This window comes from Exiguobacterium sp. s194, from assembly GCF_018618275.1.
GTDB classification, from domain to species: Bacteria; Bacillota; Bacilli; order Exiguobacteriales; family Exiguobacteriaceae; genus Exiguobacterium; species Exiguobacterium chiriqhucha.
Genome location: NZ_JACSLT010000001.1, coordinates 57672 through 173014 on the forward strand (window position 1 = coordinate 57672; position 115343 = coordinate 173014).

Annotated in this window: 124 protein-coding genes and 2 pseudogenes (2 of these 126 cut by a window edge); 22 read left to right on the forward strand and 104 right to left on the reverse strand. The window is 53.2% G+C overall.

Annotated elements, in window-relative coordinates; translation table 11 throughout:
- Positions 1-173, reverse strand: the 5' portion of a protein-coding gene (locus KNP85_RS00265) for an NAD(P)-dependent alcohol dehydrogenase (RefSeq protein ID WP_214800757.1). Its footprint begins 748 nt before the window's first position; only the first 173 of its 921 coding nucleotides appear in the window; the start codon lies at positions 171-173; its stop codon lies off the left edge, out of view.
- A 222-nt stretch (positions 174-395) separates the two neighbouring features.
- On the opposite strand from KNP85_RS00265, the gene KNP85_RS00270 reads away from it, so the two are divergent.
- A complete protein-coding gene (locus tag KNP85_RS00270; protein WP_214800759.1) occupies positions 396-1190 on the forward strand; it encodes a thymidylate synthase in 795 nt (264 codons plus the stop codon).
- Positions 1187-1666 (forward strand): dihydrofolate reductase, encoded by a 480-nt coding sequence (locus tag KNP85_RS00275; RefSeq protein WP_214800761.1) that lies wholly within the window; start codon positions 1187-1189, stop codon positions 1664-1666. Before KNP85_RS00270 ends, KNP85_RS00275 begins: the two co-directional genes overlap by 4 nt.
- Positions 1667-1680: 14 nt before the next feature.
- Here KNP85_RS00275 and KNP85_RS00280 read toward each other — a convergent pair whose 3' ends face one another.
- The 6 genes from KNP85_RS00280 to KNP85_RS00305 form a co-directional block, all read right to left on the reverse strand.
- Entirely contained in the window at positions 1681-3168 is a 1488-nt protein-coding gene (locus KNP85_RS00280) for a GGDEF domain-containing protein (RefSeq protein WP_214755896.1), read from the reverse strand.
- A gap of 169 nt (positions 3169-3337) precedes the next feature.
- On the reverse strand, positions 3338-4738 hold the full coding sequence (gene fumC, locus KNP85_RS00285; RefSeq protein WP_058763516.1) for a class II fumarate hydratase: 1401 nt from the start codon (positions 4736-4738) through the stop codon (positions 3338-3340).
- A 106-nt stretch (positions 4739-4844) separates the two neighbouring features.
- Entirely contained in the window at positions 4845-5234 is a 390-nt protein-coding gene (locus KNP85_RS00290; protein WP_058763514.1) for a reverse transcriptase-like protein, read from the reverse strand.
- Positions 5215-6000: a 5'-3' exonuclease gene (locus KNP85_RS00295; RefSeq protein WP_251136171.1), complete on the reverse strand. Its 786-nt coding sequence runs from the start codon at positions 5998-6000 to the stop codon at positions 5215-5217. The genes KNP85_RS00290 and KNP85_RS00295 overlap by 20 nt, the downstream gene beginning before the upstream one ends.
- Entirely contained in the window at positions 5997-6926 is a 930-nt protein-coding gene (locus KNP85_RS00300) for a CobW family GTP-binding protein (RefSeq protein WP_029595588.1), read from the reverse strand. Before KNP85_RS00300 ends, KNP85_RS00295 begins: the two co-directional genes overlap by 4 nt.
- A 15-nt stretch (positions 6927-6941) precedes the next feature.
- On the reverse strand, positions 6942-8120 hold the full coding sequence (locus tag KNP85_RS00305; RefSeq protein ID WP_214800763.1) for a DNA-binding protein: 1179 nt from the start codon (positions 8118-8120) through the stop codon (positions 6942-6944).
- Positions 8121-8276: 156 nt separating this feature from the next.
- Between KNP85_RS00305 and KNP85_RS00310 the strand changes: the two genes are divergently transcribed.
- Positions 8277-8789: a hypothetical protein gene (locus tag KNP85_RS00310; RefSeq protein WP_214800765.1), complete on the forward strand. Its 513-nt coding sequence runs from the start codon at positions 8277-8279 to the stop codon at positions 8787-8789.
- 43 nt (positions 8790-8832) lie between these two features.
- Here the strand turns inward: KNP85_RS00310 and hfq are convergent, their stop codons facing one another.
- The 7 genes from hfq to KNP85_RS00345 all read right to left on the reverse strand — a co-directional run bounded on the left by hfq (position 8833) and on the right by KNP85_RS00345 (position 15583).
- On the reverse strand, positions 8833-9081 hold the full coding sequence (hfq, locus tag KNP85_RS00315; RefSeq protein WP_021067304.1) for an RNA chaperone Hfq: 249 nt from the start codon (positions 9079-9081) through the stop codon (positions 8833-8835).
- 12 nt (positions 9082-9093) lie between these two features.
- Positions 9094-10044: a tRNA (adenosine(37)-N6)-dimethylallyltransferase MiaA gene (gene miaA / locus KNP85_RS00320; RefSeq protein ID WP_058763507.1), complete on the reverse strand. Its 951-nt coding sequence runs from the start codon at positions 10042-10044 to the stop codon at positions 9094-9096.
- 238 nt (positions 10045-10282) lie between these two features.
- Positions 10283-10876: an AmiS/UreI family transporter gene (locus KNP85_RS00325; protein ID WP_031200223.1), complete on the reverse strand. Its 594-nt coding sequence runs from the start codon at positions 10874-10876 to the stop codon at positions 10283-10285.
- 113 nt (positions 10877-10989) lie between these two features.
- Positions 10990-11850 (reverse strand): PPK2 family polyphosphate kinase, encoded by an 861-nt coding sequence (locus tag KNP85_RS00330; RefSeq protein WP_214800767.1) that lies wholly within the window; start codon positions 11848-11850, stop codon positions 10990-10992.
- A gap of 112 nt (positions 11851-11962) precedes the next feature.
- The gene (locus KNP85_RS00335; RefSeq protein WP_021067299.1) at positions 11963-13492 is read right to left on the reverse strand and encodes a M4 family metallopeptidase; all 1530 of its coding nucleotides are present in this window, start codon (positions 13490-13492) and stop codon (positions 11963-11965) included.
- A 179-nt stretch (positions 13493-13671) separates the two neighbouring features.
- Complete coding sequence (locus tag KNP85_RS00340; protein WP_214800769.1) at positions 13672-14670, reverse strand: ABC transporter permease; 999 nt, start codon at positions 14668-14670, stop codon at positions 13672-13674.
- A complete protein-coding gene (locus KNP85_RS00345; RefSeq protein ID WP_031200222.1) occupies positions 14663-15583 on the reverse strand; it encodes an ABC transporter ATP-binding protein in 921 nt (306 codons plus the stop codon). The genes KNP85_RS00340 and KNP85_RS00345 overlap by 8 nt, the downstream gene beginning before the upstream one ends.
- A gap of 117 nt (positions 15584-15700) precedes the next feature.
- On the opposite strand from KNP85_RS00345, the gene KNP85_RS00350 reads away from it, so the two are divergent.
- On the forward strand, positions 15701-16450 hold the full coding sequence (locus tag KNP85_RS00350; protein WP_021067296.1) for a GDSL-type esterase/lipase family protein: 750 nt from the start codon (positions 15701-15703) through the stop codon (positions 16448-16450).
- A 35-nt stretch (positions 16451-16485) separates the two neighbouring features.
- Here the strand turns inward: KNP85_RS00350 and KNP85_RS00355 are convergent, their stop codons facing one another.
- Both KNP85_RS00355 and KNP85_RS00360 read right to left on the reverse strand, forming a co-directional pair.
- Positions 16486-17157 (reverse strand): hypothetical protein, encoded by a 672-nt coding sequence (locus KNP85_RS00355; protein ID WP_214800770.1) that lies wholly within the window; start codon positions 17155-17157, stop codon positions 16486-16488.
- Positions 17144-18274, reverse strand: coding sequence for a mandelate racemase/muconate lactonizing enzyme family protein (locus KNP85_RS00360; protein WP_214800772.1), 1131 nt, complete (start codon positions 18272-18274; stop codon positions 17144-17146). The genes KNP85_RS00355 and KNP85_RS00360 overlap by 14 nt, the downstream gene beginning before the upstream one ends.
- Positions 18275-18352: 78 nt before the next feature.
- On the opposite strand from KNP85_RS00360, the gene KNP85_RS00365 reads away from it, so the two are divergent.
- Positions 18353-19546, forward strand: a complete 1194-nt coding sequence (locus KNP85_RS00365) for an HTH domain-containing protein (protein WP_214800774.1) — start codon at positions 18353-18355, stop codon at positions 19544-19546.
- Positions 19547-19560: 14 nt separating this feature from the next.
- Here the strand turns inward: KNP85_RS00365 and nhaC are convergent, their stop codons facing one another.
- The 14 genes from nhaC to KNP85_RS00435 all read right to left on the reverse strand — a co-directional run bounded on the left by nhaC (position 19561) and on the right by KNP85_RS00435 (position 36073).
- Positions 19561-20961, reverse strand: coding sequence for a Na+/H+ antiporter NhaC (nhaC, locus tag KNP85_RS00370; RefSeq protein WP_058764511.1), 1401 nt, complete (start codon positions 20959-20961; stop codon positions 19561-19563).
- Between the two features lie 161 nt (positions 20962-21122).
- Positions 21123-22217, reverse strand: coding sequence for an amidohydrolase (locus KNP85_RS00375; protein ID WP_214800776.1), 1095 nt, complete (start codon positions 22215-22217; stop codon positions 21123-21125).
- 20 nt (positions 22218-22237) lie between these two features.
- A complete protein-coding gene (locus KNP85_RS00380; protein WP_198922698.1) occupies positions 22238-22582 on the reverse strand; it encodes a DoxX family protein in 345 nt (114 codons plus the stop codon).
- A 56-nt stretch (positions 22583-22638) separates the two neighbouring features.
- Entirely contained in the window at positions 22639-23901 is a 1263-nt protein-coding gene (locus KNP85_RS00385) for a S1C family serine protease (protein WP_214800778.1), read from the reverse strand.
- Positions 23902-24023: 122 nt separating this feature from the next.
- Positions 24024-24842: a fumarylacetoacetate hydrolase family protein gene (locus KNP85_RS00390; protein WP_214800780.1), complete on the reverse strand. Its 819-nt coding sequence runs from the start codon at positions 24840-24842 to the stop codon at positions 24024-24026.
- Between the two features lie 54 nt (positions 24843-24896).
- The gene (gene nrdG, locus KNP85_RS00395) at positions 24897-25352 is read right to left on the reverse strand and encodes an anaerobic ribonucleoside-triphosphate reductase activating protein (RefSeq protein WP_021067287.1); all 456 of its coding nucleotides are present in this window, start codon (positions 25350-25352) and stop codon (positions 24897-24899) included.
- Positions 25330-27174 (reverse strand): anaerobic ribonucleoside triphosphate reductase, encoded by a 1845-nt coding sequence (locus KNP85_RS00400; protein ID WP_214800932.1) that lies wholly within the window; start codon positions 27172-27174, stop codon positions 25330-25332. The genes nrdG and KNP85_RS00400 overlap by 23 nt, the downstream gene beginning before the upstream one ends.
- A 188-nt stretch (positions 27175-27362) precedes the next feature.
- Positions 27363-28205, reverse strand: coding sequence for a formate/nitrite transporter family protein (locus KNP85_RS00405; RefSeq protein ID WP_029595608.1), 843 nt, complete (start codon positions 28203-28205; stop codon positions 27363-27365).
- A 208-nt stretch (positions 28206-28413) separates the two neighbouring features.
- Positions 28414-29082, reverse strand: coding sequence for a 50S ribosomal protein L25/general stress protein Ctc (locus tag KNP85_RS00410; RefSeq protein ID WP_214800782.1), 669 nt, complete (start codon positions 29080-29082; stop codon positions 28414-28416).
- Positions 29083-29245: 163 nt separating this feature from the next.
- Entirely contained in the window at positions 29246-31048 is a 1803-nt protein-coding gene (mutL, locus tag KNP85_RS00415) for a DNA mismatch repair endonuclease MutL (protein ID WP_214800784.1), read from the reverse strand.
- A 4-nt stretch (positions 31049-31052) separates the two neighbouring features.
- Positions 31053-33578 carry a DNA mismatch repair protein MutS gene (gene mutS, locus KNP85_RS00420; RefSeq protein ID WP_214800786.1) on the reverse strand — a complete coding sequence of 842 codons (2526 nt, stop codon included), beginning with the start codon at positions 33576-33578 and terminating at the stop codon, positions 31053-31055.
- 54 nt (positions 33579-33632) lie between these two features.
- On the reverse strand, positions 33633-34064 hold the full coding sequence (locus tag KNP85_RS00425; RefSeq protein ID WP_021067281.1) for a YlbF/YmcA family competence regulator: 432 nt from the start codon (positions 34062-34064) through the stop codon (positions 33633-33635).
- A gap of 101 nt (positions 34065-34165) precedes the next feature.
- The gene (locus tag KNP85_RS00430; protein ID WP_214800788.1) at positions 34166-34594 is read right to left on the reverse strand and encodes a GNAT family N-acetyltransferase; all 429 of its coding nucleotides are present in this window, start codon (positions 34592-34594) and stop codon (positions 34166-34168) included.
- 15 nt (positions 34595-34609) lie between these two features.
- The gene (locus KNP85_RS00435) at positions 34610-36073 is read right to left on the reverse strand and encodes a phytoene desaturase family protein (protein ID WP_214800790.1); all 1464 of its coding nucleotides are present in this window, start codon (positions 36071-36073) and stop codon (positions 34610-34612) included.
- A gap of 141 nt (positions 36074-36214) precedes the next feature.
- Here KNP85_RS00435 and KNP85_RS00440 point away from each other — a divergent pair, with 141 nt between their 5' ends.
- The 9 genes from KNP85_RS00440 to KNP85_RS00480 all read left to right on the forward strand — a co-directional run bounded on the left by KNP85_RS00440 (position 36215) and on the right by KNP85_RS00480 (position 42257).
- The gene (locus KNP85_RS00440; RefSeq protein WP_214800792.1) at positions 36215-36715 is read left to right on the forward strand and encodes a hypothetical protein; all 501 of its coding nucleotides are present in this window, start codon (positions 36215-36217) and stop codon (positions 36713-36715) included.
- A 16-nt stretch (positions 36716-36731) separates the two neighbouring features.
- Positions 36732-37178, forward strand: coding sequence for a GNAT family N-acetyltransferase (locus KNP85_RS00445; RefSeq protein WP_021067277.1), 447 nt, complete (start codon positions 36732-36734; stop codon positions 37176-37178).
- Between the two features lie 13 nt (positions 37179-37191).
- Positions 37192-37710: a DNA topology modulation protein gene (locus tag KNP85_RS00450; protein WP_214800794.1), complete on the forward strand. Its 519-nt coding sequence runs from the start codon at positions 37192-37194 to the stop codon at positions 37708-37710.
- Complete coding sequence (locus KNP85_RS00455; RefSeq protein ID WP_021067275.1) at positions 37707-38057, forward strand: VOC family protein; 351 nt, start codon at positions 37707-37709, stop codon at positions 38055-38057. Before KNP85_RS00450 ends, KNP85_RS00455 begins: the two co-directional genes overlap by 4 nt.
- Before the next feature lie 303 nt (positions 38058-38360).
- Positions 38361-39101 (forward strand): phosphotransferase family protein, encoded by a 741-nt coding sequence (locus KNP85_RS00460; RefSeq protein ID WP_214800796.1) that lies wholly within the window; start codon positions 38361-38363, stop codon positions 39099-39101.
- A 17-nt stretch (positions 39102-39118) separates the two neighbouring features.
- A complete protein-coding gene (locus KNP85_RS00465) occupies positions 39119-39835 on the forward strand; it encodes a nucleotidyltransferase domain-containing protein (protein ID WP_214800798.1) in 717 nt (238 codons plus the stop codon).
- Positions 39836-39844: 9 nt separating this feature from the next.
- Entirely contained in the window at positions 39845-40372 is a 528-nt protein-coding gene (locus KNP85_RS00470) for a P-loop nucleotide/nucleoside kinase family protein (RefSeq protein ID WP_214800800.1), read from the forward strand.
- Between the two features lie 125 nt (positions 40373-40497).
- Positions 40498-41256, forward strand: coding sequence for a transporter substrate-binding domain-containing protein (locus KNP85_RS00475; RefSeq protein WP_021067270.1), 759 nt, complete (start codon positions 40498-40500; stop codon positions 41254-41256).
- Positions 41253-42257 carry a pyridoxal phosphate-dependent aminotransferase gene (locus tag KNP85_RS00480; protein WP_214800802.1) on the forward strand — a complete coding sequence of 335 codons (1005 nt, stop codon included), beginning with the start codon at positions 41253-41255 and terminating at the stop codon, positions 42255-42257. The genes KNP85_RS00475 and KNP85_RS00480 overlap by 4 nt, the downstream gene beginning before the upstream one ends.
- 39 nt (positions 42258-42296) lie before the next feature.
- On the opposite strand, the gene KNP85_RS00485 is transcribed toward KNP85_RS00480, so the two are convergent.
- On the reverse strand, positions 42297-42851 hold the full coding sequence (locus tag KNP85_RS00485; protein WP_058763461.1) for a maltose acetyltransferase domain-containing protein: 555 nt from the start codon (positions 42849-42851) through the stop codon (positions 42297-42299).
- Between the two features lie 90 nt (positions 42852-42941).
- On the opposite strand from KNP85_RS00485, the gene KNP85_RS00490 reads away from it, so the two are divergent.
- A complete protein-coding gene (locus tag KNP85_RS00490; RefSeq protein WP_058763459.1) occupies positions 42942-43865 on the forward strand; it encodes a DUF7916 family protein in 924 nt (307 codons plus the stop codon).
- Positions 43866-43907: 42 nt separating this feature from the next.
- On the opposite strand, the pseudogene hisIE reads toward KNP85_RS00490, so the two are convergent.
- The 9 genes and pseudogenes from hisIE to KNP85_RS00540 all read right to left on the reverse strand — a co-directional run bounded on the left by hisIE (position 43908) and on the right by KNP85_RS00540 (position 50855).
- A pseudogene (gene hisIE, locus KNP85_RS15950) lies at positions 43908-44545 on the reverse strand (bifunctional phosphoribosyl-AMP cyclohydrolase/phosphoribosyl-ATP diphosphatase HisIE).
- The gene (hisF, locus tag KNP85_RS00505) at positions 44494-45261 is read right to left on the reverse strand and encodes an imidazole glycerol phosphate synthase subunit HisF (protein WP_214800804.1); all 768 of its coding nucleotides are present in this window, start codon (positions 45259-45261) and stop codon (positions 44494-44496) included. The pseudogene hisIE and the gene hisF overlap by 52 nt, the downstream one beginning before the upstream one ends.
- Positions 45254-45967, reverse strand: a complete 714-nt coding sequence (gene hisA, locus KNP85_RS00510) for a 1-(5-phosphoribosyl)-5-[(5-phosphoribosylamino)methylideneamino]imidazole-4-carboxamide isomerase (protein ID WP_021067262.1) — start codon at positions 45965-45967, stop codon at positions 45254-45256. Before hisA ends, hisF begins: the two co-directional genes overlap by 8 nt.
- Positions 45945-46532, reverse strand: a complete 588-nt coding sequence (gene hisH, locus KNP85_RS00515; protein WP_214800805.1) for an imidazole glycerol phosphate synthase subunit HisH — start codon at positions 46530-46532, stop codon at positions 45945-45947. The genes hisA and hisH overlap by 23 nt, the downstream gene beginning before the upstream one ends.
- Positions 46529-47116: an imidazoleglycerol-phosphate dehydratase HisB gene (gene hisB, locus KNP85_RS00520; RefSeq protein ID WP_214800807.1), complete on the reverse strand. Its 588-nt coding sequence runs from the start codon at positions 47114-47116 to the stop codon at positions 46529-46531. The genes hisH and hisB overlap by 4 nt, the downstream gene beginning before the upstream one ends.
- The gene (locus tag KNP85_RS00525; RefSeq protein ID WP_214713727.1) at positions 47103-48116 is read right to left on the reverse strand and encodes a pyridoxal phosphate-dependent aminotransferase; all 1014 of its coding nucleotides are present in this window, start codon (positions 48114-48116) and stop codon (positions 47103-47105) included. Before KNP85_RS00525 ends, hisB begins: the two co-directional genes overlap by 14 nt.
- Positions 48113-49330, reverse strand: coding sequence for a histidinol dehydrogenase (gene hisD / locus KNP85_RS00530; RefSeq protein WP_214800809.1), 1218 nt, complete (start codon positions 49328-49330; stop codon positions 48113-48115). Before hisD ends, KNP85_RS00525 begins: the two co-directional genes overlap by 4 nt.
- A complete protein-coding gene (hisG, locus tag KNP85_RS00535) occupies positions 49327-49935 on the reverse strand; it encodes an ATP phosphoribosyltransferase (protein WP_214713732.1) in 609 nt (202 codons plus the stop codon). The genes hisD and hisG overlap by 4 nt, the downstream gene beginning before the upstream one ends.
- Positions 49932-50855 (reverse strand): ATP phosphoribosyltransferase regulatory subunit, encoded by a 924-nt coding sequence (locus KNP85_RS00540; RefSeq protein WP_021067256.1) that lies wholly within the window; start codon positions 50853-50855, stop codon positions 49932-49934. Before KNP85_RS00540 ends, hisG begins: the two co-directional genes overlap by 4 nt.
- Positions 50856-50964: 109 nt before the next feature.
- Between KNP85_RS00540 and hisJ the strand changes: the two genes are divergently transcribed.
- Positions 50965-51777, forward strand: coding sequence for a histidinol-phosphatase HisJ (gene hisJ, locus KNP85_RS00545; protein ID WP_214800811.1), 813 nt, complete (start codon positions 50965-50967; stop codon positions 51775-51777).
- A gap of 162 nt (positions 51778-51939) precedes the next feature.
- On the opposite strand, the gene KNP85_RS00550 is transcribed toward hisJ, so the two are convergent.
- From KNP85_RS00550 to KNP85_RS00610, 13 genes and pseudogenes are all read right to left on the reverse strand, one after another.
- Positions 51940-52296, reverse strand: coding sequence for a hypothetical protein (locus KNP85_RS00550; protein ID WP_021067254.1), 357 nt, complete (start codon positions 52294-52296; stop codon positions 51940-51942).
- 199 nt (positions 52297-52495) lie between these two features.
- Positions 52496-53071, reverse strand: a complete 576-nt coding sequence (locus KNP85_RS00555; protein ID WP_029595628.1) for a deoxycytidylate deaminase — start codon at positions 53069-53071, stop codon at positions 52496-52498.
- A gap of 51 nt (positions 53072-53122) precedes the next feature.
- Positions 53123-54352, reverse strand: coding sequence for a toxic anion resistance protein (locus KNP85_RS00560; RefSeq protein ID WP_021067252.1), 1230 nt, complete (start codon positions 54350-54352; stop codon positions 53123-53125).
- Positions 54336-55052, reverse strand: a complete 717-nt coding sequence (locus KNP85_RS00565) for a 5-bromo-4-chloroindolyl phosphate hydrolysis family protein (protein ID WP_021067251.1) — start codon at positions 55050-55052, stop codon at positions 54336-54338. The genes KNP85_RS00560 and KNP85_RS00565 overlap by 17 nt, the downstream gene beginning before the upstream one ends.
- Positions 55053-55233: 181 nt before the next feature.
- Positions 55234-56586, reverse strand: coding sequence for a sodium-dependent transporter (locus KNP85_RS00570; RefSeq protein WP_021067250.1), 1353 nt, complete (start codon positions 56584-56586; stop codon positions 55234-55236).
- Between the two features lie 133 nt (positions 56587-56719).
- A complete protein-coding gene (locus KNP85_RS00575) occupies positions 56720-57598 on the reverse strand; it encodes a diacylglycerol/lipid kinase family protein (RefSeq protein WP_214800813.1) in 879 nt (292 codons plus the stop codon).
- Positions 57595-59100 (reverse strand): ABC transporter permease/substrate-binding protein, encoded by a 1506-nt coding sequence (locus KNP85_RS00580; RefSeq protein WP_214800815.1) that lies wholly within the window; start codon positions 59098-59100, stop codon positions 57595-57597. Before KNP85_RS00580 ends, KNP85_RS00575 begins: the two co-directional genes overlap by 4 nt.
- 10 nt (positions 59101-59110) lie before the next feature.
- Positions 59111-59827, reverse strand: a pseudogene (locus KNP85_RS00585) (ABC transporter ATP-binding protein); the annotation flags it as partial.
- Between the two features lie 169 nt (positions 59828-59996).
- On the reverse strand, positions 59997-60674 hold the full coding sequence (locus KNP85_RS00590) for a 3D domain-containing protein (RefSeq protein ID WP_251136172.1): 678 nt from the start codon (positions 60672-60674) through the stop codon (positions 59997-59999).
- 262 nt (positions 60675-60936) lie between these two features.
- Complete coding sequence (locus KNP85_RS00595; protein ID WP_214799546.1) at positions 60937-61401, reverse strand: GDYXXLXY domain-containing protein; 465 nt, start codon at positions 61399-61401, stop codon at positions 60937-60939.
- Positions 61398-62591, reverse strand: a complete 1194-nt coding sequence (locus tag KNP85_RS00600) for a DUF2157 domain-containing protein (RefSeq protein ID WP_031200207.1) — start codon at positions 62589-62591, stop codon at positions 61398-61400. Before KNP85_RS00600 ends, KNP85_RS00595 begins: the two co-directional genes overlap by 4 nt.
- A gap of 17 nt (positions 62592-62608) precedes the next feature.
- On the reverse strand, positions 62609-62809 hold the full coding sequence (locus KNP85_RS00605) for a DUF2187 family protein (protein ID WP_021067243.1): 201 nt from the start codon (positions 62807-62809) through the stop codon (positions 62609-62611).
- 41 nt (positions 62810-62850) lie between these two features.
- Positions 62851-63429 (reverse strand): NUDIX hydrolase, encoded by a 579-nt coding sequence (locus KNP85_RS00610; RefSeq protein WP_371819368.1) that lies wholly within the window; start codon positions 63427-63429, stop codon positions 62851-62853.
- Positions 63430-63584: 155 nt separating this feature from the next.
- Between KNP85_RS00610 and KNP85_RS00615 the strand changes: the two genes are divergently transcribed.
- Complete coding sequence (locus KNP85_RS00615) at positions 63585-65117, forward strand: FAD-dependent monooxygenase (RefSeq protein WP_353048892.1); 1533 nt, start codon at positions 63585-63587, stop codon at positions 65115-65117.
- A gap of 35 nt (positions 65118-65152) precedes the next feature.
- Here KNP85_RS00615 and KNP85_RS00620 read toward each other — a convergent pair whose 3' ends face one another.
- Positions 65153-65401: a hypothetical protein gene (locus KNP85_RS00620; protein WP_021067240.1), complete on the reverse strand. Its 249-nt coding sequence runs from the start codon at positions 65399-65401 to the stop codon at positions 65153-65155.
- A 95-nt stretch (positions 65402-65496) separates the two neighbouring features.
- Between KNP85_RS00620 and KNP85_RS00625 the strand changes: the two genes are divergently transcribed.
- Positions 65497-65790, forward strand: coding sequence for a hypothetical protein (locus tag KNP85_RS00625; protein ID WP_021067239.1), 294 nt, complete (start codon positions 65497-65499; stop codon positions 65788-65790).
- A gap of 118 nt (positions 65791-65908) precedes the next feature.
- Here KNP85_RS00625 and KNP85_RS00630 read toward each other — a convergent pair whose 3' ends face one another.
- The 8 genes from KNP85_RS00630 to recU all read right to left on the reverse strand — a co-directional run bounded on the left by KNP85_RS00630 (position 65909) and on the right by recU (position 74661).
- Positions 65909-66484: an NERD domain-containing protein gene (locus tag KNP85_RS00630; protein WP_021067238.1), complete on the reverse strand. Its 576-nt coding sequence runs from the start codon at positions 66482-66484 to the stop codon at positions 65909-65911.
- An 18-nt stretch (positions 66485-66502) separates the two neighbouring features.
- Positions 66503-66802 (reverse strand): cell division regulator GpsB, encoded by a 300-nt coding sequence (gpsB, locus tag KNP85_RS00635; protein WP_021067237.1) that lies wholly within the window; start codon positions 66800-66802, stop codon positions 66503-66505.
- A 5-nt stretch (positions 66803-66807) separates the two neighbouring features.
- The gene (locus tag KNP85_RS00640) at positions 66808-67353 is read right to left on the reverse strand and encodes an SLOG family protein (protein WP_021067236.1); all 546 of its coding nucleotides are present in this window, start codon (positions 67351-67353) and stop codon (positions 66808-66810) included.
- Positions 67350-68507, reverse strand: coding sequence for a ribonuclease H-like domain-containing protein (locus KNP85_RS00645; RefSeq protein WP_214800821.1), 1158 nt, complete (start codon positions 68505-68507; stop codon positions 67350-67352). The genes KNP85_RS00640 and KNP85_RS00645 overlap by 4 nt, the downstream gene beginning before the upstream one ends.
- Positions 68504-70753, reverse strand: a complete 2250-nt coding sequence (locus KNP85_RS00650) for a DEAD/DEAH box helicase (RefSeq protein WP_021067234.1) — start codon at positions 70751-70753, stop codon at positions 68504-68506. Before KNP85_RS00650 ends, KNP85_RS00645 begins: the two co-directional genes overlap by 4 nt.
- A gap of 14 nt (positions 70754-70767) precedes the next feature.
- Positions 70768-71328 carry a hypothetical protein gene (locus KNP85_RS00655; RefSeq protein WP_251136173.1) on the reverse strand — a complete coding sequence of 187 codons (561 nt, stop codon included), beginning with the start codon at positions 71326-71328 and terminating at the stop codon, positions 70768-70770.
- A 90-nt stretch (positions 71329-71418) separates the two neighbouring features.
- Positions 71419-74043, reverse strand: a complete 2625-nt coding sequence (locus KNP85_RS00660; protein ID WP_214800823.1) for a transglycosylase domain-containing protein — start codon at positions 74041-74043, stop codon at positions 71419-71421.
- A 21-nt stretch (positions 74044-74064) separates the two neighbouring features.
- Entirely contained in the window at positions 74065-74661 is a 597-nt protein-coding gene (gene recU / locus KNP85_RS00665) for a Holliday junction resolvase RecU (protein ID WP_029595649.1), read from the reverse strand.
- A 353-nt stretch (positions 74662-75014) separates the two neighbouring features.
- Here recU and KNP85_RS00670 point away from each other — a divergent pair, with 353 nt between their 5' ends.
- Positions 75015-75866 (forward strand): DUF3800 domain-containing protein, encoded by an 852-nt coding sequence (locus tag KNP85_RS00670; RefSeq protein ID WP_021067230.1) that lies wholly within the window; start codon positions 75015-75017, stop codon positions 75864-75866.
- Between the two features lie 37 nt (positions 75867-75903).
- On the opposite strand, the gene KNP85_RS00675 is transcribed toward KNP85_RS00670, so the two are convergent.
- The 15 genes from KNP85_RS00675 to bshB1 form a co-directional block, all read right to left on the reverse strand.
- Positions 75904-77130: an MFS transporter gene (locus KNP85_RS00675; RefSeq protein WP_214800825.1), complete on the reverse strand. Its 1227-nt coding sequence runs from the start codon at positions 77128-77130 to the stop codon at positions 75904-75906.
- A 105-nt stretch (positions 77131-77235) separates the two neighbouring features.
- Positions 77236-77898: an endonuclease III gene (gene nth / locus KNP85_RS00680; RefSeq protein WP_214713755.1), complete on the reverse strand. Its 663-nt coding sequence runs from the start codon at positions 77896-77898 to the stop codon at positions 77236-77238.
- A complete protein-coding gene (locus tag KNP85_RS00685) occupies positions 77898-78485 on the reverse strand; it encodes a DnaD domain-containing protein (protein WP_021067227.1) in 588 nt (195 codons plus the stop codon). The genes nth and KNP85_RS00685 overlap by 1 nt, the downstream gene beginning before the upstream one ends.
- A gap of 59 nt (positions 78486-78544) precedes the next feature.
- Positions 78545-79846 carry an asparagine--tRNA ligase gene (asnS, locus tag KNP85_RS00690; RefSeq protein WP_021067226.1) on the reverse strand — a complete coding sequence of 434 codons (1302 nt, stop codon included), beginning with the start codon at positions 79844-79846 and terminating at the stop codon, positions 78545-78547.
- A gap of 20 nt (positions 79847-79866) precedes the next feature.
- Positions 79867-81054 carry a pyridoxal phosphate-dependent aminotransferase gene (locus tag KNP85_RS00695; protein WP_214755844.1) on the reverse strand — a complete coding sequence of 396 codons (1188 nt, stop codon included), beginning with the start codon at positions 81052-81054 and terminating at the stop codon, positions 79867-79869.
- 21 nt (positions 81055-81075) lie between these two features.
- A complete protein-coding gene (locus KNP85_RS00700; RefSeq protein ID WP_236355676.1) occupies positions 81076-81519 on the reverse strand; it encodes a hypothetical protein in 444 nt (147 codons plus the stop codon).
- 29 nt (positions 81520-81548) lie between these two features.
- On the reverse strand, positions 81549-81734 hold the full coding sequence (locus tag KNP85_RS00705) for a YpmA family protein (RefSeq protein ID WP_021067223.1): 186 nt from the start codon (positions 81732-81734) through the stop codon (positions 81549-81551).
- 66 nt (positions 81735-81800) lie between these two features.
- Positions 81801-84611: an ATP-dependent DNA helicase DinG gene (dinG, locus tag KNP85_RS00710; protein WP_214800827.1), complete on the reverse strand. Its 2811-nt coding sequence runs from the start codon at positions 84609-84611 to the stop codon at positions 81801-81803.
- A 107-nt stretch (positions 84612-84718) separates the two neighbouring features.
- Positions 84719-85102 carry an aspartate 1-decarboxylase gene (gene panD, locus KNP85_RS00715; protein WP_021067221.1) on the reverse strand — a complete coding sequence of 128 codons (384 nt, stop codon included), beginning with the start codon at positions 85100-85102 and terminating at the stop codon, positions 84719-84721.
- Between the two features lie 5 nt (positions 85103-85107).
- Positions 85108-85938 carry a pantoate--beta-alanine ligase gene (gene panC / locus KNP85_RS00720; RefSeq protein WP_214800829.1) on the reverse strand — a complete coding sequence of 277 codons (831 nt, stop codon included), beginning with the start codon at positions 85936-85938 and terminating at the stop codon, positions 85108-85110.
- Positions 85935-86771, reverse strand: a complete 837-nt coding sequence (gene panB / locus KNP85_RS00725) for a 3-methyl-2-oxobutanoate hydroxymethyltransferase (RefSeq protein WP_021067219.1) — start codon at positions 86769-86771, stop codon at positions 85935-85937. Before panB ends, panC begins: the two co-directional genes overlap by 4 nt.
- A 218-nt stretch (positions 86772-86989) precedes the next feature.
- A complete protein-coding gene (locus KNP85_RS00730; RefSeq protein ID WP_214800831.1) occupies positions 86990-87952 on the reverse strand; it encodes a biotin--[acetyl-CoA-carboxylase] ligase in 963 nt (320 codons plus the stop codon).
- Complete coding sequence (locus KNP85_RS00735) at positions 87925-89064, reverse strand: CCA tRNA nucleotidyltransferase (RefSeq protein WP_214800833.1); 1140 nt, start codon at positions 89062-89064, stop codon at positions 87925-87927. Before KNP85_RS00735 ends, KNP85_RS00730 begins: the two co-directional genes overlap by 28 nt.
- A complete protein-coding gene (gene bshA, locus KNP85_RS00740) occupies positions 89061-90182 on the reverse strand; it encodes an N-acetyl-alpha-D-glucosaminyl L-malate synthase BshA (RefSeq protein WP_021067216.1) in 1122 nt (373 codons plus the stop codon). Before bshA ends, KNP85_RS00735 begins: the two co-directional genes overlap by 4 nt.
- A complete protein-coding gene (gene bshB1, locus KNP85_RS00745) occupies positions 90179-90862 on the reverse strand; it encodes a bacillithiol biosynthesis deacetylase BshB1 (RefSeq protein WP_058763415.1) in 684 nt (227 codons plus the stop codon). The genes bshA and bshB1 overlap by 4 nt, the downstream gene beginning before the upstream one ends.
- Positions 90863-90973: 111 nt before the next feature.
- On the opposite strand from bshB1, the gene KNP85_RS00750 reads away from it, so the two are divergent.
- Entirely contained in the window at positions 90974-91849 is an 876-nt protein-coding gene (locus KNP85_RS00750; protein WP_021067214.1) for a YitT family protein, read from the forward strand.
- 43 nt (positions 91850-91892) lie between these two features.
- Here KNP85_RS00750 and KNP85_RS00755 read toward each other — a convergent pair whose 3' ends face one another.
- From KNP85_RS00755 to prsW, 27 genes are all read right to left on the reverse strand, one after another.
- The gene (locus KNP85_RS00755) at positions 91893-92357 is read right to left on the reverse strand and encodes a GreA/GreB family elongation factor (RefSeq protein ID WP_214800835.1); all 465 of its coding nucleotides are present in this window, start codon (positions 92355-92357) and stop codon (positions 91893-91895) included.
- Between the two features lie 61 nt (positions 92358-92418).
- Positions 92419-93102, reverse strand: coding sequence for a zinc metallopeptidase (locus KNP85_RS00760; protein ID WP_029595658.1), 684 nt, complete (start codon positions 93100-93102; stop codon positions 92419-92421).
- A gap of 38 nt (positions 93103-93140) precedes the next feature.
- On the reverse strand, positions 93141-93755 hold the full coding sequence (locus tag KNP85_RS00765; protein WP_029595659.1) for a DUF1405 domain-containing protein: 615 nt from the start codon (positions 93753-93755) through the stop codon (positions 93141-93143).
- 99 nt (positions 93756-93854) lie between these two features.
- Entirely contained in the window at positions 93855-94649 is a 795-nt protein-coding gene (locus KNP85_RS00770; RefSeq protein WP_021067210.1) for a menaquinol-cytochrome c reductase cytochrome b/c subunit, read from the reverse strand.
- 33 nt (positions 94650-94682) lie between these two features.
- Positions 94683-95354: a menaquinol-cytochrome c reductase cytochrome b subunit gene (gene qcrB, locus KNP85_RS00775; protein WP_021067209.1), complete on the reverse strand. Its 672-nt coding sequence runs from the start codon at positions 95352-95354 to the stop codon at positions 94683-94685.
- Between the two features lie 15 nt (positions 95355-95369).
- The gene (locus KNP85_RS00780; protein WP_021067208.1) at positions 95370-95873 is read right to left on the reverse strand and encodes a QcrA and Rieske domain-containing protein; all 504 of its coding nucleotides are present in this window, start codon (positions 95871-95873) and stop codon (positions 95370-95372) included.
- Between the two features lie 110 nt (positions 95874-95983).
- Positions 95984-96424 (reverse strand): DUF2487 family protein, encoded by a 441-nt coding sequence (locus tag KNP85_RS00785; RefSeq protein WP_021067207.1) that lies wholly within the window; start codon positions 96422-96424, stop codon positions 95984-95986.
- Positions 96425-96589: 165 nt separating this feature from the next.
- Positions 96590-97123, reverse strand: coding sequence for a ReoY family proteolytic degradation factor (locus tag KNP85_RS00790; RefSeq protein WP_021067206.1), 534 nt, complete (start codon positions 97121-97123; stop codon positions 96590-96592).
- 24 nt (positions 97124-97147) lie between these two features.
- Entirely contained in the window at positions 97148-98419 is a 1272-nt protein-coding gene (locus KNP85_RS00795; protein ID WP_021067205.1) for a tetratricopeptide repeat protein, read from the reverse strand.
- 36 nt (positions 98420-98455) lie between these two features.
- Positions 98456-99706 (reverse strand): 3-phosphoshikimate 1-carboxyvinyltransferase, encoded by a 1251-nt coding sequence (gene aroA, locus KNP85_RS00800; protein ID WP_214800837.1) that lies wholly within the window; start codon positions 99704-99706, stop codon positions 98456-98458.
- A gap of 1 nt (position 99707) precedes the next feature.
- A complete protein-coding gene (locus tag KNP85_RS00805; protein WP_214800838.1) occupies positions 99708-100754 on the reverse strand; it encodes a 3-dehydroquinate synthase in 1047 nt (348 codons plus the stop codon).
- On the reverse strand, positions 100748-101908 hold the full coding sequence (gene aroC / locus KNP85_RS00810) for a chorismate synthase (RefSeq protein ID WP_214713769.1): 1161 nt from the start codon (positions 101906-101908) through the stop codon (positions 100748-100750). The genes KNP85_RS00805 and aroC overlap by 7 nt, the downstream gene beginning before the upstream one ends.
- 10 nt (positions 101909-101918) lie before the next feature.
- On the reverse strand, positions 101919-102698 hold the full coding sequence (locus KNP85_RS00815; RefSeq protein WP_029595663.1) for a CheR family methyltransferase: 780 nt from the start codon (positions 102696-102698) through the stop codon (positions 101919-101921).
- 117 nt (positions 102699-102815) lie between these two features.
- Positions 102816-103232 (reverse strand): nucleoside-diphosphate kinase, encoded by a 417-nt coding sequence (ndk, locus tag KNP85_RS00820; RefSeq protein ID WP_021067200.1) that lies wholly within the window; start codon positions 103230-103232, stop codon positions 102816-102818.
- A 91-nt stretch (positions 103233-103323) separates the two neighbouring features.
- On the reverse strand, positions 103324-104286 hold the full coding sequence (locus KNP85_RS00825; RefSeq protein WP_021067199.1) for a polyprenyl synthetase family protein: 963 nt from the start codon (positions 104284-104286) through the stop codon (positions 103324-103326).
- Between the two features lie 3 nt (positions 104287-104289).
- On the reverse strand, positions 104290-104991 hold the full coding sequence (locus KNP85_RS00830) for a demethylmenaquinone methyltransferase (protein WP_021067198.1): 702 nt from the start codon (positions 104989-104991) through the stop codon (positions 104290-104292).
- Positions 104992-105011: 20 nt separating this feature from the next.
- Positions 105012-105584 (reverse strand): heptaprenyl diphosphate synthase component 1, encoded by a 573-nt coding sequence (locus tag KNP85_RS00835; protein WP_021067197.1) that lies wholly within the window; start codon positions 105582-105584, stop codon positions 105012-105014.
- 127 nt (positions 105585-105711) lie between these two features.
- Positions 105712-105984 carry an HU family DNA-binding protein gene (locus KNP85_RS00840; protein ID WP_021067196.1) on the reverse strand — a complete coding sequence of 91 codons (273 nt, stop codon included), beginning with the start codon at positions 105982-105984 and terminating at the stop codon, positions 105712-105714.
- A gap of 109 nt (positions 105985-106093) precedes the next feature.
- On the reverse strand, positions 106094-106804 hold the full coding sequence (locus KNP85_RS00845) for a hypothetical protein (protein WP_214800840.1): 711 nt from the start codon (positions 106802-106804) through the stop codon (positions 106094-106096).
- Positions 106805-106807: 3 nt separating this feature from the next.
- Positions 106808-107008 (reverse strand): DUF2768 family protein, encoded by a 201-nt coding sequence (locus tag KNP85_RS00850; protein ID WP_021067194.1) that lies wholly within the window; start codon positions 107006-107008, stop codon positions 106808-106810.
- Between the two features lie 80 nt (positions 107009-107088).
- A complete protein-coding gene (locus tag KNP85_RS00855) occupies positions 107089-108132 on the reverse strand; it encodes an NAD(P)H-dependent glycerol-3-phosphate dehydrogenase (protein WP_214800842.1) in 1044 nt (347 codons plus the stop codon).
- A 17-nt stretch (positions 108133-108149) separates the two neighbouring features.
- Entirely contained in the window at positions 108150-109460 is a 1311-nt protein-coding gene (gene der, locus KNP85_RS00860; protein WP_021067192.1) for a ribosome biogenesis GTPase Der, read from the reverse strand.
- Between the two features lie 130 nt (positions 109461-109590).
- Positions 109591-110739: a 30S ribosomal protein S1 gene (rpsA, locus tag KNP85_RS00865; protein WP_021067191.1), complete on the reverse strand. Its 1149-nt coding sequence runs from the start codon at positions 110737-110739 to the stop codon at positions 109591-109593.
- A 140-nt stretch (positions 110740-110879) separates the two neighbouring features.
- The gene (locus tag KNP85_RS00870) at positions 110880-111503 is read right to left on the reverse strand and encodes a lysophospholipid acyltransferase family protein (RefSeq protein ID WP_084158430.1); all 624 of its coding nucleotides are present in this window, start codon (positions 111501-111503) and stop codon (positions 110880-110882) included.
- Positions 111500-112177 (reverse strand): (d)CMP kinase, encoded by a 678-nt coding sequence (cmk, locus tag KNP85_RS00875; RefSeq protein WP_214800936.1) that lies wholly within the window; start codon positions 112175-112177, stop codon positions 111500-111502. The genes KNP85_RS00870 and cmk overlap by 4 nt, the downstream gene beginning before the upstream one ends.
- A 74-nt stretch (positions 112178-112251) precedes the next feature.
- Entirely contained in the window at positions 112252-112917 is a 666-nt protein-coding gene (locus KNP85_RS00880; protein WP_214800844.1) for a flagellar brake protein, read from the reverse strand.
- Positions 112918-112936: 19 nt separating this feature from the next.
- On the reverse strand, positions 112937-113593 hold the full coding sequence (gene prsW, locus KNP85_RS00885) for a glutamic-type intramembrane protease PrsW (protein ID WP_021067187.1): 657 nt from the start codon (positions 113591-113593) through the stop codon (positions 112937-112939).
- 107 nt (positions 113594-113700) lie between these two features.
- Between prsW and KNP85_RS00890 the strand changes: the two genes are divergently transcribed.
- Entirely contained in the window at positions 113701-114672 is a 972-nt protein-coding gene (locus tag KNP85_RS00890; RefSeq protein ID WP_021067186.1) for an asparaginase, read from the forward strand.
- Positions 114673-114708: 36 nt separating this feature from the next.
- Positions 114709-115343: the 5' portion of a YpdA family putative bacillithiol disulfide reductase gene (locus tag KNP85_RS00895; RefSeq protein WP_214800938.1), read on the forward strand. 373 nt of this gene lie beyond the right edge of the window; 635 of the gene's 1008 nt are visible here — the first part of the coding sequence; its start codon is at positions 114709-114711; its stop codon lies beyond the right edge, outside the window.

The following is a 115343-nucleotide window of genomic DNA, read 5'->3' on the forward strand; positions in this document are numbered from 1 at the left end:
GGCAGCTTGCCTAGAGGCGGTACATCGAGTGACCGCAACCGCCGGTCACCTGAATGGACGGCTGTCGTATGGACTTGAATCAATAACTCGTCCGATTTTGGTACAGGCTTGTCGACTTCTTGAAGCTGTAACACGTCCGGTGGTCCATATGCGGTACAAATCACTGCTTTCATCATGTTCCTCCTCACAAGACTGAACAAAACAATGAGCTGTCACGACAAAGGATTTTTGCACGTTTTATTCTACTATTGTCACATCTTCAACTTGTGAAACATCAGTGTTCTCAAATCGATATTTAGAAGACAACTCTGCTGAATGACCATCATTTTATCAATATATTGTGTTATAATAAGTGCGACTTTTTGTAAATTCGAACGAGAAAGGGGACTTCCCACATGAAGCAATATCATGATTTATGCACCCATATCCTTGAGCACGGTGTCGTTAAAGAGGACCGGACCGGGACCGGGACGACGAGCGTGTTCGGCTACCAGATGCGGTTCAATCTTCAGGAGGGATTCCCCCTGGTCACGACGAAAAAACTACATACTCGCTCGATCATCCATGAACTGCTCTGGTTCATCACCGGCAATACGAACGTCAAGTATCTTCAAGATAACGGTGTCCGCATTTGGAACGAGTGGGCAGACGAGGACGGCAATCTCGGCCCTGTCTACGGGGCGCAGTGGCGCTCGTTCCCGAAACCAGACGGCACGAGTGTCGACCAGCTCGCGCAAGTGATCGAGCAGATTAAGACGAACCCTGATTCGCGCCGCCTCATCGTCTCGGCATGGAATCCAGGGCAACTCGAGGACATGGCGCTCCCGCCGTGCCACCTGTTGTTCCAATTTTACGTCGCGGACGGCAAACTATCATGCCAGCTCTATCAACGTAGCGCTGACACGTTCCTCGGCGTACCATTCAACATCGCGTCATACGCCTTGCTCACGCACATGGTCGCCCATGTGACCGGCCTTGAGGTTGGCGACTTTGTCCATACGCTCGGCGACGCCCACATTTACCATAACCACCTCGAACAAGTGAACCTTCAATTGACACGTGAGCCACGCCCGCTCCCGACATTGAATATCTTGCGAGATGTGACGTCGATCGAGGACTTCCGTTTCGAGGACTTCGAAATCGTCGGCTATGACCCGCATCCTCATATCAAAGGAGCGGTCAGCGTATGATCGTCCACGTCGTCGCCATCGGAAGCAATCGAGAAATCGGGAAAGATAACGCCTTGTTGTGGCGTCTGCCCGATGACTTGAAGCAGTTCAAAGCCATCACGACGGGCCAAACGGTCGTCATGGGTCGTAAAACGTTCGAATCGATCGGTCGTCCGTTACCGAACCGCCGCAATATCGTCGTCACGTCAGACCGATCGTTTTCAGCTGAAGGTGTCGATGTCTGGCACGACCTCGAGTCGCTCAACACCGAGACGACAGACCTTTACATCATCGGCGGCGCGACGCTTTATGAGCAAACACTCTCGATGACGGAACGGTTCTATGTTACCGAGGTCGACGGCACGTTCGAGGCGGACACGTATTATCCACCGCTGCCGGACGGGCTCACCGTGACGGACGAACAGTTCCATCCGGTCGACGAGCGGCATGCCTATAGCTTCACTTTCCGTCAATATGACAAAAGGGACATCGACTGAGTCGACGTCCCTTTTTAGTCGGGCAATTTTTCGAGCCATTGCTCGATTTTTTCAGTGATGACATCATGATGGTCCTGTTCGGCCAAGTCGTCGTATAGCGTACCGAGCTCGAGTGCCGTCCGTTTCGACAACGCTAACACATGACTGTACTTGCCACGCTGCTCTTTGACGGCCGAGAGCGTCCCTCTCGTCTCCGTCGTACTCGATTCGTCTAAAATGAACATCTCCATATGATCGTTACAGGCGTAACGGTCGTAAGGACGATAGATGACCTCGTATCGTCGATGCTGTTTCGGCAACTGTTCGGCGAGCATGATGTACTTCTCCGGGCTCATCGTCACGTAAGCGAGCCGTTTTTCTTCCCGGACCGCCGTCGAATAACGGATGATTCGATTGCGACCGTCACGCTTCGCCTTGTAGAGCGCCTCGTCGGCGTAAGCGCACCACTCCCCGAGTGTCATCCCGGTCTGACAGACGCGCGTATAGCCGATGGACACCGTCACGTGATGCTCGTATGTAAACGTCATCTCTTCGATTCGGCTGCGGACCCGTTCGAGCACCGCATCGACGACGTGGCGCTCGGACACGTTCAAGATGATGAGGAATTCTTCCCCGCCGTAACGAATCAACTCGTCACTCGAGCGAATCGCCAAACGAACCTCCTCGGCGACGCGATGCAGCACCTCGTCCCCATACGCATGACCAAACGTATCGTTCAACTGCTTGAAATGGTCGATGTCGAGCAGCGCGAGGGTGAAGCTTTCACCGGACCGCTCTAGACGGGACATGAAGCGACTGAACGTCGCTTTCAAATATTTACGGTTGAAGGCGCCTGTCAATTCGTCGACGAGCAGCGCATTCGAGACGAGCCGTGCCTTCTCGATATGATGTCCGAGCCGCACGAGCCGCTCTTCCATCGGGATCCATTCTTCCCAATAGTCATCGAACCCATACGAGTAGGCGGCGAGTCGATAATGTTCATTCGTTCCGATCACAATGAGCGGGACGTACAGCTTCTTCATCTTGCTGACGAACGATTGGATTGCCCGCTCCGGGAAGCGTGCCCACAGTTCGACGTCCATGATGATCGCCTTCGGCACATCTTCATAATCGTATTCGACGGCTTCTTCTAACGTCTGTAAAAAGACAGGACGCGCCCCGAGCTTTTCCACCCGCGGCTTATAACGGCTGAACGTCGCAAAGTTGTTCGACAAAATCAAGACGAGGTCCTCGTCTTCTTGCTCGATGCCGAGGATCGTATGGATATATCGTTTCACCGGGGCAATCAATGCCATCGCTTCTGCTTGCGTCAGGACGGCCGGCAACTCACGCACGTCAGATTCGACACGACTGAAGATTTCAAGCAAGTGCATGAACCGTCGCTGTTTCACTTCTTGTTTCATCCAATCCAATAAAAACTCGATGTCTGTTGTTTGAATCTGTCTCGCGCTCGTGATTTGCGCCAAAATCTTATGTATACGATCTGTGAGTTGCTGCTTCATTCCCGACCCCCCAGTTTCGTTCTCCCGATATTCGCTTCTGACTATGATTATGCGACTTCATCCACGAAAATACAACTATTTACTTATTTTTTCCCTATTGTTTTACAGAAAGTTAGTGCTTACGACCTAATAGACAATAATTAAAGAGCGGTCATGGACCGCCCTTCCCTTATTTACCAACTTTTAGGTTAGGAGATGTCATCTCTTCCGGACGAATCCATTGATTGAACTGCTCTTCCGTCAATAGTCCAGTCTCGAGCGCCGCTTCCTTCAACGACGTCCCATTTTTATGGGCGAGCTTCGCGATTTTGGCTGCGTTCTCGTAACCGATATGCGGGTTGAGTGCCGTCACGAGCATGAGCGACCGTTCCACGTTGTGTGCGATGACGTCCAAATCCGGTTCGATGCCGACGGCGCAATGCACGTCGAACGAATGTAGACTGTCCGTCAACAGACGGCACGTCTGGAGGAAGTTGTACATGATGACAGGCTTGAACACGTTCAACTCGAAGTTTCCTTGGCTCGCCCCGAATCCGATTGTCGCATCATTGCCGAGCACTTGAGCCGCGACCATCGTCAACGCCTCGCTCTGCGTCGGGTTGACTTTTCCTGGCATGATCGAGCTGCCCGGTTCGTTTTCCGGAATCAAAATTTCGCCGATACCGGCACGCGGACCAGAAGCGAGCCAACGGACGTCGTTGGCGATCTTCATCGCGTCCATGGCGAGTGCTTTCAAGGCACCATGTGTGAATACGAGCTGATCGTGGCTCGTGAGCGCATGGAACTTGTTGACGGCCGTGATGAACTGTTTGCCGGTCTCTTGCGAGATTTTCTCGGCCACAACTTCGCCGAACTGCGGATGGGCGTTGATGCCCGTCCCGACTGCCGTTCCGCCGAGAGCGAGCTCTGTCAACGGTTCGAGCGTACGCTCAATCATCTGTTTCGACAGCTCGAGCATACGGACCCAACCGCTAATCTCTTGACCGAGCGTAACCGGCGTCGCGTCTTGCAAGTGCGTCCGACCGATCTTGACGATGTCCATGAATGACTCGGCTTTCTTCGCGAGCGTCGCGTGGAGCGCCTCGATTGACGGCAACACATGGTCCTCGACTGCTAAGATGGCCGCAATGTGCATCGCCGTCGGATACGTGTCGTTCGAGCTTTGCGACTTGTTGACGTCGTCATTCGGATGAATCGTAAGCGTCTGACCACGCTCCTTCAACTTATCGTTCGCCAAGTGGGCGATGACTTCGTTGACGTTCATGTTCGACTGTGTCCCTGAACCCGTCTGCCAGACGACGAGTGGAAACTCGGCGTCATGTTGCCCAGCGACGATCTCATCGGCGACTTCGGCGATGACGTCGGCTTTCGCTTGCTCCAACACACCGAGCTCAGCGTTGGCAAGTGCGGCACCTTTTTTCAAAATCGCGAAGGCATGCACGACCTCAAGCGGCATTTTTTCCGTCCCGATTTTAAAGTTCTCTAGACTGCGCTGTGTTTGGGCTCCCCATTTGGCTGAAGCCGGAACGTTGATTTCCCCCATCGTGTCCCGTTCGATCCGATATTCCATGAAAATTCCCCCTCTTTTTTTGACTACGCTTTCATTTTAGCGAAACTTTTGCAAAAAAGAAATCATTCCCCTGCAATTGACAAAAAGTCGGGCCCACGCCCGACTTTTAGCCTGTCATCAATGCCCGTTTCGCCACGTCGTGAGCCCGGTTCTCTGCTCGCGGAATCCATTTGATGAACTTATTCGGCAATTCGTCATACAGCGTTAGCGCCTTGACGAACAACGGACGCATCGATTGGTCTTTGAGGAAGCGCTGTTCAAGCGCCCGTACGACCGTCTCGGCGTCTGAATAGAACATAAATGTCGATTCGCCCGTCAGTTCGTGTGCTTGTTCGAGGGCGAACGCGAGCGCGGCGAGCTCCGCCTGAACGCTGGTCAACCCGACGCGTTTGGCGATGTACGTGGACACCGTGCCGTCGGTCGTCTTGATCCAGACGCCAAGACCGTTCTCACCCGCCTCCTGGTTCGTCGCCGCATCAAAATAAATGTGAACCAAAACGATACGCCTCCCAATCGGTTTCAATCGGTGCATGAATATCGATGAGCGAGAGACGTTTTGACAAGAGCGCCACTTCTTCTTGCCCGTCGAGTTTCTTCGCAAACTTCTGATGCGCCTCTTGGAGCGCTTCTTGTCTCACGATGTCGTATAGCGTTTCGACCGTGTCATACGACTGGACAAGAATGGTCGCTGTCTTCGGTCCGATGCCGCGGACACCGGGAATATTATCTGAGGCGTCGCCTTGGAGCGCCTTCACATCGACGAACTGCTTTGGTCGGACGCCGTACGTCGCAACGAACACTTCCCGATTCATGATCATCTCTTCCCCTTTTTTCGGAACGATTTGAAACACGTTCGGGGAAAGCAACTGATGCAAATCGCGGTCTGACGAGTACATATACGATTCGCCCGGGAACGCGGTCGCGACGGCCCCAATCAAGTCATCGGCTTCGTACCCGGCGAGCTCAGACTGAAAAATCCCGCGCTCGGTCAACGCTGCCCGCAACTTGACGTAATCGTGGAACAACGGTTCCGGTAAGCCGGTGCGAGTCGCTTTATAGTCCGGAAAGAGGGCGTAACGATGCGTCGTTTCGCGTGGTCCGTCCCAAAAGAAGGCGATATGCGTGAAGTCGTTCGTCCACCCGTCAACTTTTCGAAGTAACCCCTTCAACGTCACATCGGGGTCGAGAGCCCGACGACGCTCTGTGGCAAAATAATAACGTGACAGGAGGTTAAACCCGTCGACCAACATCAATTTCATCATGCATTCACCTCACAAGCTTGTAATCCGCGCGTGAGCGCGTCCCGGTCGAGATTCTTTCCAATCCAGACGAAGACGGAACGCGAGTCGTCGCTCGGTTCGTTCGCGAACGTCGCCCCCATCAGTTGATTCGTCGCTTGGACGACGAATTTTGATGTTTCTCCGTCTAAACGGACAATCGCCTTCAAGCGATAGACATCATCTTCATAGTGCATGAGCACTTCTCGGACGTATTGAGTGACGCGTTCCCGTTTGAGCGGCACGTCCGTCGTGAGCGTGATGGCCCGAAGTGATGAGACCGAGGAGTGCCCGGCCGTCAGTTGCCCGAGGAGCTGTTCGTCGATTCGTGAGAGCTGGAACGTATTCTCCGTCAAGTCATAGTCGCCGACCGTCTGAACCGTCTCGATGACTCGAACGGTCGGATTCAGCGCATTAATCCGCTCATGCGCCTGTTCGAGCGCATCCGCATCGACGAGGTCGACTTTATTCAACAAAATTACGTCCGCATAGGCGATTTGATGAATTCCTTCAATAAATAGCTCACGGTCCAGTTGACTGGCATCGACGACCGTCAAAATCGCCGTCAACTTGAAGCGCGTGCGCAAGTAGTCGTCATAATAAATCGTCTGAATGATCGGTGCCGGGTCGGCCACACCGGTCGTCTCGATGACGATGCGGTCGAACGTATCCTTTGATGCGAGCTGATAGAACGTCTTGCTTAAATCGCTTTGAATCGAGCAACAGATGCAACCGTTCGACAACTCGATCTGCTCTTGGTCCATCTTGACGATCAACTGTTCGTCGATATTCACCGACCCGAGCTCGTTGACGATGACGAGCAGCCGCTCGTCCGTCGCTTCTAGCAAGCGATTCATATAGGTCGTTTTTCCGGCGCCTAAAAAACCGGTCACCAATTGAACGGGAATCATGTACTGCACCTCACCTTATAAATTTTCGTGAACTCGCGCCCATTTCTCATAACGCGCATCCAGCAAGTCAATCAAATGAAGCATCCACGCTTCTGTCGTGGCCGGTAACACGCTCGAGCCCCACTCGCGCTTACCATGGTGGGATAAAATCATATGCCAAATCCGGTGATGGGCATCGAGCGGCAACGTGACGCCTGCGGCTTGTTGACTCTTCTCGAACAACAGTCCGCCGTACGGCATATGCCCAATCAAGCTCCCCATCGGATTGATCGAGATGCCGGTCGTCTCGCTCGTGCCATTGACCGAGAACAGTTGCTCGAACCGTTTCGGGGACGACAGCAAGTGGCTGTATTCGAACAGCTTGCCGATATCATGGAATAAAATCCCGAGCGCGAGTTCGTCCCAACGGAGCGGCTCCTTCAATTCTGCGATGGCCTCGCAGGCCGCATAGAGCGACTCGAACGTGCCCCGGAACGCCTGTTCAACTTTTACACCGTTCATCGTATTCCATACGTCTACTTTGTGCAACTGCTCGGCTTCTTTGATGACCCGAAACGCCATCGCCAAATGGTCGTCCTGTTCTTGGATGCGATAACCGAGTCGAAGCATACAGACCGTGTGCTTCAAGAGGCCGCCGACATAGTTATGATGATGATACAGTGCAGCCGGTGCGAGAACGAAATCGTCCCAATAGCGGTCGAGTAGCGACATCGCGATTGCTTGATAGTCAGGCGAGAGCGTCGACAGAATCGCGAACAGCTCGTCGGCGTATTGATCCATCGTCTCGTCTCCAGGAAGACCTGGCAACAATGAGACGGCCTCGTCCCGGGCAATCGGTTTGGCCCGGTCGATTGTGATTGACTTGGCGCCGTCCGGTTTCGGATAGACATCGATTTTCCCTTCAAGCTCGATCACACCAGACTCGTAAATCCGTAACAGCTGCTCTTCGTTGCCACGCAACCATTGCTTGGCACGGATAAGTCCGCTCGATGTCGTCAAATTCAGTTGCAGCCATTTGGCACCCGATTTGCCTTCTCTCACTTCGACTGTACTGACGAGCGCTTTCGTCTGGACCGGTGTCCCGTCCGTAAGGTCAGTCAATCGCGTCGATGCTTTTTCGACGGTCGGGAGTTGGAACCGCGTCCGGTCGAAGCCGCTCCCCGTGATCGGATCAATCTGTTGGTAATAATTCATATACAATCCCCTCCTTCTTCTCTTTGCCCATTGTATCGTGTTTTCCACTTCGAGGCGAACATACTTTCGTTATAGGTCATGAAGTTTCCTAAATTATATTGAAAGCGCTTACTAAAATTGATACGATAAAGATAGCTAGATAAAGGGGGAACTCACATGATTTCATTGGTAGATACGTACGAACGATTGATCGCAACAGGGGAAACGACACGTTACGCCACTACGCATTCAACAATCGCCAGCATTTTACAGGCATCGACTTGCCCGGTCTCACATCACGAACTCGTCGCGGCGGTCTCAGGACATGCCGGCAACCCATATACGCCGGACCAGCTCGTCGACTCGGTCATCGAGCATGAGATGAAAGGCGCGATGGCCGTCCTCGTCGTTGCCGGCTATCCGATTCAAACACCGCTCGCCAAGGCCGTCGTCTTATCGGCATTCGCCCGGACGAACCGGATGAATATCGAGAAGCTGAAAGAACTTGGTCATGCCGACCTACTCGTTCGCATCCAGTCGGCCGAACGGTCATGGAAACGAACGTATACACACTTATACCGCTCGGCACCGAGCCAGCTCTGTGACCAACTCGACTCACTCCTCGGCGGTTGTGCCGTCCATCGTGTGCTCGAAGCCATCGATTTCGATTCGAACGTAAAAACGGCATAAAAAAAGAGCGGTCCCCGGGCCGCTTCTTTTTTTATGCCGTTCATTAGCCTTCTGTCACTTCAACCGCTTCCGGTTCGAACAATGTGACGTTCCGTGCTGGTGAGAACGTTGAAATCGCATGTTTATAAATCAACTGTTGGCGCCCTTCCGATTCGACGATGACCGTGAAGTTGTCAAACGATTTAATGACTCCCCGAATTTGAAACCCGCTGACTAAAAACACGGTCGTCGGCACCATTTCTTTACGTAATTGATTCAAAAAATGGTCTTGAATGTTATAGCTAGCCTTCATGTTGCATTCCCCCTAGTCTATGTCTCTTTGAAATAATCGGAATTTTCGAAAAAACTCCTCAACTTCATCATAAATATTTTGATACGATAGTTCAAATGATTTTCGTCCCATATCGACCCAAATCCCATTAAATTGATGACGGAACCATGTCAATTGACGTTTTGCGAACTTGCGCGTGTGCTGTTTGAGCGTCTCGCTCATCTGCTCTCGGGTCATCAATCCATCAAGATACGGAACGACTTCCTTGTAACCGATGGCGCGCATCGCTTGCGTGTCCCGGTAACCAGCCGCGAGCAAGCGCTCGACTTCCTCGATGAGGCCCGCTTCGAGCATCAAGTCGACACGATGGTTGATGCGCGAGTAGAGCACGTCCCGGTCCGCATGCAAGATGAACAGTTTATAGGCGTAATGTTCCGACGGGAGGCTGTCCATCGCCTGGGCGTCGCCTTGGAGCGCGACTTCAAGGGCCCGGATGACGCGGCGGACGTTATTCGGATGAATGCTCTCGGCCCGTTTTGGATCGAGCGATTGCAGACGCGCATGCAGCGCCTCAGGTCCATCCGTCTCAGCTTCTAACTCGAGCGCTTCTCGCAATTCGTGATTGACCGGTCGTTCTGTGAACTCATAGTCATAGAGAATCGCACGGATGTAGAGACCTGTCCCGCCGACCAGAATCGGCAATTTTCCGCGCGCATAAATATCATCGATCGCCGCCCGGGCCAACTTTTGGAAAGTGGCGACGCTCATCGCCTCGTCCGGGTCGCATATATCAATCAAATGATGCGGAACCCCTTCCGCCTCCTCGACCGTCACTTTTGCCGAACCGATATCCATCCCGCGGTACACTTGGACCGAGTCGCCCGATACGATTTCACCGTTGAACGCTTTGGCGAGCTCAATCCCTGTCTTCGTCTTTCCGACAGCCGTCGGTCCGACGAGGACGATGACTGGTGTCTTTTCCATCCTTGTCACTCCTCAAACGAAAGACCGTCCCTTAAAGGAAACGGCCCGTTAAATTCTTCTTTTAATTGTATCATCAAACACGACCGCAAACAGCATCCATCCGCATAATAATAGTCCCATCAGTAAAATTAAGCCGTCACTCATCCGAGGTCGCCTCCTTTACGTATCTCATTCCCACTTTTCACATTTTAGACACAAATGAATGCGCAAAAAAACGACGCTCCCAAAGGAGCATCGTTCATTGTGTCACTTCTACTAAACGGCGCTGGCGCCACATCGTCAATCCAAAATAAAGGATCGCGGTGCCGCTCGCGGCCCACCACATAACGCCATAGAGCGGCGTCATCAAATTCGCGAGACCGAACAGTGCCGGAATAATCAAGGTCAACCAGGCGAGCACGAATGCGACCCGGGCCGTCAATCCGTCAATCTGCCGCCCTAGGCCCATCCCCATGAAGAACAGTCCCCACAAGAGCGACCAGAACAACCACGTGACTGCTCCCATCACATCGCCCGTCGTGAATGCGATCACCGCATAGAAGACGGCCGAAATCGATACGAAGAGCGAGAACCATCCGACGCCCCGACCGTCCAAATCGAACAGGAACGTCACACCGACGTACAAATACGTGAACGCGAACAAGTAGATGCTCGCATATCCAAACATCTCCGCCGAACTCGCCCCGATGACGAGCCACGTCGCGATGAACGTCTGCAACAGGCCTGTGAACAGACTAAACACACCCGCACTCTTAACGTCCACTTTTCCAAACAAAACGAGGCTGTTGATGAACAGTGCCACGCCTCCAAATAATAAACTTATATTCCCCACACTCATTGCTCCTTCATACAGATGTCTGACGTCTAATTTTATCTACGTCCACTGTAACTTGAATTCGCTTTCAGTGCAAGTGGAGAAATGGACGTTCACGGACTCGACAAACGTCACTCGTTTTCGAGCGTTTGAATCGCTTCATCGATTCGTTCCTGTTCGTCTTCCGAGAATGTCGGAAACTGGGGATCGATGTCCTCTAGAACGTCTATCATAATCGTCGAGACGATATAACGGGCGTACCAGTCATCATCTGCCGGGAGCACAAACCAAGGTGCATGTTTTGACGCCGTGTTCGATAACATATCCTCAAAGATATCTTGGTAATCGTCCCAATGCTTTCGTTCTTCGACATCATTGAACGAGAACTCCCAATTCTTGCTTGGGTCTTTCAGTCGTTCGAGCAAACGATCGCGCTGGACTTCTTTTGAGACGTTAAAGAAAAATTTGATGACCTTAAACCCGTTCTCATCTAAATATTGTTCAAAGTCATTGATTTGGCGATAGCGGACTTTCCATACCGATTCTTTATCCTCCTCATCCGGAATGACCTCTTCTCCGAGCAAATCATGGACGCGCGGGGCGATCACTTCCTCATAATGGGAGCGGTTCAAAATACCGACTTGGCCTCGCTCCGGCATGAGGTCATGCATCCGCCATAGATAGTCATGTTTCTTTTCCGTATCCGATGGTTTTTGGAACGCGTTCGTCTTCAACCCTTGCGCGTTCAGATTGGAAAAGATATAACTGATTGCCTCATCTTTACCGCCCGCATCGAGCGCCTGTAAGACGACGACGACACCTTTTTTGGCTTCGGCATATAGTTTCCAATGCAACTCTTTCAATCTTTCGACGCTCTCCGGAATCAGCTCGTTTTGCAACGTCTCGTCCGATGGGCGGTCCTTGATCGTGGTTGGGTAATCGTCCAGACGAATCCCGTTTTTATGGTCAATGCGAAATGATTGAATGTCCATATATCCTCCTTGATTGCGACAAATTTTACGTACAATCCGTATTTACCCTATTCTTTCAAAAAATAGCGACAAAAAAATCCTTTCCGCCGAAGCGAAAAGGATTGAATCACGTTTAGTTGATGCCGACCGCATCGAACGATTTCGCCGCTGCGACTGCTTGCGTGCTCGTCGCACCATGCAAGTCTTTGGCCGATTGAACGACCGCTTGACGTAGGCTTGAGAAGTTCGAAGTCGGTGTCAAGTAGACGGTGAGGGCACGGTAGTAGATGTCCCCCATCTCCATGACGCCGATACCTTGGACCGATACGCCGTAGTGTGAACCGCCGCTCGCCAAGAGGTAAGCTGCTTTGTTGACGATTCCCGAGTTGATGTGGACGCCGCCGTTATCTTGTGTCCCTGTGTAACGGACCGAGTAGTGATCTGGGTCACCGTTGGCCGCTGGATTGGACATTGACCGAAGACCGTCACCGGCGATGCCAGGCGTATAGATGTCTTCCCCGACCAACCAGTCGAAGTTCGAGCCGACGCTATACTCCGCGACCGTACCGAAGATATCGGATACCGCCTCGTTGATGGCGCCCGATTCGTTCTGATAAATTAAACCGGCCGTATATTCAGTGACCGCGTGTGATAATTCGTGAGCGACGACGTCAAGTGCGCCAGAGAGGTACGTGAACGTTTGCCCGTCACCGTCACCGTACACCATCTTGCTGCCATCCCAGAACGCGTTGTTGTAACTGCGGCTATAGTGGACCGTCGAGTTGAGGGCCGCACCGTTGTTGTCATAGCTGTTACGACCGTATGTGTTCTTGAAGAAGTCATACGTCTTCGTCGCATTGACATGGGCGCTGACCGCTGCCCGGTCATACGTCGTGTTCAAGACGTTATCGACATCGGCCCAAAGTGATCCTGGAAGCGTCGTCCGGTTTTTCGCATCATATGTATAGATGCCTTTACCGCGTGTCGAGTCCTGGAGATAGTAATATGAACCGCTCTTCGTCGTCTTGAACGTTTGGCTCTGGCCAAGGACGTCGATTCCCGTGCCCGTATACGTCGTACCCGTGACACCGTTCGTCGGTTTGGCGTGTGCCAATTGGTTGTACTTGTTCAATACTTTCCCGCTTGCCGCATCGATGAAGTACGTCCAGCGTGACGGCTCATCCGCATCAAGAATCGTCCCGGTCACTTCATACGCATAGACCGCCTCTTCCCCGTTCGGATAGACGACGAGTTCCGCTGCTGGCTCAAGCTCGTATGCGCCTTTGTGGCCGACAAGCTCTTTATAACGAGCGACCGCTTTTTGTTCGTTCAGTTTGATCGATTTATGTAATCCTTTGAGTTGTTTCGTGTCATCGACGACCGTTTTCAATTGGCCATCGTTATCGACGACACCGACGACGATTCCACCGAAGACCGGCACTCCGTCAACCGTTTGTTGTAATTTGACCACTTGTCCGACTTTGTCACGCTTCGATTCGAGCGTTTTGAATTCGCCTTTCGCTTTCGCATACTCTTTGACGATTGTCGTCGGAGCCTCGTTCGATGGTTTCGTCAACGTGCCCGACTTGAGCTCCGCCGCGCCGACAAGTTGCGGCACGAGCAAGACGCCTGCGATGAGTGATGTAGATAAAACTTTTTTCATGTGTGTTTCCCTCCTTATGTGGTGTCTCCTACTTTACATAGTTTCCCACATTTAATGTATCCAACTTTTTAATTATTTTGACAATTCAAATTATTAAGACATTTGGACTAACCCATCATTTTCTCTAGTCGTATCAGCCGTAACAAAAAAAGCGTCACCGTTGAAGGTGACGCCAGTCATCAATAGACATCTTTTTGTGTGAAATGGTAGAACGCATACGCGAGAGCCGCTAGCGACCAGACGAATATGATGATGAGCGAGAACGGTAATGTCATCCCCTCGATCGGTGGGGCTTGCCCCTCGAGATAGGTATGAAGACCGAAGTTGACGTTCACCAAATATTTCGAGCTGTCCCAATTCGACCCGAGCGACGTGAGGAGCGGTCCTGAAATCAGGACGGCCATCATGATCCCAATCCCAGTCGCCGTATTTTTGACGATGACTGAGATCATGAGTGCGATTGTCCCGACGGCCGCGACGACGAACCAGGATAGGCCGACTGACATGAGCAAATATTGCCACATCGGCAGCGTATGGACGAAGTCGGTCGAGAACGTCCCGGTCGCCGAGGCTTGGAACCCAGTCAAAATCGGCGCGGTCCATCCGTCCCAACCGAGCACGATGCCAGAGATGACATAACTGACGAGTGCCGTGATGAAGATAAGAATCGACGTATACAGCAGCGTCGTCATCCATTTAGCAAGCAAAATCTTAAAGCGCCGGACCGGGCGGGACAACAGCGTCTTGATTGTGCCATCATTATGCTCACCGCTGACGATATCGGCCATCAGGACGATGATGAAGAGTGGGAGCACGAGCGTCGTCCCTTGCGAGAAGAAGACACGCATGAACGTCGGCGCCCCAGGATAGTTCGGGTTAATATCATTATCTAAGTAATATTGATTCTGTTGGACCTGGAATTCCAAAATTTGACGGAACTCATCCTGAACGTTCGCCGAGGCGAGCCGGTTTTGCGTATCAACGATCTCTTGCTGTAAATCGACACGCCAGTCGATTGTTCCTTGTTCTTCCCGTTGTTTCTCGATCTGCCGGTAGTTGGCATACGTGAACATCGAGACGAGCACGATGAGAATGGTCGACACGACGAGAAGCCGACGTTTCTTATGAATCTTTAAGACTTCGTTCCGAATGAGGCCAAGGATTGACGGATTAGACAATATGGTCACCCCCGGTCAATGAGATAAACAATTCTTCTAGCGTCTGGACGCGTCGTTCGAGACCGAACACGTCGACGCCTCGATCGAGCAAGTAGCGATTCAATCGGGCCGTATCTTCCAGATTCATCGAGACCCGAATCGTCCGTTCATCGACAACGTCGGCGTGATCAATCGACTCGAATCCGCGGATGATCGGCAAGACTTCAAAACTGTCGGCCACGTGGACATCGACCGTCGACGCCAACTCATGAATCAGCTCCTCGACCGTTCCGACTTTCACGATTTTCCCGCGCGACATGATGGCGACGCGGTCCGCGAGCAGTTCAATCTCGGCCAAGATGTGGCTCGAGACGAGGACGCTCAATCCTGTCTCTTCAACGAGACGGCGGATGAAGAGTCGAAGGTCACGAATCCCCATCGGGTCGAGCCCGTTCGTCGGCTCATCGAGAATCAAGACACGGGGATTGTTCAACATGGCCTGAGCGATGCCGAGCCGTTGCCGCATCCCGAGCGAGTAGGTCTTCACTTTATCATCGATTCGTGCCGTCAAATCGACGAGATCGATCACTTCTTGAATCCGGGCCTCATCGACACCGGGCAACATCCGCGCGAAGGCGTTCAAGTTCTCACGCCCGCTCATGAACTTGTACAGTTCCGGATTCTCAACGATGGCGCCGATTTGATTCATCGCCTGAACGAATTGACGTTCGACGCTGAACCCACAAATCGAGACGGTCCCGTTCGTCGGCTTAATCAATCCGACAATCATCCGAATCGTCGTCGTTTTACCTGCCCCGTTCGGTCCTAAGAAGCCGAACACTTCACCGGGGAACACATCGAACGAGATGTCATCGATGATTGTTTTTTTACCGATTACTTTTGTCAAATGGTCTATCTTCAATGTTGGTTGCATCATCTCACCTCTCCTACATTCTATCGGACTCGATCGCATCTGTCCTATTCGAACATTCACATAGGGCAGGTTCACACTTATTTGATATGATAGTTCTATAGAAAGTGAGGTCATCACATGAAAAATGGGAAATGGTATACGTTTTTAATCGGTTCTGTCTTCTTGACGGGCATCGCCCTATACGGTTTATGGATCGGTTACCAAGATATCGTCAATCCGCCGGAACGGACACTCTCGGTCAGCGAAGATACGAGACCCGAACCGGTCGGTGATGTTTACGTCGCACTCGGAGATTCATTGACACGCGGGGTCGGCTCTACATCAGGTGCGGGCTACGTCCAACCGGTCGGTGAAGCGCTCGAAGAGAATGATATCCGTACGCAGAATCTGGCCGTCTCCGGCGCCCGGACGGAAGACTTATTGGCGCAGCTCGAACAACCTGAAGTAAGACGCACGATTGAGAACGCCCGCTATATCACGCTCACGATCGGCGGCAACGACTTGTTCAACCGCGGCGAGAACGTCGACAATTTCGAATCGGTCGATATCGAGCAAGTCGTGACCGATGCGAAGACGAACTTGAATGATATCTTCGAACAAGTTCGCGGATTGAACGATACGGCGCAAATCGTCTATATCGCGCTCTATAACCCGTTCCAAGAGAACGAGAACGGTGAGGCGTTCAATCAATTGATTCTCGACTGGAACGCCTCCGCGGCCACGTTCGGCAACGCGCAACGCATCGATGTGATCGATCCGTTCGCTTACGTCTCGGACGTTGGCCGTGACCTTGCGACCGACCAGTTCCATCCGAGCGACCGGACATATGAGAAGTTAGCCGAGGACGTATTGTTCATCCTCGAATAAGCAACATGGCCTGATCGTCGCGATCAGGCCATTTTTCATCGTTCATATTTGACGAGCCAGCTCTCCCCGTCGCGTGTCATCATCGTCCCGAACCAGCCTGCCTTCAATAAGGCGACTTGTTGCTCCGTCTCGCCCATATCGAGCCACGTCGTGTCACCAGTCGGTCGCCAGTCGCTGTGCAGTTCCTTCATAAAAATGTAGCGCAGCTTTCCGCCATATTTCGGTTTGAGGGCACCGATGCGAAGGCCGAGGGCGAACTTGTCTTTCAGGCTCGGGATATTGAAAGGCGCAACGGTCGCACAGACGAGGTCGAACCGACTGCCATGTTCAAGCTCTTTCATGAGTAGCCTACCGAGATGTTGTTGCAGACCGTAGCCGCGGTAGTCCGGATGGACGTTCGTCACTTCTTGATACAAGATGCGGTCGAGCGCATCAAGCGGATAACCGATGTCGTATCCTAGATGCTCTTCGTCGAGCGGCGGGATCAGAAGCGCGCGGAATGCGATCAACGCGCCCTCGTGGTACGCCCCAATCAATGTGCGGTCGGTCAATAGCTTTACGAACTCCTCAGTCGTGAGGGACTGGTACTGGCTTCCTTCCGTCAATGTGGCCATGACGGCCTGTTGCACCGCCTCGACTTGTGCGAGCTCTGTCATCGTCAAATAGTTGACTTCGATGTCGAGGCCGTTACACTCACTGCGCCACATGGTCGACCCCTCCGATGACATACGTCGCCGTCGTCAGCCGTGACAAGACGGCCTCATCGACGTCGACACCGAGACCTGCCCCATCGGACAGGCGGATGAACGGCAAGTCGTACATCAAGTTGCCGATGTCTTCGGCGAAACGAAGGGGACCTGTCAACTCGACCGATTGGACGATTTTGCTCGAGAAGGCGACATGAAAGCCTGCACTCGAGGCGACCGACGACTCGACCATCGACCCGATTTGACACTCGATGCCCGACATTTCGGCCATATGCACGAGTTTTTTCGCCGGGTAGATGCCGCCACACTTCATCAGTTTGATGTTCACTTTGTGGGCGGCCTGCATCATCGTCAACCGACGCATCTCCGTCATGCCGCGCACGCCTTCATCAATCATGAGTGGCACCGAGATTTTCCCTTTCACTTCGACCATTCCTTCAAAGTCGTCGGCCTTGACCGGCTGTTCGACCCAATCGATGTGGAATGGCTCAAGCTGCTTCATCGCTTGGAGTGTCTTGGCGGCATTCACCCAGCCCTGATTGACGTCGACCCGAATCGGCACGTTTGGACCGACGGCACGCCGGACCGCCTCGACACGGCGTACGTCCGAGGCGACGTCGACGCCTACTTTCATCTTGACGGCCGTGTACCCTTGTTCGATCTGTTCGCGAGCCTCGGCCGCCATCGCCTCCGGCTCGCCGATACTGAGGACGTGCGTGACCGGAAAGGCGTCGTGATAACGGCCACCGAGCAGATCATACACCGGAAGCCCGAGCTTTTTCCCGACGACGTCATGACAGGCGATATCGAGCGCCGCCTTCGCCGCCGGCACGTCACGGATGGCCCGGTCCATCACGTCGTGAATCCGTTCCATCTGCATCGGGTTTTCGCCGATTAAAAGCGGTCCGAGCACATGTCGAATCACACTGATTGTACTATCGAGCGATTCGCCCGTGACGTGTTCATCGGCGACGGCCTCTCCATAGCCGACGTGACCACATTCGGTTGTCAATTTTACAATCACTGACGGCATGTCGTCATAACGATGGTAACTGACGATGAACGGCACTTTTAACGGTAAACGAATCGCAAACAGTTCGATTTTCTCTATTCTCATATCCATTCTCCTTTACTTCTTACGTGTCATTAGCTATATTGTCGTTAAATAGTCGTTAAATTGCAAGGAGGAGTTTTGATGTCCATCCATATCGCCATCGTCGGATCGCACGAATTCGTGGAGACGATTCGCTCGCTCGGTTCACCAGAGGACGTCCGGTTCGCCTATCATCCGTATGAGCATCCGCACGAAGCGGCGACCATCGCTCAAACGCTCGGCTCGTTCGACGGCGTCTTTTTTTCCGGCTCATTCCCGTTCGCCTATGCGACCCCTCATCTTACCCACGTGGCGGCACATCACGTCGTCCAAGACGAGACTGTCCTCTTGACGACGCTTTTATATGCGACGCTCACCCACTCCGTGTCGCTCAATCAAGTATCAATCGATTTGGTCGAACCGAGACGACTGACGTCGATTCTCGACTCGTTTCCGAACGAACGGGTCGCCCCCACCGTCATGCGCATCAGTCCTGATCTCGCATTCGAGGACGTCATCGCCTTTCATACAAGTCACCAAGGCAAACAAACGAATCTGGCCATCACGAGCATCGAGCGGGTACATCATGAGCTCGTTCGTGCCGGGTTCAACAGTCAACTGATGATTGAGCCGACAGTGACCGTCAGGCACCATCTCGAACAGTTGATTCAACAAGTTCGGCAACAATTGGCCGATGCCGCCCAGTTCGCCATCATCCGCTACGACACGGACGATATAATGTTGCGTGACCATCTCGCCTCAGTCCGGTGTCTGGGTGGACATCTCGAGTCCGCGGAGGACCATCACATCACAGTATTGACGACCAAAGGTGAAGTGCTGAACGCGTTCGAAGAAGATACGCTCGCACCGAACGGGACGTACCGCATTGGAATCGGTTATGGCACGGACTATCAACAGGCGGACGAGCATGCTCAAATCGCCTTGTCTGCCGCAAGTAAAGAGCGCATCCGCATCGTCGATGATTCCAAACGATTATCGTTCCCGACCCGTGACGCGCACATCCCGTATCGCGTGACGGAACAACTTGCCTTCGACTTCATCAAACAAGCCGGAGTCAGCCCCGTCAATATCGGGAAGATTTTACAATTCGCCAAACGAAAGCACGAGTTTACGGCTAAAGAGTTGACCGACTATCTCGACGTGACGCGACGTACGACGGAACGGCTCATCAAAAAACTTCATGACGCCGGCATCGTCGATGTGATTGGCGAAGAGATGAGCTATGGCCAAGGCCGGCCTCGTGCCGTCTATAAATTCAATTTCCCGACCTCATGAGGCCGGGAAATTTTTTATTGGGCAGCTTGTTGTTCAATTGGTGGCTCTGCACTCAACACAGCAATCCGTTCAATCGTGAAACCTGTGAACGCATAGATGATTGAAATGACCGGAACGACAAAGTTTAGAATGGCGTATGGCGCATATTCGAACGCCCCGACGCCGAGTGTCCCGAGAATGAACACGCCGCACGTATTCCACGGGATGAAGACCGACGTGAGCGTGCCGCCATCTTCAAGCGCTCGCGACAAGTTCTTCGAATGAAGTCCCATCTTCTCGTAGGCACTGGCGAACATGCGTGACGGCACGACGATCGAGATGTATTGTTCGGAACATGATGCGTTCGTCGCGAACGCCGCTAAAATCGTCGAAGCGACCATTGAACCTGCCGTCTTCGCCAGTTTGACGATTTGATTCATGATGGACTGAAGCATGCCCGAGTATTCCAAGATGCCCCCAAACGTCATCGCGACAATCGTCATCGAGACGGTATACATCATCGCATCGAGACCACCCCGACTGAACAAGTTATCGACCAACTCATTGCCGGTCTCGATCACATATCCACTTTGGAGCGCGCCGACACTATCTGAGAGCGAGCCACCCTGGACGATGACTTGCGCCAAAAAGCCAAGGGCGATGCCGACGACGAGTGCTGGAATGGCCGGCACTTTTTTCGCGACGAGCGCGATGACGGCCAGCGGGATCACTAACAACCATGGTGAGATGACGAAACTGTCTTGCAAAATATCAAGCGTCTGGACGATTTCCGACGAATCCGTCGTCGTCTCGCTGAAGCGGCGGCCGAGCCACCAATACGCGCCAAGCGCAATGATAAGGCCCGGGATAGTCGTATAGAGCATGTGACGGATATGGACGAATAGGTCCGTATGCGTCAAACCGGCCGCCAAGTTCGTCGTATCCGACAGCGGCGACATCTTGTCCCCAAAATAGGCGCCAGAAATGACCGCTCCGGCGACCATCGGTGCTGGTATCCCCATACTTAGCCCGATGCCCATCCCGGCGACGCCGATCGTCCCCATCGTCGACCATGAACTGCCGATGGAGAGCGCGACGACCGCACAGATGATACAAATCGTCACAAGGAAATAGGCCGGTGAGATAATCGTCAACCCATAATAAATCATTGTCGCGACGACGCCTCCCCCAATCCACGCCCCAATCGTCAAGCCGACCAAGATGATGATGACGACCGCCGGCAAAGCGAGTCGAATCCCTTTGTACATCATCTCTTCAATCTCTTTCCACTTATAGCCGTGTCGCCAGGCGACGAGTGCCGCCACCGCAGTCCCGATGATGAGCGGGATGTGTGGGCCTTGTTTTAATTGGACAATGGCTACGAGCATGACCCCGATCATGACAAGTAGCGGCAATACTGCCCAGCGAAGCTTCATGTCTACCTTGTTCCCCTGTTGTTCCATGTGTCTTCCTCCCCGATAGCGAAAGATTCTGAATTGTCGTTATATTGTCGCTAATAAGATGATGATAACGCTTACATTCGAGGAAGGCAACAAAAAAATGAACGGAAGCGAAGTCGCCTCGTTCATTTCGTCAATCATGTAGCGTGTGCGGCCCGTCGCAACGTATCGGCGAGCAGGGCGGACGCTTCCGGTAATACGTCACGATCGAACGTCATCTGTGGATGATGAAGCCCTGGCGTCAAGTTGGCCCCGATTCCAATCATCGTCGCATCGAGTCCCGGTTGCTCGACCGTATAAAAATGAAAATCGTCGCTACCTGACGTGATGATGCGATCGACGAGCGCATCATCACCGAACCGCTGACTAATCGCTTCAGCCGCATGTCGGCTCGAACGCTCGCCAATCAAGGCGCCAGGGGTGAAATCTTGCCACTCCCAGTCGATCGTCACTCCATGCAGGACTGCAATCTGGTGCAACATCGTCTCGACCCGGTCGCGCAGCTCGAGCAGTTCCTTGTTCTGTTGGGCCCGGACGTCAATTGAGAATGTCGCATTGCCCGGAATGATGTTCAAATTCTCACTCCCAGCTTGTACACCCGTCAGTTTGACCGAATGCGGCTCAAACGGTGACAAATAGATACTCTTAAGCATCTGTTGAATCGTGAAGATGACGTCTAACGCGTTCTGACCTTGATGCGGCCGCGCGCCATGAGCATCGTCCCCGCTGATCCTGCCTTTCAAGAAGAACGCGGCCCCGTGTTGAATCGCAGCCGCATATTGACCGCGTTGCAGTTCCTCGAGCGGACGCAAATGAATGCCGTACAGCTGACTAACGTCTTTTAACGCCCCGTGTCGAATCATCGCGAGCGACCCGTTCCCTTGTTCTTCGGCCGGTTGGAAAATAAACCGGACCCGTTTCGGCAAGTGTTCGTGTCGCAACTCATCAAGTGCACCGAGCACCATGCTGATATTGGCATCATGGCCACATGAATGATTGGCTTGGAACGTCCCGTCAACTTGTTGCCATAACGCGTCGATGTCGGCTCGGACAGCGATGACATCGTGTCCCTCACCAATCTCGGCGATGATGCCGGTGACGTCGGCAAACGTTTCGTGACGGACTTGCCATGACGTCAAGATGTCGGCAATCGTCTTCGTCGTCTCGAATTCTTTCCAGCTCACTTCGGGATGGGCATGAAAATGCTCAAACCAGTTCAATACGTTCGTCATGATCGATCCCCCATATGTACTTATATTTTTTTGACCCCTTTAATCAATACCCATTGCAACGGCAATCGGGCCCACGTCACCCATTTCGGGAGCGGCATCTTGCCGAGTTTCGACGGTTTGAGCGCCATATTGATATTGGCCGGGAAGACGGCAATCAAAAATGCCGGTAACGTTCCCTTCACGAACCGTGTCCCCTTGTTCGTGAGCAACAGTGCGCCATAGACGACTTCGATGACCCCGCTCGCCTGAACCATGAACCGTTTGAACGGCCATGATTTCGGAATGATCGACATGAACGCCCGTTCTTGAACGAAGTGCATGATGCCGGCTCCTAAAAATAAAACCCCGTATAGTGTGCGAATCAATGGAATCCCCTCCTTTTTTCTAAGCATAACAAAAAAGATGGGCTACGTGCCCATCTTTACAATGCATCCCCATTCGCATTTTGAATCTCGACATCGACCGTCTCGGTCTTGCCGTCACGAACGTATTCGATTGTGACCGTTCCGTCCGTATCGCGAATCAATTCACTCCGAAGGTCGATGAACGACGAGACGGCTTGATCATTGATTTTCACGATGACGTCGCGCGCTTCAAGTCCGGCCCGTGCGGCCGAGCTGTTCGCTTGCACTTCCACGACGATTGTACCGGCTGTCACCGACTCCGGCAAGTTGATTTGCTCGGTCAAGTACCCTGGTGGGAACTCAGACACGTCTCGGAGCGACACACCAAGCGACGGATGATTCACTTCGCCCGTCTGCTCGATTTGATTGATGAGCGGCAAAGCGATATCGACTGGAATCGAGAAGCCGACCCCTTCCACCGAATCGGTCGCAATTTTCATCGAGTTGATTCCGATCAATTGGCCCGATTCGTTAATCAAGGCACCACCGGAGTTACCCGGGTTGATGGCAGCATCCGTCTGGATGACCTCGGCATTGAAATCGGCTTGTCCGTTCTCATCCGTATCGACCGGCACGAGACGGGACGTCGACGAGACGACCCCGCGCGTCACCGAGTTCTCAAACTGGCCAAGCGGATTGCCGATCGCTATGACAGTCTGTCCAGGCTTCAGTTCACTCGACTTCCCGATCGTGATGACGGATGAGACTTTGTCCGCATCGACTTCGAGCACCGCCAAGTCGTACGTGGCGTCACTGCCCATCAACTTGGCGTCCGCTGTCGATCCGTCATTGAATGTCACAGTCAAACGGTCAGCACCGTTGACGACGTGATGGTTCGTGACGATGTAAGCCGAGTCACCGTCTTTCTTATAGATGACACCCGAGCCGACACCAGCTTCGACCGATTCATTCGATAATCCGTTCGAAGCGAAATTGTTTACCGTCACGACGGCAGGTTGTGCGGTCGCGACCGCATCGGTGACCGAGCTGTCCGCCGTCGTCGATGTCGTCTGGACCGGTGACCCTTCCGACGTCACGTTCGTATCAGACACGTTCGTTGGGACTTGATCGATGAACGGGAAGGCGATGGCCCCAGTCAAGACAGCACCGATTATCCCACCGACAAACCCAGGGAACATCCGACCGACGAATGAAGGTCGGGCCGGTTGTGTTGCGCGCGACGGCTCTTGTCGTTGTTCGGACGAGCCAAGCTCGGTGTCGAGCCAATCCTCGCGGCGATTTGGTTCATTTGATTCTGTTGGACGATCGTTGCGTTCCATGTGTAATCATCTCCTATATGATGTTTCCTCTTTTGTTCTACCCTTAGTATAAGAGGCATAGTCATCGTTGTGCGGAAATGAGACATCGATTACAAGATTCTTCACAATTTGCGTCAATTGGGTCAGACGATAACGTTTTTTAACGTCCCGAGTCCCGTGATGCTCACTTCGATTGTGTCCCCGGATTGGAGATAGACGGGCGGTTTCATCCCATGGCCGACCCCCGCCGGCGTACCGGTGGCGATGATATCACCAGCTTCTAGCGTCATCCCTTTCGACAACGTCCGAATCAACTCTTCAATTGGACGAATCATGTCTGCTGTCGACCCGTTTTGGCGTGTCTCACCGTTCACGACCGTTTGAATCGCAAGTGGAAACGAGAGCTCATCCGGTGTGACGATATACGGTCCGAGCGGACAGAACGTGTCGAAGGATTTACCGCGGAAAAATTGGACGTGCTGTTTTTGAACGTCCCGGGCCGTGATATCGTTCAGAATCGTATATCCGAAAATATGGGCGTCGACGTCGTCGATGTCCCGTCCTGATTTCCCGATAATGACGGCGAGCTCGCCTTCGTAATCGAGTTGGTCGGTCAGTTCAGGATGACGTTCGACGACAGCCCCTGGTCCAACGACCGAAGTCGGTGCTTTCGTGAAGATGACGAGTTTGCCGGCTCCCGCCGTATCCATCTCTTTCACATGCTCTTCATAGTTCTTGCCGATACAGATCACGTTTTTGAGTGGTCGGTATGGCGCGACGAGCGTGACGTCGTGCAATGCGGTCCGAGGTGCGACGTCCAAATCGACATCCGGTTCAAACTCTCGCGCGATGACCTCTAACAACGAAGTCGTATGTAATTGGTCACTGACGTCATAGACAAACTCCCCTGCCACGACACCGACCCTTTGTTCTCCTTCAACTTGAAAACTACACCATTTCATCAAAATTCCCCCTTTTTTGCTAGTATACAAAAAATCGGGACGCGACGGTCCCGATTACGCTTTGTTCAAGAAAATAATTCGCTGATTGCTCGACCCCCGAAATCGGAGCGACCGGTCCATGAGCGGCTGTTCGAAACGACCGTCGACAAGGACATCGGCACGATCGAGCACGCTTGTGACGTACTCATCGTCCATACCTTGTAACTGTTCGAACGTATAGCCTGTATACACCCACACGTTTTTCTGAAGCGCCTTGCACCCGTCGACGAGCCGGGCTAGTGCTTCCGGTTGCAGGAACGGCTCTCCGCCCGAGACGGTGACACCGTCCCAACCGGATTGTTCGATTCGAGTGAGCAGGTCCTCGACTGGTACGTCTTCCCCACCTCGCGGGTTCCACGATTCCGGATTGTGACATCCAAGACAGCGATGAGGGCATCCCGCCGTAAAGATGACCGTGCGAATGCCTGGACCGTCGACAACCGATTCGTCAAGTACGGATAGGACGCGCATGATGCTTCACCCTCGCTCGTTCTTCTTCTCGTTTCGCCGAATTCCATCGGTCCATCGTGCCGACCAGATAGCCGGTGATGCGACGAATCCGTTCAATCTGCTCTTCCTCGCCACACGTCGGGCACGCGGCATCGATCGTTCCCTCGAGGCCGCAGTTACCGCACCGGTCGACGGGATGATTAATCGATCCGTAGCCGACGTTTCCGGTTCGCATGAGCCGGACGATCGCTTCGACCGCTTCCGGGTTATGGGCGAGCGACCCGTCGACTTCGACATAAGTGATATGACCCGCGTCACAGAGCTCATGGTACGGTGCCTCCAACCGAATCTTGTCACGAATCGACACTGACTGGTACACCGGCACATGAAACGAGTTTGTATAAAAGGCGCGGTCGGTGACACCCTCGATCATCCCGAACGCCTGCTGGTCCTTCAATACGAACTTCCCAGACAATCCTTCGGCCGGCGTGGCCAAGAGCGAAAAATTTAAATCGTGCTGCTCTGCCGCCTGTCTCATCCGATCACGTAAATGAGTGACGATATCGAGTCCGAGACGTTCCGCTTCCCGTGAATCGGCATGCGTGCCGCCTGTGAGCACGCGTAGCGCTTCGGCGAGACCGATGAAACCGACGGACAACGTCCCTTGCTTCAGTACATCCCGTAGCTCTTCTTCCGGTTGGAGTCTCTCGCTGCCCCTCCAGACGTGTTGAGCGTAAAGGAAGCGGAATTCGTCGGCATGACGCTTCGCTTGATAGTCGTACCGTTCGAGCAATTGATCGATGGCGACGTCGACGTAGGCGTCGAGCGTCTCATAAAATGTATGGATGTCCGAAGCGACGAGCGCCATCTTGACCAAGTTCAAGGTCGAGAACGATAAATTGCCTCGTCCGATCGACGTCTCGGCGCCGTGACGATTCCCCATCACTCGTGTCCGACACCCCATATAAGCGACTTCTGAGTCATGGCTCCCATCATAATATTGCAAGTTGAACGGGGCATCGACGAACGAGAAGTTCGGGAATAGACGCTTGCCCGTCACGCGACAGGCGAGTCGGAACAAGTCGACGTTCGGGTCGGTTTCATGAAAGTTGACACCCTCTTTTACTTTAAAGATTTGAATCGGGAAAATCGGCGTCTCCCCGTTACCGAGCCCTCGTTCGGTCGCATGCAACAACTCGCGGATGAAAATTCGACCCCAACGGCTCGTGTCGGTCCCATAGTTGATGGAGACGAATGGCACTTGGCCGCCTCCTCGCGAATGCATCGAATTAGCGTTATGAATGAACGCCTCACACGCTTGATACGTCGCTGTGATTGTCTCGGTCTCAGCGACTTCGAGAAGTTGCTCGGTCGACCATTCGACCGGAAGCTTCTTGAGACGCTCGAGTTGACGTTCATACGTCTTTTCGACGTACGGCGCTAAATCGACATCGAACATCGGGAACGCTTGACCCCCGTGTTGCATATTCTGGTTCGCTTGAAGAATAATCGAAGCGAGTGCCATCGCCGAACGGATGTCCTGGGGCGGTCGAATCGTCCCGTGTCCGGTATGGAAACCGTTCGTCAGCAACTCGCCGAGCGGGATTTGACAACACGTCGTCGATCCCGTCACGTAATAGTCGGCGTCATGGATGTACAAAAAGTTGTCTGCGACGGCCTGACGTGTCTGCTCTGACAACAAATACGTTGTCGACAGCTGTTTCGACACTTCCGAGGATAATCGTGCCAGTTTGCCAAGTGGTGATTTCCCGTCGACGTTGGCGTTCTCTTGTACGAGATCTTGATCTGGGAGAACACAGACATCTTCATAAAGCTGGAGCATGTTCACTCCGCATCACCTCACTATATATTGATATGAATCGAGTTCATAACTCGATTCAATTCCATATATAGATTATGTCATGTTTGAGCATGGAGATGTGGAGTCTAAATTGTGAGCGTTGGTTGTGATATAAACGCAAAAACAGCCGAGCCCGCATCTGGACTCGACCGTTCTTCAAGTGACCCAACTTATAATTCTTTAGCCGGTTTCACGATTTTTAATTCAACTTCTTCTTTTTCCTCTGACTCTTGGGCTTCGCGCAAGCCTTTCGCGTTCAACCACGTATAGATCGCACCCATGAACAAGGCGCCGCCGATGATGTTACCGAACGTGGCCGGAATCAAGTTGTGGATGGCGCCGGCAAAGCTAATCGCCTCAGGGTGTGGGACGACGAGCGTGAGCGCAAACAAGACGAAGTTGGCGATGACATGATCAAATCCTGACGCGAAGAAGACGGCGACGAGGAAAATCATCGAGAAGATTTGAGCGAACTCATTTTTCATCTGTTTTGGTAAGAAAATCGCGAGACAGACCATCCAGTTACAGAAGATGGCACGGAAGAAAATCTCGACCGTCGTATGATGCATCTTGCTCTCGACGACCGCGAACAGCCAGTTGTCCATCCCGAGTTCTTGGATGACGCCGGTCGGGGCGAGCAACAAGGCGAACAAGACGCCACCGAGCGCGTTCCCGACGAAACAAAGTAACCAGACGAGCATCGTGTCGCTGAGCGTCGTATAGCCGCGTAACGTCGAGGTCGTGAAATACATTGTGTTCCCCGTGAACAGTTCGGCTCCGCCGTAGATGATCATGACAAGCGCGATCCCGAATGAGAACCCACCGATGAGTGTCGTGAACGGCGAATCGATCAAGTACATCCCGTTGACAACTTTAAGTGTGAAGATTGAAGCGAATCCGATAAAGATCCCCGCGAGCATTGCCCGTAAAAAGTATTCCATTGGCCGATAATGAATCATTTGCGAAGATGCCTGAGCTTTTTTCCGTAATGATTCGAGTGCATGGATTTCCATTGATGCCATGTCACAAACCCTTCTTTCTGTTTGAATGAACCCATATAATAAGAACGAACATGTGAAATCATTAACAATATAAGCCCGAATCCAATAAATTGCAATCGACCTTGGACCGTGTTGACACATTTTTCACATCGTAATCGTTTACATTTGTCGGATTTGTGACGAAAAAAACGACCCTTCGCAAAGGGTCGTTCGATACAGCTTATTCTTTGTCTGCAGACTTCTCTTCAGACTCTTCAGATGATGCCTCAGCCGACTCTTCTTCAGTTGCTTCGGCTTCACTTTCTGTCGTTGTGTCTGTGTCAGCCTCGAGCTCTTCAAGAGAGACCGGCTCGTTCACAGATGCGATTTGAAGCTCGCCATCCGAGACGATGTCATAGTCTTTGTTCTCTGGAATGTCAGCTACCGTGACCGAGTCACCGATACCGAGTTCAGAAACATCGAGTTCAATGCGTTCCGGAATGTTAGCCGGTGTCGCCGATACCGTAACTTTATAGAGCGTTTGCGCCAAGAAGCCGCCTTCTTTGACACCTTTCGCGTCACCGACGAGTGTGACGTCCGCTTCGACTTCCGTCGCTTCGTCCATCTTCACGGCCATGAACTCGACGTGCTTGTATTCGTTCGTGAACGGGTCAACTTCTGTCCCGTGAACGAGCGTGTTTACTTTCTTGCCGTCGATGTTCAACTCGATTAACGCGTTGTCACCGTGTTCGCGGAGAATCTTGCGAAGTGCCATCTCCTCGAATGCAACTGGTGTGCTCTCGACTTTATAGCCGTATACGACACCTAGTACTTTACCTTCTTTACGCAAGTTTGCGCGGACCGAACGTGGTCGTAATTCTCGTTTCATTACTTTAAGCGTGTCTGCCATAATCTTTTCCCCCTACTGGTTTATCGATCATGTCTACATCTTGAGGGTGAGGCAGTGAAAAAGCCACCTCTCAACCTCGATGCGTTGAGTGACATGTGTATATTGTTCCCATAGGCACCCGGACATAAACGTTACAGCCGGTTAAAAAAAGATTACAAGCGTGTCACATAACCCGTTTGAACAACTTCTCAAGTTCGTACGTGCTCCATTTCACCAAGATCGGTCGCCCGTGCGGACACGTATACGGGGACGTCGTCTGATTGAGGTCATGCAGCAATTGCCGCATCATTTCGTGGTTCAATGGATGGTTCGCTTTAATCGACCGCTTGCACGCCATCAAGATTGACGCGTCTTCCCGATATTTGGCGAGATTGACAGAGCGGTCCCGAATCGCCATCTCAATCAAATCGCGGACCGTCCCTTCCAAATCGTGCTGCGGGTACCACGTCGGAATCTCCCGGACGAGGAACGTGTTGCCACCGAACGGCTCCAATTCGAGACCCGCTTCTTTCAAGAGCGGAGCGACTTCTTCAATCGCGAGCGTCTCTTCTTGCGTGAACTCGAGCGTGAGCGGGAGCAGCAACAATTGATATTCCTTGTCCGGATTCCCGAGTTGCTCATAAAACAATTCGTATTTGATCCGTTCCTGAGCCGCGTGTTGGTCGATGACATACATGCCGTCCTCGGCGCCGCAGACGATATAGCTCGCATGCAATTGGCCGATGACGTCGAGCGGCGGCAACCGCTCTCCTTTCGTCTCAATTGTGTCCGATTCGATAATCGGGTCGGTCGGTGCAGGCTCTTCATTGACGAGCGGGGTCGGTGACCATCGGCTCGGTGACGTGACAGGCTCACGGGGAATCGGATAGTTCCACGTCGGCGGTTCATCCGTGACAGGTGTCCGTTCGACCGTGAAATCAAGTCGCTCTTGTTCGGTCCGATTGACCGGTCGCTCTTTCGGTTTGACCGACGGGATTAAACGCTGTTCCCGGAGTGTCAGTTGGACCGTCTCGCGAATCAACTGGCACAGCTCTTTCTCTTTCGAGAGTCGGACCTCCCGTTTTGTCGGATGGACGTTGACGTCAATCAACATCGGATCCATGTTCACTTCGAGGACGGCAATCGGATAACGACCAATCGGGAGTAACGTATGGTAACCCTCTAGTACACTTTGGGTCAACGCAAAGTTCTTGATGCTCCGACCGTTCAAGATGAGCGTCACGTACTGCTTGTTCGAACGCGTCACTTCAGGCCGGACGAGATGGGCGCTCAAACTATAGTCGTTCGTCTTGCTCGACGCGGTAACGATTTGCGCCGCAACTTGACGCCCATAAATGGCGAGCATGACTTGCTTGATGTCGCCGTTCCCACTCGTCCGCAGAAGTTCCTTGTCTTCATGGAACGCCGTGAGGCGAACTTCCGGGTGGGACAAGGCGATCCGGTTCAACGTATCGGTGATACTCGCGAGTTCGGTCGCCGACGTCTTCAAGTATTTGAGGCGGGCCGGTGTATTGTAGAACAATTGACTGACCGCTATCTCTGTTCCGACGTTTGCGGCGGCCGGTGTTTGCGCCGTAACGACACCCCCTTGGAGCGTCATCTCAAATCCGTCCTCTTCAGTTCGGCGTGACTTCAATGTCACATGACTCACTGAGGCGATAGACGCTAAGGCCTCCCCCCGGAAGCCGAGTGTGCGAATCCGGAACAAGTCGTGCTCGTCCCGGATTTTGCTCGTCGCATGACGTAAAAAAGCACGCGGGGCGTCCTCTTCATAAAACCCATGCCCGTTATCCCGGACTTTAATGAGACGTATCCCGGCTTCCTCCAAATCGACTTCAATTTTCGTGGCACCGGCGTCAATCGCATTCTCGACGAGCTCTTTCACGACCGAGGCTGGGCGTTCGACGACTTCCCCGGCAGCGATTCGGTTGGCCAGTTGTTCCGGTAACTCTTGAATGATTCCCATTGACTCACCCCTTCTTCGCGGATTGTTGGAGCGCATAGAGCGCCTGCATCGCCTCGATCGGGTTCATCGCCAGCAAATCGAGGTCGAGCAGTTGTCGTTTGATGTCGTCGTCCGCCTCAAATAGTGACAGTTGGGCCACAGGTTCAGCCGGAGCCGGCTGTTCTACAGCTGCCCGTGCCGGTTTCGGTTCTGTCTCGAGCTCAGACAAAATCGTTCGCGCCCGTTCAATCAAATCAGGCGGCAAATCAGCGAGTTCGGCGACGTGAATCCCGTACGATTTGTCGGCCCGTCCCGGATGAACTTCATGCAGGAAGACGACACGTCCGTCCCGTTCAATGGCACGGACGTGCACGTTCTCAAGGGCTGGAATTGTGTCTTCGAGCACGGTCAACTCGTGGTAATGGGTCGAAAACAATGTTTTCGCGCCGATGGTGGCCGCGATATATTCGACGATGGCCTGTGCGAGCGCCATACCGTCATACGTCGAGGTTCCTCGTCCAATCTCATCGAGGAGGATGAGACTATCTGCTGTTGCTTCCGTCACAGCCTGACGTGTCTCCGTCATTTCGACCATGAACGTCGACTGTCCGCTCACCAAATCGTCGGCTGCCCCGATGCGGGTAAAGATGCGGTCGAACAAAGGAAGTTCGGCCGCTTCGGCCGGCACGAATGAACCGATTTGATGCAGGATGGCAATCAGTGCGAACTGACGCATATACGTCGATTTACCGGACATGTTCGGTCCGGTGATTAAAAGCATGCGCCGCGTGTCATCGAGCGTCAAGTCGTTGGCGACGTATTCCCCACGAGGCAATACCGTCTCGATGACCGGATGGCGTCCACGATCGATTTGGACATTATTTGACGTCGTCGGCCGGACATAGTCCCGTTTTTCGGCGACAATGGCGAGCGCGAGCAGGACGTCGAGTTCACTTAACGAGCGGGCTAGTTGTTGAAGTGGTTTCGTCTCTTGTTTGACTTCTTCACGTAACGTGACGAACAAGTCATATTCAAGCGTACAGCTCTTCTCCTCGGCACCGAGGATGAGCGCTTCTTTTTCTTTTAACTCAGGCGTGACATAGCGTTCGGCGTTCGTAAGCGTCTGTTTCCGTTCATACCGCCCCTCTTCGAGCAAGCGCGCATTCGCTTTCGTCACTTCCAAATAATAGCCAAAGACACGGTTATAGCCGATTTTCAGCGACTTGATGCCGGTCGCGAGCCGCTCTTGTTGCTCGAGATTGGCAATCCACGTCTTCCCGTTCGCTTTCGCCTCGAGCAGTTCATCAAGTTCGGCCGAATAGCCTGAACGAATCATGCCGCCTTCTTTAATTGAGATGGGTGGTGTCTCGACGAGCGCCGCCTGAAGTCGTTCCGATAGCGCGTCGAACGTGTCGAGCGTCGCATCGATGTGATGCAATCGCGTTGCCGTGACATTCGCGAGCAACTCTCGTACCGCTGGAATGCGTTCAAGCGTGTTCCGCAACTGGACAAGGTCACGTGCGTTGGCCGTCCCGTAACCGACTTTCGCGACGAGCCGTTCGATATCGTAGACGTGACGTAATTGCTCCCGTAATTGATCGCGGAGCATGAAATCATCGACTAAATTTTCGACGGCATCTTGGCGTTCACGAATCGCCTGTTCCGTATAGAGTGGCTGTTCGAGCCAACGTTTCAATAGTCGTCCCCCCATCGCTGTCGTCGTCTCATCGAGCAGGGCGAGAAGTGATCCTTTCCGTTCCCCGGACCGGGCCGAACGGAACAGCTCCAAGTTGCGGGCCGTATTCGCATCGAGTTGCATATGGGCCTCAACCTCATAGGCGACAGCGGGCTGCAGGTGATCGAGGGCTCGTTTTTGCGTCCGCGTCAAGTAGGCGAAAAGGAGTTCGAACGCACTTACTTGTGCCTCGTCGCGGGCACCGCTCGACAACGAGCTCGCCAATCGCTCTGTCTGCACCGACAACGGAATACCGAGTGATGAGAGATGGTCTGCCAACTCGGCGTCATCAACGATGATTTCACTCGGGACCAACCCTTCGACTTCGCGTAGGACGGCCTCACGCGACGGTAAGGTCGTCAACCAAGATTCACCTGTCGTCACATCGCCGCGGGCGATCCCAAACCGGCCTGCGACGTTCACGACCGAAAGTAAATACCGGTTCTCTTTCTCACCGAGCGCGGCCATATATGTACCCGGCGTGATGACTTGAATGACTTCACGTTTGACGAGTCCTTTCGTCGCTTTTGGATCTTCCATCTGCTCACAAATCGCCACGTTGAACCCTTTTTCAATGAGTTGCTCGATATAGATGGCAGCGGAATGATGCGGGACCCCGCACATCGGAATCGGGTGCTCGGCGTTTTTTCCGTTTTTCGCAGTCAATGTCAATTCGAGCTCTTTGGCGACGATTTGAGCATCTTCAAAAAACAGCTCGTAAAAGTCGCCGAGCCGGTAGAAGAGAAAGGCGTCTGGATAATCGGCCTTGATTGAAAAGTATTGTTTCATCATCGGGGTTTGATGTATCGTTTCCATTCGTGTTCACCTCTAGAAATTAGAACAGCTGACCAAAGGCCAGCTGTCTGTTTGTTAGTATCCGCAGCCGCCGCGTGATTTTTCCGCTGCCATGCCGCTTCCTGTTTTACCGGCGAGAACGTCACCGTCCGTCGACTCGATAATGCGATCTGTCACCGAGTTGGCGAGTGTGACCGTCACGTATTGAAGCAAATCGTTCACTTCGACTTGCGTCTCTTGGAACGCCTGGACGACCGGAATCGAATCGAGTTCGTCCATCGCCTTGTCGATTTTTAGCTCGACTTTGGCGAGTGCTTCCGTCTTCCCGTAATGCTTGCAGTTGACGGCTTCTTTTTGTAAGTATTTGATACGCTTAATCAACGTTTGAACGCGCTCACTTTCGTTCACTTTCGTTTCCGCTTCTTTGAAGCGGGCCACTTCCGGCGTGCTCGCCAATAAGTCGGCTAATTCTCTCGCTTTTTGAATCACAGTTTGATCAGTCACCATCGTAAACCCCTTTGCTCTCTATGATTGAACGCACGTCTTGACGCACGCAAGTATTCCTCATCATTCTACCACGAACTTATGGCAAACGGTACCGCATCGATTCACTTCGAAACGGTCGCCGTCCGAACCATATCGACGTGGGGAATCCCATCCTCTAAGTACTCCTCGCTCGTTCGTGTGAACCCAAAGCTTGCATAGAACGGCTCCACATACGTTTGCGCTTGCAAATACAAATCGCGATTCCCAAAGTCGGCCACGGCTTCTTGCATCAAGCGCCGCGAATGGCCTTGTCCCCGATGCGTCGATTTTGTGACGACACGACCGATGGCGATTGGCGATTCATCCTCGAGGACACGTAACGCCGCAATCGGGCGACCGTCTGCCTCAATCCAGTAATGGACCGCCGTCACATCTTTCCCATCGACTTCTTGGTACGGGCAATCTTGTTCCACGACAAAGATTTCGGTGCGGAGCGCCAATAGCTCATAGAGCTCTCTCGTCGTCAATTCGTCAAACCGTTTTTTCTGCATATCAACTTGTCCCCCTCATAACTTCGAACCGAGCGCTCGGGCGACGTGGAGGCCGCTCGTCATCGCCCCGATCGTCCCGGCACCTGGAAACACCGTGTCGCCGCAAACGTAAAAATTCGGAAGGTTCGTCCGATAGCTCGCCGCATGGAATAACGCTTGTTGCGGTGTTTGGGCATATCCACCGACCGCACCGTGCGGACGTTTCGTATATTTCACCCATGCCCCCGGTCCGCCCGGAAGCAACACCGACGATGAACCGGTCCACCTCGGGAACGCTTGTCTCACCGCCTTGACGAGGCGCTCGGTCCATTCTGCCTCTAGTTTCTCATACGTCGCCTTGTCTTTCCAAGCCTGCCACTCCGACAAATCGATATGGGTCGAGACGGTCAATGTTCGTTCCGGCCGTTCGGTTCGGCGCGTATCGTCCGCAGCCGACATCGAAATGAAGGCGTGACCTGACGGCAAATCATCACTATATACTTGTTGGAAGAGCGGACGTCCCGTGCACGCCGCTTCCGGTAACGTGACGTAAAGACTGAACGTCCCCCATTGCGACCGTTCTAGTTGACGGTCGTACTGTCTCTGGAACTGTCGAGCCGTTTGTCCCGTGACCAACTGAGCGGTCGCCTCGAGCGGGATGGCCGACACGACGACATCGACGAGGTCGAGCCGGCCCCGGCGATCGGTCAACAACCAACCGTCAGCAATCCGCTCGATCTTAACAATTTGTCGTCCGAGAATCGTTTTTCCATCGTCTCTTCGAATCGACCGCTCCAACGCGTGGGCGAGTGTGTACAATCCCCCATCGACGTAATATGCTCCCTCATGGTAAATGGATAAAGCGACGGCCGCGAGCAAATGGCTCGCCTCGCGGGCACCAGTCTGCAAGCTATCGAGCAAAATCCCGTCGATAACCCGCTCGAACGCAGTCCCGTTCAATCGATGCCGTTTTAACGTTGTACCGAGTGGTCGATACAGCTTCCGGAACGACCGGAGCTGTGCCGGTCGAAACGCTCGTATCGCAACCGATGCGTCACGAATCGACCGAAACGGCAACGCCGGTAGCGTCTCAAACAAAGGACGGATCGTCTCGAAATCGGTCCACACTTCATTCAAGAAAGCACGAATTCGCGGAGCGAGCTCTGGAAATATCGACTCAAGTTCTGCTAAAAACAGATCCCGGTCTTGATGATAATGGACAGTCTGTCCGTCGAGATGAATCTGCATCACCTCGGTTAACGGGCGAACGTCAATCGTTTCACCTAAGTAGGACAAGACTCGCTCATGCAGGCCGCCCGGTTCAAATCCCATCCCGAGCGTCGCCCCGGCCGGGAACCGATAGTCCCCACGTTCGAATTTTCCGGCACAACCACCCCATTCTCGTGACGACTCGTATACGGTCACGTCATGGCCGATTCGGCTCGCCAGCGCACCCGTCGTCAATCCGGCAACTCCTCCACCGATAATCCCGATTCGCATATTGAATCCCCTCCTGCCTTCATCATACATGGCTTCCTGAAATCCGAGACATTTCAACGTGTTCCGTAGACATATTTCACCGGTCAGGCAGGGTTCTGCCGGTAGATGGCGAAAAAATCGATAAAGGACAGGTGAAACCATATGCGAAGTCGGGTCATCATTTATCTGCTCATTCCAATCTTGATTTTTATCGGTATTTTGATTACACCTCCATCAGAAGAATCACAAAAAGTCGCCACCATGACGGCTGTCAACATTCAGGAGATGATTCCGTATGAACGCGAGTACACGGCACAAAAAGTGTTACTCGAGGAAGTGAACGATGGCCGCGAGGCAATTATCGAGGAGTGGCGGCTCGAACGCGGGGCGCGCACGACTTATAGTTACGTGTTACGACTTCAAGGGTTCGATACGGTGATTCAAGTCGATGCTGGGGCGGCCAACACGCGCTCGGACGGCTATTATGCCATGCAAGCGCACAGCCCCGTCTTTGAAGCGGACGAACCGCTGTCAATCGGTTATCCGATTGTGCTCTTCGCCAGCGAGCAACGGCTCGTACTGAACCAGATGGAAGTACGCGTCCTATACGAAGAGGACGGTGTCATTGAAAAATGGCGTATCCTAGAATCCACAGAATCTTAATGAAGGCGGAACTAATATGAATCTCACATTTCAACGGGCAACCGAATCACAACAAGCCGAAATTTATGCACTTGCAGGCGTCAATCGTGAGGAAGCGACCAACCACGTGTCGACTGATAGCCGAGAAAAGATGATTGAAGCGTACGAACATTCTGCAAAGTTCGGTGCTTATTTTCTCTGTCTCGTCGATGACGAGACACTCATCGGCTGGACGCAAATCGACAAAGCGTTCGATTATTTGACGGGTGCGGAGGTCGGTTGGGTGAACGACCTATATATCAAACCCGTTTTTCGCGGGCACGGTTATGCCAAATTATTGATGCAAGAGGCGCTCGCCACGTTCAAACAAATGGGCTATACCGACGTGCGCTTGAACGTGTATGCGCATAATCAAACAGCGATGCATCTATATGAACAACTTGGCTTCTCCGACGTCAGCAAGTTCATGAAAATCGACATATGAGAGGCGAGACGTCATGCAAAAAATATTATTAATCGGTTCAGGCGGTTCGGGCAAGTCGACACTCGCCCGCGAGTTGGGCGCCCGACTCGGAATCGATGTTCATCACCTCGACGCGTTACTATGGAAGCCGAATTGGACACCCGCCACGCGACAAGAACAAATTGCCACGCAGTCAGCGTTGATTGAACGCGATTCGTGGATCATCGATGGGAATTACGGGGGGACGCTCGATTTGCGAGTAGATGCTGCCGACACGATTGTATTTCTCGACTTGCCGCGTACCGTCTGCACGTATCGCGTTTTGAAGCGCATGCTCAAGTACCGCGGCAAAACACGCCCTGACATGGGCCCTGGTTGTGAGGAACGATTCGACCCGAAGTTCTTGAAGTGGGTATGGGATTATCCGAAGTCGCAGCGACCAGCCATTTTACAACGTTTACACAAACTTGAATCCGAAAAAGACATTATTCTCCTGCGTTCACGGGCCGAGGTCCGTCGTTTCGTAGTGAATCAACTGGAGGCGAATACATGAATCCAATTCTCGCAGAAATTGGGACCGTCTTTATCCCCGTCCGAGACGTTGAAACGTCCCGGGATTGGTATTGTCAGCTATTTGATATCTCAGCAGATGGAGACATACTGTTCGATCATCTCTATGTCGTCCCGTTAAACGGACCAAATCTGGTACTAGACAGTAAGATTTTCTCTGAAGCGAACGTCATTCAGACCCCGCTTTTCCATTTGAACACGCCTGATATCCACCAAGCATATGCGCATATGGTGCAACGACAAATTGACATTGTAACCCCGATTGAACACGACCATTGGTTCAATTTCAAAGACCCAGACGGAAACATCCTGATGATGTGCCAATGCTGACGGGGACTATAGAAGGTGCAAGCATTCAAATTCAACGCGTCAATCACATGGATCGCGCAATCACTCAATTGAGCGACTTGTCGCCCGACGTTCATTTGTTAATTGCCACATGAGCGGAAACCGTCGTCGGGACCCTGTAACTCCAATTCTGTACGAAACCGAACGGTATCCATCGTGTCGAAATCGCAAACTTGATGACACACCCTGATTGTCATCTACTATAATCTGCTGGCGAGACTTAATATGGATTATTCACGTGACGAGAGTCCGAGTTCAGACTCGCCTGCCACTGGAGGGTCGCCGATGCAACATATAGATTGGATCGCTGAAGGAAACAGTGCCCATGTCTATCTTGACGACAATAAAATATACAAACGATTTAAGCCGCCGATTTCTTTAGACACGGCACGACATGAAGCGAAGAAGCAACAGCTGGCTCACGCGGCAGGCCTACCTGTCCCAGACGTCTATGAGGTATTCGATGCTGAGGGATATGCTGTGCTCGTCATGGAATATGTGCCCGGCCTCTCGATCGGTCAACTCGCACTCAGGGAACCGGGCCGTCTGGCCGAATATATTGACCGTTCGATTCAACTGCAACTCGCCATCCATCAGATTGTACACATCGAAATCGAATCGATGGTTGAGCGATTGCATAGTCAAATCAAAAGGGCTCCCCGATTGAACGAGTATGAGAAAAACCGACTCGTAACGCGAATGGAGTCGTTTCAGTTTGTATCGAGACTATGTCATGGTGATTTTCATCTACATAATTTGATTCAAACCGAGACAGGCATCTCAATCATCGATTGGATGGATGCCAGCCTCGGTGACGCACAGGCCGATATCTGCCGGACGTATCTGCTTTATCTAGAGAAGTATCCCGAGTTAGCGGAAAGCTATATATCGCGCTATTGTGAGAAAAGCGAAACATCCCGAGATGAGGTCTTGAAATGGCTACCCATCCTAGCGGCTGCGAGGCTGAGTGAGTCTGTCGATTCAAATCAATCCAATTACTTGTACGCCTTATGCACATCTTCCTAAAAGGAGTGTAGGATGCCTTGAAGATTGAACCGTTCGAAGCGGCACTTCGCTTCATCTCCACACATTTCCCCCACTGTCAGGCCGCACTGCTCGCCGGGAGCGTCGTCCGTGGTGAGGCGACCGCAACGTCGGATTTAGACATCATCATCTTCGACGACACCCTCGTCTCGTCTTATCGGGAATCGTTCATCGAGTCCGGATGGCCCATCGAACTATTCGCCCATAACTTGACGTCGTATCGTACGTTCTTCGAACAGGATTGCCAGCGTGCCATTCCATCGTTACCAAGAATGGTCACCGAAGGCATCGTCTTGAAGGACACAGACATCGTCGAAGACATCAAACGTGAAGCGAGAGCGTTGCTCGACAGCGGGCCGGAGGCTTGGTCGGACGAGACGATTGAGTTGAAACGATACTTTCTGACCGATGCACTCGATGACTTGATTGGATGTACCCGTCGCTCGGAAGGACTGTTCATCGCCGCAAAAATCGGTGAGCTCACGGCTGAGTTCATATTGCGTACGAACAAAAAATGGATTGGTTCATCGAAATGGACGTATCGTTCGCTTGAACAATTTGATGCGTCAGCCGCACGTCAACTCACTGACGCCCTTGAGGCGTATTATCAAACGAACGAAACCGACGCGCTCATCCGTTACGTCGATGTGACGCTCTCCCCGTTCGGCGGCCGGTTGTTCGCCGGATTCAGCCGTGGGAAATCAAACGAAACGTGAGGGTAGCCCATGTTCTTTCTGCAAATGTCCGGTTTCCCCGGATCAGGCAAATCGACGCTGTCTCGGGAAATCGCTCGACGACTGGATGCGGTCATCGTCGATCACGATGTCACGAAGACGGCACTGCTCGAATCGACTTCACAACACCCGCTTGATGCTGCGCTGGCCGGAAAAATCGCTTATGATCTCGATTGGTCGCTCGTCGAGTTCCAGTTGTCTTTAGGACGGAACGTTATTTTAGATAGCCCTTGTCTATATGACGTGATGATTGAACGCGGCCTGACAATTACGGCAAATGGCGGAGCCACGTATCGTTACATCGAGTGCCTCGTCGACGACGTCGATGTAATCAATCGGCGGTTGCGCGAGCGCGACCGAAAGCTCAGTCAAATCAGAAGCGTCTCACCAGAGAATTTTGATCGGACCGTCGCCAGCAGTAAAAAACCACCGAATATGCATACGCTTACAATTGATACGAATCGCCCTCTCGAGACGTACTTGCCTGACGTCATCGCCTATCTCCAAGGGATTGATTGACCACCTGATGTATCCTGTGACTTTTTCCTGGATGTATCTTTTTAATCGTTTTTGTATTTTTATGCTTTACAATTAATAATCATACATATACACTTAGTCTCATATCTTGAAGGAGGAATTCATACATGAAAAAGTGGGTCATTACAGGGGGATTAGTGGCAAGTGCATTACTAGCAGGATGTAGCCAAGAGACGACGGGCGAAGAGAAAAAAACACTCGTCATGGGAACGAGCGCCGATTACTTCCCGTATGAGTTTGTCGATACGGCGAACGGAGACGAGATTGTCGGATTCGATATCGAGATTGCCGAAACGGTTACGGAACGCCTCGGCTACGAACTTAAAATTGAGGACATGGACTTCGGTAGCCTGCTCGGGGCACTCAACGCCGGACGTGTCGACTTCGTCATGGCCGGTATGACGCCGACCGAAGAGCGGAAAGAAAATGCCGCCTTCTCGGACATCTATTTGTCGGCGACGAACCTAGTCATGACGAAAGATGAGTCACTCGAGTCGATTGAAGCGCTCGCCGGCAAGAAAATCGGCGTCCAAACGGCATCGATTCAAGAGAACATCGCCAAAGACCAAGCTCCGGATGCAGAGCTCGTCTCATTGAACAAGATTCCAGAAATCGTTCAAGAGTTGAATACGGGTCGGATTGACGCGATGGTCATCGAGGACACGGTCGCCCAAAAATACTTGGATCAAGATGCCGGACTGTACACGTTCGCCTTGAAAGAAGATGGCGAGAAAGGTTCTGCAGCCGCCTTTAAATTGGAGGATGACCTTCGCGATCAGTTCAACGAGGAGTTGAACAAGATGATCGACTCAGGTGAAATCGACAAACTCGCCAAGAAATGGTTCTCGATGGAGCCGACGGAATGAGACAAGTCTCGCTACCGATTTATCCAGTCACCTATCCAGAAGGGTACCGTTTGAATCAAAACGAGAGCCAGTTCCCGGTGCCGTCCCGGTTGTATGACCAACTTGCGACAATCTCGTTCCAAGACTTGCATGAGTATCCGGTCCAACCGATTGACGAGTTGTTCACCCGTTATGCGGCCTACGCCGGTGTTGACCCGAATCAGCTGCTCGTCGGTTGCGGGAGTGACGAGATGATTCATGTCGTCACCCAGGCGCTGTTGGCACCGGAAGACGTCGTCTTGTCACCGAGTCCGGATTTCGCACTCTATCCAATTTTCACGACAATCGCCCATGGCCGGCACGTGCAAGCCGATGACCTTTCTTATGACGCACTCGTCCAGGCGATTACGCAACACGAACCGAAGCTGTTGCTGTTGTCGAATCCAAACAATCCGACCGGTAAATTGTGGAGCGTCGCCGAATTGGCCGAACTCGCAGGACTCGTCCCATATTTAATCGTCGACGAGGCGTATATCGACTTTTCGCCGAACTCGAGCATGGTGGCCCACCTTGATTCATTCACGAACGTGATTGTACTGCGGACGTTATCGAAGGCGTTTGGCTTAGCCAACGTCCGCCTCGGTTTCATGGTCACGACGCCCGAACTTGCCGCTTATTTCCGTCAGTTCGTCCCACCGTTCAACATTAGCGGGGTCAGCGCGAAAATCGCCAATGTGTTTTTACAAGATGCTACGTATCTCGACGAGGCCATCTCTTGGCACGCCGACATGCGCGGACAGTGGACCGATTTGTTCGCCACAATCGGCCACGTCCATCCCGCCGAGGCAAACTTCATTTACGTCACGCTCGATGAGCCGGAGGCCGTTTGGGCCCACCTCGCCGCGCATGGGGTTCACACATCGAAACAACCGAACGGGATTCGCATCACGCTCGGCAATCAACAAGCCCTTGCCCTGGCACACGAGGCGCTCAGCATTTACGCAATCCAAACATCGAATTAATCAAAAACGCTCCGACTGTTTCCAGTCTGAGCGTTTTTGTCATGGGATGAGTTTGATGACTTTTGCCGGATTACCCCCGACGACGGCACGAGCTGGCACATCTTTCGTCACAATGGCGCCAGAGGCGATGACAGCATCGTCACCGACCGTCACCCCTGGATTCAAGATGGCACCGCCGCCAATCCATACCCGATGTCCGACCGTGACCGGCTTCCCGTATTCAAGACCTGAAATCCGTTCAGTCGGGTCGAGCGGATGCGTCGCCGTATAGACGTGCACACCCGGACCGAGCATGCAATCGTCACCGAATGTGATCGGACAGATGTCGAGGAACACACAGTCAAAGTTAGCGAAGAACCGTTCTCCGAGATGAATGTTATAGCCGTAGTCGCATTTGAACGTCGGCTCCAGATAAAACGAACTCCCGGTCGAGCCGAACAGCTCCGCTAACACAGCTTTTCGGTCGTCGATTTCGTCGATGCCGGAACGATTGAATCGTTCCGTCAAACGCCGGGCCTGACGCCGGTCGGCGACGAGCTCGTCGTCCCCGGCCATGTAAAGGTCGCCCCGAATCATCTTTTCTTTTTCTGTCATCTGCTTCTCCCCCTTTTCTTTTTTTAGTATAGAGGAATTTCTGACCAAACGGGGAATAGGAACATGACGAACTAGAGGAGGAATAGACAGATGAAACGAATTCTTGATTGCAGAGCCAGTGATTTCTTGACGTTCAACCGCTCGGATTTGATTGGATCGATTCGGAAAGCCGAGGGGCGGACCGTACTCGCCGAGGTCATCCCGACCGTGCAGCCGCTCTATCCAGAAGTGACGAACGCCGAACTCGCTCGAGCGTTCGGAGCCGATATGATTCTATTGAATATGCTCGACGTATTCCATCCGTACATAAAGGGTCTGGAAAGCCACGCCTTATTTGGTAACGTACCGGGCGAGACGATGTCTGACAATCCGATTATGGAATTGAAGCGGCTCGTCGGTTTGCCGATTGGGGTCAACCTCGAACCGGTCGACTTCTCCGAAAAGTCAGAGGACATGTATGACGTGAAACAAGGACGTCTGGCGACACGGGAAGCGTTCGCGAGAGCGTCCGAGCTCGGGATCGATTTTATCTGTTTGACCGGCAACCCGAACACCGGGGTGACGAACGAGGCGATCGAGCAAGCCATCATCAACGCCCGCCAAGAGTTCGCTGGCGTCATCATCGCCGGGAAGATGCATCAAGCCGGCGTCGGCCGAGTACTCGACCAAGAGGCCTATGTCCGCTTCGCTGAGGCCGGGGCCGACATCATCTTGATTCCTGCGCCTGGGACGGTCCCAGGCGTCCGCGAAGACGAATTCTATGAAGTCACGCGCGAGATTCAGGCGTTGGATAAACTCGTCGTCGCCGCCATCGGTACGTCACAGGAAGGGTCCGATGAAGCGACAATCCGTGACATCGCCTTGTCCTCGAAGCGGGGTGGGACGGACATCTTCCATATCGGCGACGCCGGCTTGTCCGGAATCGCCACACCGGAGAATATCCAGGCGTTATCGATTGCGATTCGGGGACGGCGCCATACGTATATCCGCATGGCCGCCTCGGTCAACCGCTAATCAAAAGGAACGAAGCCGATAATGGCTTCGTTCCTTTTTGTGTTACCAGTCAGTGACGTCTCGGCGCGGTTTCGCCGGAGTCGTCGTCCCGTGCCGTTTGGCGAGGAGCGCCTCGACGTCTTGTAATGACACGCCTTTGGCGGCGAGCAAGACGAGCAAATGGTACAAGAGATCAGCCGACTCTTCGACCAAATCTTCATCGTTCAGCGCTGCGATGACGACCTCGAACGACTCTTCCCCAAACTTCTTGGCAATCTTGTCGACACCTTGGTCGAATAGATAAGACGTATACGACCCTTCTTTCGGTGACGCCTGTCGTTCTTGAATCAACTTCTCTAATTCGTGAATCATCCTTCCACCTCCGTGAAAAAGCAGCTTCGATTTCCCGTATGACACGTCGGCCCATTGGCACGGACCCGGACCAAGAGTGCGTCTTGATCACAATCGACGTGGATGCTTTCGAGCTCGAGCGTATTTCCGCTCGACTCCCCTTTCATCCAGAGTCGCCCTTTCGAACGTGACCAGAACGTGACCGTGTTCGTCTCGAGCGTCTTCTGAATCGCCTCCTCGTTCATGTAGCCTAACATGAGGACGGCGTCGTCCTCTGTCGACACGATGATGGCTGGAATCAATCCGTTTGCGTCGTAACGAACCGCATCGGCAAGTTGTGCTCGCTGCATACGTGTTTCACCTCTTCCACTGTCGTTTTCCGGTCATGCAAAATCGAGGCGAGTAGCGCCGCATCGACCTTCTCGAGCGCGTCGACGACATGATTCGCGTTCCCGGCACCGCCAGAGGCGATAATCGGGATATCGACGGCGTCCCGGAGCAAATCAAGGATTCGCAAATCGTAGCCACTCTGCTTTCCGTCCTGATTCATCGACGTGACGAGCAGTTCACCCGCCCCAAGTGCAGCCACTTGCTTTGCCCAATCGACGGCCCGCAACTCGGTCCGGTTCTTCCCGCCATACGTATAGACGAAGTAATCGTCGTCTTCGAACTTGACGTCGATGGCGATGACGATACATTGTGACCCGAACCGCTCGGCCGCTCGTTTAATCAAATCGGGTGATTCGACGGCGAGCGTGTTGAGCGACACTTTATCGGCCCCGGCTTTTAAGAGCGAGGAAATATCCTCAAGCGACCGAATACCGCCACCAACCGTGAGCGGAATGAACACTTTCCGGGCGACGGCACTGACGACGTCAAGCATCGTCTGGCGGCGTTCCGTACTCGCAGTGATATCTAGAAGCACGAGCTCATCCGCACCGGATGCGTCATAATACTTAGCAATCTCGACCGGGTCGCCGATATCCCGGAGTGCCACGAACTCGATTCCTTTGACGACACGACCGTCTTTCACATCAAGACACGGAATAATGCGACGTTTAAGCATGGCGCGCCTCCCACTCGATCAAGTCATCGAGGCTGACTTGTCCGGAGAGTAGTGCCTTCCCGACGACCGCTTCGTCGATACCGGCCGCTTGAAGTGCTTCGACATCAGCCTCGGTCGTCACACCGCCCGAAGCGATGAGCGTGACTGAAACAGCCTCACGCAGCGCCTTCATCCGCTCGAGATTCGGTCCGTTCAACTTCCCGTCCGACCCGATGTCCGTATAGAGAATCGTTTTGACACCACGGTCAACGAGGCCTTTCGCGGCATCGATATCTTTTAAGTCGGTCGCTTCTTGCCAGCCGTTGACGGCGACGATGCCATCATAGGCATCGAGGGCGACGGCGACACGATCTCCGTACTTCGCGAGCGCCCGGTCCAAGAAATCCGGGTCTGTGAACGCTTTTGTCCCGAGCAAGACCCGGTCCGCACCGGTCGCCATGACCGCGTCGAGCGCTTCCTCGGAACGGATGCCCCCGCCGGTCTGAACGAAGAACCCGCACGTTTTGGCAAAGCGGACGACATCAAGATGTCTCGGTTCACCAGCTTTCGCCCCTTCGAGATCAATCAAGTGGAGCATCGGGACGCGCCCTTGCCACTCCTTCAATTTCTCATACGGGTCTCCGTACTGTTCTTCTGTATTGAAATCGCCTTCTGTCAAGCGGACGATTTTTCCGTCAATCAAATCAATGGCCGGTAGTAATCTCACGTTCGACCGCCTCCTTCCATTCTTTCAATAAACTGAGTCCAAACGCACCGCTCTTCTCCGGGTGGAACTGCATCCCCGTGACGAGCCCTTTTTGCACGATGGCTGGCACGTCTTCCCCCATATAATCGGCAGAAGCGATCACATGGGTTGGGTCGGTCACGACGTGATACGAGTGAACGAAATAGACGTCCTCGTCTCGCAAAATCGAGTTCCATCCGACGTGTGGCAGACGTTTCGCCCGCATCCGCTCGACGCGCCCTTCAATCAAACCGAGTCCTTCTGTCGGCACCCCTTCCGTGCTCGACTCGAATAAGAGCTGCATGCCAAGGCAAATGCCAAGGAACGGTTTTTCTTGTGCCGATCGTTTCAACAGCGGAATCAGTCCCGTCTCGTTCAGCGATTGCATCGCCTGGGGGAACGCACCGACGCCCGGCAGCAAGATGGCGTCAGCTGCCTCGATGTCTAAGGGATCGTTCGTGATGGTGACGTAACAGCCGATGGCTTGGAGCGCCCGTTCGACATTGAACACGTTGCCCATTCCATAATCGATGACCGCGACCTTCATCCTTCGATCAGTCCTTTCGTCGAAGGCAGTCGATTCGATCCATCTTGCCCGATCGCTTCAGCGAGGGCGCGACCGAACGCTTTGAACAGTCCTTCAATCATATGGTGCGAGTTCGACCCGTAGAGCAACTCAAGATGAAGCGTCAAGCGGGCGTTCATTGCCACGGCCCGGAAAAACTCTTCGGCGAGCTCGGTATCAAAGTCCCCGAGTTTCGGATTTTTGATTTCGGCCCGGTAGACGAGGAACGGACGGCCGGACACGTCGACGACGGCACGCGCGAGCGTCTCATCCATCGGCAAATAACTCGTGCCGTAGCGGCGGATACCGATTTTGTCGCCGAGCGCTTGATTGATCATCTGCCCGAGGGCGATCCCGACGTCTTCGACCGTATGGTGAGCGTCGACCCACGTATCCCCTTCGACATGGACCGTCAAATCGATTTGGCTGTGGAACGCGAACAGTGTCAGCATATGGTCAAAGAAGCCGACGCCTGTCTTCACGTCACTTTGCCCCGTCCCGTTCAAATCAAGCTTGAGCTCGATGTTCGTCTCTTTTGTCTCTCGTTTCGTCTCAGCTGTTCTCAAGTGAAGTCACCTCTTCTATCGTTTGTTGAAGCAAGCGGTACGCCTCGTCCGTTCCGGCACTGACACGAATCCCGTCTGCGAACGCGCGAACATGTACATCTTTTTCAAGGAAGCGGGCTGCCCAAGCTTCGCTGTCCGGTGTCTCGACGTAAAGGAAATTAGCACGGCTCGGTAAGACGTTCCCAATCGGTGCGAGCAACGTCTCAAGCTTTTGTCGCTGCGTTTGATGGAAACTGATCGACTCATCGATATAAGCGGAGTCGTTCAACACGACCGTGGCCACGGCCGCACTCAGCCCACTCACATTGAACGGAGAGCGGAACCGATCAATCTTCTCGATTAAGCGCTCATCGGCGATCATGAAGCCGATGCGCAGATTCGCGAGTCCGAACGCTTTCGATAACGTCCGGAGAATGATGACGTTCGCGTGGTCCGCCAGGCGGTCTTTGAATGAATCTTCCATCGTGAAATCGATATACGCCTCGTCGACGACAAGGTACGGGACTCGGCTGGCAATCGTCTCGAGATCATCGAGCGACCACATCTTCCCGGTCGGATTGTTCGGGTTCGATATGAGGACAAGTTTCGGGTGTTCCGCCTCAATCGTTTGCATGAGCGACTTGAACGACAATCCGTCCGCATCCGGCTGCACGAAATTCCCACGGGCGATATGCGTGTAAATGCCATACATCGAAAAGTCTGGAATCGGTGCGGCGACGACATCGTCGGCATCGAGAATGGCCTGACAGAGAATCGCGAGCAATTCATCGCTGCCACTGCCGACCATGAGTTGCTGCGGGCTCACACCGGCATACGCCGCATAGCTTTGTTTAAGCGCCGTCAACTCGTCGACCGGATAATGGCTCAAGTCGAGCGGAAGCTCTCGGATAGCCGTCTTCAAGCGCTCTGGAAAGACATATTGGCTTTCGTTTTGATTCAACGCGTGCCCTTTGACCGCATGCGGGACGTAGCGTGGAATCGTCTCATAGTTCAGTCTCATACGTCCTCCAATCGGACCGCCATCGCCCGGGCGTGGCCGTCAAGTTGTTCTTGTTGCGCGATTCGAATCGCGGCACGCGTGATGCGCTCATCGAGTTCTGTCATTTGCAGGAACGTCTGGCGTCGGTAAAAATCATCGACCGAGAGGCCGCTCGAGAAACGGGCCGTCCCGCTCGTCGGCAGGACGTGGTTCGGTCCAGCGATGTAATCCCCAAACGCCTCCGCCGCTTCATGACCGAGGAAGAACGATCCGCCGTGACGGATGGCTTGCATGTAATCTTCCGGGTCGGCGACGGCGAGTTGGACGTGTTCAGCCGCCATCTCGTTCGCATAACGAATCGCCTCAGCCTTCGTCTTTACGAGGACACCCCCGCGCTTCATCGCCTCTATCGCAATGTCACGCCGTGGTAATTCAGCCAATTGTCGGTCTAATTCTTGTCGAATCGCTTCGGCCAATTCGCCAGTCGTGACGAGCGCAAGTGCCGTCGCTTCGACATCGTGTTCGGCTTGGGCGAGCAAATCGGCGGCGACCCATTTCGGATTGGCCGTCTCATCGGCGATGATAAGCACCTCGGACGGTCCAGCGACCGAATCGATGCCGACGATATGGGAGACGAGCGATTTTGCCGTCGCGACATAGGCATTCCCAGGCCCGACGATTTTATCGACCGGTTGAATCGTCTCGGTGCCGAACGCCAAGGCGGCCACGGCTTGCGCCCCGCCGACGAGATAACATTCATCCGCCCCTGCGATTTTTGCCGCAATCAATAACGATAAATCGATGCCGTCTTGTTTCGGCGGCGTCACCATGACGACTCGCTTCACGCCGGCCACTTTCGCCGGAATGATGTTCATCAACACGCTCGACGGATAGACGGCCGTCCCGCCTGGTACATACACACCGACCGAATCGAGCGCCATGAAACGGCGTCCAAGCCGGAACATACCGTCTTCGTACACGTCATCTTGACGTCGCTGGCGTTCGTGAAACGTACGAATGCGTTCAGCCGCGAGCGTCAACGCCTCGGTAAGTTCAGCATATGCGTCAGGCGGCGTAAACGTCGTCAAATCGACCGTTTCGATTTTGTCGACGCCGTCAAATTTTTTCGTGAACGCGAGGAGCGCCTCGTCCCCGTTCGACTCTACGGCCTCGAGGATCGGTTTGACCGCTTCTGCCCAGCTTTCCCGCCGGGCCCGGTTCGTTTCTGTACTCATCGGGCATCCTCCTTGCTCAAGCGACGAATCCACGCCTTCAATTCATCAGGATTGTTGGCGAGAGCCGCCTCACTCGTGATGAACTTGGCGTTCACTGTGAAAATCGTCTCGTATTCTTCAAGGTCATTCGCGCGAAGCGTCGCCCCCGTCTCTACGATATCGACGATGCAATCGGCGAGTCCTGTAAGCGGTGCGAGTTCGACCGATCCGTTCAACGCAATCACTTCGACGTTCTGTCGTTTCGAGGCGAAGTGAGAGATGGCGATATTCGGATATTTGCTCGCGACTTTCAATTTTTTTGTTCCATTCTTCCGTTCTTTCGGTCCGCAGACCGCCATGCGGCAACGGCCGAACGGCAAGTCGACGACTTCCAGCACGCCAGGCGTCTTCTCTCGCAAGATGTCTCCGCCGACGACGCCGACATCAGCCGCGCCGTGCATGACGTATTTGTAGACGTCATCCCCTTTGACGAAGATGAACTCATGCCCGTCGACTTCGACCGTCAGTTCGCGGCCACGCTTTTCAGGCCAAACGGTAAGTCCGACTTGTTCGAAATAGTCTCGGGCCGCTTTTTCAATGCGTCCTTTTGCGATGGCTACTTTCATAAAATCACCTCACCTAACTGTTCTAAATCAAGGGACAGTCCGAACGCCCGACGAGATTGGCCGAAATGTCCGTATAATGAATCATATCGACCACCCGATAGGACGCGTCGTCCGTCGATGCTGCCTGTCACTGTCAATCCTGAATAATAATCAAAATCACCGGTCTGTCCGAAGTCGTACGATACGTTCAAACCGATGGACCGTAAATGTTCGACCGCCCGCTCGACTTCATCGATTGCTGCCGTCAAGCCCGGCTCAGCGACTTCACGTAACTCACCAAGTGCCGAGTCGCCAATCAAGAACGGTAATTTCGCGATTAACGGGTATTGATACGTATCGGCGAGTTCCCGGAGTGACTCCAAATTGCGAAGCGCCAAATATTGGCGGAGCGTCCGCTCAGGGATACCGGCTTCGTCGGCCACGGCGGCGACCAAGGCTGCTGATCCGACTTGAATCCGGAGTCCGTCTTGTGGCAGGACACGCTCGGTCATACTGAGGAACGAGGCAATCAACTCCATATCCGGAGCGTCCCCGTCAATCCATTCGAGACCGAGCTGTTGACGTTCATGCGGCTGTCCCGAATGCTTCGGGGTACGCCGGTAGACGGCACCGGCATATGCAACACGCATCGGCTCATGACCGTCCGCGAGTTTCCGTGCGATTTGTAACGTATAGTCTGGACGCATGACGAGCAACTCTCCGTCATTTCCGAACAGACGATAATAGGCCGACTCATCGAACAAGGCCAAGTCTTGATAGTGCGAATAATATTCTACGAGTGGCGGTTCGATCACGCTGTAGCCGTTCGATTCAGCTCGTTCGAGAAATGATAACATCCACTGCTTCGGACGCAGAACGTCCTCCCCTTGCAATTCGTGCCATCCTTCCGGGATGGATCCTTTTGTATTGAACCAAATCATCGATATCACCCTTTATCTTATTATCACTTTACCAAACTAAAGTAGTGTGTTAAATTTATCAAACCAAGCCGGTGCTGTCAACCGGCGAACTCGAAAGGAATGTCGCTTGATGATTGACTTTACCCGTGATGGTCACCTTCACACCCCATTTTGTCCACATGGCTCGACAGACCCGCTCCAGGCGTACGTCGAACAGGCGTTAGCCCGTGGTATCAAGACGCTCACGTTCACAGAACATGCTCCGCTCCCAGCCCGGTTTCAAGACCCAACACCAGACAAAGATTCGGCGATGGCGTTCGAATTGCTTCCGGATTATATCGAGGCCGTGCAGTCGTTAAAACGGAAGTATCCCGAACTCAACCTTCGCCTCGGCTTAGAGATCGACTACTTGCCCGGCTATGAAGCTGAGACGTTGGCGTTGCTCGAGCCGTATGCCGACGTATTAGATGAAACAATCTTGTCTCAACACTTTCTACTCGTCGCCGGTGAGCTCCTGCCTGTCGACTTCTCGCTCGAGACGTTTCATATCCTCGTCGAACGTGTCGGTTCGTTCGAGGCTGTGATGAAACAATACTATTCGGCGCTCGCTGCCGGCCTCGTATTCCCTTGGGAACGCCTGAAAGTGGACCGCATCGGACATATCGATTTACCAATCAAATATCAGACCAAGTATGTATGGGACCGCTCAAACGTCCTGGCCGAACAGTCGCGCCTGCTCCAGACGATGGCCGCTCGCGGTTTCGGTCTCGACCTCAATACGGCCGGACTGCGCAAGCCTGAATGCGGACAGCCGTATGCCATCGACGTCGCATCTGAGGCGGCCAGACTTGGAATCCCGTTCGTACTCGGTTCGGACGCCCATATCGCCAAAGACGTGGGCGCTGGGTTCGAAACAATACAAAAAAAAGCCACGTTCCTATGAACGTGGCTTTTTCACAGCGATCTAGCTATCTAGATCCCCATTTTCGGTTGTCGATAACGATATGGCGTTCCATTTCTTCATCTATTGACAATAATACCATACTGAATCGGCAAAGCAACCTAAAATTGAAAAAAGGATGACGGAATTGTCATCCTTTGCTATTTAGACCGCCATTTCAGCGTATAAATCTTTTAATTCATTCGTAGCCGCCTCATCCATCTGTAACGCCACGAGTTCGACGAATTGAAGTGCTGGATCCTTGTCACCCGACATACGAACGATTTCGGCTGCCGCATCATCGAGCGCGAGCAAGATACCTGATACACCGAGCGTCGGGTAGTAACGGAGCAGCGCGCGGACGTGCTTCATTTCTGAGATATCGTTTCCATTGATTTTAAGTGCTTTGACCGCCAACTCTTTATGCGTTCCAATCGCGAACTTATCTTCCCACACCTCTTCGAGTGTGATCAACGCTTCCACATCATAGGCACCATCAGTGAAACGAACTTGTTTTTCCATGTAACATTTCCCCTCTCGTTAATCTACTTTCATTATAAGAGAGGAACACACTAAAAGTTTGTGAAATGTTGAACATTTTGTGGAATTTTGTCTCACCTAGTTGTGAACATAAAAAAAGGTCCCTCCGAGGAGAGACAAATAATGGAAGAGTAAAACACCATTGGCAGTACATTAATAATATAACACCGAATGTAAACGTTTACAATGTGTTTTTAAAACTTTTTTCAAGTGGCATATGTACCACGTCAATTCCGCTCTCGCGCATTAAATCGAGACCGTCGCCATGTTCATAACCGACCGCATAGACGACACGAGCGACGCGGGAGGCAATCAAGGCGAGCGAGCAGGCGTGGCACGGCGAATGGGTCACATAAGCCGTCGCCCCGAATGCGTTCGTCGAATCGGCGGCGAGCTTTCCGATCGCGTTGATTTCAGCATGAATCTCATGCTGTTTCGACCAATTGTGATGATCGTACGGGTCCGAGCATTTGATATAGGTCACACCGTCATGAATGAACGAGACCGGCGTTTCGAGCAAGTCGACCGCATTCGCGGATACATACTCAGCACGCTTATAAAATCCGTCATCCCGTTTTAAGAAGATTTCATTACAGTTCGTATGCCCCGGCGGCGTGCCGTTCAAGCCAATCGAAATCGGCTTCTCATCTTTGACGATGACGCAAGCGACACTTTTAGAGGCACACTTCGAATGACGTACCGCCATCATATCGGCAAACTGTAACCACGTCTCGTCCCATAGGTGTTGTTTATCCATTGTTGATCCTCCTCGAAGAAAAGGAAAGTCTGAATGCTCAGACTTTCCCCGTCAATATCCAGTCTCTTTTGGCAACTCTTTGTTTTTCGAAGCAATCTCGATGACTTTTTCTTTCAACTCGTGCTCCATCCGATCGAGTTCACGTTCCGCCTCACGACGCTTCTGACGTCCCTCTTGTTGAATCCGGAGCGTCTCATCGAGCGTCGAGAGCAAGTTCTCGTGCGCCACTTTAAGCGACTCGACCGAGACGATGCCTTTCTCGTTCTCCGTGGCAATCTCGATTGAAGAGTCTTTCAACATCTTCGAGTTCTGCTCGAGCAACGTATTCGTCGTCTTTGTGACGTCTTGCTGCATCCGGAGCGCCGTCTTTTGTCGCGTCAAGCTGAGCGCGAGCACGACTTGGTTTTTCCAAAGTGGAATCGTATTGACGACCGCCGACTCGATTTTCTCGGCTAGAATCTGGTTGTTCTGCTGGATCACCCGGATTTGCGGGGCCATCTGCAGGCTGATCGTCCGGCTCAGTTTCAAGTCGTGCAACTTCTTCTCGAACCGGTCTGCGAGTTGAATCATGTCGTTCAACTGTTGCAGTTTGACCTGGTCTTTCGACATCTCGACTTCTTGACGAAGCGGGGCAATCTCATAGCTCCGTACGTGATCAAGCTTTGTCTCCCCAGCGGCGATATAGACGTTTAGTTCTTCGAAGTAGCGTTTGTTTTTGTCGTACATTTGATCGAGCATCGTGATATCCTTCATCAAACCGAACTTGGCCCGGTCTAGATTATGGATGACCTCTTCTAAATAGACACTCATCTTTTCAAACTGTAACTTATAGTTCTCGGCTTTCTTTTTGGCCCGGCCGATGAGCGGCAGATTGTCCATGAAGCTCTTCTTCTCCGGCTGCAGCATGTCCGGGTCCATCTTGCGCACATTCTGCATCAAATCGGACAATAGCTTGCCGGCGTCACCGCCATCTTTCATCCGGACCTCAGTCAAGATTTGGTCCGAGAATTGCGACAGTTCACGTTGTACGTTCGAACCGAACAGCATGACGGAATCCGTCTTTTTAATATCAATCGACTCTGCGATGCGCGTGATGCGTTCCCGGTGCGCTTGTGGGACGTCGGCATTTACTTGAATGGCCGGCACCTCATGTTTCTCGGTCATCGCTGACCAGTCCACGGACGGGTCCGAAATCGCATCGGTTTCTGTCTTCGTTTTCGTTTGGGAAGTAAGTTCTTCTTCTGGCCATGACTGCCAGTTCGTTTCATTCGATGAAGTCATGCTTTTTTCTCCCTTCTGGTTGATCGGCCAATACTCTCTCCATCATAATCAACTCTCGTTCAAAATCGACCGCGTCATCTTCGAGGAGACGACTGCGCTGTTGTTTGAACTTGTCGACGATGAGCCGCATATTGGTCATCAACTGTTCACGTGTCTCTTCTTGAATGACGACTCGTTTTCCTTCTAGTTCTTTGAATTTCAATACGACCGACACGAGCGAGTCCAAATAGAACGTGAACAAGTCACGGACATGTTTGGCATCTTGAGGGTTCTCGAACAGCTCAGCGAACAGTTCGTGTGCTTCTTTCGAGACCGCCTTCATCTCACGCCGCACCTCGATGTCTTTAATCTCAGGCAAGACGCGGTCAATCTGTTGTAACTTCTCATAGCCTTGTTCAATCGTCCGCTGTAAAAATTGAAGCTCTAAATCATCTGTCGCTTCAAATTGGCGCACCGGCGCCGCTTCTTCGAGCGGTTTCAAGATGCGTGAACCGACGAACGGTTCGTCCTCGTCGAGCAACAGTTTCTTTTTGGCCCGCTTGGCGACAGGCGCCGGTGCCCGCTTCCTGCGTTTGCTGTTCGACCACACCTCGTTCAACACGAGCGCCCCGACGATGATAAACAACCAAGAGAAATCAAAAACGCTTATGGCAAAATATAGGATTGCCCCGGTCAGGGCCCATTTCATCCATGTTTTCATCCGTTTCACCTCGTCTCATGATACTTCTATTGTACCTTACGTGACCCTTCAAAAAAAGTTTCGTCATCTTTATAAGCTTAGCATAACGTTCCCGCGCGCTCTCTCGGTCGCAAGAACGAAAAGTATGGCCGATGACTGGACAAAAAACCTCCTGATTCGACGAATCAGGAGGTTTCTACGATTATAATGTGACCCACGTCGACACCATGACGACGGCAACCGTCACCGGAATGACGTACCGGATCAAGAAGTGCCAGATCGGGTACAACTTCACACCGATGTCTGACGTTTGAATCTCTTCTTTCAAAATGCGTTGGTCGACGATATAGCCGACGAAAATCGATGTCAAGAGCGCACCGACCGGCATTAAGACGTAGCTGACGATGTAATCCATCGAATCGAAGAACGTGCGACCGTTTAAGAACTGCATCTCGCTCATGACACCGAACGAGAGTGCCGATGGAATCCCGACTGCGAAGACGATGGCCGCTGACAACAGGGTGACGTTTCGCTTCGATATCGTTTGTTTCTTCTCGTTCAACTTGTCCGTCACACCGGCGACGACGACTTCAAGCATCGCAATCGATGATGTGATTGAAGCGAACGTGAACAAGAGGAAGAACAACACCATGAAGAATCCACCAAGCGGTACTTGGTTGAATACGGCCGGCAAGACAACGAAGAGAAGCGCCGGTCCTTCTGCCGGGTCAAGACCCGAAGCGAAGACGGCCGGGAATATCGCGAGGCCTGCGAGTAGCGAGACGGCAATATTCAAGAGAACAATCATGTTCGCTGAACGATTGAGCGTGCCTTTCGTCTGAATGTACGACGCGTACGTCAACATGGCTGCGACACCGAGCGATAGCGAGAAGAACGCTTGACCGAGGGCGAACAAGACCGATTCACCGGTCAAGGCAGAGAAGTCAGGTTGCAAGAAGAAGCGAACCCCTTCCATCGCTCCGTCAAGCGTCAACGAACGGATGACGAGCACGATGAAACTGACGAACAAGAGCGGCATTAAAATCTTGCTCATGCGCTCGATGCCAGCCTCGACACCTTTTAAGACAATCAAGAGCGTAATCAATAAGAACAAGAACTGACCGAACACGGCGATGCCTGGTGACGAAACGACATCTCCGAACACGGCACCGAACTCGTCAGGCGAACGTCCGTTCAATGTCCCGCTCAATCCGAGACCGACATAGATTAAAACCCAACCACCGATGACACTGTAGAATGAGAGCAATAAGAAACATGCGATGACGCCAAGGTAGCCGACGAGTGTCCAACGACGGTGTCCTAATTTTTTGAAAGCGAGCAGTGCCGTCTTTTGTGTCGAGCGTCCGACGATGAATTCACCAATCAATAACGGTAACCCGAGTAAGAGCGTGAACGCTAAAAACATGAGCAAAAAGGCGCCGCCTCCACTTGTGCCGGTGACATACGGAAATTTCCAGATTGCACCGAGACCAATCGCAGACCCTGCGGCCGCTAAGATGAATCCAATTTTTGAGGCGAACGAATTTTGCGCCATTACCATCCCTACTTCCTGTTTTCATATCTTTTTTCATAATAATAGTGAAATACTAACACGGTTCAGAAATGAGAACAACTAAAAACAGAGAAAAGTCTGAATTCTTTTCTCTGTCAGCAATTTTTATCGATTTTTAGTGTGACGGGACGAGAAATGACAACTCTCCCGGCAGGACATCGACGTCCAGCCGTTCCGCCTCGAAGTGCTCCCCATCGACGTCGATGATTTGAGATTCACTCAAATGGACGGTCAGTTGAGACATCTGTAGATGCACCCATTCCGGAGACGACTGTTCGAGTCCGAGCTGTTGGGACAACAATTGACGAATCATCGGGAAGCCGATGGCGGAACTATGGACGACCTCGACGAGTCCGTCCGTGAACGACTGGGTCGGGAGTTTCGTCGGTACCGTCCCGAGATAAGCCCCGTTCCCTACATATAGGAAGCTGACTGGTCCATCGTGGACGACTTCCCCACCGTGTTCGATGCGAACATCGAACGGATCGAGTTCACGAAACTGCCGGATCGTCGCTAAAAAGTAACCAATCGACCCGAGTGATTCTTTTTGGAGCGGATCGATTTGTCTCGACGCGTCCGCGATCAGGCCGACCCCGATGAAGTTGAGCCCGTACCGTTCGTTGACTCGCATCACATCAACCGATTGTGCGTAACTCATCTTGAACAAACGGGCCGCCTCGATTGGTTCGACCGGTAGAGCGAGGGCACGGGCGAAATCATTACACGTGCCGGCCGGAATCAGACCGATTGTCGGCCGTTCATCTCGCGGAAGCTTCATCAAGCCATTGACGACCTCATGAAGCGTCCCGTCCCCGCCGATGACAATCAAGTGCTCGTAAGCCCCGCTCTCTTCGGCGAAGCGACCGGCGTCTCCTTGCGCGAGCGTCTTCCGAATCAAAATCTCATCGTATAACGATTCAATCGTCCCGACGACCTCACCGAGCATCGTCTCGTTCCCGCCAGACGTGGGATTGGAGATAATCAATGCTCTCATAACAGACCAGCCTGCTCCAAGAAGTCCTTCGCGACGTCGTACGCCCGTTTATTCCCGTACGCGACGCGACGGTTCAATTCAGACATCTCTTCGTCAGTAATTTTACCACCCAATTGGTTGAGGGCATCCTCGATTTCCGGATGTTCATCGAGCGTCTCTTGTTTCACCAACGGAGCTCCTTGGTAAGGTGGGAAGAACTGTTGGTCGTCCTCGAGGACAAGCAATTCGTTCTCGGCGATATCCGGGTCGGTCGCATACGCATCGACGAGGTTGACGTCTCCACGTGCGATGGCACGATAGCGCAACTTTTGTTCCATCGAGACGACCGACGGGAAATCGAGACCATACGCTTGTTGCAGTCCCGGGTATCCGTCTTCACGGTCTGTGAACTCGAGCGTGAATCCGGCCTTAATATCCGATTGAACGTTTCGTAAATCCGAGATGGCGGTGATGTCTTCTTGCTCGGCATAGTCGCGTGGGATCGCGATGGCGTATGTGTTGTTGAACTGCATCGGTTCAAGCAACGCATAGCCGTCATCGGCGAGCGCGTCCCGAGCCTGTTCATACACTTCACGGGCATCGTTCGAGTTCGGTGTCTCTTTCACGAGACTCGCGAGCACCGTTCCTGTGAATTCTGGATAGATGTCGACATCGCCTGATTGTAACGCGCCCCAGACGAACGTCGTCTCTCCGAAGTTTGGACGGACGGATACAGACAAATCAGTCTGATCTTCAATCAACAGCTTATACATGTTCATTAAAATCTCAGGCTCTGGCCCGAGTTTCCCCGCGATGACGAGGTCGGTCTGTTGCGTGCGACCGAAGGCTAGCGGGGCCGCGACGATGAGCGCCAACACGGTCGAGACGGCAATCAATTTCGTCTTGTTCCGGGTTGCCGTCGCCCCTTCCATTTGGCGTAGCAAGAAATCGAACAACAAGGCAAGGATGGCGGCCGGGATTGCCCCGAGGAGAATTAAGTAATTGTCGTTTCGGTTGATGCCGAGAAGGATTAACGTCCCGAGCCCACCTGCGCCGACGAGGGCGGCGAGGGTCGCCGTTCCGACAATCAGCACCATCGCCGTTCGAATCCCGGCCATGATGACCGGTAGCGCGAGCGGGAGTTCGACTTTCATCAAACTTTGGTTCGGTTTCATCCCACAAGCCCTGGCCGCTTCGATGAGCGATTTATCGACCTCGTTCAGCCCGGTGAAAGTATTTCGTAAAATCGGGAGCAAGGCATATAGCACGAGGGCAATCGTCGCCGGTAAAGCACCAATCCCGACGAGCGGAATCATAAGACCGAGGAGTGCCAAAGAAGGAATCGTTTGAATGATGGCGGTAACGCCGATGGCGGTCTCGGCCACTTTCTTGCGACGCGTCAACCAAATCCCGAGCGGAACGGCGATTAAGACGGCTATCAAAAGTGATACGACGGAGAGCTGCAAGTGCTCAATCAGCGCCTCGACGAGTTCGCCACGCCGGTTTTGAAATGTCTCAAGCATCTACCTCACCTCTTCCACGTTGTGTAAAGTCGAGGACGAACGGATCCGTACTCGCTCTAATTTCATCTGGAGTACCGATAACGACCAATTCGCCATCACGCATCAAGGCGATGCGATCCCCAAGTTTCATCGCTTCTTGCATGTCATGGGTCACGAACAGAATCGTCTTCCCGAGCTCATCGTTCAAGCGTTTAATATCATCTTGAAGTTGACCTCGGCTAATCGGATCGAGCGCCGAGAACGGTTCATCCATCAAGATGACTTCCGGATCGGCTGCAAGCGCCCGCAGTACGCCGACGCGTTGTTGCTGTCCACCGGATAGTTCCGTCGGCTTTTTCACTCGCAAGACCGGATCCAGCCCTGCAATGTTCATGAGTTCGGTCACGCGGTCCTTCGTCTTCTGTTTAGGCCATTTCAATAATTCGGGAACGACAGAAATATTTTCCTCGACCGTTAAATGAGGGAATAAGGCAATTTGTTGAAGCACATAACCAATGTTGCGTCGCAACTCGTATATATCGAATTGATAAATCTCTTTCCCGTCGATGAGGATTTTTCCATCTGTATGGTCAATCAGTCGATTCACCATCTTCATCGTCGTCGTCTTCCCGCACCCCGATGGCCCGATTAAGACAAAAATCTCTCCTTTACGGACTGTCAAATCCAAGTCTTTGACGGCTAGCGTCCCGTCTTCGTAGCGCTTGGACACATTTTGAAATTCTATCAACTCTACCCCTCCTCGGCTCGTAACTTTTTCATGAAAGTCAAATATTAGTTTGCCCGTTTCCAACGTTTGTTAAACAATCGGACGTGCTATCTGGTGCGTATGGACACTGCCGGTAAGCAAAATCATGAAGCAAGGCACAAAAAAGGTCCTCCTAAAGGAGAACCTGCTGTTATGGAAGTGTAATCGTGATGTGGCGACGACCCCAGTTGATGGCCTCGTCTTTCGTGTCGACGAGCAAGTCGACGATATTTCCTTTGATGCGTCCACCCGTATCCAAGGCAATCGCTTGACCGACACCTTCGATTTGAACAATCGTTCCAAGTGGGATGACGGCTGGATCGACTGCGATGATACGCATGCCGTTATAGAAAATCGAATCCGTGACATCATGACCGGTTGCCGTCAAGACGCGGCCCCCGTATGAGCCGTTATCGGCTGCATCGTTCGTGTACGCCGTCGACTCGGCTTGAATGGAGCGTCCTGTCGTCGAGACTGGAGTTGCAGTCGTTGTCGACACCGTCGATTGCTTTTTCGTAGCTGCGGCTTGACGTTTCGCTTCTTCTTGTCGTGCCTGCTCGGCAGCGACACGTTTTTCTTCGGCCAAACGTTCTGCTTTTGCTTCACGCTCTGCCTGCTCTCGCTCGGCTTTCTCTTCGGCTACCCGTTTTTCTTCCGCGATCCGTTTCTGTTCGGCTAGTCGTTTTTCTCGTGCAATCTTTTGCTGGCGTTCTTGCTCGATTGCTTTTCGTTCCAATTCAAGTGGGTTTTGGACAATTTTTTGTTCTGTCCCAATCCCGATTTGGGCGGCATCGGCCGTTGCGGCAAACGCGAACGTTCCCACCGCCATAAGTAGGACAGTCATCATATATTTTAAGGAATGCATAATCAATAGGTCAGCACCTTTCTCGTCATCTAACGAACAGGAGTTAATTTACCATGCCCGTCCGACCCCGAGAAGGGATTTTGATGAAGTGAAATATTTCTGACACATCGACTCTCTGTCGGTTACAATCTGTAACATTTACATGAAACATAGCGCTACCAAGCATTTTTATAAAAAATTACAGATTCGTTACAATACGACGTGTAACAAATCTGTAATCTGATTGTCATTCTGTTTCAGCTTCGGTCGAGCGCAAATCGTGAGGTCTTACCATGCCCCAAGGTGCCACGTCGACGTCCACTTCGAACGTCTTCGCCCCTTCGATTGCTGATGTCTCTTCCTCAGCGACACGATACGAACTCATATCATCAATATATACTTGGCGGTCGTAATAGTTGGCCCGAGTGCCTCCGAAAAACGGCCGTGAACTGACCCGGTCAATGGTCGCATATCCATCGTCCCCCGTTTTGAATGAGACGTATACTGTCCCTGACTCGACATCTTGTCTTCCTTCGAACGAGTCATACTCCAAATAGACGAAGTCTCCGAAAAACGGGTCGTACGGTTCGTAGGAAGTCGCTTTGAACGTATATGTCTCACCGAACCAGGAGACCGCATAGACGAGCAGTATAAACCCGACGGCAATCAACACTTGCACAATCGGTACTAGCCAAGGCGTCAATCGTTTCATGTCTGAGCATCCCCTCTCGTCGTACGACTACGGCTGCGCCACCACAAGGCTAGCGACAATGCGAAGACGATCAATGCTCCGATGAGGAAGAACAGTGAAATATCGAGTTTATCCCAAACATAGATGAAGTAGATCGTCATTTGAACGAGCAAGAAATAGATGAAGGCGAGCACGATCGGTTTGCGATTATGGTCTTGATAGACGAGATAAGCGAGGGCGACCGCTTCAAGCAGGATGGCCAGCAAGATGCCCGAATCCTCGAACAATGAGAAGGGGATGACGGCGAGCAGGCTGACCCACATCAAATCTGGACGTCGGTGCAACAAATAGACGGCGACGAGGACGACCGAAAGGATTGTCGCCTCGATGACCGACGGCGTTCGTTGCGACAACCAGCCTTCCGTCGCATTAATCAAATAGCCGATTGATAGGACGGCTGCGACGAAAAGGTACAGATAGTTCCATTGGGCCCGCTCCCGATAAACGAGAAACAAGACGTGTAGCGCAGCGAGTGCCCATAACGGCCAAAAGCGGCCTTCATAGTCGGCGTACTGACCAATCGTGATCAATAGGCCGTAGAAGCCGAACCAGGCGAAAATGCGATCGAGCTCGTTGTCCCCATAATGGAACCAGACCCACGTCACGATCAATCCGAACGCAATCAACGTGATGCCGATGCCTTGAAAACTATTCGTGATTGCCAAAAAGCCAGCGAGTGCGGCCAAGAACGTGAAAATCGGATGTTTGAAAATCAATTTGTGCATGACGGCGACGGCAAGGAATAACCAGAATAAGAACGGAATTTGCGAGGAAAGATTATACGTCGAGAAAATGACGATCATCGTGGCGACGAAAAAGGCGACGCCTAACAGTCGGAATAGCGTGACATAGCGTGACGCTTTCACTTGCAGGCGTTCGGCGGTCACATACATCCCGACCATAAACACGAGGAAAATAGCGACTTTCACAAGATCAGGAATCGCTTGCCAATTGGCCGCGACAAAACTGAATAGACTAAGTGCGAGCAAAATCGATCCGATAATCACAAGAATAGGCGGTTTGTGCTCACGTTTGTCACCGACCGCCAACTTCTTATGTTCATACTCGACCAAGCGCTGACCGGTCACTTCATCCAGTAAACCGGCCTCTTCCCATTCACGAACTTTTTTGTCAATGGACACCTGAATCATCCCTTTCGATTAAAAGGTCAGCTGGCGCGTTCGATCAATTCCAAATCTTTTTTCAGTAAAACTTGCTTCTCGAATTCGAGACCAAGCTGTTGAAATTCTTCCATGATGGAAACGTCCCCGATGACCGTATTGGTCAATACGGCAGTCACTTCTGCGACCCAACCTTCACGAGTTGACTTGACGATATCACCCACAACGAATTCTACAGACACACCCATTCACTTCCAATCTTAAATTTGTTTCTATCATTATAACGAAATTATATCGGTTTGAATACGTTTTCTTTAAGCCGTTTAATAAATTGTGTCAAAATTTTTCCAGTCAATCCCCAAATAATGTAGTCTTCATGTTCATAAAAAGGTTCTCTCATTTTAATTACCCGTTTTTCGTACGCTTTAGCATTCGCCATCCGGTCAAACGGAATATTTTGATCAGGATTCATCGTCCATTCCATCTCGCCGTGGAACGGGTCGAGCAACAGCAACGTCTCGACCGGGATTGAGAACAGATGGTCGACTTCATCGGTGTGACGGACGTCTGGGAGCTTCGGAATCACTCCGACGAACGGATAGATCAGTTGCCGATGTGGCGTTGCGAGGGGTTGCAGGCGACCGATCACTTCAATCTCTTCCACCGCGAGCAATAGCTCCTCACTCGTCTCACGAACAGCCGCCTCGACCGGGGTCTCGCCAGGATCGAGACGGCCGCCCGGGAATGAGATTTCTCCAGGCTGGCGCCGCATCGTATGGGCGCGCACTTCAAAGATGACATGCCACGCTCCATCGACCTCGACCAAAGGAATCAATACGGCAGCCGTCTGTTCATAATTCTCTTCCATCGAAAAACTGTCACGCAATTGTTGTTCCGTGATCCACGATTGTTTCATGTTCTCCACCTCATTCTCTATGTTTCTACAGTTCCACCGTTGTCTCCTCGTTTAAACGCATCAAATGTCGGAAATATCATTATTAATGATAGGAGATGGTAGATGTGGTGGACAAACAAGTTGATGTATTGATTGTCGGGGCGGGCCCGACCGGACTCACGCTCGCGCTGACGTTAGCCAGATATGGAATCTCATTTGAAATCATCGATCGCAAGACGACACCGTCGAACAACTCCCGCGCCATCGGGATTCAACCGCGGACGATTGAAGTCTTCTCTCGTCTCGATGTCGCCAAAGAAGTGCTCGACCGGGCGCGGACCATCGAGAAAGGAAATCTATATTTTTCAGGACAATGGACGGCCAAGCTCGAATTTTCCCGTCTCGTCACGCCCTATCCGTTCGTGACGTTGCTCCGTCAAAACGAGACCGAAGCAATTCTCGAGGCGGCGTTAAACGAGCACGGGCATTACGTCCAGCGTGGGGAAGCGCTCGTTTCGCTGACACATTACCCGTCTCGTGTGCTCGCACATTTGGAGTCAGACTCAAACCGGACAATCGAGGCCAAATATGTCGTGGCGGCCGACGGAGCGAACAGTACGATTCGACGCATGCTCGCTCTGCCATTCAGCGGAAAATCGTTTAAGGAATCGTGGGTGCTCGCCGACATGAAAGCTAAATGGAACATCTCGCGTGAAGAGGTGCATATTTTCTTTTCGGACCGCGGTGTATTGGAAGTCTTCCCGCTCACGGACGACACGATTCGCATCACCGGCAATCTCGCGAGCGATGAGTCGTTCAACGAGGCGGAATTGCGTGAGTTGATCGAACAGCGCAGCCATATGGATGTCGAAATCGACGAGGTCGAATGGTTCTCATTGTTCCGGGTCCATAACCGCATGGTTGACTCATTCATTCACAATCGCGTCATTCTCATGGGTGACGCCGCCCATATCAATTCACCTGTCGGCGGACAAGGGATGAATACCGGCATCGCCGATTCGTTCAACCTCGGCTGGAAGCTGTGGCTTCATTTGAAGGCGGGTGCCCCGTTCCGCGTCGTCGATTCATATCGCGATGAGCGCGAACATGTGGCCCGTAACGTCCTGCAGACGACGAACGTGGCGACCGAAGTGTTGCAGACGACGCTCCCAGTCCTACTGCCGTTCCAAGCACTAGGCGCCGACGTCTTTACGCGCGTCAATCTCATCAACCAAAAAATCACGGAACGGATTGCCCAGCTACACTTGTCGTATCCTGGACATTCCCGCGTCCCGTTCTTACGCGTCACCGAAGGCAAAATCTTCCCGGAAATCGAGATTATCCGGACGGACGACGGGCTCCGCACGAAGATTTCAGAAGTCGCCGACGGCCGCTTCCAAGTGCTCGTGCTCGACGACGATAAACGGGACGCGAGCGCGTTGTATGACTATTTGAACGACCATCAATCGTTCTTCCAAATCATCACGCTGTCGAAGACGAGCCGTCCCTTCTTCGATCAAGGCAACGAGCTCGCGAAATCGCTGTTCATGAAACGCGGCGTCCTCGTCATCCGTCCAGACGGTTATCTGCTCCACAAGCAGCGGCACCTTCGCCCGGAAGCGCTACAAGCGACGATGACAGCTTGGTTGCCGTCCCCATAACAAAAGCTCCACTCGGATTTGAGTGGAGCTTTTGTTTACGCTTGATTGTAATAAAGCGTCCCTGGTTTCGACAGCGTCAAGTCATAAAACGCCTCGAACGCTTCGATATCTTCCAACTTGCGAAAATCGACTTTGTCCGTCTCTTCATTCGGGATTGCGACGATGATGCCATCATCGGTCTGTTTGATCATCCCGGTCTGTCCGTTATGGATGCGGATGTAGAGCACGTGCTTGTCTTCTAGCAGCGTCACGGCTTCGCGACGCGATTGAATCGTTGTTTTCATAGTCATCCCCCACTTTCTTTTGAGTATACCGGTCCATCGTTGTTGCTTTCAAGCGGTTGCGCCCTTAAAATTATGTAAAGAAGGGGTTGAACGCTTTGAATTTGGAAACTATTTTAATTATCGTCTTAGGCATCACATTCGTCGTGCTCGTCTCGATCCGCGCCGTCCGCAACTTGCAGTGGGTCCGCTTCGGTGAGGCGTTCGGCAAACAAGGCGAGGCGCTACTTGACGACTATACGTACTTAACAGAACAAGGCATCACGTGTCGCGTCGAGCACGGTTTACCGACCGGCCGCCTGTTCCGCCCGCTCGCCAAAAACTTGGACGACCGGGTCGCCTTGTTCGTCCATCGCAAAGACGAACAGAAGGCTCGACAATTATTGAAATAAAAACGGCGCTTAAACTACAGCGCCGTTGTGTCAGGCTGTAGACATTAACATCGTCTGCAGCCTTTGTATTTGTCCGACCGGGCACAATGAAAATGGCGCTGACTCTTCAGCGCCATTTTCATTTATGTACTTGCCGCTCCGAGCAATAGTAGGCGATATGTTTAATCGTCGCCTCAGACAACAGCTCGAGCTTCGTCTTCGTGATGACATCGTCAATCACATCGAACGTCTCGGCACAGTTCGCTTTGATGCGTTCCACTTTGAGACGTGGTGTCTCCGGGAATATTAAAAATGACGTGACGGGAACAGCTTGTCCGCATTGCCTCTTCAAGACACTCCGGACGTGCTTCGTCATCCGCTCAAGTTCTTCCATCGGATGCGGATAGATGTTTTTCCAACCGAGCGGCGTCTCGAGACGACAATCTCGGTTCGTCATATGGACGGCCGACGTCGTCCGGTTGATGCGGACTAAAAAGACGCCCTTCGGTCCGACCAACACATAATCGAGCACGTCATCGCCGAGCTGGACGTGTTCAATCATCATCCAATCAAAGCGACATGTATGACGAATGATCTCGACGATCTCGTCCGTGTACGATTTCGGTGGTGTGATGACTTCTTCTTTCGTGCGGAACAAGCCTTTCGTCTGTCGTTTCTCAGGTTCTTTCTTGACGGCCGTCAATACTTGTAACATCTTCTCCACCTCCTCCCTTTATTCGCTTGGACCGACCTGTTTTCCGAAGACGGCCTTTTCTAAATTCGAGATGCGTCGCAACATGTCATAGTTCGACGCGACAGGCTGGGCCGGTTTGACCGGTTCTGCTGCTTGTTCGTTCGAACCGCGACGAAGCGACTCGTTCTCTTGGCGCAACCGTTCGATTTCTTTCGTCATCTTCTCGTAATCGCGGATGACGACGTCCAAAAACTGGTCGACTTCTTCTTGTGAGTAGCCACGGAGGGCGGTTTTGAATTCTTGTTTATAAATGGCTTCAGCTGTTAGTTCGGTCTGCATGATTTTCACTCCCAATGTTGTTCCCATTGTTTTTCTTCTTCGATTACACGTAACTCTTCCGGTGTAATCAAGAATAACTCCATCTGGTGTTTTCGTTTAGCCCCTTCGACGAGAAAACGAGGGCTTCCCCCCGTCTCTTCGTCATACAGCGTGATTAATCCTGCTGCTTTGTCCAAAAAGAAGGCGGTTTTTGCGCGCAATTGGCTCGGGTCCTCGTACGGACGTTGGGTCAGCGGTTCAAAAAAGTCAGCCTCGAGCTGCAAGCGGATGAACAGTTCTTGTTCAAACGGCTTGTACTTCTCTTCCATCTGTAAAAAAGGTGGAAACACGGCAATTTTGATTGGATAAGATTCTCTTAACTCTAACAATACTTCTCCAGCCCACAATTCACAACCGTTCGTGCCACTAAAGATGAACCATTCGGCCCCAAGCTCGATTGCTTCCATTATTTTTCGCTCGTAAGCTTCTTTGATGATATCGATGCCAGGATGGTCGGCTTTGAAGATGCCGAGCTCATGTGGACGATATCCTGTGATGGCGACAACTTTCATGACCGCTTCCTTTCTAACCGATTCATCCGATGACGGAGTGCCCGCATCTCGGTCAAGGCGGTCTGTCGAAGTACCGTCTCTTTCCGTTCCGAGAGCGTCAGCGCCTGCTCGGTGAACGTGATGGCTCGGTTGATGTCTTTTTGATGATGTTCGGCATATTTCGCCAACTCGACGAATGCCTCGACCGTACCGACCTGTTCGAACAGCGGCAACGCCTGCTCCATCTGGCCGGTCCGTTTTAACAGCAGGGCTTGACGCATCAAGGCACGTTTCGTCGGTTGTTCAAGCCGCTCATATTCTTGAAGCGCCGCCTCGGCGTTACCGAGATCGTTCAACCAGTGGGCCCGCTCTTCCCCAAACGGCGTTTCATCGGCTTCGACGAGATGACAGAGACGTTTATAAAGTGAGACTAGACTCAAACAGTCAGCATGGTGGTGTTCGATGACGGGCTGGATGATATCCGGTTCCCGTTCTTTCACGTATTGAAAATAGTGCATCGGCGCCAAAAAGCCAGGCATGTCGTCCGTCCGGGCATGACCGAAGTGGGCCTCGACCGCTTTGAGCGAGACCGATTCAAGTGTCGGTTTCAACAGACGACGTGAGGCATGCAACAAATCGACGTGGCCGACGGCCGGGAGCGCCTTCACTTTCGAACGGACGAACGTATGCCTTGTTTTGATTTGGGGCCAGTCGAACGACTTGCCGTTATACGTCACGAAACGAACCTCGTCGCCGATGTCATTCAAGAAGTGATAGTAGAACGCCGTCTCGAACGCCGGGTGCGGCAACACGTACTGACTCATCTCCAGATGATCGTCTTGGAAGCGCGCGAAGCCGATTAAAAAGATTGAGGTGCCGGAGCCGCGAAGCCCGGTCGTCTCGGTGTCCATGAACAATACCTGTTCGGATGGGACATCGACTTGAAAGAACGGATGGGTCGATGTTGCGAGCGAGGCTTTCGCCTCTGCGAACGTATAGTCATGATACGTCTCATCGAGTGGATAAATCTGTTTCAAGCGGACGCACCACTCTTGTTCGAACGTCAAAATCTCTCCGCCGCGCTCGCGCCACTTCGCCTGTTCAACGTCGTCCGGCGTCACGGTCACCTGTTTCGGTTCATTCGTTTTAATGAGTCGTGATAGTTTTGCTTTCATATCGTTCCTTTCAATGCTTGCAACTGTCTGACGACCTGCTGTTTAAAGTCACCGTAGCCGATCATTCCGACACAGCGCGGACAACCGCTCTCGCACGGACAATCGTCGACCGTTCGAATGGCCGCATCCAAGACCTCATCGGCGTCGCGATAAAGTGCTTCGCTCAGCCCGATGCCGCCCGGATAGCGGTCATATAAATAAACGGTCGGTTTATTCGTATGGGTCGCTTTCATTTGAATCGTCGTGAACAGATCGAGCGTGTCACACATCAAATAGAGCGGGGCTAGGCGTCGCAACAGATCGCTGACCGCCTCGAGCTGGTCTTCCATATCGGCTTCCGAGTAGGCGAACCGTTCGTCGAGCGTGAACCATGTCGCGGTCGTATGAAGTTCCCGCTCTGGCAAGTGAATCGGTCCGGAACCGATATTCTCATGCGTCCCGAACTTGATTTTTTTGAACAGGGTCGCCATCGCGATGACCGACACTTCCCCGAACGTCTTCACGCCGGTCGTCTTGTTCTCTTCCAACACTTTCAATTCGACTGCCAAATTGGCGTCCGTATAGTAGTCGACGTCGACGCGTCGGACGTACGCTTTCTTCTCTTCGAAGTCGAGACGTTCGACTTGATACTGTTCGGCGCCATGTAAATAGATGGCTTCGTCGTGGAGCAACGTCATCGCGCTGAACGTATCCATCTCACCGATGACTTGGTTCTTCGCGGTTTGATCGACGATGACGACGTTCTCTTGGTCACTCGTCCGAAGCGAGATGTCATGGGCCGGGAACGCATCAGTCATCCAATAATATTTATCGGCCCGTTCGTGCAAGATGTGGGCGTCCGTCAAGAAATCGAGAATCTCTTCCGTCTCGACCGTGCCGAACCGCTCCCCTTTCTGGAAAGGCAGTTCGAAGGCGGCACATTTCATATGGTCGACGAGGATGATTAAATTGTTCGGGTCGAGACGAGCCGCTTCCGGAGACCGGTCTAAAATCAAATCGGGTTGTTCGACGACGAGTTGGTCGAGCGATGACGATGAGGCGACGAAGATGACGAGCGCCTCGGAATGACGGCGTCCGGCTCGGCCGGCTTGTTGCCACATCGAGGCGACCGTTCCCGGATAGCCGTTCAACACACACGCTTGCAATTGGCCGATATCGACGCCGAGTTCAAGCGCATTCGTCGAGACGACGGCCTTAATCTCCCCGTTACGGAGCCGGCGCTCGATTTCGCGACGCTCCGACGGCAAGTAACCGCCTCGGTACCCGACAATCGACTTTGGACCGAGCTCGCGCCGCGTCAATTCTTGTAAATACGTCAACAACACCTCGACCCTGACGCGTGAGCGGGCGAAGACGATCGTTTGGATGTCCGCCTCGACCAATTTTGAGGCGATGCGCTTCGTCTCGAGCGTCGCGCTCCGGCGAATGCCGAGCGCTTCATTGACGACGGGCGGGTTATAGAAAATCAAATGCTTCTTACCTTGTGGCGCCCCGTTATTGTCGACGAGGACGACGTCTTCTTCCGTCAACAGTTCAGCCAGCTCGACCGGGTTGGCAATCGTCGCCGACGTCATAATCCATTTCGGATGACTCCCGTAATAGGCGCAAATCCGTTTCAGGCGGCGGAAGACGTTGGCGACATGGCTACCGAACACGCCGCGATACGTATGAAGCTCATCGACGACGATATACTCCAAATTCTCGAACAAGCGAATCCATTTCGTATGATGCGGCAAGATGCCAGAATGCAACATATCTGGATTCGTGATGACGATATTGCCGGCGTCCCGTACTTTCGTTCGGGCTGCCGGTGCCGTGTCGCCATCATAAGTGAAGCAACGCAAGTCGCCCTCGAGCGCTTCGACCATCTCCATCAAATCGCTGTTTTGGTCTTGAGCGAGCGCCTTCGTCGGATACAAATAGAGCGCCCGAGCGTTCGGTTGTTCAATCATTTTCGACAGGACGGGTAGATTGTAACAGAGCGTCTTCCCGGATGCGGTCGGTGTGACGATGACCGTCGAGTTCCCACGCGACGTCTGCTCGATTGCTTCGGCTTGATGGGTGTACAGTTGTTCAATTCCCCGGCCATGCAGCACCCGGACAAGATCTGGCGGCACACTCGACGGAATCGGTGCGTAGCGGGCCGGTTTCGCCTCGACTGTATGCCAATGTGTCACGTTTTGAGAAAAGCCCGGGTCGGTCTTGAGCGTATGGATCATTTCTTCCACGGAACGTTTTTTCCGCATGAGGTTCACCTTCTTTACGATTTCGAAGGTGCGAGTCGCTCCACGATTGCTTTCACTTCGCCGATCCGTTCATCGCGTACGAGCCGATGGACAGCAGGTAAACGCAGCACATCCATTTCTTTGAAGGCGTCGGCAACATGTCCATTCTCTTCTTCGAGTCGAATGATCGCATCGTCATACAACCGTTGCGTCGACCGTCCGAACAAGACGATGGTATGTAGCTTCGTGCATTTCGAATGAACGGCTTGCAAGTGTTTCGTGTAACGCTGCACCGCTTTATGATAATCTTCATGCGTCGCGAGCGCTTGACGCTTGCCCCGCAGAAGTTCTGGATAGAATGTTTCGTCGCCGAGGAACATCGTCTCGACGCCGATTCGTTTCAAATAAGGATGGCCACTGGCTTCGGCCACAGCTTGATCATCAATCAAACGTCCGAACGGAATCGACTCCTCGACGAGCAATCGGCTCATTTTCAAGCCGTTGATACCGTGTAACGGAATACCTAAATCATCGTCTTGCAGTCGGTCGATCACAAACAACACTTTCATCTTGCGTTTCAGTGAGAGTTGTACCATGTGTCACCATCCTATTCGCTTTCTTTTCATTATAGCAAACGAAACAGAAAAACAGGGCGCTGATGTCGCCCTGTTTCCTGTGAGTCGGTTTTAGTCACGACCACCGTTGCCATTCCCGTTGCCGTTACCCTGGCCATTCGAGTCTGTCGATTGACGGCTGACGTCTCCGTTCGAATCCGCTTCCCCATCAGTCTCATCGGCTGGTGGTTCTTCTTCGGTCGGTGGTTCCGTATTCTCGTCTTCGGTGTTCGTGTCGTTGCCGTTATTCTCATTGTTTTCGCTGTTTTCATTATTCTCGTTATTGCCGTTGTTCTCAGTATTTTCGCCATCGGTCGGTTCGCCTTCCTCTTCAGGCGGCGTCTCTTCCGTGGCTGGCTCTTCTTCCTCTTCGGCCGGAGGCTCTTCACCTCGTTCGACCGTGTAAGACGTTTGGAGCGGGCTCGATTGTTGATCGCCGACGAGCGCATTCGTCGCGTTGGCGACAATCGTGAACGTCGTCTGCCCTTCCGCCAGACCGGCGATGGCGATGCTCGTGTCTTCGGTCGTCCCGACGACACGTTCGCTACCGTCCGGACGTGTCTCCGTCACGGTGAAAGAAAGACCTTGATAGCCAGCGGCTTGTACTCCTTGTGTGTCATACGACCACGAGAGTGTGCCTGTCTCACCTGGCACATCATAGTCAATCGATGCGCCGGTCGGAGCGGCCAGTTTATCCGGCTGTAAATCTTTCGGTTTCGTCCCTTTGACGTACAACTCATTGCCGAGCGAGAGCACCGATTCCGGTTGCTGGAAGCGGTCCGGTTGTCCCGTCGCATTCGTCACTTCTTGCATCATATACTCGAAGTAGTACTGGGCGTAGTTCGGATCCATCACCGATTGAGGTGTGGCGCTGGAACGTCCCGACCATACTGAAATCGAGTAATCGGTCGTATAGCCGGTGAACCATTTGTCCATGTCCTTGTTCGTCGTCCCGGTCTTACCGGCAACATCCCACGGGAACGCGCCCGGCTCATACGTCCCGTTCGAACCGCTGACGACGTCACGGAGCATGTCTGTCAACATATACGCCGTATAGTCTTCCATCGCCTGCTTCGCTTTGATCGGCGAGTTGATGGTTGAGCCGTCATTGAACTCGATTTTTTGAATCAAGTGCGGTTTCGTATACATTCCGTTCGTTCCGAGCGCGGCATAGGCGGCTGCCATTTGCGTCGTGCTTGCTTCCGCCGTCCCGAGTGCGTTCGAGGCGTTCATCTCGTCGCCTGACATCGACGGCTCGATGCCGACGTTCTCGACGAACGATTGAATCGCTTCTTGACCGAACTCATCACGCACTTCATAGAAGGCACGGACGGCCGGGGTGTTACCGGAAATCGTCAAGTAGTAGCGCATCGTGTTGGCACCGCGGTAATCCAAGTAATAGTTTTTCGGGTTAAACTCATCTTCAGGAAACGGTTTATCCATCAAAATTTTCCCAGTCGACCACTGTGCGTTCTCAATCCCTGGACCGTAATCGAAGAACGGCTTCGCCGTGGAACCGATTTGGCGTTTTTCACGCGAATAGTCGCGATAGTTCTTATCGCCTTGTTTCGCCTGTTCGCTGTCAATGACGGCGACGATTTCACCCGTCTTCGTATTCAACACCGTCGCCCCCATACGAAGATCTTCTGGGAACTCACTTGTTGGAAGGTTGACGTTATCGTTCTTAATGTCGCTATTGAACTTCGTGTGCAAGTCTTTATTTATTGATGTGTACACTTTCAAGCCTGTTCCGTAAATATCGGCCTGCTCGAGACCGTAGTCTTCCTCGAGCTCGGCCTGGACGCGGGCGTAAATCGAACGTGTATACGACTCTTCTTCAGATTGGGCGCCTGGCGAGATGATATCCGCAATCTCGACGTCGAGCGCCTCATTGTATTGTTCTTCCGTGATGTGACCGTCACGCTTCATCGAAGAGAGCACTTGCTCTTGACGGTAACGCGTGAGCTCTTGGTCACCACTGATTGGGTCATAGGCGCTCGGACGTTGCGGGAGACCGGCCAAGATGGCCGCCTCTTGATAGTTCACTTCCGAGACCGGCTTATTGAAGTATGTCTTCGAAGCCGCTTGGACACCCCATGCCCCTGAACCATAATAGTTCTTGTTCAAGTACATCTCTAAAATCTGTTCTTTCGTGTATTCGCGCTCAAGTTTGATGGCGAGCCACTGCTCTTGCAGTTTCCGTTTCAACTTTTTATCCGTTGATAAGAACGACTGCTTGACGAGCTGTTGCGTGATCGTCGAACCGCCTTCGGCCCCGAAGCCGTCGGTCACGTTCGCGAGCACGGCGCCGCCGATGCGACGCAAGTCGACCCCGTTATGTTCATAGAAACGACGGTCCTCGATTGAGATGACCGCTTGTTGCATCACTTCCGAGATATCGTCAATCGAGACGTACTCGCGAATCTGTCCGTTCTCTTCGAGCGGTTCACCTTCAGCCGATAACAGCTGAATCGGGTACGTATCGACCAATTTCTCTTCATCGAGCGGTGGTGCTGTCGCGATCGCATACGCGGTGTATGCGCCGCCGGCGATGACGCCGATGATGAATAAAATCCCTAAAATCGTTATTATGCGTCGAAACTTCGACTTCTTCGCTTTTGGTTTCGGCTTTTTGGCCGCTGGTTTACGTTTATTGGTCGTCGTGTCTTGTCGACGTGCCATCCGACTTCGTTCCATTCACGCTTCACTCCTTCTATTTCAATCGAGCCATGCTTCAATCGCCGTCAAATAATCGATGGCCGGCATCGCCCGGGTTGGAACTTCAATTGCTTCTTGCTCGATATAGGAGAGCGGAATCGACTTGCGTCCTGATTCGCGCTGTTCCCACCAGACTAATAATTGCTCCGTTGATAACACATATTGCGTATTATAGCGGCTAAACCGAATGATGACAAAACAAATCCCTCCATGCCGCTCACACTCGCGCATGTGGTGGATTTGGTGGTCGTGGAAGTTTCCGAGCGGAAACGACGTTTTATTGTTCGTCTCTTTTGCCTCGAAATCGATATACTTGCCGCGATACACCCCATTATAATCGGTCGTCGATGCTTGCTTGAAATACGCTTCGGTTACTTTCGCCGCGCTCCGTTTCGGATAATCGACTTTCACGATTTGCAGCGGCGTCGGTTTCTTATGGATGACCGCCCGACTGTGGAGCCGATAAAACTCGTTCGTGTCGTTCAGCAGCGTCTCGAGGTTCATGCCTCGGTTCGCATACGTCTGCGGATTCGATCGGGCCGGCCCAGCCGAAGGTTGCGGCTTTTTTCCGTTTGGATAATGGAACAATGTCGTCACCCCTAATATCTAGTTTAACAGGTTCGCCCAGCCGTTCCTTCCGTCTGAAGTCTGATTGTCGAGTTCTGTCGCTCGACTCCTGTGTGGATTTTCCGCAATCCATATCGTACCAAACTCCCGTATGTTAAACTAGTATGTAGTGCATTGTGTAGTCAAATTGACACGACCTTGTTACGGAGAAGCTATTTATTTTTCTGAAATAAGTCTTCTACTTATTAGCCATAATCAGGGCGGATTAAACGCAGATTGACGGAAGTTTCTAAAAAGTGTGCAATAAATAGTGTAACCCAAGGTTGATAAACAATTAGCAGGCCCGCTTTTATAAGCAGTAGAGCCATGGTTGGAGGAGTAAGATGGAAACACAAAAGAAGTATGTCATGTTCGTCGATGAGACGGGAACACCAAAGGGGAACACGCAATTCAATCTGACCGGCGTATTGATGGAATATAAATATGCAATTGATGCCGACGAGGCCGGCATGCCTTGCGAATTGAAACGTCGGTTACACGCCTTCAAACGCGACGTGTTCAAGACAGAAAATATCCCGCTCCATTTAAAAGAGATTTTAAAAGCCGAGCATCCGTACGGGAAAGAAGACGGCATCACGATCGATATGCTTCGTGATTTCTGGAACAAGTTGCCTGATTTCTTGCGCGATATCGACTGTACGATCGTCAGCGTCGAGGTCGATAAACAAAAGCTCCATGACTTCTACTCGACACCGAAAGACCCGTACGTCGTCGCATTCGCTCACTTGATGAAGTCGTTCTATGCGTTTTTGGAAGAGACGGAAGCCGTCAGCGCCCGCGTCGTCTTGGAGTCACGGGATGACTATCAGAACTTGCTCATCCAAAAAGCGTTCTTCGATATCTTCAATTCGGGGACGGTCCATCTCGACGTCGAGAAGAGCCGTCAAAAAATCAAAGGCTTCATCTTTTCAGAGAAGCAGAACACGGTGTATCAGTCGGGTCTCGAAATCGCTGACCTCGTCTGCCTCCCGCTCTCGCGCGTGCGTCGCGGCGTCATCGAAGTAAAACCACGGTTCGTCCATTATGGGGATGAGAACCGCATCTTCAAAGCCATCAAGGACAAGATTTACATTCGTAAAGAAAGTCCTGACCAAGATTTCCGCAACTGGGGATTCAAAAAAGTACCGATTACGAAAAAGCGCCGCGAATGGAGCGACCATCCGTGGAATCACTAAAAACTGCCTTGCCGATCATCATTCGGCAAGGCAGTTTTTATGTTCGGCGCAAGCCCGGGAGCGTCTCCCGCAAACGAATGAGCGCGTTGAGGCCGGCCAAAAACGGGATCACGGCCACCAATCCGATTGCCCAGCCGATGGACAAGACATCGGTCAACAGCCCGGCGAATATAGCCCCGAACGCATAGCCACTGTCGCGCCAAAAACGATAGACGCCCATCGCCGAGGCGCGCCACGAATGTTCGGCGACGTCACTGATTGAGGCTTGGAGCGTCGGATAGACCATCGCCGTCCCGATGCCAAGCATGACCGCTGCGAACACCCATTGCCAATAGTCGGTCATGACGAGAATCGCCCATAGCGAGCCGGCCTGAACCCACATCCCTACGACAATCAACCCTTTTCGTCCGATGCGGTCGCTCCACACACCGGTGAACAGTTGAAAGAAGCCCCATGCCGCGGGGTAGAGCGCCACGATCAGCCCGATCTCCGCGAGACTCAGCCCTTGGGCGGCAAAATAAATCGGGAACAAGCCCCATGCCATGCCGTCCTTCAAATTGGTCGACAGACCGGCTACCGTCAGGCTTGAGAGCGAACGATCTCTCCATGTCGTCGCCAGGAATACCTGTTTCGGCGAACGTGTCTTTTCAGGTTGACCTATAGACTGAAGCTGTAATTGTTTCGTCGTATCGCGGACGAACAACGATAACGTGAGACCGATCAAGGCGACGACTACACCGATGTAGAACGGTTCCGGCCGACTGCCGTATGTGACGGCAACCATCCCGGACACCGCCGCCATCACGGCGACGCCAATATAACCCGCGAACTCATTCAGTCCGACCGCCAGTCCCCGCTCCGTCGGTTTGGCCAAATCAATTTTCATATTGACCGTCATCGACCACGTCAGCCCTTGGTTGACCCCAAGCAAGACATTCGCCACGATAATCACCCACCATGCCGATGCTGATATGACGAGCACGGGAACGAGGAGCCCGATTGCCCAACCGAAGATGAGCACTTTTTTGCGACCGTATCGGTCGGCGATGGCTCCTGCGAAGTAATTGACGACCGCCTTCGAGAATCCGAAGCTGATGATGAACGAGAGTGCCGCACTCGTCGAGATGAGAGCAAAATCCTCTTCTCCGATAATAGGCAAGATTGTCCGCTCAAGCCCTACCATCGATCCGACAAAGAAGTTTGTCACGACGAGCAGTATAAAATTGAATCGATTTTCTCGGACGCCGATACGTGGTTGATTCATATACATCCTCCTTGCCAACTGGTTGCTGGATTGAGTATATCAAAAAATACCCCCGTACGTATAAAAAGCGTCTTCCCGATCTCGTGATCAGGAAGACGCTTCCGTTCATTGTCCGGTCGCTTGCTTGGACTTCATTCGTTTCTTCCCTTCGCGGCACATATCGAGCAGCGGACATGTCTCGCAAGCAGGACGTTGCGCTTTGCAGTGATAGCGGCCGAAGAAGATGAACTGGTGATGGAGCTGTGACCATTCTTCGCGCGGGAACTTCTTCATGAGCGTGTCCTCGACTTGACGGACGTTATCTTTCCAACGACAGATGCCGAGACGTTTCGAGACGCGCTCGACGTGCGTGTCGACGGCGAATGCCGGTTCGTGAAACGCGACGGACAAGACGACGTTCGCCGTCTTCCGTCCGACGCCAGGCAACGCCTCGAGAGATTCGCGATCCGACGGGACGATCCCGTCGTGACGTTCCACGATTTGCATCGAGAGCGCCTTCACGTTTTTCGCCTTGTTCCGATAGAGACCGATGCGCTTGATTAACGCCTCGATGTCGGCGACGTCAGCCGCAGCCATCGATTCGACGGTCGGATAGGCCTCGAACAGACCAGGCGTCACTTTGTTGACGAGTGCATCGGTCGCCTGCGCCGATAACGCCACGGCCACGACAAGCTCGAACGGATTACGGTGCGTCAACTCACAGTGGGCGTCCGGGAACATGCGACGCATCGTGTCAGACACTTCGGTCAATTGGGCTCTCGTCAACATCACTTTTTCCTCCGTTGATAATCGACGAGGTCCTCGAGTGACTCGACGTTGTGGTCTTGCCACACTCTGAGAATCTTGTCCATATATTTAAAGTTGCGTACGTTGCGAAGCTTTGCTTCCCGAAGCGCGGCCATAATCAGCTCTTCACTGAAGCCGTCCTCGGTCAACCAACCGACAATCTGTTCGATCTCGAACGGGGTGATCGTCCCGAACTCGCGCTCAAACGTATGAATGATGTTCTCATTTAACGAATGAGCCGATTTTTCAGGTGTCGCCCCTTCTTCGAGTGCAAGGAACAACGGAAGCAGACTGTATCGTTCAACCTCGGTCGACGCATCGATGGCGATCAACTCTTTTTGGAGCAAGCCGAGCAAGACGGAACGAGCCTCGCTCTCGGCCACGTTCATCCGGTCTCCGAGTTCGCTTGGAAGCGGCATCTCAATGCCTTCCCCCGTCATCTCAAGCAAGTGGATGACGAGATTGAACTCGACCGGACTCAAGTTGAGGCGACGCGCCTCCGTGAACAATTTTCTCGGAACGACGACTGGATTTTGTTCGAACAGCTTGATTAGATTATGTGCATCCATGTCGCACATCCTTTCTAGACAAATCAATCGGGGAAGACGAAGTCATCCCCGATTGGCGATTATGGGTGAATGCGGTTCAAGAGGCGTGGGAACGGAATCGCTTCGCGGATATGCTCGATTCCGCTAATCCAGGCGACCGTACGCTCAAGGCCAAGACCGAAGCCAGAGTGCGGGACCGATCCGTATTTGCGGAGTTCGAGGTACCAGTCGTACGCGTCCGTCTCATCGAGACCTTCTTTGATGATTTCTTCTTTCAACCGGTCGTAATCGTCTTCACGTTGCGAACCGCCGATAATCTCGCCGTAGCCTTCCGGTGCGATCAAGTCGGCACAGAGGACGAGTTCCGGGTTTTCCGGATCGACTTTCATATAGAACGGCTTGATGTCTTTCGGCCAATGTGTGATGAACACCGGGAGGTCATGCGCGTTGGCGATGGCCGTCTCGTGCGGGGCACCGAAATCGTCGCCGTACTCGATGTCGTCGAAGCCTTCGTCTTTCAAGAACTTGATCGCATCGGTGTAACGGACACGCGGGAACGGTGCTTGGACTTTCTCAAGTTTCGACAAGTCGCGTCCGAGCAGTTCCAATTCGTTGCGGCAGTTCTCGAGCGCCGATTTGGCGATATACGAGACGTAGCGCTCTTGGAGCTCGAGGCTCATGTCGTGGTCGAAGAATGCCATCTCCGGCTCGATCATCCAGAACTCGATCAAGTGGCGGCGCGTCTTCGATTTCTCGGCGCGGAACGTCGGTCCGAACGAGAATACTTTGCCAAGTGCCATCGCGGCAGCTTCCATGTATAGCTGGCCCGTTTGTGACAAGTAGGCCGGTTGTCCGAAGTAATCTGTCTCGAACAACTCAGTCGTGCCTTCCGGTGCACTCGACGTGATGATTGGTGGATCGATTTTCACGAAACCTTCTTGGTTGTAGAACTCATACGTCGCCCGAATCAATTCGTTACGAACTTTCATGATCGCGTGCTGGCGACGCGAACGGAGCCAAAGGTGACGGTTGTCCATCAAGAACTCGGTGCCGTGCTCTTTCGGTGTGATCGGATAATCGACCGATTCCGCGATCACTTCCATCGCCGTCACTTCGAGCTCGAAGCCGAGCGGCGTGCGTCCGCCGTCCGATTTGACCGTACCCGTGACCCAGACCGAAGTTTCTTGCGTCACGCCTTTAGCGAGCGCGAACAACTCTTCGGCTACATCGGCTTTGACGACGACGGCTTGAGCGAAACCGCTCCCGTCACGAAGTTGAAGGAAAGCGATCTTTCCACTCGAACGTTTGTTGGCGATCCAGGCTCCGACGCGGACCGTCTGGCCTTCGTAATCTTTAAATTGGCTGATTGAAATTGTTGTCATATCCATATCCATCCTTTCGCTTATCGAGCGTTACGTGTAATGAAGTCTTCTACTCGATCGAGCGCTTCTAATACCCGTTTCAATTCTGTTGCATAAGACAAGCGGACGTAGTCGTCCTGTCCGAAACCTGAGCCTGGGACGAGGGCAACGAACGCTTCGCCGAGCACGGCCTCACACCATGCGTCGACCGAGTCGTACCCGCTCATCGATGCCGCCTCTTTGGCGTTGGCATATAAGTAAAATGCGCCTTGCGGCTTCAAGCATGTGATGCCTGGGATGGCAATCAAACGCTCATAAACGATCTCGAGTCGTTCCGCGAATGAGACACGCATCATCTCGACGTCGTCTTGTGGCCCGTTATACGCTTCGACCGCCGCCGCTTGAGCGATTGACGTCGGGTTCGATGTCGAGTGCGATGCGAGGTTCGTCATCGCCTCGATAATCGTCTTATCGCCGACCGCATAACCGATGCGCCATCCGGTCATCGCGTGTGACTTCGAGACGCCGTTGATGATGACCGTCCGCTCCAACATCCCTGGAAGCGTCGCGATCGAGACGAACTCCGCATCGCCGTAGACGAGTTTCTCATAAATCTCGTCACTGACGACGAGCAAGTCGTGTCGTTTGATGACGTCCGCGAGTGCCGACAGCTCGGCCTCGGTATAAATCATACCGGTCGGGTTCGACGGACTGTTCAAGATGACCGCTTTCGTCCGATCCGTGATGGCCGCCTCGAGCAACTCTGGCGTCAATTTGAACATCGTCGACTCGTTCGTATCGACGTAGACCGGGACACCGTCCGCGAGCTTCACTTGCTCCGGATAGCTGACCCAGTACGGTACCGGGATGATGACCTCGTCGCCTTCATCTAAAATCGCTTGGAACAATGTATAGAGGGCATGCTTCGCACCTGAGGCGACCATGACCTCCGCACGCGTGAACGTCAAGTTGCTGTCGCGCTTCGTCTTCTCGATGATCGCGTCTTTCAATTCGACCGTCCCGCCTGATGGCGTATACTTCGTGTCACCATCGCGCGCGGCCTGACAGGCTGCCTCGATGATACGTTCCGGCGTATTGAAATCCGGTTCCCCGGCGCCGAGGCCGATGACGTCTTGTCCCGAAGCCTTTAACGCTTTCGCTTTCGCTGTGATGGCGAGTGTCGTTGAAGGTGTCAACTGCTTTACACGTTGTGCCAATAGATGTTCCACAAAAACTCCCCCTTGGTTTCGTTACGAGTCCGTCAATTGGACCCGTCGAATAAATTCGCCCGCTTGGAGCGTATAATACGAATACGTATACGATGCGCCCGATTTCGTCACGACCTCAATCAAGGCCCGTTCGTCAAACCCGTATTTACAGCTGACGAGTGACCCGCCCGTTTCTGTGACCGATTCGGCACAGACTTGATCGAGGTCGACCGACGCGATGTCACGCGTCACAATCGGCAACTTGTCATCGACTGGCACGAACTGGACTTGATCCGTCTCCTCGAAGACGACGTACGGTTCCGTCCCGTTATACAGCTCGGCCCGTTCGATGTTGACGGACGGTTGCTCGGTCTCGAGACGCTCGCGTGCCGCCTCGATCATCTTGTCTTTCGTGCGCTCGGTATGACCGACCGTGAACCAATAGATGCCACTAAATACGATGACGACACCGATGAGTGCCGTCATGAACGCAACCACTACTTTGGTCTTCCGTGTCATTCCGTCCGATAGATGGTGAACACCATCTCTTCTTTCTTCGGATCATTCACTTTTTTCTCTAAAGCAAGACCGAACATTAAATCTTGGCCCTTCAACGTGCGGTTCAACAAGTCGACAATTTTGTATACATCTGCCGTCGGCTCGATTCGAACCGTCGCCAACGTCTCGATATTCGAATTCATGATTACTCCTCCTTCAAAAAACACTATACCCATTATTATAAAACGATAATATCACGATGCCTAGCGTTATCTCTGATTTCCTAGGCCGGTCTTTTCTTTCTCGTCTAAAAACAGCTCCAGTTCGGCGAGTGCGGTCTCGAGCGGACCGTCGATTCGGTCGACGGCCGGCAAACTGTTAATGAACTGCTTCCCATAACGGGTCGTCTCGACACGACGGTCGAAGACGAAGATGGCGCCGTAATCCTCTTTCGAGCGAATCAGACGGCCGACCCCTTGTTTAAAGCGGATGACCGCTTGCGGGAGTGACAGCTCAAAGAATGACGATTTGCCTGTCGCCTCGATTTTCTCGGACCGCGCCTGCATGACCGGTTGGTCGGGCGGGGCGAACGGGAGTCGGACGATAATGAGGCAAGTGAGTGCCTCGCCCGGAATGTCGACGCCTTCCCAGAAGCTAGCCGTCCCGAACAAAATCGATTGGTCGATGCGCTTGAATTGTTTCGTTAAACGGCTACGTGATCCGCCGCTGACGCCTTGGGCGAGGAGCGTATAGCCCTCATCAAGCTGGTCTTTGACGGCCTCATGCGTCAAGCGCAACAATTCGTTCGATGTGAACAAGACGAGCATCCGTCCTTTCGTCACATTGGCGATTTGGGCAATCGAGCCTGCAATCTGTTCGACGAACCGCGGCAACGGAACCTCGTTGATGAGCGGGATGTCGGACGGCACAAACAGTTTCGCTTGTTTCTTGAAATCAAACGGTGACGCCAGGACGACGCGACGGACATCTTCGCCGTCGAGTCCAAGACGGCGTTCGATGAATCCGAATCGGCCCGAAACGGTCATCGTCGCCGACGTCAAGACGGTCGGACGCTTGGCGAACAGTCGTTCATGCAAGAGTGGACCGATCTCGACCGGTTGCGTATACACCGAAGTCAACTTACGGTTGGCCAGGTTGAGTTCGACCCAACTGACAGCATCGTCATCCCGCGTGAGCATCGTCTCGTAGAGCACGCTCTCGATATCGCGCACGTCCCCGATGAACGCCTTCAAATCCCCGAGCACGGCCCGTTGTTTGAACGTCATATGTTCTTTATGCTCATCGAGAAGCCGATGCAGTTGCCGGAGCGTCGTCCGGAGTGTCCGCAGACGGTCTTCGAGTCGCTTCGCCACTTCCCGAATCGGACGGAACGGCTCCCCTTCCCGCTCGAAGCGGACGGTTTGACGTTGCTCCCGCTTTTTACCGAGCGACTGGAGCGCCGTGAGCAAATCGTTCAGTTCATCGTCGACGCGCGCGAGCGCTTGATCGGTCGCCTTGCTGAACGCCTCGGCTTCTTCCGCGACGGCCGTCAAATCAGCGAGTCCGAGCACGCGTGAATGGAACTTGCCATCGGCGCCGTAACCGAACCACTTGAACAAGCGGTCGAACTGAATCGCGTCGAACGTCACACCGAAGTGATGCGACGCGACTTCCTCGACTTGATGGGCCTCATCTAAGATGAGCGGCGTATCGATCGGAAGAATCCCGGCCTGATGCTGCAAATCAGAGAACAATAAAGCGTGGTTCGTCACGATGATATCGGCCTCTTTCGAGCGCAAGACGGCCCGGGTGAAGAAGTCCCGGCTATACCACGGGTCGAAACGGCCGAAGTCCGAGGCCGCGTCGGCTTGGATGAGCCGTTTGAACGAGGCCGGCCCTTGTGACGCCGCGCCTGGTAGCGACAACTCTTCCAAGTCGCCTGTCACGGTCTCGGTCAACCAGACGAGTACCATCGCCTTGCACATCGCTGGGAGCAAGCCTTCGTTCGCCTCTTCGAGAATCATCTCGAACTTGCGGAGGTCGATGTAATTGCGTCTCCCTTTCAACAACGTGAATTCGACTTCAGGGAAAATCGCTTTTAAAATCGGCAAATCTCGATTCAACAGCTGTTCCTGCAATTGAATCGTATGTGTGCTGACGACGACCGGTCGTTTCGTCTCGAGCGCGTGATGTGCGCTCGGAATCAAATACGCCAACGTTTTTCCGGTCCCTGTTCCCGCCTCGATTAACAGTGTCGCTTCGTCATCGAGCGCTTTATAGACGTGGCGCATCATCTCGAATTGACTTTGACGCGGCTCGAATTGCCCGAACAATGCCGGGAGCGTCTCTTCAATCGTCCGGTGAAGGAACGGCTCGAACGGCTCGCGTTCGACGGCGGGTTCGAACTTGTCGACGAGACGTCTCAGTGCGATTTTCCGATGAATATCGTACGTCGTCTCGTCGTCGGCTCGAATCCCGACTTGAATGATCAACTCATCGAGCAGCGGCTCGACGTTGCTCGTCCACGATTCGGACAACCGCCGCAATTGTTTCAGCGTGACGAGCGGTAACGCGCGCAACCGCTCGACCAAACGAACGAACAGTTCAGCCGTTGCCTCGGCGTCGCTCAGCGCGCGGTGCGCGTCGGTGTGGACGAGGTTGAACGTCTCGGCGAGGGACTCGAGCGCGTGGCTCTCGAGCGTCGGGTATAGAATCCGTGCCAGCTCGACCGTGTCGATGGCCCGGCCCTGGAACGGGATATACCCGGCCAACTCTAAGCTTTCATTCAAAAAATTCAAATCAAACGATACGTTATGGGCGACAAAAATCCGCCCGTCTAGCATCTTCCATATATCTGGGATCACTTCCTCAAACGTCGGGGCTTCCGCCACGTCTTGATTCGTGATCGTCGTCAACTGCGTGATAAAAGGCGGGATCGGGCGACTCGGACGAATCAAGGTACTGTAGCGCTCAATCACTTCACTCCCTTGAACGACCACCGCCGCAAATTCAATCAATTCGTCGCCGGACTTGACGGAATGACCAGTCGTCTCCAAATCCACTATCACATAGGTGTCCATAACATCCATCCCATCTTCGGCACGCTCGTGCTTTCTGTCTGTCTCATCTTACCATAGAACGATACACGAAAAAACGGGGATGCCTCTCGCGGACATCCCCGTTCGTCTTATAAAATCGTATGGGCGATTTCTTCGTATAGAAGTTGATCGATCTCGTTTCGCTCGTTCAAGACGGCGACTTTCGGACGATGTTGTTTCGCTTCCTCGGCCGTCATTTGACCGTACGCCATGATGATGACGACGTCCCCGACTTGGAAGTGACGGGCCGCAGCCCCGTTCAAACAGACGACGCCTGAGCCTCGTTCGCCCTTGATGACGTACGTCTCGATGCGAGCCCCGTTATGGTTGTTCGTGATGTGGACATGCTCGTTCTCCATGATCCCGACCGCATCCATTAAATCTTCATCGATCGTGATCGAGCCGACGTAATGTAAGTTCGCCTCGGTGACGGTCGCCTTGTGTAGTTTTGCGTGCATAAATGTTCGAATCATTGGATTCATCCTCTCTTCCAAATCACATTATCAATCAAGCGGGCCCGTTCGAACTGCACCGCTACAGCAATCAATAGTTCGGTTGACGCGGAGGTCACCTCGGTCAACGTCGGATAGTCTTTGATTTCGACATAGTCGATCGTGCTGTTCGGAATGTTCTTCAAGTGGTCCTCGAGCCGTGCCATCACGTCTCGAATCGCCTCACCTTGCGCAAGGGCGTCTCGCGCCTCGATCAAGGCACGGTTGATGTCACTCGCATCCGCCTTCTCTGACTCCGACAAATAGACGTTACGGGACGATTTCGCAAGGCCCGACGGTTCACGGATAATCGCACAGCGGCGAATCTCGACCGGGACGAAATAGTCGCGGACGTAGCCTTCGATTAGAGCGACCTGTTGCGCATCCTTCAACCCGAAGTAAGCGCGGGTCGGACGGACGAGATTGAACAGCTTCGAAACGACGGTCAAGACGCCATCGAAATGACCGGGACGACTGGCCCCGCATAAGACGTCAGCGCCGGTGCGCACCGTCACACGTGCCATGTCGAGCGGATACATCGTCTCCGTGTTCGGGTAGAACAAGACGTCGACACCCGCCTCGCGGGCGAGTGCCTCGTCCCGCTCGAAATCACGCGGATAGCGGTCGAGGTCCTCGTTCGGTCCGAACTGGGTCGGGTTGACGAAGATGCTCATGACGACGAGGTCGTTTTCTGACTTGGCCGCTTCGACGAGACTGAGGTGCCCTTCATGCAAATAACCCATCGTCGGGACGAAACCGATCGTCCCGACACCTGTCAATGCTTCTTGTAACGAACGTGGGGTCGTGACGATGTTCATGCCTTGCCCCCGTAGAGCGTGTCGAGCAATGACTCATCCATCGTGAACGTGTGCCGTTCGAGCGGGAACGAGCCGTCTTTCGTCGCATCGACGTAATTGCGGATTGCCGTCGTCGCCACCTCATTCACGTCGGCATATGCCTCGACGAACTTCGGAAGGCGGTCGACGCCATATTTCAAGATATCGTGATAGACGAGTACTTGGCCATCCACATCGGCACCCGCACCGATTCCGATGACCGGGATGCTGAGCGCCTCGGCAATCTTTTTGGCCAATTGATGTGGCACGCATTCGAGGACGAGCATCTTCGCGCCAACCCGCTCCGCCTCGAGGCTATCGGCAATCAACTGTTCTGCGTCTTCGAGCGATTTGCCTTGTACTTTATAACCTTCGAGCACACCGACAGATTGCGGAGTGAGGCCAAGGTGGGCGACACACGGCATACCGACTTTCGTCAGACGCTCGATCGTTTCAAGCACCTCGCCAGCCCCTTCAAGTTTAATCGCATCGGCCTGTCCGTCTTGGAACAACGTCGCGGCCGCTTGGAGCGTGCGGTCGAAATCACCGTGGTATGTCGCGAACGGCATATCAACGACGACGAACGTGTCACGGGCCCCGCGGCGAACCGCTTTCGCGTGATGGACCATGTCCGAGATTGTCACAGGAATCGTCGAATCGTAACCGAGCACGACCATCCCGAGCGAATCCCCGACTAAAATGATATCGACGCCTGCAGCCTCGGCCAGTTTTGCGGACGGGTAATCGTAGGCGGTCAACATGACCAATTTCTCTTCTTGCTTCATCTTCTTCAATAACGAAGTCATCGTATGCATATAGTTCTCCTCCTAATGTGGAGACAGGTTAGAAAAAACGCCTTCCTACACGAATGGTAAGAAGGCGCACGAAAACAATCTCAAGTAGATGAGTGTCCTTCTGTCCCTGTCAAAATGATCAAGGCAGACAAAAAAATGTAGTGACGGTCTGCAGTACTGGTACACTTCGCGAGCGATAGCGTCCGGCACATTCATTATAGACCACGAACCCGTTTCCATCAATCATTCCAAACTGCGATCTCGGCAGAGTAAATCGGCTCGACCGTTCCTTCATGTTCCAACAGGAGTGCCCCATCCTCTGAAATGCCGCGCATCGTCCCGCGTCTTGGCTTCCCTGACGCCGTCAACGTCACCGGTTCGTTCAGATAAGCGGCGTATTCGAGCCAATGGGCGCGCACAGAATCAAATCCTGACGCGAGGAACAAATCGTATTCCGTCTCGAGCTCGGCGAGCAAGTGCGCAAGCAACTCGCTTCTCCGATACGTCTGATTCGTTTCCAGCTTGATGGACGTCGCGCGATGGGCGAGCTCGTCCGGGATGACATCGCTATTGACGTTCAACCCGAACCCAAGGATGACGGCTTGAATCCGGTCACCCTCCGTCTGCATCTCAGTCAAGATGCCGCCGATTTTTTTCCCATTGAGCAACAAGTCATTCGGCCATTTGATGGTGGCCGGGATACCTTGCGCGTGCAAAGCGCGCGCGAACGCGCTCGCCGCCATGAGCGTCAGCTTCGAGGCGTCGCGAATCGGCAGCGCCGGGCGCAGGATGACACTCGCCGCGATATTGACGTGGCTCGGATTATACCAGTTCCGGCCGAGTTGGCCTCGTCCCGCTGTCTGCTCCTCGCTGATGACGAGCGTTCCTTCGAGGACGCCCTTTTGCGCCAATTCATGGGCGATGCGTTGGGTCGTATCGACTTGATCAAACGCATGGACGGCTTGTCCGAACCGCCCTTTTCGGAACGATACGAACGCCGGCTCATCGAGTCGGTCGGTCTGGCCGAACAATTGATACCCTTTTCGAGGAATCGTCTCAATCGCATACCCATCTTGTTTTAACGTCTCGATATGTTTCCAAATAGCGGTACGTGAAATATTTAATTGACGGGCCAACTCTTGACCACTCCAGACGGTCCCGTCCTGCAACAGGTTTAATACCTTTCCGCGTGTTGAAGCCATCGTTTCGCCTCCTTTCGTAACGGTTCCGGTTCGTTGGCGAGCTCGCCGTCCAGCACGAGCCGTTCGACGTGGGCGAGCACTTGTTTGATGAGCGGGCCCTGGGCCCCGATTTGGAGCGCATCACGGCCGTCGAAGCGAAGCTCCCGGCGCGATTGAATCGGCAACTGCCGCTTCAACTGTTCAGCCGTCTCCGTCCGACCCGACATGTCGAGATACGTCGAGAGCGTCGCCGTCGTCGTCTCGTAAATCGTGAACGTGTCGAGGCCGGTCGTGAACAACCGGGCGAGCACGTTCGCTTCCCGTTTCAGCGCGTTCGAGCGTTTCCACGGCGTCAACCAATCGGTCGCAGCGGCATGATGGACGAACAACGCCCAGCCGCCGACCGGATTGACCGGCGTCCGTCTGTCGGCGATGACGCGCTCAATCAGTTCTGCCGAGACGTTCGGTAAATACTGATGGATGCCGAGGTCCAGTATCGCCGCCAGCGCTTTTCGATACGCCGGACCGACCATCAGCTTCTCAAACTCGATAGCGACCCGCTCCATCGCGATGTCTTGCAGTTTATGACCGAGTTCGCGGGAAGCCCGTTGCACGTCGTCATCGAGACGGAAATCGAGCTGGGCCATGAAGCGGAACGCCCGCATGATGCGGAGCGCGTCCTCATTGAAGCGTTCGTACGGGCTGCCGACGGTACGGATGACACGCGCCTCAAGATCCATCCGACCGCCGAACAAATCGACGACGTTGCCATCGTGGAACGCCATCGCGTTCATCGTGAAGTCGCGCCGTTTCATGTCCTCCTCGAGCGAGACGCCGAGCGACACGTGGTCGGGCCGTCTCGAATCCGAATACGTCCCTTCCGACCGGAACGTCGTCACTTCGAACGGATGATGGTCGAGAATGACCGTCACTGTGCCGTGATCGATTCCGGTCGGTACCGATTTCGGGAACAAACGCATGACTTCGTCCGGAAAGAGCGACGTGGCGATATCGATGTCATCCGGAAGCGTACCGCGCATGTAGTCGCGGACGGCCCCCCCGACGATATACGCTTCGCCGCCGTGGGCGTTAATCGTCTCGATAATCCGTTTGGCGTATTCCCATTCCGTCATGGGCGCACCACCTGTTCATAAAGCGATTCATATGCCGTTACGATATCGGCCGACGCGAACTGTTTGGCCCGTTCGAGCCCGTTCGTGCGGAAGCGTGCATGCAGTTCCCCGTCGAGCAAAATCGCTTCGAGCGCTCTCGTCGCCGCGAGCGCGTCGCCGCGTTTGACGACGAACCCTTCCACGCCGTCAGTGATGACTTCCGGCAATCCGCCCGCATCGCTGACGACCGACGGGACGCCCGTCGCCATCGCCTCGAGCGCGACGAGACCGAACGCCTCTTTGTCCGATAACAGGATGTGGACGTCGCAAATCGACAAGAGCGCCGCCACTTGTTCTTGCTTCCCGGCGAAGATGACTTGCTCTTCGAGTCCCATTTCGCTCACGAGGCGGCGCATCGCTCCCATGAGCGGACCGTCGCCGACGAGGAGCAGTTTCTTATGTGGGACGTTCATCTGCTGGAACGCCTCGAGCACGAGATCGATTCGCTTCACTTGCCGGAAGTTCGAGATATGGATGACGACCCGGTCTTGATCGGACAAGCCATACCGTTCGCGGAGGGACGTGTCGGCCTGCGGTTGATAGACCGCCTCATCGATGAAGTTGTGGATGACATCAATCGATAAGTCGGACCCGATCCGCTCGAGCGTCTCTTGCTTCAAACTGTCCGAGACGGCCGTGATGGCGTTCGATTGGCGTAAGCCGTACAAAATTGCCGGCTTCAATTCCTCATCTTCGCCGAGCACGGTGATATCCGTGCCATGGAGTGTCGACACGATCGGTGTCTTCGTCCCCGCCATCTCGCGTCCGAGGGCGGCACAAACGGCGTGCGGCACCGCATAGTGGGCGTGGATGACATCGAGGCCGAACGCCCGGATGACGCTCGCAATCTTCGACGCCAGCGTGATGTCGTACGGTGGATACCGGAACACCGAGTATTGATTGATTTCGACTTGGTGGAACGTGATGTTCGGATGATAAGCGTTCAATCGGAATGGGATGCTCGACGTGATGAAATGGACATCATGGCCCCGGTCGGCGAGTTTCATCCCGAGCTCGGTGGCGAGAATGCCCGAGCCCCCGACCGATGGATAACAGAGAACTCCGATTCTTAGACTCATGTGAGCTCACCTGCCTGATGGACCACGTATGGGCGGCTCGTCATCAACCCTTCCGCATATGCGGTCCCGATTAAGCTACCGAAGTGACGTTCCCTCGCCAATACCCGTTCGAGATAGGCGTCCGTGAGCGGCGTTGCCACGCCGTCGACCGGTGTGAACTGACTGGCATAGGCACGCAAGGCGTCAAGTTTTTGCTCGATTGTCCCCGTGATGTCGATGCAGACGTCCGGTGTCGTATGGGCGTTAATCATATATTGATAGACACTCGACGGCCGATATGCCGGGACGTCGGGCATGTATTTACGGATTCCGGCATTAAAGAGCGCCTCCTCGACGAGTCGGGCGCAGGCGCCGTGATCGGGATGGCGGTCGATGCCGTATGGATACAGGACGTGTGTCGGACGCTCGGACCGAATCAATCGGACGATCGCCTCGATTTGAGTTGCGTCCCCGGTCAGGCCCCGGTCCGGGAACCCGAGATTGATGCGACGGATGCCGAGCACCCGATCGGCCGTTTCGGCTTCGATGCCGCGCGTGACGACGTCCCCATTCGAAGACAGCTCCGCTCTCGTCAAATCGACGTATAGAACGTCGACCCCGGCCTTGGTCCATTGGGCGGTCATGCCGGCGATTCCGATTTCGATATCGTCCGGATGGGCCCCAATTGCTACTATTTTCATAAAATCACCTCTTCTGTGAAAAGTATATCGGACTCATCGCGGAATGTCATATGTAGAGGGTAGTCAATCGAGAGGTTTTTCGAGTACGCTACTAGGTGGGAGGTGAACCAAATGACGGTACAATTACCGATTCGGTTTCGCAATATATTCTTTATTTTAATTGGTTCCTTTATTTTCGCGTTCGGCGTCTATCATTTCAACGTCCAGAACAATTTGGCGGAAGGCGGATTCACGGGCATCACCTTGATTCTGCGCGGTTTGTTCGACTGGTCGCCATCGATCACGAACTTGGCGCTCAACATCCCGCTCTTTTTTGTCAGCTACAAGCTGCTCGGGCGGACGACGTTCATCTATACGCTCATCGGGACGTTCAGTTTCTCGCTCTGGTACGCCCTCATCGCCAAGTACTCGAATCTAATCATCGATTTGACGGACGATATGGTGCTCGCGAGTCTATTCGCCGGTCTCTTCATCGGGGTCGGTCTCGGCATCATCTTCAATAACGGTGGGACGACGGGAGGCGTCGATATCATCGCCCGACTCGTCCAACGTTACGTCGGATGGTCAATCGGCAAGACGTTCCTCGTGTTCGACTTTTTCGTCATCGTCCTCAGCTTGACGTATCTCGATATTCGCGAGGCGATGTACACACTCCTCGCCGTCTATATCGGCGCCCGCGTCATCGACTCGATGCAAGAAGGGACATACGCTGGCAAGGCCGCCATGATTATCAGCGACCATCGTACGGCCATCGCTGACGGGATTCACGCCACGATGAACCGCGGGACGACACGGCTCCTCGCCAAGGGTGGCTATTCGAATAAAGAGCTCGAAGTGCTATACGTCGTCGTTGGACGAAACGAAGTCAATCGGTTGAAGACGATCGTCAAACAGATCGACCCGCACGCCTTCGTCACGTTCCACCACGTCTATGAGGTCGGCGGTGAAGGGTTCACGTTCGATGAGAACCGTGTCCCGCTGAAATAAGTCACGACAAACGACGCCCCGTTCGGATGAACGGGGCGTTTCGTTATGGCTCGATTCGGACAATCTCAAAATCGAGTGGGCCGGCCGGTGAAGCGATTGATACGGATTGACCGACGACGCCTCCCATCAACCCGCTACCGAGCGGGGACGATACGGAAATCGTTCCTTCCGCCAAATCAGCCTCGAGCTCACCGACGAGGCGATACGTCTCATCATTCCCGTCCGGTAATTCCCGAATGACGACTCGGCTCCCGAACGCGACGACGTCAGGCCGACCCTCGTCGACGATAACGGCATCGGCGAGCAGTCGCTCCAGTTCGACAATTTTAGTCTCAATCCGCTCTCGTTCCCGGACCGCCTCCACGTACGTCACGTCTTCACGAAAATCACAAAACTTTCGGGCCGTCTTGACGCGTTCGAGCGCCTCATGCCGGCTATCCCCGCGCAACGTCTCCAGCTGTTCTTGTAAGCGGAGCCGTCCCGCTTTCGTCAATTGTGGTTGATTCATCTGCTACTCCTTTCGAAAGCAAAATTAAAAAAGTCCCGTCACGTGGACGGGACCCTTGATTCTACTCATCACGTGGCATGAAGACGATGAGCGCCAAGCGGATCAGTTCGGCGACGGCGACAAGTGTGGCCGCCACATATGTCCAAGCCGCCGCGTTGAGCACTTTGCGTGCGCCCGACTCTTCCGTTGCCGTGACGATGCCGTGGCTCGTCAATTCAGCCATAGCCCGTTTCGAGGCATCGAATTCGACAGGTAACGTGACGAGTTGGAACACGACCGCCCCGAGCATCATGATGACACCGAGTTGGGCGAGCCCCATCGCGCCGAGCAAGAAACCACCTAAGAGAAGTGGGAACGACAAGTTCGACGTGATGTTCACGACCGGGACGAGACGGTGACGGACCCGCATCAACTTATAGTCGGATGCATCTTGAATCACGTGGCCAATCTCGTGGGCCGCAATCGCAGCCGATGAAATCGTCGACCCTTGATACACTTCGCGCGACAGACGGACGACTTTATTGACCGGGTCGTAATGGTCACTCATCAAACCATCGACCATCTCGATCCGGACGTTATGAACGCCGTTTTGTTTCATGATGAAGTCAGCGACCTGTGCACCCGTGACTCCGCTTTGAATCGGTTGTTGGAGAAACTTTTTGTACGTACTTTTCACTCGCATCTGGGCCCATAACGGAATGAGCATAATCAGTGCAAGATAGAAAATATAGCCACCTAATGACATGTTCTCTATCACCTCTGCGTGTATTTGATAATCTGATTTTACATTCTAATGAACTTATTATCAAGCGAAGTGCGTAGGATGATGTGGTATCCCATAAAAAAACATATTCCGGTCAACCAGAACGACCCGTATCCGATCCAGGCGATATGTTCGGCCAGTGACGGATAACGCGGCCATTGTCCGAGCACGTAGTCGACGACGTCGTTATGGATGACCCAGATGAGCGTCAAGACGAACGAGCGGACCGTCCATGTCATGAACGGTGCGTACAACAGCGCCTGGAACGCCATCGCCCCGTGTGACACCATCAGCATGACGGCCATGAGCACGGTGAACGTCTCGGCATCGGGACCGAGTTCCCGTAAGAACAAGATGTTCATGATGACGGCCCATACCCCGTATTTGATGAGCGTCACGAAGGCGAGCGTCTCCATGAGGGGTGACTTCTTCCCGGCAATCCATAAGCCGAGCACGACCGTGAAGAAGAACGAGGCCGTCGGACTGTCCGGCACGAACGGCCAATAGATGAGCGGTGTGTCACGGAGCTGGGGCTCATACCAGACATATCCGTAAATCGTTCCGAACAAGTTGATGATGAACAGGAGCACCAAGACGGTCCGATGGGTGAGAAACGGGCGTAACATATGTATCATTCGTGTATTCCATCCTTTTTTTCTCTATTGTAGCGCAACGGAGGCGAAGTAAAAAGAAGCGTGACCCGTTAGACGGGCCACGCTTCTTGAACCAATCGATTATTGGTTGTTTTCGCCGCCTTCACCGTATGAAGCGATGAATTCAGACATGGCTTGGAGATCTTCATCCGAACCATCCCATTGACCGGCTGGCATCGTACCGACACCGTTGACCGCGATATCCGCGATTTCTTCGGCCGTATACTGTGTGCCGACGAGTGCAGGAGCTGCTGCCCCGCCTTCGAGGTTCTGACCGTGACAGTTCACACAAGACTGAGCCGAGTAAATCTCATAGCCAGGTGCGGCCGTATCGATTTCAGGGCCCTCGCCCGGAACTTCCAAGATCCCTTGTTCATGAACTTGATCCCAGTGCGTCGTTTGAACCGATTCCCACGTCAAGTAGAAAATCGACAACACGCCGAGCAACATGAAGCTAATGGCGACCGGACGTTTCGCCGGACGGCGTTCGAGTCCTTGGTCAAGCCATGGTGCGATCAAGAGCGCCGTGAAAGCGACCCCTGGCAAGATGACCGTTCCAAGCAAGATCCAATCCCCTGCTGCGAACTGATACTTGAGCAATTGATACAAGAACAAGAAATACCAGTCCGGAAGCGGAATGTATGACGTGTTCGTTGGATCGGCGATGTTTTGGAGCGGTGGGGCCTCGACAATCGTCAAGGCGATGAATCCGATCAAGAAGACCGAACCGACCATCCACTCTTTCAACAAGAAGTTCGGCCAGAACGCTTCCGTGCGTCCTGGATACTCTGAATAGTCTTTAGCAATATTTTGTTTCCGATTCGAGATTCCTACTCGAGAGTCGGTTACAAATTTCATCCCTTTACCGCGATGCATATCGTTTCTCCTCCTTTTTGTCTTCGAATCGGCTTATAGCGGTCCTGAGATCCCTTGCTTACGAATCATCAAGAAGTGGGCTCCGAGGAGTCCGAACAAGGCCGCCGGTAAGAAGAAGACGTGAATGGCGAAGAAGTTCGTGAGCGTCCGTGCGCCGACGATCTCGCCACCGGCGAGAAGCGTTTTGGCGATACCACCAATGACCGGGACACTCTCGGCAATTTGAAGTGTAACTTTCGTCGCGAACAACGCTTTCATATCCCACGGCAACAAGTACCCTGTAAGACCGAGCGCCAAGACGACGAAGAACAAGAGAACACCGACGACCCAGTTGAGTTCGCGAGGTTTCTTATACGACCCGGTAAAGAATACGCGGAGCGTATGTAAGAACAACATGACGATCGCAACCGATGCGCCCCAGTGGTGCATCCCACGAACGATTTGTCCGTGCGCGATCTCGTTTTGAAGATAGTACACCGACGCGTGCGCGTTGATGATGTCTGGTACATAGTACATCGTCAAGAACATCCCTGACAGAATTTGAATCACGATCGTGAAGAACGTCAGACCGCCGAAGCAATAAACAAATGCTGAAAAGTGATGGGCAGGGTTGACGTGTTCTGGAACTTCATGGTCAGCGATGTCGCGCCATAACGGCGTGATGTCGACGCGTTCATCGACCCAATCATAAATTTTTTGTAACATCGACTATTCCCCCTCTCACAACTGTGCGACTGGACTGCCCAAGTATAGGAAGCCGTCTTTTTCTTCTTTTTCGTAGCGTGCAAGTGGTGCAGTCGGAGGCGTACCAGGAATGTTCGTTCCATCTTTCTCATAGCGACCGAAGTGACACGGGCAGAAGAATTCTGTCGGTCGAGTCGGGTCTCCACCATATCCTACTTGGCAGCCGAGGTGCGTACAAATTGGAGACAAGGCGATGATTTCGCCGCTCTCATCTTTAAATACCCACGCCGAAAGCGTTTCTTCAAATTCATACCAAGCATCTTGCGTTTGTTTCTTAAAGTCGACACGTTGCGGCTCAGTCGTGATGTCATCAAGACTGATGACTTTTACTTTATCGCCCGCTCCCGATTTTTTTAAGACCGGATCGATCGCAAAGTTGACCATCGGACTGATCAATGTTGCCGCCATAAAGCCACCTACACCAGTCAACGTATACGTTAAGAACTGACGGCGTGTGACTTTTGACCCATTTTGAGCCATTTCGTTCCCCCCTCATTCGTGTGCATAACCCCATAATTCTTTATGCATTCTTCACAAAAATTTCTCACTCAACAAAATAGTATATCAATAAAACCTCCACGTCAACCGCTTCATGTCGCCATCCAACGGCTCGAAAGATCGGTAATGACTTGCGTCGCAAAATTTTGAACCATCGTGTGCGACTGCTCGCCGGACATTCCTTTCAACGCAAGCGGCGGAACGAAAATAATCGGCAGTTCAGAGCCCTTGAAACGCAAATCCGAGGAGATGAACAACACGTGGGTAAACCCCGATGCCGTCGCCTGAACAGTAACTTGTTCGGCGAGCGCACGCCCTGCCTCCGCGTCGACATAACTGATTGTCGGGCTTAGCATCGTCCGGCCGGACAATTGGCGCTCGGTTTCAAGTGCCACCGCCTGGATGACTTCGTTTCCTTCGGCTTTGCGCACCATGTCCTCATCAAACGCCAGTTCGACGAGCGGGACGACGAGCGTATCGACGTATTGGCGTTCTGAGAGCGACTTCATCGCGTCTAGACCATCGAACCTCATCTTCCTCCTCCTCTCCATTAGACATACATCATTATGTTCATTGTAGCGTACCTACAATCGTTCCCTCTGCGAAACTTATGAACGAAATGTGAAATTATTGTGTATTCCTACGTCATTAATATACCAAAAAACAAGCGCTTACCATAACGGAAGCGCTTGTTTTTATTAAAATAATTTTGAGGCTCGGACTTGATGGAGCTGGCTCGTCAAGTTGCGGAACAATTTCTCGTCCCGTCGGTCGAGTGCCTTATCGATTTCGACGAGCAGACGCTCCTCCTCGAACTGGGCAACCGAGGCCCGAATGACCGTCTGGGCCGACGTCGTCACTTCGTCTTTCACTTCGGCGACGGGTTCGAACGGATTCAATTCCACGATATCAATCCACAGCTCATCAATCATCATGCCTTGAAAGTTCAACTCCACGTAGATGGCGCCGTCGTGGAGCCGGATGTCGTGATACGCCTTCTCGGGATTGACCGTGATGAGGTCACCCCGACGGTAACGGAACGGTTCGCCGTCAAATCCATACGCCGTCATAATCAAACTGCGCGGTGAGACCGAGGCGTTCGTGACGAAATGAACGTTCCCGAGTTTTTCTGGATGTCTGAGCCAGTAGTCGATAATCCACTTGGCTTCTCGTTTACGAAGCGTATGATGAGCGAGGAATCGCTTTAAAAATGTTCTTTTCCGCTCGACCATATGACCCCATCTCCTTTATATCGTTTAATCGTGATCCGTCAACCGTTCGAGCCGCTCTTCAAGTGCTTGGCGGTCATCGACATCGACAGTGAGCGCAAGCGTTTGCTCGAGCACTCGTTGCGCTTGGTCACGCTGTCCTTCTTCTATCAATAGTGTAGCCCATTCAATCGCAAATGACACGTCCTCTTTATAAACTTGCTCGATCGACCGGTATAACGTGACGGCCGTATCATAGTCTTCAAGTTCATAGGCCGCTTTCGCCTTGTACCATGTCATGAGCGGGGAAGTCGAATGTTCCTCGAGCGCATCGATCGTCTCGAGGACGGCCTCCATGTCCCCACCTTCGAACAAGACCGATAAGAGCAGCTCAGTCGCCTGAAGCGACTCCGGATTCAACGCGAGAGCCTCGCGCAATTCCGTGACCGCCTCATCTGTCCGACCTTGTTTCAAGAAGAGTTTCGCTTTTACCGTGCGCAACTCATCGTTATAGTCGTCGCGGTCAATCCCTTGGCCAATCACCTCGAGCGCCTCATCGAAGCGGCCTAGTTCGTCGAGCGCTTCCGTGTAAGGCAGATAGAGCGACGTGAAATCGGGGTCCATCGAGCGAAGCGACTCAAACTGTTTGACGGCAATTTCGTCACGGCCGATGCGGTGGGCCGTCATGGCGTGACCGAAAATCGTGTTCAAGTTGCGGTCTTCCGCTTTCTCATACTCATCGAGTGCCTCTTCGAAAGAGCCGATCATCGTGAGCGCCTCCGCGTAATCGGCCTGATAATCGAGTTCTTCCGGCAAGCGCAAGTGCGGCAGACGCGCGTACAGCGGGACCGCCTGTTCGAACGAGCCGATCGACGCGTACAACTCGGCCAATCCGTAGATGAGGAGCGGTTCGTCCGGGTTCGTCTCGAGCGCCTCCATCAGTTTCTTGACGGCGACCTCGTCCAACCCTTGTGATTGATATAAATCGGCGAGGAGGACGAGACTGCGCATATGCGCTTCCTTGTCCGTCGTATCGATTTTCTCGAGGACGGCAATCGCCTCTTCTTCCCGGTCACTGTCCAAGTAGGCCTCGGCGAGCGACAAGGCGACGTGCGGGTTGCCCGCATAATCGACATATAGCGCCGCGAGCAACTTGACGGCCCGATCGGCGAGGCCGAGTTCGAGGTAGAGATCGGCGATGGCCAACCGGTCCTCGTCCGACCCTTCCTTCTCGAGCGATTCGAGATGCATGAGGGCATGCTCCGTCTCACCTTTTTCAAGCATCTCAATGATATGGTTTAATTCTGTTTCGTCTAACATCGTCAAAATTCCTCCTAGCGGCTACTCGTATTGACGTTATTCTATCTCACGACCGAGTCGTTGTAAATCGTCACGGAAGCGCGGATAACTCACATCCGCTGCCTCGACGTCGTCAATCGTCACATGTTCCGTCGTCAATAAGTCCGCAATTTGGAGCATCATCGCCAAGCGATGATCTCCGTGCGAGGTGACGTGTCCCCCGTGCAAACGGCTCGGATAGACGTCAAAGCCGTCATCCGTCTCGCGAAGGTCGACACCGAGCGCCTTCAATTCGCTCGCGACCGTCTGAATCCGGTCCGTCTCTTTTACGCGGAGCTCCCCCGCATCCCGGACCGACGATGGGCTCGATGCCTGCGACGCGACGAGGGCGAATAATGGCAACTCGTCGATTTGATGTGGGATGGCGGTCCCGTCCAACCGGATGCCATGGAGCGTGCTCGTCGACACGGTGACGTCCCCGACCGATTCTTCTCCGAGTGCGCGGACGTTCGTCACGTCAACGTGCGCCCCCATCCGTTCGAGCGTGCGCAAAAAGCCAATCCGTGTCTCGTTCAAACAGACGTCGGTCGTCGTGACGCGACTATCCGGGACGAGCGCGGCCCCGGCCCACCAAAAGGCGGCCGAGGACGGGTCAGCCGGTACGGCCACCGTCGCGCCTTCCAGGACGGACGGCGACAGCCGAATCGTCCGAACCCCCTCTTCCGAGGTGATGTCAATCTGCCCGTTGAACAGCGGCAGCATGCGTTCGGTATGATCCCTCGACAAGACCGGCTCGCGCACGATCGTCGGGCTGTCCGCACGGAGTCCAGCCAATAAGATGGCCGATTTCACTTGCGCGCTCGCGACAGGCAACGTGTAATCGATGCCCGTCAACGCCCTCCCGCGGATGTGGAGCGGAGCGACGTCACCTGCAAGGTCGGCTCCCATGGCGCGCAACGGGGCAGTGACGCGACGCATCGGTCGCTTCGTGAGCGAGGCGTCGCCGGTGAGCGTGAACGTACCGTCGTAGCCTGCAAGCAGTCCCGTCAAGAGACGCATCGTCGTGCCGGAGTTCCCGCAATCGAGTTCCGCCGACGTGAGCGACGGGCTGCCAGTGATGACGAGTCGTTCCGCTTGTTCATCGACTTGTGCGCCCAAACGACGGATCGCCTCGAGCGTCGACCGGCAATCCTCACCGAGGAGTGGGTCGTACACCGTCGTCTGTCCGTGCGCCACGGCCCCGAGCAATAACGCCCGGTGCGTGATCGACTTATCGCTCGGTACGCGTATCAATCCGTTCAATCCCATCTTAAAACCACCCTTTCAACTGATTGTACGCTTCGACGAGCCGCTCGGTCGTGACGCTCGTCACGGTCACTTCTTCACCGAGCAAGACGAAGCGAATCTGTCCAGTTCGATTCTTTTTATCGTGGCGCATCACCTCGAGATACGCCTCGAATGGCTGCCAGACGACCGGCGTGATTGCTTGTTGCTTCATGAAACCGGCGAGCGTTTCCGCGCGTGAGACGTCTCCGGCGACGAGGAAGGCGTACACCATTCCGTATAGGATGGCCTCCCCGTGCGCTAATCGGTACGCCTCGACCGACTCCAACGCATGGCCGAACGTATGACCAAAGTTCAGCCATGCCCTTACGCCGTGTTCCCGCTCATCGGTCTCGACGACCTGTCGTTTCACTTCAATCCCACGCGCGAGCCACGCCTCCCAATCGAGCGGTCCTTGCGCCAAGGCGGTGAACAGCTCGGTCTCGAACGAGTGCCCGAGGACGTATCGTGACAAGTAGGCATGTTTAATTAACTCGCCGAGCCCACTCAGCACGTCACGGTCCGTCAACGTCTCGAGGCGGTCGACGTTATAGTGGACGCCCGCTGGCTGATAAAAGGCACCGATCGCGTTTTTGGCGAGCGGATGGTTGACCGCGACTTTTCCGCCGACGGCTGAATCGTGGGCGAGAACTGTCGTCGGCACTTGTATGTAATGCAGGCCGCGCATATAAACACTCGCCAAAAAGCCGGCCAAGTCGCCAATCATGCCGCCGCCAAAGGCGACGACGAGCGTGTCCCGGTCACAGCCAGACGTCAACCCGTCCGCGACGAGACGTTCAATCGTCGCGAGCGATTTCGATCCGTCGCCCGGACGGACGACCGACCAGACGATTGGACGCGCGCTTGCCTCGAGACGAGTCCGAAACGCCTTCCCGTGCAGGCGATCTACCGTCTCGTCCGTGATGACCCACACGGTCGAGCACGAGAAGTAAGGGACGCGGTCGAGCCAGGCGTCCCCTCGTTCAATTGTGACGTCGTATGGAGTCGAGGCGTTCACGTGAATCGTCACCACGTGCGAATCTCCTCGCGGTACGCGTCGACGCGCGCTTGGATGCGTCCGACCGTGTCATGTCCGAACGTCTCGCATAACTCACGGGCGATTTCAAACGCGACGACGGCCTCGACGACGAGTGAGGCGGCCGGGACGGCACAGGCGTCACTTCGCTCGATTTGGGCGAGGAACGGTTGTTTCGTATCGATATCAACGGATTGGAGCGGCTTGTAGAGCGTCGGAATCGGTTTCATCACAGCGGTACAGACAATCGGCATCCCGGTCGTCATCCCACCTTCGAAACCGCCGAGATGATTGCTCAGGCGTGTATAGCCGTCGGGACCATAAGCGATCGGGTCCATCACTTCCGATCCTGGTCGATACGCCATCTCGAAACCATCACCGAACGCGACGCCTTTGATGGCGTTGACACTCATGACGGCGCGAGCGATCGCCGCATCGAGTTTCCGGTCATATTGGACGTACGATCCGAGCCCCGGGATGACACCATGCACTTCCGTACAGACGACACCGCCGAGCGAGTCACCGGCGGCTTTCGCCTCATCGATTCGATGCATCATCGCCTGGCCTGCCGTCTCATCCATCGTCCGGACCGGTGACGCCTCGATCGTGGCGCGCAATGTGTCGAGCGACTCGTATGAAGCATCGGCCTCGACCCCGCCAATCACTTTGACATAGCTGACGAGCGACATCCCGACAGCAGCGAGCAGTTGTTTGCTGAGTGCGCCGACGGCGACCCGAGCGGCCGTCTCACGTGCGCTCGAGCGTTCAAGGACGTCTCGCAGGTCACGATGATCGTATTTCAAGCCGCCGACGAGGTCCGCATGTCCTGGTCGCGGGCGGACGACGCGGCGTTTGATTTCCACGTCCGCATCGACCGGTTCGGCCTGCATCACGTTCCGCCAATGAGTATGGTCCTTGTTCTCGATCCAGAACGAAATAGGGGCCCCTGTCGTCACCCCGTGACGAATGCCGGCCCTCACCTCGATTCGGTCTGATTCAATTTGCATGCGGCGGCCGCGGCCGTAGCCGGACTGCCGTTTCGCGAGTTCCGCATTGATGGCTTGCACATCGACCTCAAGCCCGGCCGGTACACCCTCGATGATGATTGAAAGTCCAGGCCCGTGCGATTCTCCTGCCGTCAAATAACGCATAGCTGCCACCTCATTCTTCAAATTTTTCATAGAAGAAGCTCTGCTTCATCTTGTAGCCGTATCGCTTCGGTTGAAAGATCTGCTCGGTCCCTCCGACGAAGAGGACACCGCCTGGTCGGAGCGATCGGTGGAACGATGTATAAACTTTCTCTTTCGCTTCCTCGGTGAAATAAATCAAGACGTTCCGACAGACGATTAAATCAAAATTCCGTTCATACACGTCGGCCAGCAGATTATGTTTTTTGAACGTTACTAATTTTTTGATGTCCTCTGTGATGTAATAGTCGTCTCCACGGCGGGTGAAGTAACGCTGCCGAAACTCTGAGGGCAAGTCGACGAGCGCCCGCTCATGATACTTGCCTTGTTTCGCTTTTTCGATCACCACGTCATCTAGGTCCGTCGCCGTGATTGTGAACTGTGCGGGTGACAAATGTTTCGATAACAGCATCGCCAACGAATACGGTTCTTCACCCGTCGAGCACGCCGCGCTCCAGACGCGCAACTTGCCCTGGCTCTTACGGATGAGTTCCGGCAAAATGTCCGTCTCTAGTTGCTGCCAACGGACCGGGTTCCGGTAAAATTCACTCACGTTGATGGTCATGCGATCTAAAAATTCATCGTATAAGCCTCGGTCCGACTCCATCGCTTTGAAGTATTCGATAAACGTGGCATACCCTTTCTTCTCGCGAAGTGCAATCATACGTCGCTTCATCTGGGCTTCTTTGTATAGGTTTAAGTCAATCCCCGACTTCATATAAAACTTTTTTACGAAGATGGCATAATCATTTATCACCAGTTCCAACCTCAATTCTTTCTCTTCTCCTAGATCATGTCGTGCCAAAACAAGCGAAAGCGCTTTAATCCCAATATAAAAAGGGACAGGAGGCCCCCGTCCCTTTTATCGTCATCAAACGTGTGATGCTTCAGTGGCGAACCAGAGTGACAATTCACGCTCTGCGCTCTCCACGCTATCTGAACCATGGATGACGTTTTGTGACATCGTCGAGGCCAAATCGCCACGAATTGTTCCAGGTTGTGCGTCTAACGGGTTCGTCTTCCCGATCATCAATCGAGAGACGGCGACGATATTTTCGCCTTCCCACTCCATCGCTACAACAGGACCAGACGTTAAGAATTCGACAAGTTCTCCAAAGAACGGCTTTTCCTTATGTTCCGCATAATGCGATTGTGCGACTTCAACCGATGGCGTCAATAGCTCAAGACGGTTCAACGTATATCCTTTCGTTTCGAAGCGCGAGATGATTTCCCCAATCAGACCGCGTTTCACTCCATCCGGTTTTACCATTAAAAATGTTTTTTCCATTCCCCTAATCCCCCTAAATCAATATGTGTACCATGTACTTTATTAGTTTACACGGTCATCTTGATTATTGAAAGGGTTTACAAGGTGGTTGTTACCATTTTCGTTTCCCGATATACTCGGCGATTTCAATGAGCGAGCGCTTGTCCGGTACGTCCGGCAAGCCATCGAGACGTTGAATCGCCCGGTTCACGTACCGGTCGATTGTCCGTTGGCTTCGCTCGAGCGTCCCGTTGCGCTGCACTTCACGAACGAGCGTATGGGTCGTCGCGTAATCGGACGACTGGTTGACTTGCTGCAACCGACCAAAGAATTCAGGGTCTTCCGCTGAATAGAAGAGCGGCAACGTTTTATGACCGTGCTTCAAATCTTCTCCGACCGGCTTTCCAAGCTGAAAACTTTTCGCGGTGAAATCGAGCAAATCATCCGTCATTTGGAACGCCATCCCGATGTCATAGCCGAACAGCCGCAGCTGTTTGACGACTTCGGGTGACGCCCCTGAGACGACGGCCCCGGCCGCACAACTCGTCTCAATCAAGAGCGCCGTCTTTCGGGCAATCCGATCGAGATATCGTTTCGGGGACTGGCCCCAGTCGTATTGGTCTTGGATTTGATTGATTTCACCGATACAAATCAGTTCCATCGTGTCTGCCATGATTTCCATCACGCGCGGCGAGTCGACCTCAGAGACGAGTCGAATCGCTTCGCCGAACAACGTATTCCCTGTATACATCGCGACCTGCTCATCGTAACGTTCCATGACGGTCGGTTTGCCCCGGCGAAGTGTGGCGTCATCGATGACGTCATCATGGACGAGCGAGGCCATATGAATCAGTTCAAGACTCGCCGCCACTTTCGTCAAGCGGATGTCTTTCGCTTGCCCGAAACCAGCGCTCAGCAATACGAACGCCGGACGGATCCGCTTCCCGCCCGCATCAAGCAGTTGCTTCGAGGCCGCCTCGATGACCGGGTGATCCGTATGGACCCGCGTCGACAAGAAGCGATCAATCTGCTCAATCTCTCGGTTCATGTGGCGATAAAGTCGCTTCAAAGACATCGGTCACCACTTCTTTCCTAGGTGCATGGCACACGCACCGCCGGAGAACGCCTTCACTTCGACTTGTTCGAAGCCTGCCGTCTCGAACATGCGTTTTAGCGTCAACCGGTCCGGGAATTGGTCGGTCGACTCTTGGAGCCATTTGTATTGATCGTATGAGCCGGCGAACACTTTCCCGAATAACGGCATGACCGAGCCGAAATAGAAGCGATACAGTTCGCTGAACAGCGGTGCTGTCGGTTGGCTCGTCTCGAGACAGACGACCGTCCCGCCCGGTTTCAAGACCCGGTGCAGTTCACGGAGCACCGTCATGTAATCCGGTACGTTGCGAAGGCCGAAGCCGATCGTCACGTAGTCGAATGAGTGATCCCCGAACGGCAATGCCATCGCGTTACCATGGATGAGTTCGATCGTCGGATAATCGGCCACTTTCTCTTGGCCGACCGCGAGCATATTCTCGGAAAAATCAAGACCTTTGACGACACCGGTATTACCAGCCGCCTCGGCGAGTTGAATCGTCCAGTCGGCCGTCCCGCAGCAGACGTCGAGACATTTCGCGCCCGGGAACACTTGCATGCGACGCATCGTCGCTTTGCGCCACCATTTATGCAAACGGAAACTGATGATCGAGTTCATCGTATCGTAGCTCGGTGAGATTGATTGAAACACGTCATATACTTTTTGCTCTTTTTCTTTCGGTTGCAATACGTAACATCCTTTCCGTTCTAAGCGACAGCGTGCGCCAGGAGCGTCGTTAGCTGTTCTCGTTGATCTTGGCGCAGTACTGTCGCCTTTCGTTCGATGATCGTTTTTCCGTATGTGGTCAAGTAGGACCGACCTATCACCTCAGAAAACGTTTTAATCAATCCGAAGTTCGCTTCCATCCAAGTCGTGACGGATACGTCCGCATCAAGCGCGAGCGTACATTTCGCCCCATTGACAAGCTGGACCGACCGACCGAAGCGATTGCTATAGTCGGCAGGAAACAGTGCCAATATTTTATAAAATTGAGCCGAGGCGAAATCGCCGGCGAGCACTTTGAGTTGCCGCTCGAGCGAGCCGTTCGGGCAATCCTTTACTTGATCGTGCAGTTCAAGTGCTTGATGTGCAAAATACGTCGCAAGCACGAGCTGACGTTGTTGATTCGATTCGATTTCAATCATCTCGACCATCCAACGAAGTAAAGGCATGTCGACTACGGGTACAATCTCGTGTCTCGTCAAATACGGATGGTTCATGCGTTCTTCGATTTGACGAGCAAGGTCGGTGACAACGGTTTCGTATGTCATCTGTTCCATGCTATCCCCCCTCGTCCTCTTCGTTGTCATTCTGACATAGTATAGCACATTTTTGTCACATTCACGCCATGTGAACTCGCTTTCCGACACAAAAAAAGCCGCCTTTCGGCGACTTATGTATTGCCCATTATTTGACCGCATCTTTAAGCGCTTTACCTGCTTTGAAGGCAGGAACTTTGCTTGCCGGGATTTCGATATCTTCTTTCGTACGTGGGTTGCGACCTTTACGGGCAGCGCGCTCACGAACTTCAAAAGTACCAAAACCGATCAATTGAATTTTATCACCGTTTTGGAGTGCTTCAGTGATAGATTCGAAAGTAGCTTCTACAACTTGTGTAGCTTCTTTTTTCGAAACATTTGCTTTCTCCGCAACTGCTTGGATCAATTCAGTTTTGTTCATCACGATTCACCTCCTCTCACTGAGAGTTTACGGGATTAATCATATCGTACAAACGTTGATATGACAACATTTTTTAAGCAATCGGCCTATATTCGACCCGCTCAGTCGATCAGTTGTTTAAAAACTCGACTTCACCTTGTTCATTAATCGTGTACCCTTGCGAATAAGCCGGAGCGAATGGGGAGTCATTATAGAGCAAATACCGAATGTCCTCACCGACTTTTGGCTCTACATCCGTGTTCTCGAGGGCGACCTCCAGGTCGGCACGGTAGTCGACAAATAATTGTCCGGTCCCGTCGACATAGATCGGCAACTCGTTTTCCGTGTACGGACTTGGGATAATTGGCTCTTCAGAGACGAAGACGAGATCATAATCAATCGTGAATTGATTCTTTCCGAGCGACCCGTCAAACGGGAACTTGCCTTCTTTGGCCCGGAACGCGTTAATATTCGTCTGTAACTGTTGCAAGCTTTCTGACACACGTAAATCAATGAGTTTGACCTTCGGCTCCGTCTCGGCGTCCACGAGGACGTACAAGAACAGACCGCCTCCTTCGAAGCTGTTCGCCGGCGGGTCGGCTAAATAACCAGGGACGAGCCGGGCGAACTCAATCGGATAACGTTCCATGAGTGGCGTCTCGGCCGGCCTTGTTTTAATCGGCAACACTCCGGTCGTCTCCTTGAACGAGTCGACGGCCGTCTGTACCGACTTCAGTTGGTCTTCATACGGGACGTTATCGACCCGGTTCGAATCTGGGAACATACATCCACTGAGCACGGTCGCCGCCAATAGACTCGCGACCAAAAAAATCCGTTTCACGTCTTATCCTCCTGTCGGTCCTGAAGCGACCACATAAATCATGATGATCGTCCCAAATAAAAATATGACGAATGCGATGACGCGGACGAGCGCCGCGAACCATCCCGTTAGTTTCGTATGGCTGACTGCCACCATGAGCGCGGCGATGGCAAACGCCCCGATGCCCGCAAATGAAATCCACATCTTGATCAGTGACGGTGTCACGTCTATCCCCTCGACTTTCTCTTTAAATCTATCTCCGTACATTAGTGTAGCAAAAAAAACAAAGGAACTGAACGAAAACGTCAGTCCCTTTGCTCTACGTCGCCTTCGAAATGGAACACTTCTTCCATTTCATGCTTCTGCGGGCGTCTCATTAACTTTTGTACTTCATCGTGTGGGCTCTTACCTTCGAATAACACGTTGTAGAGGGCCTCTGTGATCGGCATCTCGACACCGGCTTCCCGAGCGAGCGTATGCGCCGCCTCACAGGCACGCACTCCTTCCACGACCATGCCCATTTGACCGAGTACATCCTCGAGCTTCTCGCCGCGACCGATCGCGTTCCCGGCTCGCCAGTTACGGCTATGCTGAGACGTGGCCGTGACAATCAAATCGCCGATTCCCGTCAAGCCGGAGAACGACGCCGGGTTGGCACCGAGTTTGACCCCGAGCCGGGCGATCTCGACGATCCCGCGTGTCATGAGGGCCGCTTTGGCGTTATCGCCATAGCCGAGCCCATCCGTCATTCCTGCGGCGAGCGCGATGATGTTTTTAAGTGCGCCCCCGTACTCCGCCCCGATGACGTCCGAATTCAAATAGACCCGGAACTGATCGTTCGTGAGCAACTCTTGAATCTCATCGGCCACGTCCAAGTCCTCGCAAGCGATTGTGATGGTCGTCAATTTACGGACGGCCACTTCCTCGGCATGCGTCGGTCCCGTCAAGACACCGATGGCCCGACGTTTCGACGGGTCGATTTCTTCGGCGATAATTTCCGACAGACGTTTATGCGTCTTCGGTTCGATTCCTTTGGCGGCATGCACGATGACCGCCGGTTTCGTAAGGAGCGCGTTCAACTCACGCGACACCGGACGAATCGCCGAACTCGGGACGACGAGGAATACGATGGAACGATCTTTGACCGCTACCGCCAAGTCTGTCGTCGCCCGAATCGAAGTCGGCAACGGTGCGTCTTTCAAATAGGTCGCGTTCGTGTGGGCCGTGTTGATTTCATGAACGTGGTCTTCCTCACGTCCATATAGTAGAACATCATGTCCGTTGTCAGCGAGGACGAGCGATATCGCCGTTCCCCAGCTCCCTGCGCCGATGACAGCTACTTTTGCCATAAGAGGCACCCCCATTACTAGTTTTTCTGACGAGCCACGATATGAATCGGTGTACCAGTAAAGTCAAATGCGCGGCGAATCTGGTTATCTAGATAACGTTTGTATGAGAAGTGAAGCAACTCTGGATCGTTGACGAACAACACGAACGTCGGCGGCTCGATAGCCACTTGCGTCGCGTAGTTGATCTTGAGTCGTTGTCCTTTGTCCGTCGGTGTCGGGTTCATCGCGACTGCGTCGACGATGACGTCGTTCAAGACGCTCGTCGAGATGCGACGGCGATGTGAATCAGCCACTTCTTTGACGACCGGCAGAAGTGTCTGCAATCGTTTCGACGTGAGCGCCGACAAGAAGACGATCGGTGCATAGTCAAGGAACAAGAATTCTTTACGAATCTTCTCTTCCATTTTCTTCATCGTTTTATCGTCTTTGTCGACGGCGTCCCATTTGTTGACGACGAGAACGATGGCTTTCCCCGCTTCGTGGGCGAGTCCGGCAACACGTTTGTCTTGCTCGATGATGCCTTCTTCACCGTCGATGACGACGAGAACGACGTTCGAGCGTTCAATCGCTTTTTGGGCACGCATGACGCTGTAGCGCTCGGTAGATTCATACACTTTCCCACGCTTGCGCATCCCTGCCGTATCGATGATGACGTATTCTTGCCCATCCCGTGTGAACGGTGTATCGATGGCATCACGAGTCGTGCCCGCGATGTCCGAGACGATGACGCGTTCTTCACCGAGAATCGCGTTCGTCAAGCTCGATTTCCCAACGTTCGGACGTCCGATGAGCGAGAACTGGATGACTTCTTCATTGTACTCATAGTCGTCTTTGTCTGGAGCCATGTCGAGCACTTTGTCGAGCAAGTCCCCGAGACCAAGACCGTGCGTCCCTGAAATCGGGAACGGATCGCCGAATCCGAGTGAATAGAACTCATACATGAGTTCGCGCATCTCGAAGTTGTCGACTTTGTTGACGGCGAGGACAACTGGTTTGTTCGAACGGAACAACAAGTTCGCCACTTCTTCGTCTGCTGCTGTAATGCCTTCGCGTCCGTTCACCATGAAGACGATGACGTCCGCCTCATCGATCGCAAGCTCGGCCTGATGCCGCATTTGCACGAGGAGCGGCTCATCACCGACCTCGATTCCGCCTGTGTCGATTAAATGAAACTTACGGTTCAACCACTCACCCGTCCCATAAATGCGGTCGCGTGTTACACCGGGCTTATCATCGACGATCGACACGCGATCTCCGATAATCCGGTTAAAAATCGTGGATTTCCCAATATTCGGGCGGCCTACGATAGCCACTGCTGGAATTCCCATATAAACACCTCTCTAACTTTCATTCAATAAGTCTATCGTTTCTAATTGCAACTGTACTATCATATCACAGGCGAATTTCTGTGACCATACAAAAAGAAGCGGGAGTCTGGCTCCCGCTTGAACGATCGTCTTATTTAGAATCGTCCGAGGCCTCGTCACCTGTCAATTCAGAGACAGAGAAACCTCCTTGGTCGCTATACTCGTCAAGCAACGATTGATCCGCGTCGCCACGTGATGAATCGCTCGACTCGAGCGCACGCATCGACAACGAGATTTTTTTCTCGTCAAGATGGACATCGAGTACTTTGACGGTTACTTCTTGGCCTTCTGACAAGACTTCAGACGGCGTCGCGATGTGTCGGTTCGCAATTTGCGAGATATGAAGCAAACCTTCGACTTGCGGTGCGACTTCGACGAACGCACCGAACGTGACGAGACGTTTGACTTTCCCTTCAATCACGTCACCTGGCTGAATTTTACCTTCTACCGATTCCCACGGTCCAGGCTGCGTCTCTTTAATCGACAACTTCACTTTCTCGTTGTCGAGGTCAAGTCCAAGCACTTTCACTTTGACTTTGTCTCCTTCAGTCACAACATCGCTCGGTTTCTCAACCCGGCTATGCGCCATTTCCGAAATGTGGACGAGGCCATCGACACCGCCGATATCGACAAACGCACCGAAGTCTGTGAGACGTTGAACCGTCCCTTCGATGATTTGACCGACTTCAAGCGATTCGAGCGTCTCCGCTTTCTTGGCGCTCATTTCCGCTTCGGCAACCGCTTTATGCGACAAGATGACGCGATTTTTCTCGCGGTCAATCTCGACGACTTTAACCGTAATCGGTTTATTCAAGTAGGATGAGAAGTCTTCGACGAAATGGTTCTCTACGAGCGAAGCCGGGATAAATCCACGGATACCGATGTCAACGACAAGTCCACCTTTGACCTTGTCTTTTACCATGACTTCGAATACTTCGCCGGATTCGAATTTCTCGACGATTTGATCCCAAGCTGCCTCGGCATCAACGTCTTTCTTCGAAACGACCACCTCTTCGTCCGTGACCTTTTTCACTTTGACACGGATTTCGTCGTTAACATGGAGTGATTCGTTTAAATCGTCTAAATGCATGCTTGATACTTCGCTGATTGGTAAAATTGCCTCGGTTTTATAACCGATATCGATCAACGCTTGCTTGTCCTCGATTTTGACGACAGTACCGGTCACAATTTGACCTCGATTGATTTCAAAATCAGGCATATCTTTCATTTCTTCGACCATTCCAACACTACCCCCTCACGATGAGTACAAAAAGGAGCGCCCTAAGGCGCTTACACCTAGTATAAACTTCTTATAATTCGAAAGATTTGTCAAGGTGTTATCAGGTTAGTTCCTCTCCTAGCGCGAGATTAAACCTGAAATTAACGAACGTTCCGTGAATGCTGCATGTACAAGTCACCGATTGTCGTCATAATCAAGTCGGCCGCGATTTGGGCGCTCGCCTTGTCCGCTTTCAAGCCGCTCATGTCGATCGGTTGGCCGATGACGACCTTCAGCTTCGAGCGGAACTTATACGTCCCGATAATCGCCACCGGGAGTACCGACGCGTCCGAACGGAGCGCGAAGAACCCGACGCCGGCTTGGGCTTTGCCGAGCGTACCGTCTTTTGACCGCGTTCCTTCCGGGAAAATCGAGATGACCTCGTCTTCCTTCAATTTTTGCAAGACGACTCGGAGTGCTTGTCGGTCTCCTTCCCCGCGTGACACAGGAATCTGTCCAGCCCGATTCAAAATGTGTTTCAATACCGGCACGTCGAACAACTCTTTTTTCGCGAAGAAACGAAGTTGGCGCTGTTTCGGCATCGCCCCGGCGAGCATGACCGGGTCCCAGTTCGATTGATGGTTCGAACAGACGATCATCGAACCGTCGAGCGGGACGTTTTCGCGCCCAATATACTCGACGCGGAAGCTCAATCTGCGGATGATATTGACGACACCTACCGCAAGACGATACATGCCGAACGGTCCATTGTTGAGCGGTTTCATCGTTTAATCACCTGCTTCATCAAGTGCTCGATCGCCTCGACGACGCCGTCAATCGACAGCTCGGTCGTATCGAGATAATGCGCATCGTCGGCCTGACGAAGCGGGGCGACCTCACGCTCGGAATCGCGTTTGTCGCGCAAGGCGATCTCGAGCTGTAATTGTTCGAGGTCGCTCGGCAATCCTTTCAATACGTTCTCTTCGTGGCGGCGGCGGGCCCGTTCTTCGACCGTCGCGGTCATGAACACTTTCAAGTCGGCGCCTGGTAAGACGTGCGTGCCGATATCGCGGCCGTCCATGACGATTCCGCCTTTACTGGCGAGGTCACGCTGTAAATCCATAAGGGCAGCCCGTACTTCCGGCTGGCGTGCGACGAAGCTGACGTTGTTCGTCACTTCGCTCGTCCGGATGACATCGGTCACTTCTTCCGTGCCATCGAACACGCGTTGACCGTTTTCGGACGGGACGAGACGTAAATCCATCTTGTCGATCATCTCAGCGAGCATCGGACCGTCTTCGAGACCGACGCCGTCTTGAAGCGCGCGATACGTGACGGCGCGATAAATCGCACCCGTATCGATATAGACGTACCCTAGTTTTTTAGCGAGCGTTTTCGCGATCGTGCTCTTGCCGGCCCCGGCCGGCCCATCTAATGCGATTTGTAATGGTTTATTCATAAAAATTGGGTATCGGCTCATCCCGATACCCGCCTCCTCTCGGTCATTTGTTCCGAGAACATCATACCAGTTTTTTAGCGTGAAGAAAATACGGAGCCGGTCCGTTTTCTCGCTTCGAGCTGGGCTCGGAAGCAATAACGTAAAATCGTCTCCTGGTCCCGGTGTGATAACTCTTCAAAGCAAAGCGACAACTCTTGTTTGGCCGTCTGTTCATGGATGCGGACGAGGCGGCTCTTGACGCGGAACGTTTGCGGAATACCTCGGTCGTCATCGATATGGAACGAGACAATCATCGTCTCGTCGACAGCGACCGGGGCTCGATTGGCGATGATGCGCATTCCCCCGGCCGAGACGTCGAGTGATGTCGACTCGAACGATGGGAACGCTTGGCCGTCTTCCGCAGACACGGTCACGTGAATCATCTCTGGCACCCGTAAATATTCACGGCGCTGGACTCGTTTGATTTTCTTCTCATCCGGCACTGGGAACGCATAGCGAAGCGTCAACTGCGCATCGCTCACGCGTCTCGACACGACGGTATCAAAGGCGTACAGTTGCTCTTCTCCTTTAAAGAAATAAACACGCATCGATTCGTCTTCGTGCAAGAAGAACGTCTTTAACGTATCCGTTTCACTCGGGGACTCGATCCAGACGACTTGATCGTTAATGGCTGCGATCTTCGTCTTTCCTTCTTTTCTCCCTTCGACTTCCACCCGTAACTCTTGACCTACTTTTAACATGAAACGATTCCCCTTTATTCTATTTATATTGGCGATGATTGGAACGATTGGCGGTACGGACGAGCAATAAGGCGACCATCCATAAGACGACGATATAGACGACAGCCGGAACTTTGTTCATCGGTTCGACGAGCAAGATATAGTCGAACATCCCATGCAACAGCGTGGCCGCCATGACGGCGGTGAACAACCAAAACCGCTCGTGGTTGGAATGTTTGGCCCGGCCGAGACAAAACCCCATGACGACGGCGAACAGCGCGTGGCCGCTCACCGGCAGCACGGCGCGCCAGATCGCGATTTCGATTGAGTCGTACACCCATAAATATAGAAAATTCTCTAACGTGGCAAAGCCGAGTGAACAGGCGACCGCATAGAGAATCCCGTCGTAGTAATCATCAAAGACTTTATGTATGTATATTGTATAATAAATCATGAACCACTTAAAAAACTCTTCTAATAGCGCGGTGGCCACGAACGCCTTCCAAAACGGGCCCACGAGCACCCCTTCTTCCACGAACGCATACTGGACGAACATGATCGGAAAGACGAGAATGGCCCCGGCGACGAACGACCGGATCACATAGCCGAGCGGTTCCGCTTCTAGTTCATGCCGGAGATAGAAGTAGGAAAGAAGGGCGAACCCTGGCGCAACCGCAGACAAGGCGATTGCAATCATGATGCATCTCTCCTTTCTCACGTTAAGCATACACTGAAATAGAGGAAAGAAAAAGTAGGTCACGCCTAGAAATTGGAAGAAACGAACAAAAAAGTTGGAGGTCTGTTATGAATCATTTATTACTCATCCACACCGGCGGCACAATCGCCATGTCCCAATCGGGGTCGGGACATGTCATGCCGAGCGAGGTCAATCCAATTGATGCGACGTTGCCGAAAGCGACGGATATCGCGAATATCACAACGAAACATTTCTCGAACATCCCGTCGCCGCACATGACACCCGAGAAAATGCTCGAGCTCGCCCAATTCATCAATCAACAGTTGACGCAAGACACATATGACGGGGTCGTCATCACCCACGGGACCGATACGCTCGAAGAGACGGCGTATTTCTTACAAATCACGCTCGGCGCGCCGGTCCCGATCGTCTTGACGGGGGCGATGCGCTCGTCGAATGAGGTCGGCTCCGACGGCGAATTCAATCTCATCACGGCGCTTCGGGTCGCCCAAAGTGATGTCGCGCGAGGCAAAGGCGTGCTCGTCGTCTTCAACGGTGAGATTCATTCCGCCTTCAACGTTACGAAGACGCATACGTCCTCGGTCGACACGTTCAAATCGGTCCACTTCGGAAACGTCGGCATGGTGACGAAAGACCATGTCCTCATCTATAGTCAGCCGACGACGAAGCAACCGAAGATGATTTCGACGATCACGAAACGGGTCGCGGTGCTGAAAGTCGTCGCCGGGATGGACCCAGACTTGATTGAGGCGGTACTCGCGCTCGGCTATGACGGGCTCGTCCTCGAGGTGCTCGGTCAAGGTAACGTCCCGCCGTCAATCGTCCCGGCGCTTGAACTGCTCGTCGAACGCATGCCGGTCGTCATCGTCAGCCGTTGCTTCAACGGGATCGTGCAAGACGTGTACGGCTACGTCGGCGGTGGCCAGCAGCTCAAAGAGATGGGCATCATCTTCTCGAACGGGTTGAACTCACAAAAAGCGAGACTGCGTCTCCTCGTCGAACTCGAGTCTGGGTCGTCGCAAGCGGTCATGGAGCACAGCTTTAGTTTCCAACAATGAGTTGGCGACTTGCCAACCGTTTCGTCCTTCCATACAATGAAGGATGAGGTGATTTCATTGAATAAACACGCTATCGTCGTCGGCGCCGGACCATGTGGGCTGTCGGCTGCGATTGAATTGGAACGCATCGGCATCTCGTGCACGATTATCGAGCGCGGCAATATCGTCGATGCCATCTATCGGTATCCGACCCATCAGACGTTCTTCTCGTCTGCTAGTTTGCTTGAAATCGGGGATATCCCGTTCATCTGTAAAGATTTGAAACCACGACGTCAAGACGCGCTCGTCTATTATCGGGAAGTCGTCAGCCGGACCGGTTTAGATGTTCATCCGTTCGAGACGGTCGAAGCGGTCGAGCGGACCGAGGACGGTTTCGTCGTGCGGTCCCGACATGACCGGGACGGTGCCAAAGAGCGTCAGGCCGACTACGTCATCTTGGCGACCGGCTACTACGGACGCCCTCGTCGACTTGACGTGCCTGGTGAAGAGCTTCCCCACGTCGCCCATTACTTCAAAGAGGCGCATCCGTTCTATCGGCAGCGCGTCACGGTCATCGGCGGGAAAAACTCCGCCGTCGACGCGGCCATCGAGCTCGAGAAGGCCGGCGCCCATGTCACGGTGCTCTATCGCGGGGACGGTTACAGTCCGTCCGTCAAACCGTGGGTACTGCC

Coding starts and splice junctions, on each gene's coding strand:
- nth (WP_214713755.1), bottom strand. CDS start 77,898: ATGTTGACGAGAGCCCAATTGACCGAAGTGTCTGACACGATGCGTCGC.
- KNP85_RS00445 (WP_021067277.1), top strand. CDS start 36,732: ATGAATCTCACATTTCAACGGGCAACCGAATCACAACAAGCCGAAATT.
- KNP85_RS00385 (WP_214800778.1), bottom strand. CDS start 23,901: ATGGAACGCAACGATCGTCCAACAGAATCAAATGAACCAAATCGCCGC.
- KNP85_RS00270 (WP_214800759.1), top strand. CDS start 396: ATGAAGCAATATCATGATTTATGCACCCATATCCTTGAGCACGGTGTC.
- KNP85_RS00825 (WP_021067199.1), bottom strand. CDS start 104,286: ATGTCTTTGAAGCGACTTTATCGCCACATGAACCGAGAGATTGAGCAG.
- KNP85_RS00425 (WP_021067281.1), bottom strand. CDS start 34,064: ATGGTGACTGATCAAACTGTGATTCAAAAAGCGAGAGAATTAGCCGAC.
- KNP85_RS00780 (WP_021067208.1), bottom strand. CDS start 95,873: ATGGCTCAAAATGGGTCAAAAGTCACACGCCGTCAGTTCTTAACGTAT.
- KNP85_RS00640 (WP_021067236.1), bottom strand. CDS start 67,353: ATGAAAGTTGTCGCCATCACAGGATATCGTCCACATGAGCTCGGCATC.
- KNP85_RS00375 (WP_214800776.1), bottom strand. CDS start 22,217: ATGACGAACGTATTGAACTGGTTTGAGCATTTTCATGCCCATCCCGAA.
- cmk (WP_214800936.1), bottom strand. CDS start 112,177: ATGAATAAACCATTACAAATCGCATTAGATGGGCCGGCCGGGGCCGGC.
- KNP85_RS00595 (WP_214799546.1), bottom strand. CDS start 61,401: ATGAAACGATTGACGCCTTGGCTAGTACCGATTGTGCAAGTGTTGATT.
- KNP85_RS00525 (WP_214713727.1), bottom strand. CDS start 48,116: ATGAGACTGAACTATGAGACGATTCCACGCTACGTCCCGCATGCGGTC.
- KNP85_RS00355 (WP_214800770.1), bottom strand. CDS start 17,157: ATGTGGCGCAGTGAGTGTAACGGCCTCGACATCGAAGTCAACTATTTG.
- KNP85_RS00655 (WP_251136173.1), bottom strand. CDS start 71,328: ATGGTACAACTCTCACTGAAACGCAAGATGAAAGTGTTGTTTGTGATC.
- miaA (WP_058763507.1), bottom strand. CDS start 10,044: ATGGAAAAGACACCAGTCATCGTCCTCGTCGGACCGACGGCTGTCGGA.
- KNP85_RS00770 (WP_021067210.1), bottom strand. CDS start 94,649: ATGCATCGCGGTAAAGGGATGAAATTTGTAACCGACTCTCGAGTAGGA.
- hisH (WP_214800805.1), bottom strand. CDS start 46,532: ATGAAGGTCGCGGTCATCGATTATGGAATGGGCAACGTGTTCAATGTC.
- prsW (WP_021067187.1), bottom strand. CDS start 113,593: ATGATTGCAATCGCCTTGTCTGCGGTTGCGCCAGGGTTCGCCCTTCTT.
- mutS (WP_214800786.1), bottom strand. CDS start 33,578: ATGGAAACGATACATCAAACCCCGATGATGAAACAATACTTTTCAATC.
- KNP85_RS00835 (WP_021067197.1), bottom strand. CDS start 105,584: ATGGAACAGATGACATACGAAACCGTTGTCACCGACCTTGCTCGTCAA.
- KNP85_RS00430 (WP_214800788.1), bottom strand. CDS start 34,594: ATGCAGAAAAAACGGTTTGACGAATTGACGACGAGAGAGCTCTATGAG.
- KNP85_RS00870 (WP_084158430.1), bottom strand. CDS start 111,503: ATGAAACCGCTCAACAATGGACCGTTCGGCATGTATCGTCTTGCGGTA.
- aroC (WP_214713769.1), bottom strand. CDS start 101,908: ATGCGTTATTTGACGGCAGGAGAATCGCACGGGCCTGGACTTTCAATC.
- KNP85_RS00305 (WP_214800763.1), bottom strand. CDS start 8,120: ATGAATTATTACCAACAGATTGATCCGATCACGGGGAGCGGCTTCGAC.
- KNP85_RS00330 (WP_214800767.1), bottom strand. CDS start 11,850: ATGGACATTCAATCATTTCGCATTGACCATAAAAACGGGATTCGTCTG.
- KNP85_RS00565 (WP_021067251.1), bottom strand. CDS start 55,052: ATGAAAACATGGATGAAATGGGCCCTGACCGGGGCAATCCTATATTTT.
- KNP85_RS00685 (WP_021067227.1), bottom strand. CDS start 78,485: ATGGATGCACATAATCTAATCAAGCTGTTCGAACAAAATCCAGTCGTC.
- KNP85_RS00880 (WP_214800844.1), bottom strand. CDS start 112,917: ATGTTAAAAGTAGGTCAAGAGTTACGGGTGGAAGTCGAAGGGAGAAAA.
- KNP85_RS00855 (WP_214800842.1), bottom strand. CDS start 108,132: ATGGCAAAAGTAGCTGTCATCGGCGCAGGGAGCTGGGGAACGGCGATA.
- qcrB (WP_021067209.1), bottom strand. CDS start 95,354: ATGTTACAAAAAATTTATGATTGGGTCGATGAACGCGTCGACATCACG.
- KNP85_RS00610 (WP_371819368.1), bottom strand. CDS start 63,429: ATGGAAGAGAATTATGAACAGACGGCTGCCGTATTGATTCCTTTGGTC.
- KNP85_RS00485 (WP_058763461.1), bottom strand. CDS start 42,851: ATGACAGAAAAAGAAAAGATGATTCGGGGCGACCTTTACATGGCCGGG.
- KNP85_RS00575 (WP_214800813.1), bottom strand. CDS start 57,598: ATGAGAGCATTGATTATCTCCAATCCCACGTCTGGCGGGAACGAGACG.
- KNP85_RS00560 (WP_021067252.1), bottom strand. CDS start 54,352: ATGACTTCATCGAATGAAACGAACTGGCAGTCATGGCCAGAAGAAGAA.
- KNP85_RS00345 (WP_031200222.1), bottom strand. CDS start 15,583: ATGCAACCAACATTGAAGATAGACCATTTGACAAAAGTAATCGGTAAA.
- KNP85_RS00440 (WP_214800792.1), top strand. CDS start 36,215: ATGCGAAGTCGGGTCATCATTTATCTGCTCATTCCAATCTTGATTTTT.
- gpsB (WP_021067237.1), bottom strand. CDS start 66,802: ATGCAGACCGAACTAACAGCTGAAGCCATTTATAAACAAGAATTCAAA.
- KNP85_RS00700 (WP_236355676.1), bottom strand. CDS start 81,519: ATGACGGCACTCATCGGTGTCGTCATCGTATTTAGTGGCATCTATTGG.
- KNP85_RS00280 (WP_214755896.1), bottom strand. CDS start 3,168: ATGAAGCAGCAACTCACAGATCGTATACATAAGATTTTGGCGCAAATC.
- KNP85_RS00735 (WP_214800833.1), bottom strand. CDS start 89,064: ATGACGGAATGGGAATACGCCAAACGGATTATCGAGACGATTAACGCC.
- KNP85_RS00670 (WP_021067230.1), top strand. CDS start 75,015: ATGGAAACACAAAAGAAGTATGTCATGTTCGTCGATGAGACGGGAACA.
- KNP85_RS00760 (WP_029595658.1), bottom strand. CDS start 93,102: ATGTCATTAGGTGGCTATATTTTCTATCTTGCACTGATTATGCTCATT.
- KNP85_RS00450 (WP_214800794.1), top strand. CDS start 37,192: ATGCAAAAAATATTATTAATCGGTTCAGGCGGTTCGGGCAAGTCGACA.
- ndk (WP_021067200.1), bottom strand. CDS start 103,232: ATGGAAAAAACATTTTTAATGGTAAAACCGGATGGAGTGAAACGCGGT.
- KNP85_RS00650 (WP_021067234.1), bottom strand. CDS start 70,753: ATGCGGAAAAAACGTTCCGTGGAAGAAATGATCCATACGCTCAAGACC.
- KNP85_RS00540 (WP_021067256.1), bottom strand. CDS start 50,855: ATGATTTGGTTCAATACAAAAGGATCCATCCCGGAAGGATGGCACGAA.
- KNP85_RS00600 (WP_031200207.1), bottom strand. CDS start 62,591: ATGATTCAGGTGTCCATTGACAAAAAAGTTCGTGAATGGGAAGAGGCC.
- KNP85_RS00460 (WP_214800796.1), top strand. CDS start 38,361: ATGCAACATATAGATTGGATCGCTGAAGGAAACAGTGCCCATGTCTAT.
- KNP85_RS00400 (WP_214800932.1), bottom strand. CDS start 27,174: ATGCTCCAGCTTTATGAAGATGTCTGTGTTCTCCCAGATCAAGATCTC.
- KNP85_RS00675 (WP_214800825.1), bottom strand. CDS start 77,130: ATGAATCAACCACGTATCGGCGTCCGAGAAAATCGATTCAATTTTATA.
- KNP85_RS00405 (WP_029595608.1), bottom strand. CDS start 28,205: ATGGAAATCCATGCACTCGAATCATTACGGAAAAAAGCTCAGGCATCT.
- KNP85_RS00580 (WP_214800815.1), bottom strand. CDS start 59,100: ATGCTTGAGACATTTCAAAACCGGCGTGGCGAACTCGTCGAGGCGCTG.
- aroA (WP_214800837.1), bottom strand. CDS start 99,706: ATGGGATTGAACGGATTGATACGCGTACCGAGCGATAAGTCGATCACG.
- KNP85_RS00555 (WP_029595628.1), bottom strand. CDS start 53,071: ATGGATAAACAACACCTATGGGACGAGACGTGGTTACAGTTTGCCGAT.
- KNP85_RS00490 (WP_058763459.1), top strand. CDS start 42,942: ATGAAACGAATTCTTGATTGCAGAGCCAGTGATTTCTTGACGTTCAAC.
- KNP85_RS00790 (WP_021067206.1), bottom strand. CDS start 97,123: ATGGTCGAGCGGAAAAGAACATTTTTAAAGCGATTCCTCGCTCATCAT.
- KNP85_RS00310 (WP_214800765.1), top strand. CDS start 8,277: ATGATTTCATTGGTAGATACGTACGAACGATTGATCGCAACAGGGGAA.
- asnS (WP_021067226.1), bottom strand. CDS start 79,846: ATGACAACAATTTCAATCAGCCAATTTAAAGATTACGAAGGCCAGACG.
- KNP85_RS00795 (WP_021067205.1), bottom strand. CDS start 98,419: ATGTTAGACGAAACAGAATTAAACCATATCATTGAGATGCTTGAAAAA.
- KNP85_RS00300 (WP_029595588.1), bottom strand. CDS start 6,926: ATGATTCCCGTTCAATTGGTGACCGGTTTTTTAGGCGCCGGAAAAACG.
- KNP85_RS00890 (WP_021067186.1), top strand. CDS start 113,701: ATGAATCATTTATTACTCATCCACACCGGCGGCACAATCGCCATGTCC.
- KNP85_RS00365 (WP_214800774.1), top strand. CDS start 18,353: ATGTCCATCCATATCGCCATCGTCGGATCGCACGAATTCGTGGAGACG.
- KNP85_RS00475 (WP_021067270.1), top strand. CDS start 40,498: ATGAAAAAGTGGGTCATTACAGGGGGATTAGTGGCAAGTGCATTACTA.
- KNP85_RS00750 (WP_021067214.1), top strand. CDS start 90,974: ATGACGGTACAATTACCGATTCGGTTTCGCAATATATTCTTTATTTTA.
- KNP85_RS00410 (WP_214800782.1), bottom strand. CDS start 29,082: ATGGCAGACACGCTTAAAGTAATGAAACGAGAATTACGACCACGTTCG.
- bshA (WP_021067216.1), bottom strand. CDS start 90,182: ATGAGTCTAAGAATCGGAGTTCTCTGTTATCCATCGGTCGGGGGCTCG.
- KNP85_RS00570 (WP_021067250.1), bottom strand. CDS start 56,586: ATGGCGCAAAATTCGTTCGCCTCAAAAATTGGATTCATCTTAGCGGCC.
- hisD (WP_214800809.1), bottom strand. CDS start 49,330: ATGAGTACAGAAACGAACCGGGCCCGGCGGGAAAGCTGGGCAGAAGCG.
- KNP85_RS00705 (WP_021067223.1), bottom strand. CDS start 81,734: ATGAATTCGAATATCGAGACGTTGGCGACGGTTCGAATCGAGCCGACG.
- KNP85_RS00765 (WP_029595659.1), bottom strand. CDS start 93,755: ATGATACATATGTTACGCCCGTTTCTCACCCATCGGACCGTCTTGGTG.
- hisF (WP_214800804.1), bottom strand. CDS start 45,261: ATGCTTAAACGTCGCATTATTCCGTGTCTTGATGTGAAAGACGGTCGT.
- KNP85_RS00605 (WP_021067243.1), bottom strand. CDS start 62,809: ATGGGTGTGTCTGTAGAATTCGTTGTGGGTGATATCGTCAAGTCAACT.
- KNP85_RS00785 (WP_021067207.1), bottom strand. CDS start 96,424: ATGAGGTTCGATGGTCTAGACGCGATGAAGTCGCTCTCAGAACGCCAA.
- fumC (WP_058763516.1), bottom strand. CDS start 4,738: ATGGAATATCGGATCGAACGGGACACGATGGGGGAAATCAACGTTCCG.
- panD (WP_021067221.1), bottom strand. CDS start 85,102: ATGATTCGAACATTTATGCACGCAAAACTACACAAGGCGACCGTCACC.
- KNP85_RS00620 (WP_021067240.1), bottom strand. CDS start 65,401: ATGAAAACAACGATTCAATCGCGTCGCGAAGCCGTGACGCTGCTAGAA.
- KNP85_RS00390 (WP_214800780.1), bottom strand. CDS start 24,842: ATGAAATGGTGTAGTTTTCAAGTTGAAGGAGAACAAAGGGTCGGTGTC.
- hfq (WP_021067304.1), bottom strand. CDS start 9,081: ATGAAGGCTAGCTATAACATTCAAGACCATTTTTTGAATCAATTACGT.
- KNP85_RS00550 (WP_021067254.1), bottom strand. CDS start 52,296: ATGGAAAAACAAGTTCGTTTCACTGATGGTGCCTATGATGTGGAAGCG.
- KNP85_RS00350 (WP_021067296.1), top strand. CDS start 15,701: ATGAAAAATGGGAAATGGTATACGTTTTTAATCGGTTCTGTCTTCTTG.
- KNP85_RS00755 (WP_214800835.1), bottom strand. CDS start 92,357: ATGAATCAACCACAATTGACGAAAGCGGGACGGCTCCGCTTACAAGAA.
- panB (WP_021067219.1), bottom strand. CDS start 86,771: ATGCATACGATGACTTCGTTATTGAAGAAGATGAAGCAAGAAGAGAAA.
- KNP85_RS00455 (WP_021067275.1), top strand. CDS start 37,707: ATGAATCCAATTCTCGCAGAAATTGGGACCGTCTTTATCCCCGTCCGA.
- hisG (WP_214713732.1), bottom strand. CDS start 49,935: ATGAAAGTAGCCATCGCAAAAGGACGCATTGAAAAAGCGGCCCGAGAC.
- dinG (WP_214800827.1), bottom strand. CDS start 84,611: ATGGACACCTATGTGATAGTGGATTTGGAGACGACTGGTCATTCCGTC.
- hisJ (WP_214800811.1), top strand. CDS start 50,965: ATGATTGACTTTACCCGTGATGGTCACCTTCACACCCCATTTTGTCCA.
- KNP85_RS00480 (WP_214800802.1), top strand. CDS start 41,253: ATGAGACAAGTCTCGCTACCGATTTATCCAGTCACCTATCCAGAAGGG.
- KNP85_RS00275 (WP_214800761.1), top strand. CDS start 1,187: ATGATCGTCCACGTCGTCGCCATCGGAAGCAATCGAGAAATCGGGAAA.
- mutL (WP_214800784.1), bottom strand. CDS start 31,048: ATGGGAATCATTCAAGAGTTACCGGAACAACTGGCCAACCGAATCGCT.
- panC (WP_214800829.1), bottom strand. CDS start 85,938: ATGAACATCGTCACGACCCCACGTTCGTTACAAGAAGCATTGACAGGT.
- rpsA (WP_021067191.1), bottom strand. CDS start 110,739: ATGGTCGAAGAAATGAAAGATATGCCTGATTTTGAAATCAATCGAGGT.
- KNP85_RS00840 (WP_021067196.1), bottom strand. CDS start 105,984: ATGAACAAAACTGAATTGATCCAAGCAGTTGCGGAGAAAGCAAATGTT.
- nrdG (WP_021067287.1), bottom strand. CDS start 25,352: ATGCGCGTCCTATCCGTACTTGACGAATCGGTTGTCGACGGTCCAGGC.
- der (WP_021067192.1), bottom strand. CDS start 109,460: ATGGGAATTCCAGCAGTGGCTATCGTAGGCCGCCCGAATATTGGGAAA.
- KNP85_RS00335 (WP_021067299.1), bottom strand. CDS start 13,492: ATGAAAAAAGTTTTATCTACATCACTCATCGCAGGCGTCTTGCTCGTG.
- nhaC (WP_058764511.1), bottom strand. CDS start 20,961: ATGAAGCTTCGCTGGGCAGTATTGCCGCTACTTGTCATGATCGGGGTC.
- KNP85_RS00660 (WP_214800823.1), bottom strand. CDS start 74,043: ATGGAACGAAGTCGGATGGCACGTCGACAAGACACGACGACCAATAAA.
- KNP85_RS00360 (WP_214800772.1), bottom strand. CDS start 18,274: ATGAGAATAGAGAAAATCGAACTGTTTGCGATTCGTTTACCGTTAAAA.
- KNP85_RS00730 (WP_214800831.1), bottom strand. CDS start 87,952: ATGGCTTCAACACGCGGAAAGGTATTAAACCTGTTGCAGGACGGGACC.
- KNP85_RS00470 (WP_214800800.1), top strand. CDS start 39,845: ATGTTCTTTCTGCAAATGTCCGGTTTCCCCGGATCAGGCAAATCGACG.
- KNP85_RS00645 (WP_214800821.1), bottom strand. CDS start 68,507: ATGAAAGCAAAACTATCACGACTCATTAAAACGAATGAACCGAAACAG.
- KNP85_RS00630 (WP_021067238.1), bottom strand. CDS start 66,484: ATGTTACAAGTATTGACGGCCGTCAAGAAAGAACCTGAGAAACGACAG.
- bshB1 (WP_058763415.1), bottom strand. CDS start 90,862: ATGAAAATAGTAGCAATTGGGGCCCATCCGGACGATATCGAAATCGGA.
- KNP85_RS00590 (WP_251136172.1), bottom strand. CDS start 60,674: ATGGCGGTGGGAACGTTCGCGTTTGCCGCAACGGCCGATGCCGCCCAA.
- KNP85_RS00295 (WP_251136171.1), bottom strand. CDS start 6,000: ATGATGAAATTGATGTTGGTCGACGGGTTTAACCTCCTGTCACGTTAT.
- KNP85_RS00435 (WP_214800790.1), bottom strand. CDS start 36,073: ATGCGAATCGGGATTATCGGTGGAGGAGTTGCCGGATTGACGACGGGT.